The organism is Arenibacter latericius DSM 15913, from assembly GCF_000424985.1.
Lineage (GTDB): Bacteria > Bacteroidota > Bacteroidia > Flavobacteriales > Flavobacteriaceae > Arenibacter > Arenibacter latericius.
Map to the genome: position 1 here is coordinate 1 of NZ_AUKX01000005.1, position 115,343 is coordinate 115,343.

Sequence of the window (115,343 nt, forward strand, 5' to 3'; positions counted from 1 at the left end):
CCGTAGCTGAAAGTTTTTTTAAGACCATAAAATATGAATGTATCCATAGACACAACTTTAAGACCTACTTACAAGCTTATCAAATTATTGGAAACTACGTAAATTGGTATAATAATGTTAGAATACATTCTGCCTTGGACTATAAAACACCGACAGAAAAGGAATTAGAACTAAAAATCAAAAACATGTATAATGTAGCATAAAACATTGTACCAAAATTATTAGGTAGTCCAGGAGGTAGGCGGCCTGGACGGTGCGGCCGTGTAGATTTCACATCCTAATAAGCTAATACATTAAAGTCCAACGCTACAGCTGGCTCCTCTAAACATAAGGTACTCCGGTACCTTAGTTTGTCGGCCCTGGTTCGTTTTTTATTCATGGCTTGTATATTGTTTTTTTAAAAGGAATTCATGAATGCTGCGCATTTCATCAATGGAAAAAATGAACAGAATTAGTTTTTAGAACAGAACTAATCATTTTTATAAATAAATCCAATGAAAAGTATAACTAAATCCATCAAAAATACTGGACAGTTTAAGTTTAGTCATATGATAATGGACAGTGAACAGTGAACAGTAAACAGTTAGCAATAAACAATGGGTACGTCACTGATATAGGTTAACCACTATTAAGGCAACTACCTCGGAGCAAGCCCGCCTGAATTCTACGGGCAGGCCTCGGAGCATTGCAATCTCGATTATCCCCTAGAAAAAATTAATCACCTCCTTTCAATAGAGGAAGGTGGTTTGCAATGATATTTTATAATTGCTAAAAATATCATTATTCTCTTAATTAAGCGGGGTATATTAATAAGTCGAGACCATCTGTGAAGACCTCTTATCAATAGCATTTACCTGACTCGCGAACTCCTACTAATCATTAATCTTACTACTCAGTATCATGTCCAAATTTTCTAATCAACCAATTGTTACATTGATAAATTAATACATTGACATATTATTCCTCAACCATCTCTACCGTTGCTACAGTTCTAAAGCCCAAATGCTCTAAGGACGAATCTATACTAGAGGCCATTCTTGAAGATATCCTATAACTAGCGCAATAGGAGGCGTTACACAGAAAAGATCCTCCTTTCATTACCTTTTCCTTAGCATAAGGCATATTGGGGTTGTAAGGCGTTTTAGCACCGGTAGGATTTACCTCAATAGTATTTTTAGCTGCAACTTCTTTATAATAATTCGTATTGTACCAATCGCTTGTCCATTCCCATACGTTGCCTGCCATATCGTACAATCCAAAATCATTAGGGGGATAGGATTTTACTTGAGCTCTTGTTTCAAATCCGTCTGCCATGGTATTTGTCACAGGAAATTCGCCTTCCCAAGTATTTGCCATTTGCGATAGAACGGTATCGTTATCGCCCCAAAAATAAATACTTCCCTCTTTCTTACCTCGGGCTGCTCTCTCCCACTCTGCTTCTGTAGGTAAACGTCTTCCTGCCCATTCGCAATAAGCCAATGCATCTTCATAGGCCACTTGTACCACAGGATAATTTTCTTTCCCTTTTATGGAACTCCCAGGACCGTTTGGATGTTTCCAATTGGCACCAATAGTCCAATGCCACCATTGTGAAAAATCATACAGATTAGGCACTGACGTCTTTGTTTTTTTAAAGGTAAGTGCACCAGGTTGTAAAATGGAATCGTGTGGTTTTGGGGTACCTTCCGGGACTTGTTTCTTCATCTCTTCCCAATCTATAGCCCTTTCTGCCACCGTTACATACCCAGTTTCCTTTACAAATTTGGCAAATTGTGCATTGGTAACTTCGGTGATATCCATAAAAAAACCGTCTAATCTAACCTTATGGGCAGGCTTTTCATGATGCATGGCAATTTCATCCTGGGGCACAGCTCCTTGTGTAAATTCTCCTCCAGGGATCCATACCATACCTTTTGGTGTTTTCACCTCTTTTGGTTGCTCTATCAAGAGTTCTACTTTCTCTTCTATAGAGGGGGAATCATTCGTTATTACCGAGTTTTCCACTTCTTTAGAGACCGCATTCTTATTATTTTCCTTGCATTGGATGATGCTTGCCAATACTAAAAATACACCTATCAACTTTATATATTGCATTACACTATTTTTATCAATAATTAAATTTAAATCCAAAACTACAAGTAGTGTTTGGGAATACTCTAATTAACTTAATTAATTTTTAAATCAATTGGAACAGCTATTATCGGTCTCCTACAGTGATTATTTAATGGACACCTTATTTACTAGGGTATAGCTGCCTTCCGTATAACGAAATTGTTCCTGAACTCTAATCCTGATCGATGAATTCCATCTCATAGTCACTTCCTGCTACCGTCATAATAGCATTATAGATATACTCACTCACCAATTTCTGACCCTCAAAATTAATATGTTCCACTGTATCTTCAGGCGTATGGTATTGGGGATGCCCACCGGTATGGATACCTAGTACGGAAATACCTTTTTTATAAAACGAAACATGATCAGATCCTCCTACGGAACCAGCATGAACAATAGGGGTTAGTCCTAATGGAGGTGCTAATTCCTTCATGAGCTCCATCCCGCCAGGAAAGGTCCCTGCACCTCCCATATAAACGTGATTCTCGTGGTTTAGCCTTCCCACCATATCCATATTAATCATCAATTTAATTTGGGATAGTGGTACCACGGAATTTTCCACAAAATACCTACTTCCAACTAATCCTTGTTCCTCTGCACCAAATGCCACTAAAAGAATAGATCGTTTTAAATCCGATTTATTTGCCATTAGTTTTTCTGCTATTTCCAATAAGGCGGATGTTCCACTAGCATTATCATCTGCCCCGTAATGAATAGCGATCTTATCAGATTTAGAAGAAGGCCCTCCTCCCATACCAAGATGATCGTAATGAGCGCCTAGGACTATATATTCATTTTTTAACACGGGATCATTCCCTTCTATTAAACCAATAACATTCCAGGTCTTTACTTCCTTTTTAGGCTCCTCCCCTTCTTTTACCCGCAGTTTTGTTTTAAAAGCCTGCTTATACGAGCGATTAAATGCAGGAATTCCCGAATTTTTAAAGTCCTTTATGATATAGGAAACTATTTTCCTATTAATCTTGCCTCCAGGGTAACGACCTAACTTATTTTCAGAAGTCAGGAAAACAATATGATCCTCTAATTCTTTTTCTGTAATATCGGCCTGAGCGATTGAAAAATTAACTCCTAATAAGACAATTATCAAGGTGATATAAAATCTACTCTTACAAAACTCCATAAACATATAATACAATTTTTATAAGTGGGTAAAATTAGCACTATTTCCACTTTTAAAGGCATAGCCCCCCCCTTTCAATAGGGATTTAATTCATTTTCAAATCAACCCATTTTCAAATTAACCAATTGCACATTAACTCATTGGTACATTAACACATTGGTACATTGGTTTACTAACCCTTTTCCAAATCATCAAATTAACCCATTTACAAATCAACCAATTGCTACATTTTTAATTCAACACATTGCTCCATTAACACATTGGTACATTGATTCATTGGTATATTGATTTACTAACCCTTTTCCAAATCATCAAATTAACCCATTTTCAAATTAACCAATTGCTACATTTTTAATTCAACACATTGCTCCATTAACACATTAGTACATTAATACATTGATACATTAACCATTTTCCAAATCATCAAATTAACCCATTTACAAATCAACCAATTGCTACATTAACTCATTGGTAAATTGGTACATTGGCACATTAATTTGTTGGAACATTTACCATCCCTTCCTGTAAGCCGGGAATTTTAAATCTATCGTTATCTGGTTCGGTATGTTCTTGTTCTAATATTTCAGCTGCCCGTGCAATTATTTCCGGATGTTCTGCTGCTATATTCGTGGTCTCCCCAATGTCTGTTTTAAGGTTGTAGAGTTCTATTGTAGATTCCCTTATAGGGTCTTTCAAGTTTGTTCTCACTACTTTATAATCCCCCATACGTATAGCCAACTGTCCGCCATACTCAGGAAATTCCCAGTACAGAAATTCGTGCTGATCTTGCTTATCATCAGACAGCAAAGTAGGCATAAAGCTAATTCCATCTGAATGTGCTAGACTTTCATATCCTGCAACATCACCTAGGGTAGCCATTACATCATAATGCACAGAAACATGGTCTGTTGTGCTTCCTGCTTTTATACGTCCTGGCCACGAAGCAATCATAGGAACTCGAATACCTCCCTCATAAACAAACCCTTTTCCTCCACCCCGTTCACTTTTAAAAGGTTCTGCACTATTAAACCATGGGGAGTCTGTTCCTCCGTTAAATGTAGGTCCATTATCAGAAGTAAAAACGATTAAGGTATTCTCATAAATACCTTCTTCCTTTAATTGAGCTACTAACTTACCAATGTTTTCATCCAAATAGGAAATCATTGCGGCATAACCGGCATGCGGAGTTTGATGTGGAAAATAACCTCGCCCCCCTAAATAAGGGGTTTCTTCCCCAAATTTATTCACATAATAATCTACCCATTTCTGCGGGGCTTGTATTGGTGCGTGGGGAATAGGAGTTGCCCAATACACAAAAAACGGATTCTCCTTATTATTAACCACAAAACTGCTCAGCTCATTAAAAATAAGGTCAGGAGCATATTCATTTAGCGTGTAATTTGCATAACTATTAGGATCATTGATATCTGCTCCTTTCGGCAACTTTGTGTTGGGTGCAATAGTATCGTTGTTTAGATGTACCCTATTTGCATTCTTGTATAAATGCAAAGGGTAATAGGTATGTGCCTGTCTCTGACAGTTATATCCGAAAAAGTAATCGAATCCCATTTTTGTAGGGATAGAATTGGTGTGCGGCGCCCCAAGTCCCCATTTGCCAAAAATACCGGTCTTATAACCTACTTCTTTTAATTTCTTTGCTATAGTAATGGTACTATCGGGCATGGGACGCTGACCTTCTAAAGTAGAGTCCTTGGCCATAGCGGCATAGTTCCACACCTGTCCCCGATCTCCCCATTCGTCATTACCCCTTATATGTGCCTTTCCAGAATGGGTCCCTGTGAGCAACATGTATCTTGCAGGCGCACAAACAGGTGCACTGGTATAATGTTGAGTAAATAACATTCCCTCTTTTGCCAAAGCATCTATATTGGGGGTCTCTATTTTCTCCTGTCCGTAGGCTCCTATCTCAGCGTAACCAAGATCATCAGCCAAAATATAAATGATATTGGGTCTGGAGTCGCTAATTGCTTTTTCCTTACCATTCTTATTGTCTTCCTTACATGAAAATAACTGAAGAGAGATTACTAAAATAAAAATTGACTTACGCATGGTTATCTTGGTTGTGGTTTGTATTCAGTTTTCAGGGGGGGGCAAACCCAATTTGTAGATTTAACATTTATTAAATATGAAATTTACACATTCTCAAATCATCAAATTAACTAATTTCTACGTTACAGCTTTTCTAGCGAAGTAAAATCTATCTGTGGTTGGACTCCATTTGCCGTTCTCTCATGAAAGGTGTCTACTGTAGTCATTTCATCAAAAAATCCACAATTTTTCATAAAGAAGGTATTTCCCTTTACTCCACCGGCATAATCGTCCCTAGATCCCTTTCTTGCTGTGGCGTCTGCAGTGAATTTTGCTTTGGTTAGCTCATGCCACTCTCCATTGGTATCCATTATCCATTGGTTGCCATAATGTGCCATCCTGGATACGGGTCCCATTTCGGTTCTAAAATTCTCTAAAAATGAGTGTGGCCTTTTTAGATAAGTACTAGTATGTGGTCTCCTAAATCCGGCGATTAAATTCCACTCCTCCGTTTCGGCATCATAAAAATAGGCAGTATAGTCGGTGGAATTATTTTCCGAAGGCTCCCCTTTCAATAAAAATCGGTAGGTCTTTCCTGCTTTCCAATTAAACACCTTATAACTCTGTCCGCCAGAACCTTCGTTGCCAAATTCCCCTGTAGTTACACCCTCTCCTTTACCTAATAAAATAATCTTATACTCCTCTGGAATACTTTTAGGATCTTGGGTTTCATACGGACTCCATACAGAAAACAATATTCTTCTTTCCGTAGGGGAATTCACCTGAATTCCAAAATAACCTTCCCCAAATCCATTGGCCATATAGTAGGTTCCAATAACATCTTCCTTTTCGGGAACGGTAATTTCATTATAAAACCAAAGAATATCTTTCTTTTCTGGCACTGCGTAATTTAAGTGAACCGAAGGCCCTCTACGTCCCCAATAAAAGTCTTCTTTTACATAAGTAATATCCCCTTCCGTTGCTGCTCCACCTACAAGCACATCATTAATCTCCGCAAAACTATCTCCTGATTTATTCACTCCTTGTAATTCTACAAAATGATAACCCGGTTCCTCTATTTTAAAAGTGCCAGCTTCTACAGTTTCAAAATTGGCATTTGCTACTTCAATAGTTTTAGACACATCTCCTACAGTTATTTTTAGAGTAGAAGTTCCTGCAGGGACTTTTAAGCTTAGTCCCACATTTAAATCTCCCGTTTCTTCTGTCTTAAAATAGGTCCTTATAATATCGTCAGAATCTTTCCAATCCCGTATTCCCGCATCGGATATAACCTTATGATTCTGTTCTAGATTATTCACAATCCAACTGTTCCCCCCAGGCTTTATAGCTACAGGAAGATCTAATGACTTAGTAACCTCTTCTAGATTTTTAGTATTCTTTGGCAAAGAGTTACAGGAAGTGCTTAAAAGAAATAGTGAACCAAATGCAATAGGTATAAGCTGTTTGCATGATTTTACAAAAATGGTAGAGCTCTTAATTGGGCTGAAGGACATGGTTTTAATCATAAATTAGTTCCGTTTATTTTAAAAATAGGGTTCGTTAGGTCTTTATGCCTGTTTTTATAAAGGCATATTTGATTTTCAAAACTAGCTAATCCCACTTCAAAAACATAGCAAAAAATAAATTAAACCAATTTTCTTAAAACACATTGGTCCCTTAACAATATTGAATAAAAAGTAACTAATTTAGAAATTGATTATACGAAAATGCATCTAAAGCGCTAATAAACTGTCGTTATTTGAAGCATTTTATTTTATAGTAAGTTTACTTAGATTCAAAGTCGGTTGGATTTATCAAGTCTGTTTTACCCTTATATTTTCCTGGGGTTACCCCATACTCCTTTTTAAAGGTTTTGGAAAAATACTTAGAGTCATTAAAACCTACTAAGAAAGCAGTTTCAGACACAGAATAGTTACACTCGGCAAGCAAAACAGCGGCCTTTTTTAAGCGCATGGTTCTAACAAAATCTACAATCTTTTTACCAGTTAAACTCTGGAATTTCCTGTAAATAGCAGAATAACTCATATTTAGCTTAGCGGAAAGATCTTCTAGCTTAAAGTCCGGATTACTAATTTCTTCTTCTATCAGGCCAACTAGTTTTTCCAAAAAGATCTCATCCTGAGATTTGTTAGGTCCACCCTTAGGCGTAGTAATTAAATCGTTTTTATACTTTAAAACCAATCGATCATTTTTGGTTACTATATTGTTTACTTTAAGAATTAATTCGTTTGTTTTAAACGGTTTCCCTATAAATTCTATAGCCCCTGCACGTAGCCCTTTTAATTTGCTCTGCTCTGTCTTTTTTGCTGTCAGCATTATAATGGGAATATGAGCCGTAGCCTCATTTTTCTGAAGCGCAGTACTCATCTCTATACCATCCATTTTTGGCATCATCACATCCGTAATAATAATGTTTGGTTGATTCTCCATGGCCATCTGTAAGCCTTCTTCCCCATTTTCAGCCAAAACCACATTATAATATCCCATAAAAAGATCGCGCAAGGATATTTGCAATTCATAGTTATCTTCAACTATAAGAATCGTTTTATTAAGTCTCTTTGGTTGCTCCTGTGATTCTGCAATAATAAGGTCGTGGTTTTCCTTAGCTATTGGGAATTCCAATACTTCCAATTGATTTTCAGTTTCAGATGTAATTGCTTTTCCTTTTATTATAGGCAAATAAACGCTAAAGCAGGTACCTTCATCTAATTCCGATTTAACATCAATTTTTCCATCGTGTAATTCTACAAGCTCTTTAATTAATGCTAATCCTATTCCTGTTCCTATCTTTTGTTTCCCAGAATCGGCCTGATAAAACAATTGAAAAATATTTTCCAATTCGTTTTTTGGAATACCTGGACCAGAATCGGCAACACTTATTTTTATCATCCGTTCTCCTTCTTTCTTTGCTTCTTCTACCTTAAACGAAATAGCACCCATTTTTGGGGTGAATTTAAAGGCGTTGGATAACAAATTAAATACAATGTGTTCTAATTTATCCCTATCGTACCTCATTATCAAATCCTGCTTAGGATAACTACAATTATAATTGATTCCCTTAAATTTTGCCTGCTCATTAAAAGCACTAGCATATTCTTTTAAATCTTCTATAATATTATATTCTGTTGGGCGAAGCGTTAATTTATCCAATTCTTTATCTCTCAAAGAAGTGAGTTCAAAAACAATACGCGACAATCTTTTCGCATTATTTGATATTAACCGGAGTCGCTGTTGCAGCAATTCATTTCCACTATTTACGGCACGTGCCATCATATCTTCTAATGGAATTAAAATCAGGGTTAATGGCGTTTGGATCTCATGTGACATTTTTGCAAAGAAATTCAGTTTCAAGGCATACAACTCCTTTTCATGATGGTGTTGAAGCTCCTCTGCCTGTAAGCGATTTCTAAATTTAATCCACATAAATATACCATAAAGTATTCCTAAAGCGAGTAGAGCATAAAATAGATGTGCCCAACCCGTATTCCAAAAAGGTTCTGAAATATGAATAGCAACCGACTTTTGACCTATATCCCAATTTCCGGTCTTGGTTCCCGCCCTTACTTCAAAGGTATAATCTCCAGGGGGAATATTAGTATAGGTAGCTAAACGTTCCTTCCCCGCAAAAATCCATGAATCATTAAAACCTTTCAGTCGGTAAGCATAATTATAGTTGGGAAAAAGAATATTGTCCATTGCCAAGAAGCGAAAGGAAAAAGAGGACTGATCATAGTTTAGTGACAATTGTTCAATATTCTCTATACCATCTTGTAGTTGTTCTGGAACGACCTCAATAGCAGGTTGGTTTAAAATCTCCATTCCCTCCATGAACAATTCAGCAGCGTACTGCTCCTTCTCCACCATTTCTGGCTTAAAATAGTTAACACCGTTTAAGCCTCCAAAATAAAAGTTTCCATCAATTCCTTTGTGTGCACTCCGTTGCATAAAGAAATCATTCTGTAGGCCGTCCCTTTCCTGATAAACCTTGGTAATGGAATCTGAAATGTTATAATGCCATAGACCTGTAGTAGAGCCCAACCATAAATTATCTTCATCGTTTTGTAGCACCGATCTAAATACAGGCGATTTAGGGGTCTTATCAAAATCATCATCAGTGGTATTTTGCAGATTCACCAGTTCAAATTCTTCCTTATAAATATCAAATTTCGCCAGTCGTCCATTAAATGATACTAACCAAATAGTCTTATCTCCAACGCAAGACATTGCCAAGATATCATTGTTTTTATTGGTTAATTCCTCCTCAGTCAATCGAGTATACCTTCTAAAAGTGGATCTAGAAATATCTGTCTTGTTTTCATTAAATTTAAACAAGCCACCCCCATTGGTGGCAACCCATATAGTCCCATTTGTATCTTCCACGAGACTTTGGGATATATTACCCACTAAACCATTAGAGTTATTCTTAAACTTCACCAAAAGGGTTTTACTGTCCAAATAAACAAACAAGCCCTGATCCGTAGTTACCCACATTCTTTTCTTGGAATCCCGAAAAATAAATCGGACATCTTGTACACTATGTCCATCTACATCTATTAAAGGCTTTTTCTGGAAGCTTTTTTGCCTACTATTATATATGTGCAGCCCGTTCTGATAGGTCCCTACCCAAATATTATGATCCTCATCTTCATTTATAGAATGAATATAGTAGCCTTTATCATTTAATGTATTCTCGAAAAATTGTTGACTAGGTCCTACAGGGGGCACCTTTGCAAGTCCTTCCCCATCGGTACCAATCCATAAAACCCCATCACTCGCCTTAAAGGAAGATAAAATACGTGCTGGTTTTAAACTAACTGTTCCTGGATGGTAATAAATATGATTATCCGATTTCCTTAGTACATTTATATTACCATAATTGGTGAGCACCCAAAGATTGTTTCTTAAATCTTCATTAATATCAATCACGGTATTGGTACTTAAAGAAAACTTTTTTAAAATATTGTGCTTATAGGTGGTTAATTCTCCTGAAATAGGGTCTACTCTATACAGGCCGTTCCCATCCGTACCCAACCAAACAAAACCGTCCACATCACAATACATGGAAGTAAACAATTCATTAATTTGCCCATAAGGCTGATCTTTAAAAAGGGCATTTTGAATAAAGGCTTCCTTTTTAAAATCGTAAACTAAAATTCCTAAGCTAACATAAGATGAGCCAATCCACAACCTATCTTGCTTGTCTAACATTAACAAAGTATTGTCGGACAAAGAATAATTATAAGGAAAATCTAATACCTCTGTATCTTTAGATTCTAGGTTATAGGTATAAATAGGCCCTTTATAGGTACTTAGAATTATCTGCTTAGATTTCCTAACCGCCATGGAACTTATGCCATATCTTCCATGCCCAGAAATAGGAATACTAGTTATACTATCCATTGTACCATTGGCATGGTCATAAGAATACACTTCACCGGTTTTTGTAGCCATCCAAATTTTATCACCTTCAGGATACACTACTTCAATTGGGTAGTTCTCAACAAAGCCTTCTATATATTGATCTATAGACAAAAAGGTTCCATTCTTTTGTAAGAAGGAAAGGTCCCCATTTAGGGAAAGCGCCCATACAACAGCATTACCGTCCTTAAACACCGATTTTACTTCATCTGAGAAATTGGTATTATTAAAAATTTGATCTCTAGGAATGAATTCAAAATTATAACCATCGTATTTAGAAATTCCAAAGGCATGCGCCAACCAGATATACCCCATATTATCCTGAACTGAATGGGTCACCTTTACACTTTGGTTATCTATATTAAAAGGTAAGCTAACAAAATTGGATGGGCTCTGTGAAAATAGTAATACCGCATTCAAATGCATTAACATCACTGCAAAACACCATCTCCAGTTCACCAACCTAAATTTCTTTTGCATCATAAATATTTCTTAAATATATGGAATTCTAAGCTCTTAAAATTTCTTTATAATTAAACCCATATTAGGGGGATAAATTCAGCGAAAAGGTGGATTTTTTTCACTTAACCCCTATAAATCCTAAAAAACACCCCAACAACGCGAAAATAACACACTTTACTATTTAACACAATCTTAATATTTGTAAAACACTATTTAGTTTAACCAAATTGAGATTATATGAACCAGAGAAGAAACTTTATAAAAAAAACAGCCATTACCTCTGCTGGCATTGCCATCTTACCTAATCTTTCTTTAGGTAATTCAGGAAGGAAAGCTGCGCAAAAATTAAAGGTAGGTGTTATAGGGGTAGGTTTAAGAGGTACTAATCATTTGGTAAACCTTTTAAAAAGAGACGATGTACTGGTAACTGCTATTTGTGATATAGATCAAAACAGAATAACTATAGCACAAAATCATATAGAAAAGGCAGGTCAAAAGAAAGCGAAAGCTTTTGGAAAAAATGATTTAGACTATAGGAACCTCCTGGCTTTGGAAGAAGTAGACGCGGTAGTAATAGCTACTCCATGGTTATGGCATACTAAAATGGCTGTAGATAGCATGAAAGCCGGGAAGTATACTGGTTTAGAAGTCTCTGCTGCTAACACTTTAGAAGAGTGTTGGGACTTAGTAAATACCCATGAAGAAACTGGTAGTCATTTAATGCTACTAGAAAATGTAAACTATAGAAGAGACGTTTTAGCCGTATTAAATATGGTAAAACAAAATGTATTTGGAGAATTATTACACTTCCGCTGTGGTTATCAGCACGATTTAAGGGGTGTAAAATTCAATGATGGAAAAACTGCCTATGGCAAAGGTGCCGAATTTGGTGAAAAGGGAATCTCAGAATCCGCATGGCGTACCCAACATTCCTTACTTAGGAATGCAGATGTATATCCCACCCATGGTTTAGGACCAATAGCCGTTATGGCCGATGTGAATAGAGGTAATAGATTGCTCTCATTAACCTCACACGCTACCAAAGGAGTTGGCCTTAACAAATATATAGTAGAGACAGGTGGTAAAGATCACCCCAATGCTAAATTAAAATTTAAGCAAGGAGATATTATTACCTCTACTGTTGAGACGGCAAATGGGGAGACCATTATTATAACACATAATGTAAACAACCCACATCCTTACTCATTAGGATTTAAGGTACAGGGAGCACAAGGATTAACCGATTTTGATACCCATACCCAAAGAATACATATAGAAGGTGTTACGGAAGGCCATGGCTGGGAAGATATGGACAAATGGTTTGAAAAGTACGACCACCCCTTATGGAAAAAGTATGGTGATGGTGCTACCGAAGCGGGTCATGGTGGAATTGACTTTTTTGTGATAAATGCTTTTGTAGAATCTGCTAAAGAAAATATTGCTCCGCCTATGGATGCTTACGATGCCGCCGCATGGAGTGCAGTAACTCCACTTTCCGAACTTTCTATAGAAAACAATGGGGAACCCCAAGATTTTCCTGATTTCACTAGAGGAAATTGGATTAAGAGGAAACCGTACAACTGGATAAAGGATACCTATTAGGCCTACTTAGCAATGAATAATAATGATGTGTTTAGTTTAAGTTAGTTTTTAATCGCCCATTTCGTAAAAATGGAATGGGCTTTTTTATACCAACCGTAGCTTTAAACACTAGAATAAAATAAACCTGAAACCCAATTAAAATCAATATGAAGAACACGCCTAATCGAATTATTAACTTTAAAATTGACCAAATATTAAGCTAAAATCAATCTAATTCTATGAAACAAAGAGCTATTATTTATGAAAAGAGACCCTATTCGGTTTCTATTAAAAAGCGAAGGAGGTATGATCTTATACTTGCTTCCTTTTTAACCGCTTTATTCTTATTACCATTCAGCAATGCCTACGGTTCCGTTGTTGAGGCTAACGACGATATTAACGTAGCACAACAAACCAGAACCATTACAGGAACTATTACCGATGAAAATGGAACCATTCTATTTGGAGTAAACGTAGTGGTTTTAGGTTCTACAAGAGGAGTTCAATCCAATTTTGATGGAGAGTATTCCATTAAAGCCAATGAAGGTGATATTTTAGAATTCTCTTACCTTGGTATGCAATCTAAAAGAATCACTGTTGCCGATAAAGACGTAATAAATGTAGTCTTGGCAGAAGATGCAGAGGCTTTAGATGAAGTTGTTCTTGTAAGTTTTGGTAAACAAAAGAAAGCCAGTGTTATTTCTTCTGTTTCTACTATAAAGCCTGCCGATTTAAAAATACCTTCTAGTAACTTAACCACCGCATTAGCTGGTAATGTTGCGGGAATGATTGCTTACCAAAGAACTGGTGAGCCTGGAGCAGACAATGCCCAATTCTTTATTAGAGGGGTTACCTCTTTTGGTTATGGAAACAGCCCTTTAATTCTTATTGACGGGGTAGAATTAACCACTCAGGATTTAGCGCGTTTACAGCCAGATGACATTGCTTCTTTCTCCATTATGAAAGATGCAACTGCTACATCATTGTATGGTGCTCGTGGTGCTAACGGGGTAATCTATGTTACTACCAAGGAAGGTGTTGAAGGTCCTGCTAGGATTAGCGCAAGATTTGAGACTACTATGTCCCAAGCTACTCAAAATATAGAGTTCGCAGATCCTATTACCTATATGAGAATGCACAACGAGGCAATAAAAACCAGAGACCCTCTTGGAATATCTAGATACTCTTTAGAAAAGATAGATAAAACTATTGCTGGTGCAAATCCAATCCTTTACCCCGTAACAGATTGGCAAAAGGAATTATTTAAGGATTACACCATTAACAAACGTTTTAACTTCAGTATTAACGGAGGGGGTAAAGTAGCTCAGTACTACGTTTCTTTAGCTGCTAGCCAGGACAACGGAGTTTTAGATGTGCCAAAAGTTAATAACTTTAATAGTAATATTGACTATAAGCAATTTCAATTAAGGTCTAATACCAATATTGCTCTGTCTGAAACTACTAAATTAAAATTGAGTTTTATAGGTAACTATGATGACTACACAGGTCCTTTAGATTCTGGACAAACACTTTACAGAAAAGTTATGCAGAGTAACCCTGTGCTTTTTAGACCTTATTATGAAAAAGATGAATCCAACTCCTATGTAAATCATATTCTTTTTGGAAATTATGACAACGGGAATTATATAAACCCTTATGCTGATATGGTAAAAGGTTATAGAGAGTCTGGTTCTTCTAAAATAATTTCACAAGTTGAGTTAGAGCAAGACCTAAGTGGTTTAGTAGATGGATTAATGGGGAAAGTAATTGTGAACGCTAACAGGGAATCTGGAAATAGTGTAAATAGATCTTATAGACCATTCTTCTACGAGCCTAGAATTAATCCTATTACCGGTAAACAGATCTTGACTCCTATGAATGAGGAAACAGGAACAGAGTATTTAGATTATAATGAAACAGGAAAGTTTGTACTTTCTTCCTCGTATTTAGAATCTTCTTTAACCTACAACAAAGACATTACTGAAGACTATGACCTTTCTGGAATGTTAGTGTTTACTATGAACAACAGAAGAGTTTCTGGTGCCGGAAACCTACAAGCATCCTTGCCTTACAGAAACATGGGACTTGCAGGACGTTTTACTTTTTCTGCACACGAAAAATATTTTGGAGAGTTTACTTTCGGTTACAATGGATCTGAACGTTTCCACAAAAAGGAGCGTTGGGGATTTTTCCCATCCGTAGCTGCCGGTTGGATTGTATCTAATGAAGAGTTCTTTGAAGACTACACAGATGCTGTAAATTTACTGAAATTTAAAGCTACTTATGGTTTGGTGGGTAACGACCAAATAGGTAGTGCTTCCGATAGATTTTTCTATTTATCACAAGTAAACCTTAACGATAATAGGTATGGGTATACAACAGGAAGGGATTTTGATAATTTTACCCCTGGAGTTTCTATCCAAAGATATCCTAATGAAAATATCACTTGGGAAACAGCCACTAAGTTTAACTTAGGTATTGAACTAGGTCTTTTTAATCAATTTACATTGGAGGCAGATTATTTTACCGAGCACAGAACTAATATCCTAGCTAATAGGATTATTACTGCAAGTATGGGATTAGAGAGCAGCGTTAGAGCAAACATCGGTGAAGCTAAAAGTCGTGGTATTGATGGCTCTATAGTGTATAACAATAGTTTCAGTAATGGAATGTGGCTACAAGCAAGAGCTAACTTTACTTATTCTACTAATGAGATCACTAAAATTGAGGAGCCTGATTATACCGATACACCATGGCTTTCTCGTGTTGGGCAGCCTATAAACCAACAATGGGGTTATATAGCTGAACGTTTGTTTGTTGATGAAGAAGAAGTAAAAAACTCTCCCGTTCAAACTTTTGGTGAATATGCAGGAGGTGATATTAAATATAAGGATATTAATGGGGATGGAAGAATTTCTGGATTAGATAGAGTGCCTATTGGAAACCCAACTTCACCAGAAATAGTTTACGGCTTTGGAGCTTCTGCAGGATATAAAGGTTTTGACATTTCTGCATTCTTCCAAGGTTTAGGAAACGAATCCTTCTGGATAGACGCATGGAACACTGCTCCTTTTGTGGACGTATGGCCAGGTGGAGACGCAAACAACCAATTATTAAAAGTTTGGGCAGACAGCTACTGGTCTGAAAACAACAGAGATATCTATGCAAAATGGCCAAGATTGTCTACCTCTAACATAGGTAATAACACCCAAACTAGTACTTGGTTTATGCAAGACGGAACTTTCCTAAGATTAAAATCTTTAGAAATTGGGTACACCCTTCCAGATAGATTATTGGACAAAATGAAAATGAACCAAGTTAGATTTTATGTAACAGGAAATAACTTATTAACCTTCAGTAAGTTTAAACTATGGGATCCTGAAATGGGTGGAAATGGTTTAGGCTATCCTATCCAAAGAGTTATTAATGCAGGAGTTCAAATTTCTTTATAAAAAATACATCATGAGAAAAAATAAATATTTATTAATTTTCTTTTTTGTCGCTATGTTAACATCGTGCGAAAAAGATTATTTAGACATCGTTCCAGATAACCTGGCAACTATTGATCTAGCCTTTTCTAACCAATACAATGCGGAAAAGTATTTAGCTACTTGTTATAGCTATTTGCCAAACGAAAGTGGTATAAATCAGAATCCGGCATTAAATGCCGGGGATGAAATTTGGTATCCAGAAGGACATAGAAATAATAATGGACCTACAGTTGCCCAAGGATTCCAAAATATTAGTAACCCAAGATTTGATTACTGGGTAGGTCGTAATGGAGGTAAATCTTTATATATTGGGATTAGAAATTGTAACATCTTTTTAGAAAATGTTCAAAATGTCCCAGGTGTAGACCAGTACATTAAAGACAAATGGTCCGCAGAGGTAACCTTTTTAAAGGCATACTACCACTTCTATCTAACCCGTATGTACGGGCCAATCGTTATTAATGATAAAGCCATATCCGTTTCTGCAGATACTGAAGATACTAGGGTAACTAGAAATACCTTAGAGGAGTCTTTTGAATATATTATTTCCACTATGGATAAGGCTATTGAAGGTCTGCCAGAAACCCTACAGTTTGAAGATGAGGAATTAGGTCGTATTACCAAGCCCATCGCTGCTGCAGTGAAAGCAAGAGTATTAATGGAATATGCAAGTCCCTTATTCAATGGGAACCCAGTATATAGCAGTTTTACAAACGCAGACGGAGAACCCATGTTTCCAACGAGCTATGACGCCTCTAAATGGCAAAGAGCAGCAGATGCTGCCAAAGAAGCCATTGAATTGGCCGAAGGTGTTGGAGCGTCACTCTTTCAAAAAGAGGATTATTTAGATCCTTTGGAGCAAAATGACACTACCTTATTAAAATCAGCCTTAAGAGGTAGAGTTACAGAAAGATGGAACAAGGAAATAATTTGGGGTTCTACTCAAAACACTGGAGGCCTTCAATCTCAATCTATGCCAAGATTGTATTCGTATACAACTAACCCCGTGGCCTCTAACCACTCTCCAACCTTAAGAGTGGCCGAAATGTACTACTCTGAAAATGGAGTGCCTATTGAAGAGGATATTAATTTTGACTATATCAACAGATATAGAACAAAACAAGCAAATAACAAGGACCGCTTCTATATTGAGCCAGGACAAAGTACAGCTGTTTTAAACTTTAATAGGGAAGCTAGATTTTATGCAGATCTTTCTTTTGATAGAGGTGTTTGGTTTGGAAACGGAAGAGAATTAGATACCGATCCTTGGTATATCCGTGCAAGAAGAGGAGAGTTTGCATCCATCTTTGAAATCAACAACCATTCTCCTACTGGTTACTGGCCTAAAAAGTTAGTTAGCATGAAAACAACAGTTAAAAATGGAACATCATTAAGTGCATATACTTATTCATTTCCAATAATTCGTTTAGCAGACCTTTATTTATATTATGCTGAAGCGCTTAATGAAGTGAAATCTGCTCCTGATAATGAAGTATACGAATATATTGATCTAGTAAGGGAAAGAGCTGGATTAGACGGAGTAGTAAACAGTTGGGCACAGCACTCAAAAGATCCAGCCAAACCTACTACCAAAGAAGGGATGAGAGAGATCATTCAGCGTGAAAGAATGATAGAAATGGCTTTTGAAGGCAACAGGTATTGGGATCTTAGAAGATGGAAATTGTTAGAACAGCATATGAACAAACCTATTAAAGGATGGAGTGTTTTGGTAAATCCTTTAGACGATTACTATACGGTTAGGGTATTGCATAACCCTACCTTTAATCAAAAGGATTATTTATGGCCTATTAAAGAAGAGGAATTAATTAACAATCCAAACCTTCAACAAAATCCAGGTTGGTAAAAATGAATTTTATAATTTAATATTATCATAACTAGATTTAGAACAAAATGTTAGATACAGTGTCCCGAAAAATTTCGGGACACTTAACAACAACAACAACATTAAATTACAAACAGATGAAAAAAATAATAAGCCTCATGTTCATCAGCCTATTTATCATGGCTGGTTGCGAAGAAGATTACGAACATTTGCCGTCTACTAAAGATGCTGTTGCGCCTAAGCCAATAGAAAATCTTCAGTACGAACCAATAAACGGTGGATTTAATATTATATATGATATTCCTTCAGACAAGGATGTACTCTATGTAAAAGCTACCTATACGAATACTAAAGGAGAAACCTCTGAAGTCCGCGCTTCTGCCTACAAAAACAAACTACAAATCGTAGGGTTTGGAGATACTACAGAAAGAACTATTAATGTTTATGTAGTTGACCGATCTGAGAATATTTCTAAGCCTGTAACTTTTACAGCTCAGCCATTAGAATCCCCTGTAAATGTTATTAAAGAAACAATGAGCATTACAGCAGATTTTGGTGGGGCTAAGTATCAATGGCTTAATGAATTAGAAACTCCTATTTCAATATTACTATTCACAGAGAATGAAGAAGGTGAATGGCAAGAAATAAGAACGGTTTACACTTCACAGGCAGAAACAAGCACTTCTATAAGAGGATTTGAATCGGTACCTACGAAATTTGCTGCCCTTATCAGAGATAGGTATGACAATACTACAGATACCATTTACCCTGCTACACCGGATAAGAAATTGACCCCACTATTCGAGGAGCGTTTGGACAAAACAAAGTTTAAAAAAGTTGTTTTTGCTGATGATACCAATTGGGATGCTTGGGAAGGTGATTATTATCACTTATTTGATGAAAAAATGGAAACCATTGTTCATACTCAAGGAGATCACCCTTCTCCACAAATCTACTCCATAGATCTTGGCGTTGTAGTAAAACTTAGTAGGTTTACTTTGCATCAAAGAGCATCTCATGGAACGTCACATGCTTACACTCACGGAAATCCAAAAACGTACACAGTTTACGGAGCTAAGGAAATACCTGAAGAACCCGATAATTTAGATAACTGGATTTTATTAAGAGAGTGCGAATCAATTAAGCCCTCGGGCTTACCAATAGGTCAAAATACAGATGAGGATTTAGACCATTTCCTTGCTGGTGACGAATATACTTTCGACGATTCTCACGAAATTAGATATTTCAGACTAGCGGTACACGACACTTGGGATGGTGCTGGATACGTAAACGCATCACAAATTACCTTCTGGGGAAATATAATTAGCGAATAGAATGCTTTTAACTGAAATGTGACTTATTTCTCAAATTCTCCACCGATTTACATTGGAGTGAAACGATAAGGATGCCACATTTCAATAGAGCGAAAAAATCAAATACATTTAAACAGATGAAAACAATATATAATACCATTAAATTGTTTCTCCTTTTGGTTTCCGGGGCATTTATATCTTGCCAGGACATGAACGAGGTTCATGAAGAATATATCAAAGACGGAGAAATTATATATACCAACAAGGTAGATTCCGTTTCTACTTTTGGAGGGGAAAACCGAGTGATGATTAAAGGTTATATCACAGGAGCGTTTAACGTTAGTGAAATATTAGTGACGTGGAACAAGGGAGAAAACGAACAAGTTTTTCCTTACACCAAATCTGATCAGGACACAGACCCTTTAGAGCTAATAGTTACCGATTTAGAAGAAAATAGCTATGAGTTTAAAATAGTTAGTAGAGACACAGACGGTAATGTTTCTATACCCGCCACGGGTTTTGGAACTGCCTATGGGGAAAGATACCGAGCTAATTTGGAAGCTAGAACAGTTAACCATATAACTTTTGATGGTGAAAACTTAGAAGTGGTAATGGCGATTGGAAGCGAACTCCAAAGAGGAACTGAGTTTAAATATACCAACACTAATAATGAGGAGGTAGTTGCAACAATCCTTAGAGAAGAAAACATAATTCTTTTAGAAAATGCTGATATAGACCAGCCTATTACTTACCGTACATTTTATGTGCCAACGGCAGCTAGGGATGATGTGGAAACAGCAATTGATGAATTTGACTCTGATTGGCTAACACTTACGCTTCCTCAAATTGGAGATATACTTAACAATATAGCTTTTGAATCCGTTTTAGGTGGTCTTAAGATGCAATGGACCAACCCAGATGCTGCAGCATTAGTCTTTACAGTTGAATATACTGTAAATGGCGAAGTAAAAACTCAAAAAGTTACTTCTTCTGATGTTGAAGGAGAAGCTATTATTTCTGGAATGGATGAAGGGGAGCAGATTGTAAGCGTTAGCGTTGCAGATCCTTATGGAAACTCTTTTGGACCAAATGATTTTACTGTAACTCCGACAGCTGCTCAAAAGCTAGACAAATCTGGTTGGACTATAGTAGATTTTTCAACTGAGGAACCTAACGAAGGAGCACCCAATGGATTAGCTACTGCTATCATAGATGATGATTTAAGCACCTTCTGGCATTCCAAATGGGCTGGTGGCACACCTCCCTATCCGCATCATATAACGGTAGATATGGGTGCTGAGAAGACTGTAGCAAGTTTTGAGGCTTTCAGAAGACAAGGAAATGGACAAGGACAAACTAAACATCAGTTCTTAGTGAGTATTGATGGTGAAACTTGGACAGATTTAGGTACGTTCGATATGGATCCTAGCACTAATGACGGGCAAGTATTTGCTTTTAGCGATATTGCTACTGCCAGATATTTTAAATATGTTGCCTTGGAAGGTCCTAATGCTTATGCCTTCTTGGCTGAAATCAATGTTTATGGTTTAGAGTAGTATATTAATTATTAAAATTGATTGAAAAAATGGGGAGGGAATTGTTTCCTCTCCGTTTTTTTTTCGCTATTCCACATTAGAAAACGATTCATTAGAAGATTTTAATTCTAAAAATCTATCTAAAGTTCCATTAGAAACAAGGCTAATGATCTTAGTTTAATTGAAATTCAATTAGCAATGAAAAACATATTTATTTTACTATTACTAGTTTCTTTATCGGCCCCAATAACGGCACAGATAAAAGAAACTCATATCCCTATCTCCAATACCTTAGTAGGTATCTGGAAACAGACTGGGATAACAAATCCCAACACCGGGAAGCTTACAGAAGTACAAACTGGTAATTACAAAGTAATGAACCCAGATGGCACCTATTATACATTTATAACCTGGGGTACTGGGAATCCAACAAACGATACTACCATTGCACAGTATGGGAATTATGAAATTACTTCTGAAAATCTTATTGCAGAGGAAATAGTTGGACATACTATGGACCCTAGATTAAATGGAAAAAACAGCACCATAAAATTCGAGTTGGTGGACAGTAATACATTACTGATGTCTTGGAGTCCAAATGATATTGATTGGATAGATGAAAAATGGACACGGTTACCATTGTCACTTTAATAACCAACCAAACACAAAATATTATACTCAAGATGAATAACCATATTTTAAAGCGTATCACAAAATGGATCCCAATACTAGCATTCCTTGCTCATATTGGAGAGGCCAAAGCACAATTTCCCATCACCCCCTATGATGAATTGCCCGGTATTATAATTACCTATAAGCCAAATTATCAAGAATCTTTTCCGGACTGGGCCAAAAAACTGTATCAATACCCTGTTAACTACAAAGAGATAGAAGCTGGCTACAACGCATATAAAGCTACGGATCCCGGCAAGACACCCATTGAACGGTATTATAAAATTTGGAGACGAGTTGTTGCCAACCATGTGCTCTCTGACGGAACCATTGCCCTACCCGGGAAGAAACAAGCTTCATTGGTGAAAAAGGGTGGTACCCTTACCCTAAAAGGAAGCGATACCTCTAATGCAAATTGGAGTTTTCTTGGACCTAGAAATACCTATTGGCTAAACGAAGCCAATCATCCCGAGATTCCTGAAATAGCACCATGGCAAGTAAACGTGTATTCCGTAGCAGTGGCCAAATCTAACCCTAATATTATTTATGTAGGAACCGAGACTGGATTTGTTAACAAATCCACGAATAAGGGGCAAAGTTGGACGCTAATGGCTCCGGATTATTTATTTTTATCAGGAGTTACGAGTATAGCAGTACATCCCACCAACCATCATATTGTTTACGCGGCTGCTTCAAGACAGGTACATAAGTCATTGGACGGAGGGGAATCCTGGACACCAATTCTTAATACCGAATTATCTGTAAACCATATTGTAATTGATGAGACAAATCCGAACAAAATTTTTATTTCATCGGATAAAGGAATTCACCTTAGCACTGATGCAGGCACTACTTGGAACCAAAAGGTATCTAAGACAGCTTACGACCTTCAAATAATGCCGGGGAACGCTAACAATATTTTTGCGTTGACTAAAAACGGAACGGGGAATTTTGAAATACATTCGTCTTCTGATGGTGGCATTAGTTTCACTAAAATGGACAGCTTTCCAACCGGACTTGTGGATCATTCAGGAGGATTATTGGCCATGTCCGCTGCCAACACCAATGTCCTATATAGCACCATGCTTAGTATTGACTCTCCCTTATTGTATAAAGGAATATATAACGCGGGCACTTGGACTTGGACGGAAATCATTGAATGTGACACCCCAGCCTTTCCCTACAATAACGGTCAAGGTTATTACGATCTAGTTCTAGAAGTATCGCCTAATAACGAAAATGTATTTATGGTGGGTACTACTACCTTATTTAAAACTAACGACGGTGGAAATTCTTTTGATGCCATTGGTGGTTACTTTGGGCGATTTAGCATCCATCCAGATATCCAAGATATCTATTGGATGCCAGATGATACCGTATATGTTGCCACGGATGGCGGTTTAAGCTTTTCCAACGATGCCTTTGAGACGGATTTCCATCCCTTAATCAATGGAATGGTTGGGTCTGACATGTGGGGTTTTGATCAGGGATGGAATGAGGATATCGTAGTTGGAGGACGCTACCATAACGGGAATACCGCGATGGCCGACTTTTACGGGCACAAGGCCCTAAGAATGGGTGGTGCAGAGTCCCCTACAGGATGGGTCTTACAAGGAAAAAGCAGGCATGTAGCTTTTAATGATTTGGGCCAAGGATGGATACTTCCCAAAACCGCCGAAGGAGCCCCGGAAGGTAGATTCCACTTTAATAAATACCCAAATATGTTAGAGTATGGGGGTAATAGAGGGAGTTTAGTTCATCATCCCAACTACCACGAAATTCTGTATATGGGAGAAGGCAATACGATTTGGGTGAGCAATGATATGGGAGTCAACTTCACAGCCCTTAAAACCTTTACGGATTTGGTCATGGAAGTAGAAGTGAGCTTTATAAATCCTAAGGTAATGTATGTAGATGTAAGAGGAAATGGCTTATATAGAAGTGAGGATGGCGGACAAACTTGGGTGCGAAAACCATCGCTTACAAGCTCCGAATTTGGGGGAAGTGGGATGAACGGCAGAATCAGTATGGTTGTATCCCCGTATGACGAAAATACCATATACGCTACGTATGCCAATGGAACCTGGACCTCCAACAAAGGGAAAGTATTTAAATCTACCGATGGAGGTGATAATTGGGAAGACATTTCGGGTAGTGTGAATGCCAACACAAAGGTCTTGGTAATCCAACCAAGTTCTACGGGAGAAGAGCTTGTATACCTAGTAACTACCAGAGGATGGGGAGCTCCGTCTAAAATTTATTACAGAACCCCATCCATGACAGATTGGGCATTATTTTCTAATAATTTCCCAGATAACTTTAGCGTAAATACAGCCTTGCCCTTTTATAGAGATGCAAAAATTAGAGTGGCAGGGGGAGCCGGCGTATGGGAAAGTTTCCTTCAAGACCAGGATTTTGAACCCGTTCTTAACCCCTGGGTAGAAAAGGGACTAAGTAACTGTATGCTAGATACCCTTAACTTTGATGACCACTCCATGTTAAAACACGAAGGGGCCAGCTGGCAATGGGAAATTACCCCCCAACCTAGTTATATTAGTGATCCCAATATCCGAAATCCTAAGGTAGTCTTAGGACAACCAGGGTCCTACGATGTAACGATGACTGTTACCCAAAATGGTAAAGTATATTCCAAGACCATTGAAAAAATGGTAACGACTACTACTTGTCCGTCCATTACAGACTGTAGCAATCCTGCTTCCCTCCCTAAGGATGAATGGACCCTCTTATACGTCAACAGCGAGGAAACCAATCAGGGTGGACATGCCTCCAACGCTTTTGATGGCGACCCCAATACCATATGGCATTCCCGATGGAGCACTGGCACAGATCCCTATCCGCATGAATTGCAAATAGATTTAGGCAACTTCTACAGTTTAAGTAGGTTTACCTATCAACCACGTATCCATGGCTCCAATGGTCGAATCAAGGAATATCAGCTTTATATCAGTTTGGATAATACCAATTGGGGAGAACCTGTGCACACAGGGGAATGGCCCAACAGCTCTAGTCCGCAGCACATTAATTTTGAAGAACCTATAAAGGGTCGCTATTTTAGGATCGTTGCTCTTTCCGAGGTTAACAATCAAGCTTTTGCCTCTATAGGAGAGTTAGATTTTATAGGGTGTGTTGCAGATAACTGCCCTGGCATAGACAACCCCGACCAAGCAGATTTTGATGAAGATGGAATTGGAGATGTTTGTGATGAGGACGATGACAACGATGTTGTATTGGATGAAGACGACCATTGCCCCGAAACCCCTCTAGGTGCTATTGTAGATGCAAATGGCTGTACAAAGTTTTCGCTGCCGGCTTCAAATTTTACCGTAGAAGTCTTCGCAGAAACCTGTAGGAGTAGCGACAATGGAAAGGTAGCTATAAGCGCTAAGACTGTAATGGACTACCAAGTTTCCCTGGAAGGGACGAACTATAATACCACTCATAGTTTTTCGGAAACTCTAGAAATTGCAGATCTTAAATCAGGAACCTATAAGCTATGCTTTACAGTAAACGGAGAGCCAGATTTTGAGCGTTGTTACGATATTTCCATTAGTCAACCACAGGATATCGCCGTCATGTCATATTACGATCCAAGCACCAAGTCTTTATCATTAAAAATGTACAATGGAACCAGTTACAAGGTAACCATAAATGACAAGGTATGGGAGACCTCGGAAAACGAGTTGACACTCCCCTTAGAAAACGGGATCAATAAAATTGGCGTGACCACTGAAAAGGATTGTCAGGGGATATTTGAAAAGCAAATTATGCTAGAGAACCAAATCCTCGTATACCCTAATCCAGTAGAGGACTTCCTCTACTTAAACCTTGGTGAAGACAACTCTAATTTAGTGTTGCTAGAAATTTTCGATCAAAGTGGGAAGCTAACATTATCTAGAACCCTTGTAGTGAACAACCGTACTGCACAGCTTGAAGTAGGATTTATTTACAGTGGTATTTATGCGGCTCGGTTAACTACCCAGGAGGGAAAACACAACTTTAAAATAATTAAAAAATGAAACGTTTTATATTAGCATCATGTATACTGTTCTCCGTCCTTTCTTGTAGTAAGGGCGGAGACACTCCAAAGGAAGAGGAAAATTTAGATCCTACTGCGGCTAGCCTTGTTTTTCCATTAAACAATTCTGAATGTATAGAGGGCGTCATAAAAAGTAAATCTAAAAGTACCGTTACCTTTAAATGGGAAGCTACTCTAAATACAGACGGTTACGAGTTAAAATTGAAAAACCTCTCAACAGGGGTTAGCATCGGTTATAACACCTCTAATAGCGAAATCCCCATAGAACTAGAAAGAGGCGTAGCGTATTCTTGGTATGTTATATCCAAAAACAACATTTCTGGAGAAAAAGCGGAAAGTAAGGTTTGGAAATTTTACAACGCCAGTGAGTCCTCATCGTCCTATGCCCCTTTTCCGGCCGAGGTGGTAGCTCCAGAAATTAATGTAGAGCTTCCTTACTCGGAAAATGGAATTACTTTGGAATGGTCTGCCAGCGACGTAGACAATGATATTAATGCTTATGATGTTTATTTTGGTGTTGGTAAAAATCCAAAATTATATAAGGAGAATGTGTCCCTTAATAAGCTAGAAAATGTAGCGGTACAAATGGAAACTATGTACTATTGGAAAGTTATTACCATAGATTCTAAAGGGAATACTTCTACCTCCGACCTTTTTCAGTTTAAGGTTAAATAGTTCTTATCAAGTAAAAAACATAAAAATAACGAACCTTAAAACCTATTACTTATTATGGAAAAACAACAATCCTTTAACATGAATGTACCCTTTATAGAAGGATATGATGTGTTTTTTGTAAAACTAGTACTTAGTATCTTCATATTCTGTGCACTCCTTTCAATCATGAATTTTCTGCGAGACAAATTCATCCATAAAACTGCTAATCCTAGAAAAGAAGAATTTACCACACTCTTAATCGTTCTCAACAAATTGTTCTACATAGCCGGATTTGGTTTTGTGATAGCAAATATTATTAGTGTACTATTTTCCGAAATAAGACGGAATTCAAATTTCCCTAACCTTAGAGTTGGAGGAGAATGGGACTATCTTGTTTTTGGTATTATTCTAATATTTATTGGAATAGCATTAAAATCAAGTAGAAAGGTGATAAAAAAGGAAAGTTCATTATCTAACAATATAGATGAGACACCCTCACCAACTATAAAAAAGTAGACGATTCTAGGGTATTTAATCATCCTCCAGATTTAGAGCATTGTACGGTTACAGTAATCAAAGTAATAGTTTAAAGAATAATTATACCAATACCTTTAAACTATTACTTCTTTTTACCGGGAAATCCCTATGACTAAACACCCTTAATTTTATCGGATTCACCTATAAAAGAGCTTTAATTAAAACTAGTACACTAAAATACGAATGTTAAATTTTAAAACGAATACAATATGAAACCCAAACTATTAATATTATTATTAACCTTTTTCCTTTTTTCTGTAGGATGTTCAGAAAAAGACAACCCAGTGATTTTACCAGACGAAGAGGGTGGAACTGTTACCCAAAAAGATCCTGATTACTATGCCCCCGCTAGTGTTAGTAGCATAGATAAGGATGCACAAATAACTCCTAGTTCAGCATCTGCTAGTGAGCATCAAAATGGAACGGATATAGATAAGACCTTAGACGGAGATAAAGGAACAAATTATCATAGCAGATGGGGAAACCAAACAGAATACCCGGTTGACTTAATATATGATTTTGAAAAGGATATAGACGAAATAGATTATTTTGTGCTATATCCTAGAAGTGATGGGAATAATAACGGGGCCATCCTACAGCTAACTATTTATACTAAAACTCAAGGAGAAAGTGAGTTTGTAAAGTTTAATGAGTACGAGTTCAATAATGGAATGACACCAAAGATTATAAGCTTTCCCGAAGGTTTTAAAAACCCAGAATCTATTAAACTATCCGTTACAAAAGGAATTAATGATTTTGTAAGCTTAGCAGAAATAGAGTTTTATAAAAAAAGTGCTGCTTTAGAAGCTAGTCTTGGTGTTTTTAGCGACAAAGCCTGTACCCAATTAAAACCTGGCGTGACTAAAGACGATATTTTGGCAATTGAAAATGTCTTTATTAAAACCATGGCACTTGCTATCTTCAACAACGTTTATGACGAATTTAGAATAGGTGACTTTAAAAGTTATCCAGACCCGGGGATAATTGCTAAAACAAACAAAACAAGCACCTACGGCATTTATGATAATGTTACTGGTATTTACGTTAAACGAGGAAGTGAAATGGTTGTTTTCATGGACGACTTTGAAGGAGAAATATCCCTAAGTGTTGTTAATCATAATGAAGGCTTTGGGGGTGTAGATTATGTAATGCAGCCCGGGCTTAACCGCTTTAAAGTAAATACTGAAGGACTTGCTTATTTAATGTATCAAGATGAAAATGAATACCAAGTTAGAGCCAACTTCGCCACTGGTACAATAAACGGATATTTTGATGTAGCCAAGCATACCAATGATGACTGGAAAGATCTAATTACTAATGCAGAATATAGTTATTTTGATGTTCTGGGTGAATTTGCACATTTATCTTTTACTACAGACGACCTTCGTCAACATACTACTGATATTATAGAACTAATTGGTCTCTATGATGATATAGTTGATTTAGAACAAGACTTTTTAGGCCTATACAAATATAATAGAGCTAATAAGACCCGCATGTATTTTAGAACCAACACCCATCAGGATATGTATATGTATGCAACTTCCTATAGAACGGAGTATAGTAAAGGTACCATGCCTGCACTCTGTAATCCTAGTACCCTAAAAGCTTCTCCATGGGGACCTGCACATGAGGTTGGGCATGTAAACCAAACAAGACCTGGTTTAAGATGGTTGGGTATGACCGAGGTTTCTAATAACATTTATAGCCTTTATGTACAAACCACATGGGGTAATGAGGCTAGAATTGACGCAGAGCAGCTTAATCCGTATAACAACCGTTACGAAAAGGCTTTTACAGAAATTTTAGCTAATAATCTTCCGCATGGTGAGCATGGGGATGTATTCTGTAAACTAGTACCCTTTTGGCAATTACAACTATATTTCTCCAATGTATTGGGTAATGAAGATTTTTATAAAGACGTACACGAAAGAATTAGAGTAAGCGACAATCCATCTTCTCATGGGGCTGCTCAGGTTGAGTTTGCTAAAATATGTTCTGATATTGCAGAAACAGATTTAACAGAGTTCTTTATAGACTGGGGATTTCTTAAAGCAGTTAATGCAGACTTAGATGATTACGGACAGGGAACAATAAACGTTACACAATCCATGGTAGACGATGCCATATCCTATATTAAAAGTAAAGGCTATCCAGAACCTGAGATGAAATTGCAGTTTTTACACGAGCAAAGTTTAAACACATTTAAAAATAAAGGTGCTCTTAGTGTAGGGAAAGCATATGTATCTAATACAAAAGTTACTATTTCTGGAACAAATAACGCTGCCGTTTATCAACAAGAGCGAGATGGTAATATTATTTATATATCGCCAAGAGCTACTTTTACAGTTGCCAATTTTGAATCCAATGACAAAATATTTGCAGTTGGCTATGACGGGGAGCGTATAGAATTGTCCGTAAATTAAAGTTTCAAGGAGATTACGTCTAATTGATAAAGTAAATTAGACGCTACCTCATTAAAAATATAATGGTATGTGAAAGGGAAATTTCCCAATCGCATACCATTTTTTTATTACAAAAAACTTAAGAACTGCCGACTATGGCATAAAAAAACAAGCACCAAAAAGGGCTCATGAGATATAATTAGATGAGATTTTACACAAAGAAATCCTCTTAAAACCAAATTAAAATAGCATTATAAAATTTGGTTAACATTGAAAAATTGTACAGCTTTACGACTTTTTTCCGTCAGAATTCATATTCTATTGTATAAAACAGAGTATAATTCTTAGCCTAACAGAAGACTTTTATTTTTTTTTAAACAACAGCAAAATCAATAATTAACAATGAAGAACACATCACTATTAATGAACACTTAAATTATTCACCTTTTAAAAATTAACACCTAATTAAATTAAACTAAACAATGAAAAAAACAATTAACAAAGGATTATTCCTACTTATGCTAATCTTCACCTTTGCAGCTCAGGCTCAAGAAATTAGCATAACAGGAGTGGTTACAGACGCAAGTTCAGCCACTCCAATTCCAGGAGTTAATGTGGTAGAAAAAAACACAACCAATGGAGTAGCAACAGATTTCGATGGAAATTATTCCATCAATGTAACTAGCGGAAGTGTATTGGTATTTAGCTCACTTGGGTATTTATCTCAAGAAATTACTATTACAAATCAAACAAATATAGATATTAGCCTAGTTGAAGATGCTGCCCTATTAGATGAAGTAGTGGTTGTAGGATATAGCACTCAAAAGAGAGAAAGCTTAACCGGATCTTTACAAACCGTTGATGGTGAAGAATTACGCAACGTAACGACCCCTTCTGTAGAAAACATGCTAAATGGTAAAGCTCCTGGTGTATTTGTTGCACCTGGATCCGGAAGGCCTGGTTCTAGAGGGGGTGTGGTTATCCGAGGACAGGCTACATTAAGTGGTACTACTAGCCCGCTATGGGTTATAGATGGTGTTATTGTAGGGTCTGGAGCAGGTGAACTAAACCCGGAAGATATTGAGTCTATGACCATATTAAAAGATGCCGCTTCAACTTCTATTTACGGATCTCAGGGAGCAAACGGGGTTATTGTAGTGACCACTAAAAGAGCTAAAATGGGGAAAACTAGCGTGAATATTTCCACAAAATTAGGCTTTAGTCAACTTAACAATGGAAACACTAAAATGATGAACGGGGCAGAATTGTACGATACTTACGCGTCCTTCTCTAATGCCGATCAGATTTCTTTTCCTCGCTGGAACGCCGACTTGCGCAATAGCAATTTCGATTGGTGGAACCTTGCAACCCAAAGTGGTTTAACACGGAATTACAATGTTTCCATTGAAGGTGGTTCCGAAACACTACGCTCCTTTATGTCCGTAGGATTATACGATGAGCAAGGCGCAGTTAAAGGATATGATTATAAGCGTTATAATTTCCGCTTTAAAACAGAATACAAACCTTTTGATTGGTTAACGGTAAAGCCCGCCTTAGTAGGTTCGCTTCGTGATGTGGAAGACAAACAGTATTCTACTACAGCTATGTACTCTAATTTGCCATGGGATAGTCCTTTCGACGAAAACGGAAACTTAGTACCCCATCGTTATAATGGATGGGTAAACAGTGCAAGTACCAACTACTTGTACGACTTACAATGGAATCACTCCGCCAATAAAAACTATGAATTTATGGGGAACTTTGATTTCGATATTAAATTGACCGACTGGTTAACTTTCTCATCTGTTAATAACATTCGCTACAATAGTTACAAGGCAAAAGGTTACACAGATCCCCGTTCTAACGGAGGCGAAAGTGTAGGCGGACGAATTACAGACTACAGATCGGAGTACACCCGACAGTACACTAACCAAATTTTAAGATTCAATAAAGGTTGGGATAAACACTACCTAAACGGTTTACTTGCTTATGAATTTAACGATTACCGCAGTGAAACTCTAGACGTTTACGGAACCGGATTTATTCCTGGTTTTGAAGTGCTAGACGTAGTCTCTAAACCAGAACGAACCAAAGGTGGTATAAATGAGTGGGCTGTACAGTCGGTACTTTTTAATGGAAATTATTCTTATGATAGTAAATACATGGGGCAGGTATCTTTCCGTAGGGATGGAGCATCTAATTTTGGTGACAATGCCAAGTATGGAAACTTCTTCTCAGTAAGTGGAGGATGGAACATAGACCAAGAAGATTGGTTTAAGGCAGACTGGGTAGATGCGCTAAAATTACGTGTTGCTTACGGTTCTGTAGGAAACCGTCCAAGTTCCCTATACCCACAATATGACCTTTATGCCGTTTCTACAGGGGCTGGATACAATGAAAATCCGGGGGCACTAATCAGTCAAATTGGAAACAAAGACCTTACCTGGGAAAAAACATATACTAGTGGAGTGGGTATTGATGCAAGAATGTTTAATGACCGTGCAAGACTTACGGTAGATTACTATGAGAAAAATACAGATAATATCCTATACCAAGTTCCAGTTACTGGATTAACTGGAGTTACTAGCATTTGGCAGAACATAGGCGAAATGAAGAACAAAGGTATAGAAGTTGCCTTTGGAGGTGATATTATCCGCAATGAGGATTTCATCTGGAGCCTAGATGTGAATATGGGTCACAACGTAAATAAATTAACAAAACTATATAAGACAAAAGATGCCAGTGGAAATTATGTAGTTAGACCAATAATCATTAGTGATGGACTAGGTATTGCTGGTTCTGCACAGCGAATGCTAGAGCCGGGTCGCCCAGTAGACACCTATTATCTAAAAGAATGGGCAGGGGTAAATTCTGAAAACGGATTACCTATGTGGTATAAAGTAGAAAGAGACAATGAAGGTAACGAACTTTCTAGAACTACCACTTCTAACTATTCCGAAGCTACCTTTGAAAAAACTGGTAAAGTTTCTCCCGATCTATTTGGAGGGTTTACCACTGCCTTATCTTATAAGCGATTCGACCTCAACGCAGTTTTTGGCTATTCTATAGGTGGAAAGATCTATAATTACTCTCGTCAAGAATACGACTCAGACGGTACCTATACAGACCGTAATCAAATGCGTCTTAGACCGGGATGGAGTCGTTGGGAAAAACCAGGCGATATAGCCACTCACCCAATTGCAAGGTATAATAACCAAGACAAAGGAAATGCTACCTCAACCCGTTTTTTAGAGAAAAGTGATTTTTTAAAGATGCGCTCTCTTACTTTGGGTTACAATCTTGATCTGAGCCAGTATAATATTGACAACTTACGTATTTCATTCACTGGGGAAAACCTATTTACTATCACCGATTATTCTGGGGTAGATCCTGAAATTCCAGTTAATGATAATGGAGCAATTATGGGATCCACAGGACCAGGGGTATATCCGGCAACACGTAAATTTATGCTTGGCCTTAACTTGAAATTTTAATTAGAAACAACATGAAAAAAATATTTATATCCATATTAGCTATCGCAGGACTTTCTGCCTGTGATATTGACCGCTACCCTTATGGAAGTATGGACTCGGAAACAATTGTTCAAGATCCAGATGCTTCCCTAGAATCATTACTAAACGGAATGTACGCTCAGTTAAAAGCATGGTCAGACCCCATGCATCGTATGGGGGAATATGCCGGAGATAATATGATGATTCGTGGATCCTCTACAGATGCATTCTACGAATTTATTTCCTATTCTCGTACACCAAATAACTATCGTTTAACCCAGTTTTGGAATTCGGGATATAAAGCTATTGCACAGGCCTCTAATATCATTGATATGATTGACGAAGGACAAAGTCCAGAAATAGATAATAAAATTGGTGAATCTTACTACGTACGTGGTATGATGTATTTTTACCTTACCCGTGCATTCGGTCGTCCATATTATCAAGATCCAGAAACAAATTTAGGAGTGCCTATAGTTAACGGAACTCCTGAGGATGTAATTAATTTGGAGTTAGAGGATCGTGCTACTGTTAAGGAATCGTATGAGCAAGCCATCAGCGATTTAAAGAAGGCAGAAGAATTACTCAATTTAGAGAAAGATCCAATATATGCTACCAAAGAAGCGGCTCAGGCTATGCTTTCTCGTATTTATCTCTTTATGAGTGGCACGTATACATCACCCAATACAGAATATGCTCAACTTGCAGTAGACTACGCGGATAAAGTAATTAATTCAGGGAAGTATTCTTTATTGCCAAGGGAAGATTTTATGAAGTACAATACTTTTATCCCTGAAAATAATGAAGAAACCATTTTCGCTATTAAACGTGTGGCTTCGGAATTTTCTGGATTCGATCACTACTATGGAGTTGGAGGAATGTATGCCAACCTAGGTGGTATGGGCTGGGGTGAAATGTACGCAAGTGCCAAATATATTGATTTACTAAACGAAACCGGTCGTAATGACTGGCGCTCGGACAGTTATAATTTGGTTGATGCACGGGCTGCTTTTATAGAGCCTACCTATGCTAAAGATGCAGATACAGGGGAGTTCACCGAGGTATTCCGTTTCATCAAAGATGATAATGGAAGTTTAAATTACGTTCAAGCAGAGATTAGCCGTAATGCTGGTATCATAAGCTGTAAAGAAGGAGACAACACCTATATCTTGACTCCTGTTGATACCGAGCAAGAAATTTATACCATCCTTTATAAAGATGGTAAAACCTATAAGGGTGTTATAGATAACTTTATAACTCTTAATCGTGTGTATCCACAGTTCTACATCACCAAAGCATCTCGTGAAGGAGAGGAATCTCACTTGCATTCTCCAGTTATTAGCCGTTTGGGTGAAATTTACCTGAACCGTGCCGAAGCATATGCTAAACTAGGAAATTATGAAGCTGCTTTAGGTGATTTAAACAGAATTAGAGAGCGTGCTATTGTAGATGGAGGATATAACTCTTTGGATGCTACTAACGCAAGTACGCGTATTGATAAGGAGCGTCAATTAGAGCTAGCCTACCAGGCAGAAAGGAGTTATGATGTATTCCGTAATGGAAAAGAATTAACTCGTCAATATCCGGGACCTCATAATCAATTTGAAGACATCTCGGCTAATGACTTCCGTGTTATATACTATATTCCACAAGATGCTATTAACTCGTACCCTGGAACTCTTACACAGAATCCAACACAATAGTAAATAATACAGGTTATTAGTTAAATTTACTCTGCAAAAAAAGCCCTTACGAATAAAATACGTAAGGGCTTTTTACTTAATGATTCCTAACCTCATTTTATATAATTCTCATTGTTTTGCTATGTTCCTTTTTTGTAAAAAAATAGTGTAGGTGAAATTCAACTATAAAAAAGACACCATGATCGTGGCCTAACCATTGACAACAACAAAAAATCCCAAGCCCTCTTAAATCTTAAGAGTACTTGGGATTTTTATTATACTACTTACTTAAAACTAAATCACCAGAGTCTTTCCAGGCATTGGAATATTATAAGTGCCATCTGCATTTGGCTGCACCGGCGCTGGGGAATCCCATGTCAGGTTATCTGGAACTAAAGCGATGTTAGACTGCATTGCTTCTTCCAGTTTAATAACCTTCCCAGAATACGTAGCCATACGTCCAATAATTGCGCTCATAGTACTCTTAGCACCATTTTCCGCATCGCTAATTACTCCTTTGTTTCTAATGGATTGGAATAGTTTTACATGCTCTACCTGATATGGGTTAGGATCGTCTTTACCTCTATGAGTAAATATATCCCCGCCATTATAATCTTTAATAAAGGTATTATCGCCATAAGTCTCTATAGTTCCTTTAGTACCTTGGAACACCTCTGCTACCCTATTCATTGTTTCTGGATGGTGCCTACACTGACTAGCAATTACAGCTCCACTTGGATAGGTGTATTCTACAAAGTGATGGTCATAAATTTCTCCATGGTCTTTTCCGGTACGTACCTGTCTTCCTCCCATACCTTGAGCTGAGATAGGATATTCTCCAATAAACCAGTTAGCCACATCAATATTGTGGATGTGCTGCTCTAATATATGGTCTCCGCACAACCAGTTAAAGTAATACCAGTTACGCATTTGGTACTCCAATTCGGATTGTCCAGGCTGTCTCTCACGTACCCATACGCCTCCACTATTCCAATATACTTGTCCGGAAACAATTTTCCCGATCTTATTTTCCTTAATTTGTTGGAGTCCGGCCAAATAATTGTCCTGGTAATGTCGTTGTAACCCCACTACCACATTTAATTTTTTCTCCTTAGCAACCTTTGCGGCAGCCAATACTTTACGTACCCCTGGCACATCTGTTGCAACCGGTTTTTCCATAAATACGTGCTTCCCTGCATTTACGGCAAATTCAAAATGCTGAGGCCTAAATCCAGGAGGAGTTGCTAAAATAACTACATCGGCAAGAGCCATTGCTTTTTCTGCTCCATCAAAACCTACAAACTGATTTTCCTTGGGAACATTCACCCTTTTAGAACCGTCAAAAGCCTTTTTCACGTTAATTAAACTTCCCTGTAGCCTATCCTCAAATGCATCAGCCATAGCAACCAGTTCGGTATTTGGATCGGCCTTTAAAGCCTGTATAGCAGCTCCCGTACCTCGACCACCACAACCTACCAAAGCAATTTTCAACATTTTATCGTTAGCTACGTTTACCATAGCGTTCATTTGCATACCCGGTAAGATCATAGCACCCGTAACTAAAGCACTACTCTTACAAAAATCCCTTCTGCTATTTTTTTTATTAGCAGGAGATTTTTTGGAATTGTCATTAATTTTCATTCGTAGAAGTTTATTTGTTTTATATCAAGATTCCGATTTGTGGTTTTCTTATTAAACCAAAATCATTTTATACAAGCTGTTAAGATAAGTATTAAATAGCAACCGTACAATTTACATTTTAAATTTAAACACTTACTTTTTAGCTGTCATAAAAAATTACACTAATCTTACTTTTAAACAACCTAAAAAATATAGATTACTAAATATTGATTTAGCCCTCTAAATGCTTATTATTACAAGAAAACATAAGATTTCTTAGTTAAAGAACAAATGTTATCTTTAAGACCGAAAAAAAATAAGCCGATAATAGGATATACCCTTAAAACCAAGAGCAAGCAGAGATGAAAAGTAACAAGCTAACAAATGAGGAAAAGCGCTTAGAGGAAAATCTAGTCAATACTAAAGATTGGTATAAATGGGGTCCGTATTTAAGTGAGAGACAATGGGGTACCGTAAGGGAAGATTATAGCCCAGGTGGAGATGCATGGAATTATTTTTCTCATGATAGCTCTCGTAGTAGAACCTATCGTTGGGGTGAAGATGGAATTGCAGGTATCTCGGACAAATATTGTAACATTTGCTTCGGTGTGGCGCTATGGAACGGGAAGGATTCTATTCTAAAAGAGCGACTTTTTGGGCTTACTGGTCCACAAGGAAACCATGGGGAAGATGTAAAGGAACTTTACTACTATCTAGAAAATACCCCCACCCATTCTTATATGAAGCATCTTTATAAGTATCCGCAAAACGAATTTCCTTATAAAGATCTAGTTGAAGAAAATAGTAGACGCGGCAAACAAGATCTGGAGTATGAAATTTTGGATACGGGCATCTTTGATAATAACGAATACTTTGATGTTTATACCGAGTATGCTAAAGCAGATGAGCAGGATCTCCTGATAAAAATAACCGTTAGCAATAGAAGTGACAAACCTGCTCCCCTATATTTATTACCCACCTTGTGGATACGGAACTTCTGGAGCTTTGTGGGAATGCCAGAGAAACCTAGCATAAAAAAAGAAGTTAAAAATGGAGTACCCTATGTATCCGTAGATCACATTTACGTTGGTAAATACAATATGTATTTTGAGGAGCCTTCTCAATTACTCTTCACCGAAAATGAGACCAATATGGAGAAGCTCTATTTACAACCTAATGATCATCCCTATAAAAAAGATTTTTTCCACGATACAGTAATCAAAGGGGATTATTCAAAAGCGAAATTAAAACAAGAGGGCACCAAATTTGCTCCTATGTACAAAATGCAGCTTAAAGCAGGGGAAACCAAAACAGTAAAATTAAGACTAACAAATGGTTCCTTAGAAAACCCCTTTGACGAAGGGTTCGATACCGTATTTGCAGAGCGAGTAAAAGAGTCACAGGAGTTTTTAGAAGCCACTTTCCCCGACTCTGATAAAGAGTCCCTAGAGATTCAAAGACAGGCCATAGCAGGATTATTATGGTCTAAACAATATTATAACTATGAGGTTGAAAAATGGTTGGAAGGCGATTTTAAAGAATTCCCCCCTTCCCCTAGTCGTTACCACGGTAGGAATAACCAATGGGAAACCCTTAGGATTCACGATATATTATCCATGCCAGATAAATGGGAATACCCATGGTTTGCAGCATGGGATACTGCCTTTCATTGCGTTTCTATTGCTTTAGTAGACGCTAATTTTGCCAAGGAGCAATTGCTTTTATTTACAAAGGAATGGTATATGTCTCCTAGCGGGCAGATTCCGGCTTACGAATGGAATTTCAGCGATGTTAACCCTCCCGTACAGGCTTGGGCTTCCCTACAAGTATTTCAACTCGAAAAAAAGAAGACCGGGAAAGGGGATATTCGATTTTTAAAAAGGATGTTCAATAAATTAGCTCTGAATTTCACTTGGTGGGTAAACCGAGTAGATAGAGAAGAGAAAAATGTTTTTGAAGGCGGATTTTTAGGTCTAGATAATATAGGAGTATTTGACCGTAGTAACGGGGTGCCAGGCGGTGGTATATTAGAACAGGTGGATGGGACTTCGTGGATGGCTCTTTACTGCCTAAACATGTTGGAGATGGCCTTAGAGATATCCTTAGAAGACGATTCTTTTGAAGATATGGCAATGAAATACTTTGGCCATTTTGTCTTTATTGCTGAAGCGTTGAATACCTTGAAAGAAGGATATAAAGGTTCTTGGGACCAGCATGACGGCTTTTTCTATGACAATCTTATCCTACCCAATGGAGAGTCGTTTCAAATAAAAGTAAGGTCAATTTCTGGATTATTATCCCTTGCGGCAGTACTAAACATTAAGAAAGAGTATTTAGAAAAACTCCCTCGCTTCCGTAAAAGTATGCAGTGGTTTAGAACACACCGTATTCAGACTGCAAAATACCGAGTAATGGAAGAATTTAATGAAGGGGAGGATGTGCTCCTATCATTAGTTCCTAAAGCTCGACTTAATATATTGATGAGTAGCATGCTAAGTGAGAAAGAGTTCTTATCCCCACACGGTATACGCTCCCTTTCTAAGGTTCATGAAAAACCCTATAATATTAATATAGCAGGAACTAATTATTGTATTAATTATGAGCCGGCGGAGTCCTCTACCCGACTATTTGGTGGTAACTCCAATTGGAGAGGCCCTATATGGATGCCTATGAACTATTTGTTTCTAGATTCGCTACGGGAATATCATAGTTATTTTGGAGACAGTCTTACGTTTAATTTCCCGACAGGAAAAGAGGATAAAATGAACCTAAGAGATATAAGCGATGAAATAGGGACTCGGCTAACCCAACTATTTAAGACAGACGCTAAAGGAAACCGCCCCATACATAAGCTACATGAGAAGCATTACAAAGACCCCCATTTTAAGGACTTGGTTCTCTTTTACGAGTATTTTCATGGAGATAATGGTCGTGGTGCAGGTGCTTCCCACCAAACTGGATGGACAGCACTTGTAGCTAATCTATTAGCAGACATTGAATAAAACTAAATATATATACACTCCACTTAAAAAGATGTTTTAAGTGGAGTGTTTTTACAACTACCTAATTAACAACACCTTAACAAATCATTTCTTGGTGATTAATTCTGATTATTAAAAACTATCATTACTTTCTTCTTGGCCCTCCAGTTCGCTTATCACAAGGATTTTAAAAGCAAAGAATATTAAAGAGGAAAGAAACTTTTGGGCACAAGGTGGAACCCTAAAGCACTAACCTTCTTTTCTATATCGGATATCTGTACCACTTTAGAAGTGTGGACCTTAAACTCTTTGGGAAAACCTTCAATTAATATTACCTCCGTAATGCCTTCTAATTTCATCAATTCCTTCTGAATCTGTTCTAGATCCCTTTTCTCCTTGGCATCCGTTCCAAAAGTTTTACCATAATTTCCGGGAATTACATTTTCTGAAATATAGCTCATGATTTCGATTCTTTATTTATTTCCTGGTTTCGGCTTGGAGGAGATACTAATTCCACCTAGATGGAAAGACGCCCACGGGGCAAGTCCCTATATAAATATACAAAATTAAAAATTACCTAATCCAATGTTTTTTTAAAGAATTACCTAAGTAGATTCTTAGTTAAACTTACCGGTCAATATTTAAATTTAAATCCCTTAATACACCAAAGTATAAACTCCAATTAAACAATCATCCTAACCTCTCCCAACTCTTGAATTTTATAGGGAAACTTTTCACTAGGAGAACCTATAAACATAAAATTAGTAGGGATGCCCCATCGTTTTGAAAACTCCTTAATTTTTGCAGGGCCAAAGACTCCATCCTCAACAATAAATTGAATATCGATCTCTGGATAGGCTCTATTTAGCACATCTATATCCTGCTTTAACCTGATAGGAATAGTATCGTTTTTATCCAACACAGAAACAATCTTCAGGATCTTGGAGGGTTCATTCCTCGTAATATAAAGCATTACCTTGTTTAGGGTAGCTACATTGTCATCCTTGGTAAAAAAGACAAATTGCTGTTTATTTATTGCGGTAAGCATACGTTGGGTATATCGATGTAAGGTTTTAAAAAGAGGCCCCCTATTAGGAAAAACATAGGTTAAAACTACTAAAACGATTTTAAAAATAGCGGTCCGGTACAACATAAAGAATACCACCAATAAGGTTGGAATAAGATATTCGGCAAAAATCATCAAATAATAAGGGTTAAGGATAACATTCCCGAGCATGGCAACCAATACTGCAAAAATCGCTAAAAGCAGTCCCGGCCAGCTTGCTCTTTCGGGACGAGGTAATTTGGCACGATTGATCTTGAGTAACATATTTCCAATCCCAAAAAGAACCATTACGGACAGAAAGGCAATAGTATAGACTCCAGCCAATTTTGCAAGGTTGCCTTTAGTTACTAATAAGATAGAAACACATAATAAAAAGAAAATAATATAAGTCATGTAAGGACTACTCCTCCGGTTCCTTTTCAACATAAATTTTGGTAAAATTCTATCCAAGGCCATACGTTCCATTAGTCCGCCAACCCCCACAAAGGAAGTAAGCACTGCTCCACTTAAAACCAGTGCCGCATCAATTCCTATCAGCAGTGAAAGCCAATTGCCTCCCGAAACACCCCCTAAATAGGATAATAAGGCATCTTGATTGGAACTGATATTAGCTATTGGAACAATTGCCAATGCCAAAAAGGCGATCAACGGATTAAAAACAGTAACTACTACCCACATATTGCGCAGTGTCTTTGGAAAAACTCCATCTTGTTGCTCCTCCACATAATTGGCAGAACTTTCAAAACCGCTTATCCCCAACATGGCCGCCGAAAATCCTAAAAACAAGGCGTTTAATATACTTCCCTTCATTGGAACTCTAAAATTCAACAAAAGAATATCCACCCCATTTTTCATGAAAAAGAGAACACAGAATACACATAAAAGGGTTAAGGAAAAAAGATGAAAAACAAAGATTATAATGGCAACTTTAGAAGATTCCCCAATCCCAATGAAGACCAATCCCATAAAAACGGCTAAGAGACCTATGGTAATAGGAACTACAGGGAAAACAGACCAAATACTATAGGCATACTTTACCGCCTCGCTAGCAGATATAACCGCAGTAGTCATATAGGAAAGCACAGTTAAGGAAGCCGCCAAAGAAGCCGTAGATTTTTTGGTGGTATTCAAAAGCGCATTGTAGGCTCCCCCATTCAAGGGAAGCGCCCCCACAACCTCTCCATAAATTTCTCTAAACAGATATAACACTCCAGCTACCATTAAAAGTGATATCCAGGCATATTGCCCTGCATAAACAATGGCCAAAGCGGACACATATAAACAAGAAGAGCTTATATCATTGCCACAAATTGCGGTAGCTTCTAGTTGATTCAGTTTTTTCTTCATCTAAAAAAAGATTACAGAAAAGAAATCTTACTTAAAGGTACGAGTAAATCGGTGATTTTAAGGCTATTCGGGCTTATAAATGAATTGCTTTTAATTTATAGAATGAACATGATTTAAAATTTTTAGTAAGAAACCCATAAATCATTTTTTGCTATCTTTAAATGGTTGCACCCCTTTCCAATAGCAACAATTAGACTATATCAAAACTAAATACAGCACTTACCAAGCAAGTAAAATAACTAACAATACATGGATCAGAACATATTCAACATCAATAGGAGAAATTTTATAAAAGGAGCTACAGCATCTATGGTACTCTCATCATTTGGTGCCTATGGGTTTGAATTGATGCATCGCAATAGGCCTTGGCGGGTAGGCCTCATAGGAACTGGATGGTACGGAAAGAGCGACCTGTTTAGGTTGATGCAGGTAACCCAGGTAAACGTAGTTTCTATTTGCGATGTAGATAATAAACTCCTTTCCGAAGCGGCCGCCTTAATCAGTCAGCGACAACAATCTAAAAAGATGCCTAGAATGTATAGGGATTATAGAAAAATGCTCGCAGAAAAAGATTTAGATATCGTTATTATTGGTACCCCTGACCATTGGCATGCCCTACAGACCATAGAGGCTCTAAAATCTGGCGCCCATGTTTACGTGCAAAAACCCATAAGTACCGATGTGGTAGAAGGTGAGGCTATGGTGGCTGCAGCTCGAAAATACAACAGAATTGTACAAGTAGGTACCCAAAGGAAAAGCACTCCTCACCTTATAGAGGCCAAAAAGAACATTGTAGATGCCGGCTTATTGGGAAAAGTCTCCCATGTAGAAATGTCCTGCTACTACCACATGAGAGCTAATGACAACCCTCCCCTACAACAAGTCCCCGAGTATTTGGATTATGAGATGTGGACCGGCCCAGCACCCCTAAGACCCTATGATGGACTCCCCCATAGACGTTGGTGGCGTACATTTATGGAATACGGAAATGGGATAATGGGCGATATGTGTGTACATATGTTAGATACTGTACGTTGGATGCTCGCATTAGATTGGCCAAAAAGAATCAGCTCAACCGGAGGAATCTATGTGCAGAAAGAGGGGAAGTCAAATATAGCCGATACGCAGACAGCAATTTTCGAATTTGAAGACCTAAACTGCGTTTGGCAACACCGTACATGGGGCACCCCCGCAGATCCCGAATATCCATGGTCTTTTAAACTGTACGGCGAAAAAGGAACTCTCATGGGTAGTACCATGAAATACGATTTTATTCCTCATGGTGATGGAGAGAAAATACATAAAGATGTGGTCTATGAGAAGGAGAAGTACCCAGAGGATCTTACCGAAAAGGATATTGAATTAAATGCCGCTCCGGCTACACGACTTCACATGTTAGATTTCTTAGCTGCAATTGACCAGAATAGCTTGCCTATTGCCGATATCCGAGAAGGACATATCTCTTCGGCAAGTTGCATTTTAGCCAACCTATCCATGGCCACTGGTAGGCCGTTGGTCTATAATCCTAATAAAATTATAGTGGTAAACGATGAGGAAGCTACCGCCCTTTTGCAAAGAGAATACAGGGCACCTTGGAAACATCCTCATCCCAAGGATTTTTTATAAAATATAGTTTGAAGATGGGAAATGGTATAAAGTAAACTACCTCGGGGCAAGCTCGCCTAAAATGGTAGGGACAGGCCTACAAGGCATTAAAAGGAAGAATTATTGATTTCGAGGTTCGCCTCGGAGCATTCAAATCTCGATTATCGAGTGAAAAATTGATTCGCAAAAGACCCTTAAGGAAAACAAGGTACGCACTCCACACTTTTTGTAGATAGTACATATAGAAGCTAGGAAGCCCTAATCCATCTGCAATGCCAAATCAAAATCTATGCTAATAGAATCGTGGACCACAATGAGTCCCAACATTTTTTTGGGGGCCTTAAGCTTAAAATCGCCCAAACTTAAATTTAATTTTCCAGAAACACTACTAGGACTATTTTCAGCCAAGGTAACGGGAATGGTATACGAATTGGTATGGCCAGAAATTTTTATATCTACCGTGGCATTTAATGGAGAGTCCTTAAAGGGGTTTCCTTCTATTTCCTTAAGTTTTAATAATATTTGTGGGTACTCTTCAGATTTTAACAGCTCATGAAAGTCACTATTTATTCCTTTGCTCCCACAATTAAAACCGGAGTTATTTAAAACTAAGGTTGCTTTTTTAAAAATGTACTTTTCTCCTACTTTTTCATAATGCACTGGAATAGATTTCTGTAATCTTTCTATATCAAATTCACAATTAAAAGTATTGACATTGGTAGTTCCAGAAATCATCAATCTGCTCTCTGGGGCAATATATACCGTAGTACGGTTCACTAAAGTTTCTTTATTATTAAAAGCGAGCAGTAAAAATAATGTAGCGAAGTAAAAGATCTTTTTCATCGGTATTGTTTTAAAGGCTATTTTTCTGTGCTTAATAAGATGCCCGAGCGACATTAACCTATCGCGCTCGGGCAAATTAATTTTAATTACTGAATTTAAAAACTAATAACCGCCTCTAGCATCAAGCCTTTAAACTCACCATCATTTAAGATACTTGTAGTTGGGTAATCATTATACTGCTGATTAACATATTCTACCTTAGCAAGTATATTTTTTGTCATAAACCAACCAGCTCCTAATTGGAATCTTGATATTTCAATGTCATCGCCACTCATTTCCTCTCCATTTACTTTATTATATCTTCCTCCTAAGAAAAAATTCTCGTCATGCCCAAATCGATATACCAATTCCCCAGCATATTGAGTTGCTGTTCTTTTAGAAGTTTCAGTATTCGCTTTTCCACTTGTATGCTCGTAAGTTCCGAAAAACTCTAATCCTCTATACTTTACAAATGGGTTGATCATAAAAGCTGTTATTTGATTCTTCATATTAGGATTATACCTTCCTGACCTGAAATTACCGCTAGTAGAAGCGTTTTCATCTTCCATTACAAAATAGTATCTAGATCCAGCACGGTCTGCGCTGTATAAATACGAGTTTGGCACATATCCTGTAGTATAAACCGATCCAGTGATTCGGTATCTTAAATCTTCTGTTCTCTGCTTATCATACCCTATTTTTGCCAAGAAAGAGGCTCCACCTGTAGATCCATCCACTTCGTTAACAGCCTGATTTAATTTACCGTTAGAAATCCCCACCATACTTATAAATCCATTCTTCTGGAAGTAAACTTCCCCTCCTACCTCAGTAGTAAAAGCATCCATAATAAGGTTTCCTACAAAAGGATTGTATATGGCTTGGGCATTATCCGTTCTTCTAAAATGGGCATCTCCATAGTTATTTTCCATATGTCCCACCTTAATGGTTACATACTTCATTACATCTTCCATAAACCCTTCACGAATAAAATCTAGCTTGTCTATTTGGAAATACCCTCCTTTAACATAGGGTTCAGGATGGTGTCTAGAAGACAAATAGGTTCTTAAATGCATCCTTATCCCATCAAACAATGCTACATCCAAATCAAGGTTCGCTGTTGCTAAATTAAAATTGTATCCAATATCTTTTAGCGCTACTGCACCAGAATTGCTATGATCTACTGCTTGAAATTGCAAGGTAGACGACCCCCCAATTCTTACTTTCACTCCATCAAAAGTTGAGACGGTATCTTTAGGTGCCTCAAAAACATTGATTCCACTTTTATCAGGTTGTCTATAATTGTCCAGGTTACGGTCTTGTGCATTTAAGCCTAATCCGGCTAAAACTAGTGTTGCACATACAGCGTTTTTAATAATTGATCTCATACTTCTATCTTTAATTGATTATAATTCTATTTAGTTAATACGGTATTAAATTTTATGGTGATGTCATCACCAGTAGTAATTGTCCCCAAAAGTGCTTTAGGAGGGTCGATTTTAAAATCGGTCATTTTTATTTTTTTCGCTCCGCTAAGCGTTGCCTTGTTACCCGTTAGCGACACATCCAAATCCAAGGTGATAGCTTTCTTTACCCCGGCAATAGTTAAGTCTCCTAAAGTTTTTACCTTAAATTTTCCTGTACCATTCGGTTTAACCTCCTTTACTTCGGTTAGCTTGAACAAAATTGTTTTATGGCTTTTGGTGTTTAAGGCTTTATAGGTGTTTTTATCCATGGCGGACTTTCCACTTTTTAGACTTTCTGCATTCACCGTTATAGCTAGTTGCCCTATCTCCCCAGTGTCTGCATTATTAACAACCAATATTCCTGATTGTTTTTCGGCAGCAACTTCCCAATCGTGTAAACTAGAAGTACCTAGAACAAGTAAAGAAGACTCCCCATTAGCTAGGTTGTATTGTTGAGCAGTAAGGTTACTAGAAAATAGTAAGACCATAAATAACATTCCTGTAATGATCTTGTTGAAATTAAATCCTCTCATAATAGTTTGCTTTAATATTATGGGACAAATCTCTATATTATAAAACCTGAAAAGAATGAGTTTTGTCAGTTTTCAGTTAAAAAGTACAGGTTAAAATCATTTTCAGGTCGATCATTCATGGGTATATATCAAAATTTTAAACCTAACATCCTATATCTCAACCCCTAACCCATATAATCCTTATTGAGAACAATTTTGTCTCATTCAACAAAAAAAATTAACCAGATTTATTTTTAGGCAAGTGAAAGAAATATCCGACTAATAATGGTGAAGACTTTACAAGATATGATATGTTTACTAGAGCTTAGTAGATAAAAAGGCGGAAGGCAAAATAATCCAACTATGTAATGGATACTCCTACAGCATTAAATAATTTAGGATCCCCCTTTTAACAAAAAAACTCCTTCCCTTTAAAAGGAAGGAGTTAATACTACATACTATATAAAAAAATATTAGTCTATTACCTTTTTTATTGCTGCCAATTCGGTCTCAGAGAAACTTAGGTTTTTTAAAGCTTCAATATTATCTAGTAGTTGATCTTCTCTACTTACACCAACTAATACGGTAGAAATCCGTTTATCTTTCAACAACCATGCTATAGCCATTTGAGCTAGACTCTGCCCTCTATTTTTCGCTATGGTATTTAATTTGGCTACCTGCTCCAATACTTCAGGTGTTATTTGCTCCTCCTTAAGGTAACGCCCATCTTTTTTTACTCGACTGTCTTTTGGGATACCATTTAAATACTTATTCGTTAAAACACCTTGTTCTAGGGGAGAAAAAGCAATAGACCCTATACCCTGGTTTTCCAATTCATTTAATAACCCATCCTCTACCCAACGATCTAACATATTATACCTAGGTTGATGGATTAGTAAAGGGGTTCCAAGGTCTTTCATGATTTTGGCTGCTTTTGCAGTTAACTCTGCTGAATATTGAGAAATACCAGCATAAAGTGCCTTCCCACTTTGCACCAAATGATGTAGTGCTCCCATAGTTTCTTCTAGTGGGGTATCTGGATCTGGCCTATGATGGTAAAAAATATCCACATACTCTAGCCCCATACGTTTAAGGCTCTGATTACAGGATGCTACCAAATATTTTCGGGATCCATAATTTCCATAGGGCCCAGGCCACATATCCCATCCTGCCTTACTAGAAATTAAAAGTTCATCGCGATATGGCTTAAAGTCCTCTTTAAAGAGTCGCCCAAAATTTTCTTCGGCAGCACCATAAGGGGGACCGTAATTATTAGCCAGATCAAAATGGGTTATTCCATTATTAAAAGCACAGCGTAACAGACTACGCCCAGTCTCCAAATCATTGGTGTGACCAAAATTATGCCATAAACCTAAGGAGATTAGTGGCATAAGAATACCACTATTGCCACATCGGCGGTATTGCATACTATTATAACGGGCATCATTTGCTTTATATGGTCCTGGACCAAAAGAATCGTTTACTTGCATTATATTTTTTTCTTTAGGGATTTATCTACATAGATATAGCAATTTACTAAATCCAAACATCCCCCTAAGATAAAAAATCTTATGGATTTGGAGTTCTTCCTAGGTCCACCGTTCCATGACTGACAACAAATAATACCTATTGTTAAGACTAATTTTCATATTTCGATGCAATTATGTACTTTCATTTTGTTTTAGATTACACTCAACAAATAGAACGTTCCCATCAAAATTTTAATAAAAATCAAATAAGTATGAAGTTTAAAAGTTGCTTGTTGGCCTTAGCCATCCTATTTATTAGCAATGGTTTTGCTAGCCCGACAGAAAATGACCCCATTCCACGCCCAAAATTAGTAGTAGGTATTATGGTAGATCAGATGCGATGGGATTACCTATATCGATATTACGAGAGATATGGTTCGGACGGATTTAAAAGAATACTCAAGGAAGGATTTTCCAATGAAAACACCTATATAGACTACATCCCAACCGTTACAGGAATTGGGCATAGCACGGTTTATACTGGTTCTGTTCCCGCAATTCATGGCATAACAGGGAATAGCATTACTTTTAATACTACCGGAGAAACCGTTAATTGTGTGGGAGATGCCACGGTAGAGAGTGTAGGGACTACTTCTGATCATGGGAAGCGATCTCCTGTGAATATGCTATCTAACACCATTGGAGACGAACTAAAATTGGCCACCAACTTTAGATCAAAAGTTATTGGAATTTCTTTAAAAGATAGAGGTGCAATACTACCCGCAGGCCATGCTGCAGATGCTGCATATTGGTTTGAAGCCAAGACCGGAAAATGGGTTTCTAGTACTTATTATATGGACAAACTACCCAAATGGGTAGATAATTTTAATGATAGGGACTATGCTAAAAGGTATTTAAAAAAGGATTGGAATACGCTATACGACATTAAAACCTATACCCAGAGCACCGCAGATAACAAACCTTATGAAGGAACGCTTAAGGGTCAAGACGAGGCCGTTTTCCCAGTAAAAACCTCAAAATTGTTTTCTAAAGACGATTATAGTGTTATCTATACTACCCCTCACGGAAACAGTATTTTGCTCGATTTCGCAAAAGAAACTATTGATAAGGAAGACTTAGGAAGAGGAGACGATACTGATCTTTTGGCCATTAGCCTATCCTCTACCGATGCCATAGGACATACCTTTGGGGTAAACTCAGTTGAGGTTGAGGATACTTACCTGAGGTTAGACAAAGATTTAGGAGCATTTTTTAAGCATCTAGATCAAAAGATAGGTAAGGGCAACTATACTATCTTTCTTACCGCAGACCATGGAGCAAACCATAACCCACAATTCCTGCATGAAAACAAGTTACCTGTACATACCGTAAAGTCCAATCTAAAAGATGACCTGAATCTATTATTACAGAAAAATTTCCAGGTTGATGGTTTAGTTAGTAGTACGGGTTATAATCAGGTTCGATTTAATTATAAACTTATTGAAGAGCACCAATTGGACGAACAGAAAATGCGCGACATATGTATGAAGTATCTCAGAAGAAATCCAGAGGTGCTATTTGTAGCCGATTTTAATAAGATTGGGGATGCTTCTATTCCTGAGCAGATTAAACAAAGAATGATCAATAGCCATCATCCAGAGAGAACAGGTGGTATTCATTTTATTTTTAATGCCGATGCAAAGTCCCTAACAACAAGAGGTTCTGGCCATTCGGTTTGGAATCCGGACGATGCTAGGATCCCTATGTTATGGATGGGTTGGGGAATAAAGAACGGCAAATCGTCTCAGCAGACACATATGACCGATATAGCCCCTACTTTAGCTTATCTATTAAAAATTCAGGTGCCCAATGGAAGTATCGGAAAGGTCTTAAGCGAAGTGTTAATAGAGGAGTAAATGAGACTGTGCCTATATTTAGGTACTCTAATAATTAAATTATAAACAACAAAAGCGGCTATCCTTACGGAATTAGCCGCTTTTGTTGTCTGTAATTACTTTACCTATAGAGGGTAAAATGCCCCATAAACCTTTGTTTGTCCTGGTCATTCGCATTTACTTCATACCAATAATCACCAGATGGCATTTCCTTACCTTCATAGGTACCGTCCCAGCCAGATACCTGATTTAAAATAGCCACAACTCTACCGTAACGATCATAAATCTTCACCTCCATATTAGGGAAGAAGCTCTTATTTCCGGGGATCCAAGTATCATTCTTTCCATCTCCATTTGGAGTAAAGAAATTAGGTATCTCTAACGTGCCAGTAAATTTAAAGGGTATGGAAACTGTAGCCTCACATCCGTTTTGGTCTACCACACGAACGGTTACATTAGCATCCTGATTAGATAGGAAAACATTATCACTACCTTGGGATTGTCCTTGAAAGAAAAATTCGTATCCCCCAAACCCCCCGGTTGCAGTCGCCGTTACTTCATTGGGACCTGTTTTTATTGCCACTAGGGTAAGCGGATCATAGGCATCAACTGAAAATTCTACGTATGTGCTACAACCATTCTCATGATAGATATACACCGTATGGTCTCCAGATGGCAATTCCCCAAAACTCGTCTGTGTATTGGCCACGCTTATATCATCTACATCCAAAGAAAATAATAACTTGGGAAGTAGGCTATCATCTGCCATTCTAATACTTACAGTACTATTAGGGAAAATACCCTCACATCCATATGCTATTATAGCTTCCGAAGAAAGATCTACTCCAATTGGTATTGTCACAATAACATCAGTCTCACACCCCATGGCATCTCGAATAAAGACCACATAGGTCTCTCCCCCTATAAGGTTATCCATGAACAGCGTGTCATTCCTTAAAAATACCTCATCACCAATAGAATTAGGACCTATAATTTTAGTCTCATAATAGGTTGCTCCACTAAGGCTATCTAAAAATGGCGTCCCGCCGTTAATGGACAGCTGTGCAGAACCATCCGAAGCGTTTATACAGGTTTCGGGAGAAGAAATATACGAAGCAGACAAGACATCTGGTTGTGATATGGTTAACGTACTCTTCTCGCTACACCCTTTAGCGTCCTGAATCAGTATTTCATAAGTACCAGGGGCTAGATCTGTAAATGTATACGTATGGGGATTTACCGGGTCACTATAAAAATTATTGAAATCTGGGGAAATAGCAAATTGCACTAGTCCTTCCCCGCCAGAGGTTAAATCTATAGTAATAGATCCATCTTCTTGCCCATAACAACTTACCTGATTGGCAACAAGGTTGAATTCGATGGGAGCTGGCCTTACTATCTGCATAGGACCTTTTACATCTCCACAACTAAGACCACTTGTTACCCCTATATAATATTCCATTCCCTCTGGCAACCCTTCAAAGGTGCCATGATCTTGCGCAGGCCTAAAGATAGTTGACGTAGCAGAAGGCGAAAAAGGATCACCAGGATCGCCTATATAAAGAGTGTATTGATAACTACCAACTCCACCAGCTGCAAAAGATTCTATTCTACCATCCAATTCGGAAGCACAGGATATATCATCTGGTAAATTAGGAACCAACTCTACCATTTCCGCATCAACAAGACTAATTCCTTGCGACCTAACACTTTTGCAAACATTAGCTCCAGAAACATCTTTCTTACGAATATCATACTGGTAAAAACCAGGTCCAACATCCATCAATACCGAGGTGCCAATCATTTCTACATATGGGTCAGATGGAGCAGCATTATGTGCCCTATATTCATACACATATCCAACTTCTGGATTTTGTACGCTAAGTCTAATTTGTCCGGTTCCTCCACACCCTGGAGCTTGTACCTGTACTAGCCTTGGCTGAATGGGTGCAGGCGGATTAACATAATATGGTTGAGTATAACCTACACACTCATAACTTGAAGAAACTTCAATAGCATACCAACCTGCACTTATAAAACCTCCTGTTGAACCTTCAAAAGACGGTGAATCTTGTAATCCACTTCTAGATAACTCGTCATTAATATCATTACTACCCAAATAAAGCAATTGATATTTATAGCCAGCTCCTACAACTCCCCCAGAAGCACCTGCAGTAGCCGTAACAATATCGCCTGTGCTAGGGTCATAGGCCTCCAAAATTGCATTGTTTCCACCAGGGCAAACTAAACCCTGAGGTTCTCTAATTTCTGCAACTACAGGATCTATAGGCTTAAGTAATATGTCATAGGTTGCTTCACATCCTTCTAAATCTCTGATAGAAATTCTATAATTACCACTAGGGAGATTATCAAACTCATTGCTCGCCCCAAAGGCTACGGTTTCCACAAAATTATTGCTCCCCAATGGAGTTTCTACCAAAAGTGAATACTCATAAGGTGCAATATCCCATCCGCCAAGTCCTGTGGCTTCTATCTTGCCGCTATTGTTGTTGCAACTTACGTTACCTATTTCAACACCACTAACAGATAAGGTGCCATTTGGCGTTCTAACGGTAGTTACATTGCTACTCCCAGAACAGTAAGGAACTTCTTGTGAACTGATAATAACATAAAAATTACCTCCAGGCAAATCGGTAATTCGCTCAGGATTATTACTAGTATTAAACGTACCTGCTTTTAAGGAATTAGAAGCCGTTACATCGTCACTTTTATAAACATTATAGCTGTACTCTCCTGTGTAATTTGTTACTTCTATGAATAGTTCTCCATCATTTGAGCCAAAACAAGTAATTGGTTTAGCTTCGCTGATGACCACTGTAGGCTCTTCTGGTTCATCTACCGTATGTTTCGGCAAAGGATAGGTACAACCTCCAATATTATCTGTTATTTCAAATAGATAGTCCCCCGCTGCAGGTAAATCAATTAAGACAAAACTGCTCCCTGAAACCGTTATAGGCGCCATGGGGACTACAGAATTAATGGAAACGGTAAAGTTAGTGGTGCCAACCACATCTATCCTAAGCTGTTCAGGATCCCTACAGTCTAAGGGCTTTTCCACAGACAGTGTAGGAATCACATCCGTTGGCGGGTTAATAGTTGGTATAGTAAATTGAGTTCTACATCCATTACCATCCACAGCATAAACTGTAATATCTTGTGGATTTCCGTTATCTATTATCTCAAAAGTATTGGACGTCTGATAATTTTCATGTCCGGTAATACTATACTGATACCCAGAGCCCACGGTTCCAGGATCCTCTACATTAACTGTTATTATAGTAGAGCTATACCTGTTGGCTCCTACTTCACATGCAAAATCCGGTGCACTGGCAGATATTGTAAAGTTATCGGGCTCCGTAATTTCAATATTTCCTGATAAAACTTCACAGTTTCTAGTAGAAACAACTGCTACTTCATAACTTCCCGAGGATAGATTTCCAAAGGAACCAGTATTATTACTAGCAATAATCGCCCTAGTATTAAAATCTAACAAATTGTAATCCATAGGACCATTTATTTCAGTACCAGCCTGAAGGGAAATATTAATACTTCCGGTATTAGCACCATTACAAAAAATATCTTGTTTATTAATGCTAGATATAACTGGTGCTACAGGGGTGCCTAGATTGATATTAACAGTATCTTTACATGTAGTTTCAGTATCTTCTATGTAAATTCTATAATTACCTGCAGTAATTCCTGTGAAAACTCCAGCTGTTCGGTCCCCAAAAATAGGAGCTCCTATATTACTTCCAAGTTCATCTTGCAATTGATAGCTAAAATTGTCACTACCCCCTACTACTTCGGCTGTAATTGTTCCATCTGCATCAAAGCAATTCGGGTCCGAAGAAAATCCGCCACCTACGGACAGGAATTCATATACCTCAGCGATTGCCTGGCTAGTACAACCATTTCCATCTACAAGTTCTACGGGATAAGATCCAGGGCTATTTACATAAAAGGTAACCTCATAAACGGCACCATTTAAAACTCCAAATTGAGAATTTCCACCCAAGGTAAATCTAGGTGTATTTACAGTACTAGGCACAGAAATTTTCACCTCAAATGAGGTTGCGTTAACATCACACTGATTAATCACATTTATTGCTGGAGGTGTTAAATCTGGTTCTAACTGAATTACCGTAGCAATATTAAATGAGGTACAACCATTGGTGTCCTTAACATAAACATCGTAATTACCTGCAGCAGCAAAGAAAGTGGTTTCTGTTACAAAGTCAGCCAAGGTGGGAACATCCCCTTGATTCATAAAAGCAAATTCATACGGTCCTCCTGCTCCGCCTGTGCCTTGTACAGTAATGGAACCATCGGCATTACAATTCGCTGGATGCTCCGCTAAAATATCTATCGATGGTAGGTTTGGGTCAATTGAAATAGAGGCTGAATCCGTACATTCATCGGTAATATTGGTTACCATTATCTGGTAGTTTCCAGACAATGCTAAATGATTATTAGAATATGGTATCGATGATGGCGTCACTGTTTCTAATTCCACCCTAGATCCACTGCTATTATTTACTAGCTCTATTCTAATTTCATCCCCGAGGTTAAATCCATCAACGTTATAAATTATTTCCCCATTTCTATCAACATCACAAAATCCTGCAGTAGATACCGCTGTCACCCCTAACAAAGATGGACCATCTACTGGGTCTATATCGTCTCTGTAAATACAGCCTGTACTTTTATCCTGTACCTCAACGGTATAAGTAATTCCAAATTGCAGTCCATTAAAAGCATGTCTTCTTGGTGCATCGTTAACTGCTTCAAAAGAATTTATGGGATCTTCTACCAACCGAATTTCAAAAGGGCCAACACCACCATTAATTTCCACGGTGTTTGTAAATCCTGTAGCGCTACAAGTTAGTGGGGTTATGGGATCTGGAGTAACGGTTACCATAGTTTGATGGATACTAACAGTATCTACATCTCTACACCCAGATGCATCCATAGTTACCACGGTATAGGTGCCGGGAATGAGTCCAGCGAAAGTGTGGGAAGTAGATGCGGTAGGCCCAGTACGGGTTAGCTCCACTCCTGACTGATTTTGTAAGATATAGGTGAAATTGGGACTTCCATCAGTAACATTTGTAATTTCTATTTCTCCTTGAACTCCACTAGGAGTACAGCTAGCATCAACTGCTGTAACGGTTGCATCGGGTGGTAGAGTGGTATTGGAACCAATAGTCTCGCTTCCTGAAAATATACAACCTCGAGAATCCCTAACCGTATAGTAATAGGTTTGTCCAGCATTTAAATTAGAATAAGTAGTCTGAGAAGAAAAGCCTCTTCCATCAAAATTAACCTCATAGGGAGGTATACCAACTGCCGCATTTGGAACAATAGTAATAATCCCATTATTGGTTCGCCCACAACTAGCATCTACTACATTTGCCGAAGCGTCGATTCCAACGGGGGGATCCATAACCAAAGGATTTGACTCTGAAACACAGCCCTCATTATCAGTTACACGGAAGATATAAGTTCCGGGAACTGAAGTATTAAAAGGAAAATTACTAGAACTCAACACCTGAGGCGCGCCAAAGGTTACACCGTTATCCGAGCTAACTTCAAATATTTTAGGGCCAGGTCCTGAAAGGTATCCTCCTGAAACACGCACACGAATCTGACCTGGATCAGTACCACAAGGGATATCGCTTTCTATAGCGGTGGTCACCCGCAACCTACCTCTTACAGTAAGATTTAAACTTTGACTACAATTATTTCCATCTCGTACCTGAATTGTATGGTTCCCTTGAGGTACTCCTGTAAATATAGGATTAGACTGCCAAGATGTAACTCCATTAATTCTATACTGATGACTACTTAAAGGTGCTGTCCCTTCTGTAGAACTCACGGCTACAGTAGCCCCTGAACCAGAAACATAACATAAGTCAGAAGCACCGGGATCCAATTCAAGGGTTGGAGCGCTTATAGACGTAAGGTTAAAAGCAAACATTTCTGTACACCCCTCAGAATCAGTAACGGTTAAAGTATATGCGCCTTCTTCAGTGAGATTTCCGAAGGTTCTATTGGATGTGGGACCCGTTATAGCACCGGATGGCCATGTTAAGGTATATCTATGGCTACTCCAGCCTCCGGATGAAGTGGCCACTACTCTTCCTCTATTGCCATTGGCACAGCCCATATCCGTGACTGCACCAGTTAATGTTAGCGGATCTAAAGGTTCTACGATAGTAATTATCGCAGTATTGGTACATCCTGTATCAGTATCGGTTACCGTAATTTCATAGGTACCCGCTCCAGATGGAGGCAACACCACTTCACTTCCATTTTGTAGAGCACTTTCAGGTCCGCCATTAATATTATAGGTATAATTATTGGCAAATCCATCTATGATAAAACTACCACTACCATCAGTTGCTCCTGTACAGACTTGTGTATCTCCGCCCGACTTAACCCGTGCACGAATAGAACTAATATTGGCTGCTGTAAAGCTTTTAATATAAGTACAGCCATTTATATCGGTAACTTTAAATTGGTATGCCGTTCCAGTATTTAATCCTATAAAGGTATCATTCGTCCCATTATCAATATTAGGACCGGGGCCTACAACCTCAAATTTCGCTATTGGATGATTGCTAGTTACAGTTAATTGTATATCAACTGTACCTGCAGAACAGTTTATATTACTTTGGGTAAAAGCAATTGCCTTTGGGGGATCAATATCATGTATTGTTATCGGGGTCAATTCTAATCTACACCCACCGCTATCCCTTATTATTGGGGTATAAGTTCCTGGCGCCAAATTACTATATACAGTTTGTGTACTAAAGTTAGCAGGCGCATCTCCAGAAATACTAAAAACATAACCGCTACCAGAACCTCCTGAGAACGGACCTTGGAATTCAATTTCCCCTCCATTGGTCCCTCCACTACCATCACACGTCCTATCAGTAATTTTTACCGCATTTCCAGATATAGCTCCAGTGGTTGCAACCGTTACAGAATTAGGCATATCTAAAATACAATCGAAACCTCCCTGCTGATACCGCACTTGTATTGTATTGTAGCTACCAGCGGGTACAGTAATAATAGGATTACTACTCCAACTATCACTTGGCGATGCCCTAAAAGATAGGTTATATCCTTTGGCATCTATTACATTAAAATCTAATTTAGCTCCCCCGTTGGTACAGGTACCATCTACCCCACTAACCGTAATATCTGGAGGTGTTAATTCTTCTACGTTGGCAGAAGCTGTAATAGTACATCCCTTGCTATCTGTAATTAAAAAGTCATAAGACCCTGGGTTAGTTACAGTATAAATTGTTTCATCGGTAAAAGGTGCACTTGAAGGCCCAGTACCATTTACTACAAAGGTATAAGGAGCTGTCCCTCCTGTTGTCCTAACCGTAATACCTACACTGCTTACACTACATCCAAAACTATTATTAACCTCCGTTGATGCATCCATAGCCACCATTCCGTCCCCTATTATTACAGGGTCTCCATTAACATCACGGTCTTGGGTAGGAGGGGCAATACCTAGAGCTGCATCTCCATTACATTGTTGGGTTTCTACTCTTACGCTATATTCTCCAAAACCAACGGCACTAAACACATAATTATCGGCAGCAATAAAGGAAGTAAATTCCTGAGGAGATCCACTAGCATCCAACAAAGTATATTTATAAGGACCCGGCACATTATTTACGGCCACGGAGATACTTCCAGTATCCCCGCTACACTGTGCGTCTACAAAAGTCATTTGGATATCAATGTCCCTTTGTTCTATAACAATAGGGTCATATAGATACTCACAAGTATTCTGGGTATTTTGCAATCTAGCCTTTACAACATAAGTGCCTGGTACCAAATCATTAAATATAGCGCCTTGCCAGGGCCCAAAACCACTTCCATCATCTATACTATACTCATAAGAACTAGAAAGATTGGTAATCTGAATCCTTCCAGGTGTACCACAAACAAAGTCTCTCTTTACATAGGTTTGGGTAATAGTACTTTTCTTTACATTAAAATAATGATAAGAACCCGTTCCATTTACTCTTACTCTATAACCAGCTCCTGTAGAAGAACTAATACTACTTGCATCTATATTAAAAGTATTATTTGTACTTATGGTAGTCCAACAACCTAAATTGGTATTGGCACACTTATCATCTACATTAAAAGTACATCCACTACCTGGCGTAAACTGTTGCCAATCGTAACTACTGTACGAACCCTGTAACTCCACAAGTCGATCATCAAAATCTCCACAAAGAGTATAACTAGCCATGGAACTACCATCATTGTTACAATTATCATATGCATCTGCATTGGTAATTATAGTGGAGAACATTACAACAGGGGTAGCAATGGGGGTCACAAGTTTTGTATCGTTTTTTGTGAAAGTCGCTAGCGTTTTTGCCTTTATATTTAGCGCTACTTCTGCATTTATCATTTCTAGCGCTGTGGAAATATCCGTTGTCATTTTATGAACTACGGATTTCGCTATTGCAGTGCTAAATACTATTGATATCAAAAGTAAAAATACGGCATACCAGAAATGTCGAGAGTTGGGTGATAGCATACCTTAAGTAGGTTTTTAGAAAAATATATTTGGACTGGGGTCAAAGTATATTTTGTAGTAATAGTTTATACTTATATTTTATAATTATCTTTATCGTTTAAAGCCAAATTATTAATTACTAAACGTTTAAAAATGAAAAATAGTATCTCATTCCTCGTCTTGGTGCTGATAAGCTTGAACATTTCCTGCGGACAAAAAGATGAAAACGAAGTGAATACACCAGATAAGGTTGCTTTTACTCCACAACTCCTTATAGAGGATTTACCAATTGCTTGGGGTATGGCATTTTTACCAGATGGGAGTATGCTGGTTACCGAAAAATCTGGTGAATTGATTCATTTTAAAGGTGGCAAGAAAACTATTATAGATAACTCCCCTACCATTTATTTTAGAGGACAAGGTGGATTAATGGATATAGCAATAGATCCAGATTACCAAAACAACGGTTGGGTATATATCTCCTATTCTTCAGACGATGGAGATGATAAGGGAGGGAATACCGCTATAATGCGTGCTAAACTAAACGGGAATAGCTTAACTAACAGCGAAGTTCTCTATAAGGCGAGCCCCAACTCTACAAAAGGGCAACATTTTGGTTCGAGAATCGCATTTGATAATGACGGGTATTTATACTTTTCTATAGGAGATCGTGGAGATAGAGATATTAATCCACAGGACATTAAACGAGATGGAGGTAAAATCTACCGTATAAACAGAGATGGAAGTATTCCTTCGGACAATCCATTTGTTAATTCGGAAGGAGCAAAAACGGCAATCTACAGTTACGGACACCGAAACCCACAAGGTATGGTTAAGAACCCATATACCGGAGAGATCTGGACTAATGAACATGGGCCTAAAGGGGGGGATGAAATTAATATTGTAGGAAAAGGTAAGAACTATGGTTGGCCAGTGGTTACCTACGGAGTGAACTATAGTGGCACACCCATTACCGACCAGACCCAAAAAGAAGGTATGGAAGATCCACTTTACTATTGGGTTCCTTCTATTGCCCCAAGTGGAATGGCATTTGTAACGAGTGACAAATATCCTGATTGGAAAGGAAGTTTATTAGTAGGCTCATTAAAATTCCAATATCTAGAACGCTTGGAACTGAAGAATAACAAAGTAGTTTATCGTGAAAAGCTTATGCCAGACCTTGGAAGAATTCGCGATGTAAGACAAGCACCAGACGGATTTATTTATGTTTCAGTAGAAGGCAAGGGTATCTATAAATTAGTCCCAAACAAATAATTCATTTCTAACATAGAAGATAAATCTAATATGGGAGAGTGGCTTTTTGCTATTTCTCCCATATTTTGTTTATTGATATTAGATTTACTCCAATTTTTGTGTTAGCGCCCTATTTAAAAAATGGGAATGGAGTAGAAATGAATTTTCCATTCTTTGGTAAAACCTACTATTTATTAAAAGACAGAGAAGAAAGTATTGCCTACAAAGAAAAGTAGTAGTTATTGTGATTACTTAGTATAATACCATGCCTATCATGGGATTATTTAATGAAAATCAGCGAATGGTATAAACTACCTACTCAATTTTTGGGGCAACAACAAAAAAAGCATTGTTACCCCTGAAGAAGTATCTATTATAATGAAGAGAAAGTACTAGCCTTTTAAGACATCGATTACCTTTTTAACCGACCCATATTTTTTCAAAAGAGTTTCGGCCTCCTTATAATCTAAGTTAAGTTCCTCAACTAAATATCGGGTACCTCGGTCTACTAGTTTAATATTACTAAGCTGCATATTTACCATCTTATTTCCCTTTACCCTACCTATTTTGATCATTAGGGCAGTGGAAATCATATTGAGCACCAATTTTTGTGAGGTACCACTTTTCATCCTAGTACTTCCAGTAACAAATTCGGGTCCTACGTTCACCGCAATAGGAATTTCAACTGCCTCTGCTAATGGAGAGCCTGGATTATTGGTAACACAAGAAGTAAGTAATCCCTTGGCTTTTGCTTCCTTTACCCCTCCAATAACGTAAGGTGTAGTTCCCGAAGCAGCGATGCCTACAACGGCGTCATTTTCATTAATGTCATATTCCAAAAGATCTTTCCATGCTTGATTAGGATCGTCTTCAGCATTTTCCACTGCTACTCGGATGGCTGTATCTCCACCAGCAATTAATCCAATAACACGATCGTGAGGCATTCCGTAGGTAGGCGGAATTTCTGAGGCATCTAGAATACCCAACCTACCACTAGTTCCCGCTCCGATGTAGAACATACGTCCTCCTTTATTAAATCTTTCTACCAGAGCATCAACCAATTTTGTAATGTTTGGAATCTCCTTTTCTACCGCCTCTGCAATTTTCTTATCCTCCTCATTAATGTTAGATAGAATATCATTGGTACTCATCAATTCTAAATCATCGTAATGAGATGGCATTTCGGTAATTCTATTGTACTCTGACATGCTTATTTATATTGAGTTAAATATTTAATATTAAATTAAAGATGACTGCGGTGTTATAAACTCAGCCTGGCTTTAAAAAGCTGCAAAAATACTTTTCCAAGGGATACTAATAAAGAAAATGGGTTATAAATTAACTCCCACACCTCCATATCAACCCACAAGAACCTAGTTATAAAAGCCTTAATCCCTTTAAACAATTAATAAACCGCTGACTATTACAGGATGTTAAATCTTTTATTCCGATACATATCTAAAAGCGTATTTTCGGGATCTAATTCAGTTATCAACGTATCAATTTCTTCTATATCGCATATTTTATACCGTTGGATGGTATTTAGTTTTTCTGAAATAACTGGAGCTACAATTTTTCTAGAAGCTTTAATCATAGACTTCTTCAACTGCACAATCTCCCAGTCAAACTCCGATAAGCCATAAGAAAGATCAATAGAATGTGTACCTAAGAAACACAGATCAACCGAAAACTCCGACAACATATGAATAGCACTACCTCCTACGGTTATCTGAGAATCCTTGGAAACCCTTCCACCAATAAAAATTATTTCAACATTAGGCTTGGTCAACAGCTGAGTAGCCACTGGCAAACTAGGAGTAAAACAAGTTAACTTTAAATTTGTGGGCAACAATCTGGCCATTTCCATATTTGTAGTTCCACCTGTTAACAATATAACCTGTCCGTCCCTTAAAAGAGTAATAGCCTTCTCTCCTATTATTGACTTCTCATTTTTGGAATATATCTCAACCCCCTGAAAGTTATAATTATGAAAACCCAAGGAAATAGCACCGCCATGAACTTTTCTCAGCTTCTTTTTTCTATGTAATTCAGTTATATCCCGCCTAACTGTATCAACCGATACATTAACCAGGTCGGCCATATCTGGTAACAACACCCTATTATGCCTCCTAACTTCATTAAGAATAATTTGTTGCCTTTCTGCTTTTAACATAATTATAACAATAAGAACAAATATAAACAATTAATCATGCGATTGCAGTAAACAGAATAAAAATTAAAAAATAATTGCAAAAAATTGCAAATAATACTATTTATTGCCTACTTTTGAAAGGCGAGGTATTTCTAATTGCAAAAAATTGCAGTCTAAACAAGGGGTAATTCTCGTAATTAAATGCTTTATTAACCAAATATTAACGAACTAAGATTACTCTAAAAATCTTGCATTTACCAAACCATTTATTACTAGGCTTTTTCAAATGATTTTAAACTAACTAATTAAACTAAAACAGATTATGGAAAAAAGATTTCAAAAATCATTTTTGTTTTTGGTGCTCCTGTGTTCCATACAAGTATGGGGACAGACCAAAACCGTCACTGGGGAGATTTATGACCCTGAAGGGGTACCTATTCCTGGAGCAGGGATTTACGTGAAAAATACATCTACTGGTACTGTATCAGATTTTGACGGGAAATTCTCTCTTCAAGTGCCAAGTAGCGGTAACACAGTACTTGTATTTTCCTCTCTTGGATTTCTACAACAAGAAGTTACTATTGGCAACAAAACCAATTTCACCATTACCCTTCAAACTAATGTAGAAGGCTTAGACGAGGTAGTGGTTGTTGGATATGGTAGTCAGAAAAAAAGGAATGTTACTGGAGCCGTAGCCGGAGTAAGTACAGAGGTACTCACCTCTAGACCTATTACTGACGTGGCTAGAGGACTACAGGGAGCTACTCCAGGCCTTACCATTACTTCGCCTAGTGGACAAATTGGAGAAAACCCCACTATTAAATTAAGGGGTTCTGTTGGTACTTTGGGTACAGGTGGTGGAGCACAACCGTTAATCTTAGTAGACAACGTAGAAATTCCAAACCTACAGTCTATTAACCCTGAAGACATTGAAGAAATATCCGTATTAAAAGATGCAGCTTCTACTTCTATTTATGGAGCTAGAGGAGCTTGGGGAGTTATTCTGATTACTACTAAAAAAGGACGTAAGAACAGAGCTCCTTCAGTAAACTACTCCAATAACTTCTCATGGGCTACTCCAACCGTGACCCCAAAAGTAGCACCCGCTGCTGAAGGTGCCGAGATGGCATTTGCGGCAGTAAACAGAAGAATACCTTCTTTACAGTCATTTGGTGTAGTAGGGATGAGAATAGACCAATTGGCTATCGAAAAGATGAGAGAATGGGACCAACAATACGCAGGTCAAGATCTAGGAATGGAAATGGTTGAAGGTAGAGATTACGAAATTAGAGATGGAAATCTTTTCTTCTACAGATCTTGGGACCCAAGAAAACTTTTTGTTAAAAAATGGGCTCCACAGCAAAAGCAAGACTTTTCTGTTACCGGTGGTGGAGAGAACACTACATACTACCTAGGATTAGGTTACTTAAATCAAGGTGGGGTATATAAAACTAATCCCGATAAATACGAACGTTACAACCTTAACCTTAGTATTAACTCAACCGTAACGGATTGGTTAGATCTTAGAGCTAAGGTGATGCACAATAATTCCTCACAGGAAGATCCCTTTAAGTTTGGTTCTGCAACTTATGACGCATGGTACTACACCACAAGATGGCCTGCGTTCTACCCATATGGTACTGTAGACGGTAAACCGTTTAGGAACCATATTTCAGAAGTAGAACAGGCTAAAATGAATGAAAACAATTATAGCCTATCTAGAATTAATTTAGGAACTACCATAACCCCTATTGAGGATTTAGCAATTAATTTTGACTTTACCCATGACAGGGTTGAAAATCACGATAAGCAAGTAGGAGGAACTTTGTACGCCTATAATTTTTGGGCACAGGGAGCAGACTTCTCTTATGTACCGTATAGCAGCTCTGCTTATGACCGTGTGCAATACAACTCTAGCTGGAGTAGAAGAAATACCGCAAAAGCATATTTAGTTTACGATAAGACTTTTGATGATCACCAACTTAAATTCACTTTCGGTGGAGATATGGAAAAATATGACTATTGGTACCACTATTCTCAGAGAAGAGACCTTCTTAACCCTGATCAAGGTGAATTAGCACTGGCAACAGGAGATATGTTTGTTGGTGGCGATAGAAATAAATGGAACACTTTAGGGTTCTTTGGTAGAATTAACTATGCCTATAAAAACAAATTATTATTAGAGCTAAATGCTAGATATGATGGTTCTTCTAGACTTTCCTCTGATAACAAATGGGGGTTCTTCCCATCTGTATCTGCGGGATATATCTTAACCGAAGAAGAATTTATGGAATCTTTAGAGCCCACATTATCTTTCTTAAAAGTAAGAGCTTCTTATGGTTCTGTAGGAAACCAAAATACCTATCTATCTAGTATTTACAGGATTATGTCCTCTAGATCTTCTGGATGGCTAATAAACGGAAACAATCAACTTACAACAGGAACTCCAGGTGCATTACCATCTTCCCTAACTTGGGAAACTGTAACCACCTTGGACTTTGGTTTAGATGCTAAGTTTTTTAATAATAAGCTTGGGATGACATTTGATTGGTACGAGAGAACCGTTAGTGATATGCATAGTTCAGGGGTAACCCTTCCAAGCAGCTTTGGCACCTCTTCTCCAAGACGTAATTACGGAGAGCTACAGACAAAAGGTTGGGAATTAAGCTTAGACTACAAACACCAGTTTGACAATGACCTTAGAGTTAGCGCAATGGTGACTTTGACAGATTTCAAAGAGAAATTGACCAAATTCTCTAACACAACTAATAGCATTTACTCTAATTATGAAGGAAGAGTATTAGGTGAGATATGGGGTTATGAAACGGACAGATTCTTTACCGAGGACGACTTTAACACAGATGGTTCTTATGCCAATGGCGTAGCAGACCAAAGCATTTATGAAACCAACTCATGGTTTAAGTATGGCCCTGGAGATGTTAAGTTTAAAGATCTAAACGGAGATGGCGTAATTGACTACGGAACCAATACTGTAGGGGATTCTGGAGATATGAAGGTTATAGGTAATTCAACTCCAAGATATCAGTATGGAATTCAATTGGGTGCCGATTTTAAAGGTGTAGACCTTAGCATGTTTATGCAAGGAGTTGGAAAACGTGATTTCTGGGCTAATGGTCCAGTATTTATCCCAGGATATAGATATGGAGAAGGTTGGTATGAGCATCAATTAGATCATTGGACTCCTGAGAATCCTAATGCCTATTACCCTAGACCTAACGATCAACAACAGAGTAACAGTAGAATGAACTTCTTACCACAGACTAAATATTTACTTAACATGTCTTACCTACGTATGAAGAACATTACACTAGGATATTCTTTCCCAGAGTCTGTATTAAATAAATTAAATTTAGACAGACTGAGATTATACTTCAGTGGTGAAAACTTATTTGAATTTAGTGGAGTAGAAATTCCGGTAGATCCAGAAGTTGACTATACCAATGCTGGCACCAATGACACCTCTACCTTTGGAAGAGTCTATCCATTTAGAAGATCGTACTCTTTTGGACTTCAAATATCCCTATAATTTTTAAATTAAAAATATGAAGACAATATATAAAATATCACTATTTTTTCTTAGCCTAACCGTATTCGTAGGCTGTGAAGACGACCTATTGGACGTGCCACCGCAAGATATGTTGGTAGACGAGACCTATTGGAGCAGTGAGGGTAATGTCAAGACTTTTGCCTTTGGCTTCTACACCGGTTACTTTAAAGGATATGGTTCCGGGTACACTTGGGGAAATTACTTCTCCGGGCAATCATTAAATGATGATTTTGCACCAACCAATCCACCTAGATTTGCCTTACAAGTTCCTACCTCTGGTGGGGGATGGGGATTTAGCTGGGTAAGAAAAGCTAATATCTTTATCAACAGAGTACCAACTGTACCTATGCCTCAAGAAGCCATAGATCACTGGACCGGGATAGGAAGGTTTTTTAGAGCCTTGGAATATCATGATTTAGTAGCAAGATTTGGAGACGTCCCTTATTATGATCAAGAATTATCTGAAGAGGATAACGAACAGCTATATAAAACAAGGGATGATCGTACTTTTGTGATGGATAAGGTACTAGAAGATCTACAGTATGCAGCAGCTAATGTAAGGACATCTGTAGACAATGATGGCTTAGAAGTAAATAGGGATGTGGTACTCGCATTTATGTCTCGTATCATGTTATACGAGGGTACTTGGCAAAAATATCACGAAAACAACACAGCCAAAGCTTCTGAGTATTTGGAAGCAGCTAAATGGGCCGCTGATCAAATCATAAGCAGTGGAAATTATTCACTAGGGAATTATAGAGAGGTATTTAGTTCTTTAAGTCTTGCCTCGAACCCTGAAGTTATCATGTATAGGGAATACGAGCCAGGTATGATTACCCATGCGCTAAACAGTTATAACAATAAAGAACCACAAACAGGAATCTCTAAAAATGCTATTGACACCTATCTTGCAGAAGATGGTTTGCCAATCTCCCTATCTCCATTGTATCAAGGTGACCAAGGAATTGACAATCTAATGGCTAATAGAGATGGTAGAATTTATGAAACCTTTGTATCCACAGAACTAAGAATTAATGGGGTTGCACCTAACCATTCAACAACAGGAATCGCAACACATAAGTTTTTAAATGAAAGTATAAAGGACGATCCTATTGGAAGCTCTAACTTAAACCCAACAGATGCCCCTATTATTCGTTATGGAGAAGTATTGCTTAATTACATTGAAGCAGTAGCAGAGTTATCTACCATAGGAGGAGCTGCTGTATCGCAAGGTGATTTAGACAAGTCCGTTAACGTATTAAGAGATCGTGACGGTGTTAACCTACCTCATTTACAAGTATTGGGAGATTTACCTGCTGTAGGTGGCGTGGTTTATGACGATCCAAATAGAGATCAAGATGTACCTGCACTTCTTTGGGAAATACGAAGAGAAAGAAGAGTAGAGTTGATCATGGAAGGTTATAGATTAGACGATCTTAAACGTTGGAAGAAATTGGAATATGTAGATATGGTTGCTAATCCTGAAATTAATCAAGGTGCTTGGATTAAGAAATCAGACTATCCTGATAGTGAACTAAATGATATCACCCTAACAGATGGAGAGGAAGGTTATATTATTCCTGCTTCAGCATCCTCTTCCTTAAGAGAGTTCGATAATGAAAGGGTATACCTCAGTCCAATTCCATTAGATCAAATTACTCTTTACAATGATCAAGGAGTTACTTTGGAGCAAAACCCAGGATGGGAATAATAGTTAAGTGTTAATTACATACTAAAGTACTTCAGGGCATTGCTCTGAAGTACTTTTTTTAATCTTAGAATAATCGTTTTACAACAATACAATCTCCCCTCTATCCATAAAATTCAATGAAAAAAAATTCCCATCACCTAATACTACTTGGGATTCTTTGCGTCCTGTTTATAGGATGTAAATCCGCAAATAAATCAACTTACCTAGACAAACACCCCATTCCAACTGTAGAGACGAATAAAAAAGCAGTAAAATGGGACCCAAAAACACCTTATAATGTAGAAGAGTTTAGAGCTGCATGGGTAGCCACCGTTGCAAATATAAATTGGCCAAGCTCCCCAGGACTACCTGTTCATGAGCAACAAAAAGAAGCACTACAGCTTTTAGATTTCCTAGAAGAAAATAATTTTAATGCCGTTATATTTCAAGTCCGCCCTCAGGCAGATGCCCTATACAAAAGTAACTTAGAGCCTTGGTCTTACTACCTTACCGGAAAACAGGGAAGCCCTCCTGAAGTAACATATGACCCCTTACAATTCTGGGTACAAGCTGCCCACGAAAGAGGTTTAGAATTGCATGCATGGCTAAATCCATATAGAGCACACCATACTGCAGGTGGCGAAATAAGCAGTTCTTCTATAATAAAAACCAATCCCGAATTGGTTGTAGAACTAGAAAATGGTATGTATTGGATGGATCCATCCCTAAAAGGAACACAAGAACATTCCTTAGCAGTGGTTATGGACATTGTTAACAGATACGATGTAGATGGCATCCATTTTGACGATTATTTTTATCCCTATGACTCCTACAATAATGGGAAGGATTTTCCGGATGATAAAAGCTGGATATCCTATCTTAACAGTGGTGGTAAGCTATCTAGGCCTGATTGGCGACGCCAGAGTGTAAATACTTTTATAAAAAATGTTTATACTGGGATAAAAGAAGCTAAGCCGCACGTGAAATTTGGCCTTAGCCCCTTTGGCATATGGAGACCGGGCTACCCAGAATCCGTAGTAGGACTAGATCAATACGATAAGCTGTATGCAGATGCCAAACTCTGGTTAAACAAAGGGTGGGTAGATTACTATACCCCACAACTCTATTGGAAAATAAACAAAATAGGACAAAGTTTCCCTGAACTTTTGGGCTGGTGGCAAAGTGAGAACACCAAACAAGCACACCTTTGGCCTGGATTGAATGTTGGACTAGGTGGAGATGAGAAGAATGCCGATGAAGTAATTAATCAGATAATGATTACACGAGGAATGGTACCAAAAAGTAAAGGTGCCGTACATTGGAGTATAGCTCCATTAATTAAGTACGATAGTTTAGCCCTTGCAATAAAACAAGGTCCTTACAACAAAAAGACTTTGGTTCCGCCTTCCCCTTGGTTAAACAACACACCTCCTACTCCCCCAAGTCTTCAAATAAAAAAAGATCAGGATTCCATTACCTTTTCATGGAACCACCCGGAACAATATCAAGTTTTTAGGTGGGTATTATATTACCAACGCCAAGGCAAAAGATGGGAACACACCATCCTAAACCAAGGAACAACATCCTTAACCCTCCCCATTACTCAAGAAAATGGTAAATTCCCCATTGTTAAGGCCGGACTAACAGCGGTAGATAGAACAGGTAACCAGAGTGAATTTTTTGAATTGAATATCAATTAAAATCAAACCCCTATGAGCCCATTAATCGTTTTTGGAGTAATAGCCGCCTATTTTGCAATGCTAATGGCTATTAGCTACTTCACCTCCAAAAAAGCAGACAACAACACCTTCTTTACTGGTAACAAACAATCACCTTGGTATTTAGTGGCTTATGGAATGGTAGGGGCATCCCTATCTGGGGTCACCTTTATTTCTGTTCCAGGGGAAGTAGGCAATACTGCTTGGACCTATCTTCAATTTGTAATGGGAAACATGGTGGGTTATGCCGTTATTGCCTTTGTGCTAATACCGCTTTTTTATAAGCTAAACCTAATTTCTATCTATGAATATCTAAAAGATAGGTTTGGAATAAAATCGTACCGGACTGGCGCATCATTCTTCATTATTTCACAAACTATTGGAGCCTCTTTCAGGCTCTTCCTTGCCGCATTAGTCTTACAAATTGCCTTTTTTAATGCTTTTGGAATTCCGTTTTGGGTAACTGTATTTATCACTATTTTATTAATATGGCTATACACTTATAAAGCAGGTATCAAAACCATAGTATATACAGACACCTTGCAAACCACTTTCCTATTAGCAGCAGTTATCATCAGTATTGTTGTAATTCTACAACATTTAGATCTAAAACTAGGGGATCTTTATGGGGTTGTAGCCTCTAATCCAATGTCTCAAGTTTTTGAATGGGATTGGCTATCTAACCGTAATTTTTTCAAAACGTTTTTAGCAGGTGTATTTATAACCATTGCTATGAATGGACTAGATCAAAATGTAATGCAGAAAAACTTAACCTGTAGAAATATAAAGGATGCCCAGAAAAATATCCTTTGGTTTTCGGTTACCTTCTTCCTCTCTACCATGTTATTCCTTGTACTAGGAATTCTAATCTACGAGTATGCAGTAAGCCATAATATTGCTATTCCAGAAAGAACGGATGATCTATACCCCCTATTGGCATTAAACTATTTTGGCATTCTAGCAGGAACAGTATTTCTAATTGGAATTGTAGCAGCAGCTTTCTCAAGTGCCGATTCTGCCTTAACAGCACTTACAACCTCCTTTTGCGTAGACATTCTTGACATCAGGAAAAAACAATCGTCTCAAAAAAACATTAGGCAGTATGTACATATTGGTTTTACTATTCTAATGTTTACGGTGATCGTTATTTTCAATGCCTTTAATGACAGTAGTGTGGTAAGTGCGGTTTTTAAAGTAGCCGGATTTACCTATGGACCACTATTAGGGCTATTTGCATTTGGACTCATTTTTAAACAAAAGATACACGACAAATATGTCCCCTACATTTGTATCCTATCTCCTATACTATCCTTAGTTCTAGATCTTAATTCCGAAACTTGGTTTAATGGTTTTAAGTTTGGATTCGAGATATTATTGGTCAACGCAATGATAACCATGATTGGACTTTGGATGTTGACACAAAGAAATAACACGGTAAGCGCCAACGCTAATTAAAGAAGTGCTCTTTAAAAAACGGCACCACTCATTAAGTGTTAATAACCACAAAACTCAATACTTATTGAATTAACTAGTTTAAACTTCCCTCCCTTTTAATTTTAGGGGACGGGAAGTTTTAATTTTAACTCCTGAATTCTTTCTGCCGAATTAGTAATAAATGAAGCAACTCAAAAGGCTTCTGTTTATGTCTCCACTCCTACTCCTTCAACCGATACATATAATAGCCACCGCCTTTGTCCCAACTACAGAATATAAGTGTTTTTTCATCCGGTGACACCCCTAGCCCCCTTGGTTCTGCTCCATCCAACTCTGGTAATTCCAAGGTCCAAACTTGCTTCTTATTTTCATCCCTATAATGAAAAGTGGAAGGAGAAACACCGCTAGATCTTGTTGCTACATACATTGCACCAGTCCTCGGCACCCGTAAGGCACTACTCCCTCCATAGGCACTAGTAATAGCTTCCTCTTCCGCATACTTCCGTCCGTCTTTACTAGTGTACACCTGTATCTTTGCTGTCCCAGGATCAGGGAAATAAAGACTTAATCCATCTGAACTCATATCAAACGTACGGGCCAAAATTCTATCTTTTAGTTCTATGGTTCTCACTAAGTCAAACTTTGAAGGATCATTCTCGTTTTGTTTTAATACATAATTAGGATCGTCTGCAAAAAGAGACATAGCATAAATCTCCCCCGCCTCATTAACTCTTGGCGCTGTGATGGCACGCTCACCTGCTGGCACCTCCCATACCGCTATTCCTTCTCCGGTATTGGCATCTATCTTTATTAGACGCCTATTGATTCCCGCCAAAATATGTCCGTCTAAATCAACTCCTACTCCATTTACTGGACTAAGTTTATAATCTTCCCCGTTTATTGTTACTCGTTGTAAAGGAGAGAAACTGGTAGGAGTGCCCTCCGCAGTCCTAATAACAAACCCCTTGTTGTAATCGGCTAACCAAAGTTTATTACTTCCATCCCAAACGGCTCCATAACCTCCTCCTGATGGTACTATTTTCTCTACCAACACATAGTTGGGAGCTACTATTTCAGCGAAATCCACCAAGGGCTCATCAGACTTTATCAAATGTAACTCCGCTGTTGATGAAGGAGTTATATTACTCCCATCAGAAGCCAATATTCGATGGTATAATATTCCTGACTCCCCCTCCTTAATGTCCGACAAAAGTTGGTACCAAGTACGTTCAACAATTTTCAGCTTAGACTCCCTTCCTGTTTGTTTCTGCCATAGGATATTTTTAAAATCGGGGTCTTTAGACAATTGGTACGTATAGGAAACAAAATCCCCATCCTTATCCATAGAAGGCTTCCATTCCACCGTGTACATGGTTTCTAAATTTCTAATACCATAAGTGTTTTTGGATTGATGTGATAAAATTTCCGATGCTTCCGGCGGAATATTGCTTAGCGGGTAAAGCTGTGTTCTATATTTTTGACCTTCCCATGTTACCTCAACGTTTAAAGCACCCACTGCAAGGGATTCCTTTAAATCTTGGGTTAACCCCATCTCTTCCTTAAATGCGAGTTGACCCTTTTTTCTCCGAGTAATTTTAAGTGACTTTATAGTATTACTCTCTTCGGTATTTCTCCCACTTCCCAAATTCACAGAAACATCTTTGGAAAAAGATTGATTTAGAAAGGTCAAATGCCCATCTAGGTATAAAGTTTTACCCCGAATTTCTGCTACTACCTTTCCTTTGCCCATACTATTATGGTCTACCCCTGTATCGAAAACCGACATAAAGTTCCCTTCAACATTTGTGAAATCTGTATCGATATCGCGACGAATAATATTTCCATTTACTCCGAACATAGCGGAAGGATACCTAGATGTTTCTAAAATTTCCATTTTGGAAGCATTCTTCTCTTTAATGTTATAGGTTGTATATTCTAACCTCTTCCCATCTTCAAAAATATCCACAATGGTTATGGTATTTTCAGGAAGGCGGGTATCTCCCAACCAAGCACGGGGACCAGAACCTGCAGCACCGGCATTCAGCAATTCTAGCTTACCTTTTTTTGCAGGATAATAGGCATGCTGGTGTCCACTGATATAGGTATGCACCTTATAATCTTCCAACAATCCTTGTAACTTTTTCGGATTCTCTAATAGATTCCCTTTAGAATCCCTTCCTTGGGCCACCCCATATAACGGCATATGCCCTATAACGAAACGGTTTTTTGCATTTATCGCCTCAGACGTTTTAAACTGTTCCTCTAACCAATCCAAATTTTCTTGAGTAATTACCGATGAGGAAGCCTCCCAAGAGACAAAAAACATTCCATTTTTCACAAAGGAGTAATAGTGGGGAAAATGAGATGCGTCTACAAAATTCAGTCTAGTCCTATCTATATTCTTCTCCCAAAATTTTCTGGTCGCCTCGTGTTCTATGGGGAAAGAACGTGGACCATCATGATTTCCTACTGTAAAAGCAAAAGGAATTTGGGCTTTATCCAAGGGATCCATAATATGTTTATTAAATCCATCCCACATCTTTTGTAGTTGTAGCGTATCCGAAATTCCCATTCCCGCAACCATATCACCCCCACACAACACCAAATCTGGTTTCCATATTCTTGGAATACGCTGCATAATACTATCTACTTGCCATTCGTAATCTGCAGCCCCCAAACCAGAATTCAAGTCGCTGATTACCGCTATTCGCATTGCCCCTCTTTTTGGAAGTTCAGGAAAGTCTTTCTCGGATACCAATCGTATAGCATCCGTGGTAAACCTGCCTTCTCCTCCACCTATAATTTCGATCATATCCCCAGCTCCTAAATGAAATGATCCCAACACTTCCCATTTCCCTGGTTGGGATATGGATTGCTGGTTTACAGAAAGGGTGTCTATTCCAGAAGTACTATGCACCACATAGAAGACCTCATCAGAATGTGCTTCATCCTTAATATACCAAACTCCTAGTTGGTAGGTATTTCTTCTAATATTTTCTAATTGATATACGGCCTTATTAATACTATTCACCATGCTACTTCGCGCTGGCGTTTCACCATAATAATTATTATCCCTGCTATTTTTCCAAATACCCACTTCGGAATAAAAAGGGCTATCCGTATCTAAAATGATAACTTCACCACGCTTGGTGGGGACTTTTTCTGATAGCACTAAGGCACCTGCGTTTTTACGTAAACTATTTCTATTACCCCCAGTTATATCTGTTGGCACGTTAACCACCTCATCACCAGCTACCATTGCTGAAGATCCGCCTCCATCTAAATTTAGAGCTTCTTTGGCCCCTATCCCATGCATTAGTTTTGCCAATTCCTCCAAGGTAACCCCTACACTAGCTGCTTGACGTCCGTCTACCACCATCATCAACAAGGTATTTTCATCTGCATAACCAATGGCACTTCTTGGATGTCTAATTAAATGCCCCTTACCAAAGCCTTCTTCCTCCGATGTAACATTAATCTCCCCATTTTTTATCAACACTGGTCCAGCTCCTATAGCCTGTTCTGGATTCCATTTTACCCCCTTTTTATTTGTTCCAGGCTTGGAATACTTCCAAATTGCTCCGTCTTGCTCAGATCCAGTAGACCATACTATTTCTGGCAATCCATCTACTAAGCCAAACGCCCCACGACCTCTATCTCCAGTAGGACCTAGAGCTATAGTTTTTCCGTCTTGAACAATGAGACTCACAGAGCTAGTAGGAGCAAAATACCCCCCGTTCAAAGCAAGAATACCTCTATTTTTCTCATACGTTTCCAAGGTAGTCTCCCTAATTGTATTGCTACCTATAGATCTTAGATCTAAATTTATGTCTCGTAAATCTATTTTAGCATAGACTGCCCTAATAGGTTCTCCATCGGCCAATGTTCCAGCAGCATCAAAGACCTGAACAGAATGTGGCAATACTATATTAAGATCTTCCCGAGGCTTCCAATTTATTACCAGATTCTGGGAAAATAGAGGCAAGGATAAAAAGAAAGTAAAAACAAGAAAAAGAGGCAGGGATAAATGCAATTTCCCACAAAAGTTACCATGGAGTCTTCCTAATAAAAAAGAGTTCATATATACAGAAATAGAAATGTTAATATTAAATAACTATTAATAGTTTAAGACATAAATTTTAAACCCTAAATATAAAGCTCCCTCTATTTAGAACCTAGTCTTTAACACGCTTTACCTAAAACTGTTATAAAACAGTGGAAGTAGTGAATAAATAGGGGAAACTCTCTATTAATTTGCGAAAAAAAGCCTTACTTTTAGAGATTTGAATTTTAAATAACCAACAGATTAAATCTTGATCTAAATCTTTAAAAAAGCAACCAATATTAAATGAAAAAAATGAGTACTACACAAAGGTATTACGCCTTGGATATTTTACGAGGTATGACCATTGCCTTAATGATAATGGTAAACAACCCGGGAAGCTGGTCACACATCTATCCACCCCTTAAACACGCCGCTTGGCACGGCTTTACTCCAACAGATTGGGTATTCCCTTCGTTTTTATTTGTTGTAGGTACAGCTATGAGCTTTAGTCTTAGGAAATATGAGACCATGGGAAACGGTTTAATTTTAAGAAAAATATTTAAAAGGGCAGGAATGATATTTTTAATCGGACTCCTGTTAAATGCCTTCCCTTTTGTGTATCGTGCCGATGATGGTATAACCCTTAAAAATTTAGCAAACATCCGTATTATGGGCGTATTGCAACGGATTGCACTTTGCTATCTCTTTGCTTCTTTAATCATTCACTATTTAAAACTTAAAAAATCTGTCATTGTTGGCGCATTAATTCTCTTAGCCTATTGGGCTATAATGTACTTTTTTGGATCATCCCCCACTCCCTTCAGCCTCGAAAATAATGCCGCTCTAAAATTTGATAATCTCATTTTTAGGCCAGAAAATATATACCGAGGATTCGGTATTCCATTTGATCCAGAGGGGCTCTTAAGCACCTTAACCGCTACGGTAAATGTTATTGCGGGATACGCTGCTGGAGTCTTTGTACAAAAGTCCGGAAATCAGATTAAAACCGTTTTAAAACTTATAGCTTCTGGTATAGTTCTTATTATTCTAGCGCTTATTTGGGATATATACTTCCCTATAAATAAGCCTATTTGGACCAGTAGTTACGTTTTATACAGTACGGGATGGACACTTATGGTACTGGCTATTTTAATCTATATAATAGAGTTATTAAACCTAAAAAAATGGGCTTATTTCTTTGAAGCCTTTGGAAAAAACCCCCTTTTTATATTTGTTATGTCTGGCGTATTCGCAAAGCTTCTTGGATTAATTCGTATTAACGGAGCTTCCCTTCATTCCTGGCTATATAAAAACCTCTATTTAAGCTGGTTAAGTGAAGTAAATGCTTCCTTAGCATTTGCCATCAGTTTTATAGCAGTAATGTGGCTGTTGGGCTATGTGCTAGACAAGAAAAAAATCTATATAAAAGTATAATAATACCCACTAATATGTATATTAAAAAGTTACCCTTATTTATCGCTTTATACCTGCTCGCTACTATTTCACGAGCCCAGGAAAATCCTAAAAAGACACCTGAATTTCTACAATATACCCAAAGTGCTTGGGTAGATTCCATCATGAAATCCCTTACCCCACAGGAGCGTATCGGACAACTTATATGGGTGTCTGCATACTCTAATCGGGGTCCTGAACACCGAGCGGATATCCTAAAAACCATAAAAGACTGGAATATTGGAGGTTTGGTCTTTTTTCAAGGCGATCCCGTAACGCAAGTAAAATTGATGAACGAGTATCAGAATGCTTCCAAAGTACCACTTATGGGTGCAATTGATGCCGAATGGGGTCTGGGGATGCGATTGGATAGTACCATAAGCTTCCCCTTCCAAATGGCTCTAGGAGCAGTACAGGATGATGACCTAATCTATGAAATGGGAAAAGAAGTGGCCCATCAGATTAAAAGTGTAGGATTACACCTCAATTTTGCTCCTGTTGCAGATGTAAATAACAACCCCAACAACCCAGTAATCAATTACCGATCTTTTGGCGAGGATAAATTTAAGGTTGCCGAAAAGAGCATTGCTTATATGCAAGGGATGCAAGATGGAGGTCTAATTACAACCGCAAAACATTTCCCCGGGCATGGTGATACGAGTACCGACTCTCATTATGATCTTCCACAGATAAACCACTCTAGAGAGCGATTAAACGATTTAGAGCTATATCCTTTTAAAAAACTTATAAATGCCGGTATTAACGGCATGATGGTAGCTCACCTTAATATCCCTGCACTAGACCCATCTGGGGTACCTTCTACCCTTTCCAAAGCAATAATTAACGACCTACTTAAAGATCAATTGGGTTTTGAAGGTCTTATTGTAACCGATGCTATGGAAATGAAGGGGGTAACCAAAGGAAATTCACCTGGGATTGTAGATAAACAAGCCGTATTGGCTGGCAATGATGTTTTAGAGATTGTACAAGACGTTTCCAAAGCAATTACTGAAATTAAAAAGGCCGTAGACAAAGGAATCATTTCGCAAAAAACAATAGATGCTAGGGTGCGTAAAATCCTTGCTGCTAAGCAATGGGTAAAACTTAACAAATACGAGCCATTGCCTATTTCCAATCTACTGCAGGACATAAACAATCCACATGCCTTATTGTTAGAGCGCAAACTAACCGAAGCTTCTTTAACGGTACTAAAAAATGAGGCAGATCTCCTTCCTTTAAAACACTTGGATACTTTAAAAATCATGTCGGTTTCTATTGGTGCCGACAAAAAATCTACATTCCAAAAAACGTTGGATCTATATACCAAAGTAGATCATTTTACACTTTCAATGAAGGCCTCCCAAAAGGAAATGGAAGCGATAAAAAAAGAACTTCCTAACTACAACTTAGTTATCGTTGGAGTACATGATGATACGCCTAGACCACGTAACACCATAAAATTTTCAGAACCCGTACAGTCTTTTATCCAAACGCTACCTTTTAATAAAACGGTAGTTGCCTATTTTAAAAACCCCTACTCTATAGACAAACTGAACAACTTGGAAAATGCCAAGGGGCTTATTGTAAGTTATCAGGATGGGGAATCCGCACAGGACCTGTCCGCACAATTAATTTTTGGAGGTGTGGGTGCAAATGGTCAACTCCCTGTAGGAATTGGGAAAAAATTTAAGGCAGGGGACGGACTTACCATTAAAGGAGGAATACGGTTTAAATATACCCTACCAGAAGATGCCGGAATGGACTCCAAAACCCTAATCCATGGGGTAGATTCTTTAATGAATCAGGCCATTGATTTAAAAGCTACTCCTGGTGGACAGCTTTTAGTAGCCAAAAATGGAAAGGTAGTTTTACACAAGGCCTATGGTGTAAAAAAATATAACGACACCGCAAAAGTGTCCCTTGAAGATATTTATGATCTTGCATCCGTTACTAAAATTTCCTCTGCGCTACCTGCTGTCATGAAATTGTACGATGAAGGAAAGTTTGACCTAGATAAAGGGATTGCTGATTACCTGAAATATTTTAAAAACTCTAATAAAGCAGATGCCAATTTAAGAGAAATACTAGCGCACCAAGCTAGATTTAATCCCTATATCACCTATTGGAAAAATACCCTTAGAAAAAATGGTAGCTATAAATGGAGTACTATTAAAAAAGATTCGTCGGCTCGGTTTCCTATAAAGATCAGCTCTAATATGTGGTTACACCGCAATTACCAAAAAAAAATATTTAAAGCGATTAAGAAATCGCCCCTCCTAGAGAAAAGGGAATACAAATATTCAGGCTTACTATTTATGCTACTACCCACAATGATTGAAGAAATTACCGAAGAGGATTTTGTGGAGTACGTAGATCAAAATTTCTATAACAAACTGGGAGCAACTACATTAACCTACAATCCAGCTGAAAAATTTAACAAGAAACAAATCGTCCCTACGGAACACGATTTTATCTTTAGACACCTTCCGGTACATGGTACCGTACATGATGAAGGTGCTGCCATGATGGGTGGAATTTCTGCCAATGCAGGTTTATTCTCCAATGCCAACGATTTGGCCAAGTTAATGCAGATGTATCTTAATATGGGTACCTACGGAGGCGAAGAATATATAAAGGCAAGTACGGTAAAGGAGTTTACCAAGGCTCAGTTCCCTGACAATAACAATCACCGCGGGTTAGGGTTCGACAAGCCTTTTTTAGAATATAAAGGTGTAAATAGCAACACAGCCAAAGATGCAAGTAGCGATAGTTTTGGACATACTGGGTTTACCGGTATAATGGTTTGGATGGACCCAAAAGAGGAGCTATTATACTTATTCTTATCGAACCGAGTACTGCCAACCAGAGCAAATACCACCCTTTATAAACTAAACACTCGAACCAATATTCAACAGGTTCTTTACGATGCCATCAAATAATAAGACAACTAAGAAGGGATGAAAATTTATAAAGTTTTAGGGCTAATGTCTGGCACCTCCTTAGATGGTCTGGATCTTGCCTATTGCCATATTTGGAAAACCCCAACGGGATGGGATTTCGATCTAAAAAAAACGGACAGCATTCCCTATTCCGATACGTTAAAAGAAAAGCTTAAAAATGCTATTTACATTCCTGCTGAAAAACTTTTGGAATTTCATAACACCTATGGAACCTGGCTAGGTCAAAAATCTAAGGAGTTTATAGCGACCCATAAATTGGAGGTCGATTTTATAGGAAGCCACGGACATACCACTCACCACCAGCCACAAAAGGGATTCACTTTTCAAATAGGCTCCGGTCAACACCTCGCCAACGCAAGTGGCACTAAAGTAATTTGTGATTTTCGCTCTAACGATGTGGCACTGGGCGGACAAGGAGCACCATTAGTACCTATAGGAGACAGACACTTCTTTGGGCAGTACGATTTTTGTCTAAACCTAGGAGGAATTAGTAATATTTCCTTTGAACGTAATGGGGAACGTTTGGCCTATGATATCGGTCTAGCAAATATGATCCTTAACCACATTACTCAGAAAATAAACCTCAACTATGACAAGGATGGGGCTCTCGCAAGAAAAGGAAGTATAAATAAACCAATGCTAGAGCAATTAAACAACCTAGAATTCTACAAACTTCCTTTTCCTAAGTCCGTTGGTTTTGAATGGTTTGTAGAAAAAGTGATCCCCATTGTTGAAGCAAACGACGACAGTATAGAAAATCTACTACATACCAGTATTCATCATATCTGTGAGCAGGTTGCTAAACAGGTGGAATTGCAAAAAAACAAAACAGAAAACACTCTTTTTGTTACAGGGGGAGGTGCCCTAAATGGTTTTCTTATGGAAACATTACAACAAAAAGTTGGTAGTAGCACCAAAGTGGTAAAACCCACTAACCTCCTAGTAGAGTTTAAAGAGGCCCTAATCTTCGCTCTCATGGCAGTATTACGAGAAGAGAATTCTATAAATTGTTTGCGATCCGTTACCGGAGCAAAACACGATTGTTCTGGTGGCGTAGTCTTTCTTCCTGCCTAAATTAAATTATTAAATTATTGTTCAAATTCTTACCTTAGAAACCGCAAAAAAACTTACCAACCAATAAAAAAACCAAACCAAATGGAAGACAAACAGAAAAAGGCCACTGCATATTGGAAAGAAAATGTCCGTTACCTTTTCATTCTACTTTTTATTTGGTTTGTAGTCTCCTTTGGGGCTGGAATACTCTTTAAAGATTATCTCAATACGTTTAAACTCGGAGGGTTTAAACTAGGGTTTTGGTTTGCACAACAAGGAGCTATCTATGTCTTTGTAGTTCTCATTTTCGTCTACGTTTATTTAATGAACAAATTGGATAAGAAATACGGCTATAACGAATAAAAACTAATCAACCAATCAACTACCAAAACCAAAATCTATGAGCGTTCAAACCTGGACCTACCTTCTCGTAGGAATAACATTTGCTCTTTATATCGGAATTGCTATTTGGTCCAGAGCGGGCTCAACAAAAGAATTTTATGTAGCTGGAGGTGGAGTATCTCCTTTAGCTAACGGAATGGCTACTGCGGCCGACTGGATGTCTGCAGCTTCCTTTATCTCTATGGCTGGTATTATAGCCTTTGCAGGTTATGATGGCTCGGTATACCTTATGGGATGGACGGGTGGCTATGTGCTGCTAGCACTACTACTTGCCCCCTACCTTAGGAAATTCGGGAAGTTTACAGTCCCCGATTTTATTGGGGAACGCTACTATTCCAATACAGCAAGAATGGTAGCTGTATTTTGCGCCTTAATTGTGTCCTTTACCTATGTAGCTGGCCAAATGAGGGGTGTTGGCGTAGTGTTTTCGCGATTTTTACAGGTGGAGATTGATACCGGAGTTATTATAGGGATGGTTATTGTCCTATTTTATGCCGTTTTGGGAGGAATGAAAGGGATTACTTATACCCAGGTGGCACAATACTGTGTGTTAATTTTTGCCTTTATGGTACCCGCAATATTTATTTCCTTTCAAATGACAGGCAATCCAATTCCACAGATGGGAATGGGCGCTACTTTTAACGATGGCTCTGGCGTCTTTTTATTAGACCGCTTAAACGGACTCTCAACCGAACTAGGCTTTGCAGAATACACAGATGGGTCTAAATCCATGGTAGATGTATTTGCTATTACCTTAGCGTTAATGGTAGGAACCGCAGGGCTGCCGCATGTTATAGTTCGTTTTTTTACCGTAAAAAGGGTTAAGGATGCCCGTAAATCGGCAGGATTAGCACTTCTTTTAATAGCAATTCTTTACACCACTGCGCCCGCTATCTCCGTTTTTTCTAAAATCAATTTAATAAATACGGTAAGTAAGCAGCCATATATAGATATGCCTCTATGGTTTAAAAATTGGGAAGAAACTGGACTCTTATCCTTTGACGATAAAAATAAAGATGGACTAATTCAGTACCTAGCCGATCCCAACCAAAACGAACTCACAGTTGACAATGATATTATGGTACTGGCCAATCCAGAGATCGCCAATCTTCCGGCTTGGGTAATCGCATTGGTAGCTGCAGGAGGACTAGCGGCAGCACTTTCTACCGCAGCGGGATTATTATTGGTGATTTCATCTTCAGTATCCCACGACCTTATCAAGAAAATATTTTTACCCAATATCTCCGAAAAAGGAGAGTTATGGTCAGCAAGAATCGCGGCAACAGTGGCCGTAGTTGTTGCAGGATATTTTGGCATCCATCCACCAGGATTTGTAGCTGCTGTAGTTGCACTAGCTTTTGGATTGGCCGCCGCATCCTTTTTCCCGGCAATCGTATTGGGAATATTTTATAAAAAAATGAACAAAGAAGGGGCTATTGGGGGTATGATTGTTGGTATAAGCCTAATGCTTTTCTATATGGCAAAATTTAAGTTAGGGTGGTTAGGAGAAATCCCAGACAAATCTGAGTGGTGGTTTGGAATATCACCGGAAGGCTTTGGAACTGTAGCTATGATTGTTAATTTTATTGTGGCTATTGTCATCAATAAATTTACCCCAGAACCCCCTTTAGAGGTTCAAGAAATTGTAGAACATATCAGGATTCCTAGTGGTGCTGGGAATGCAATAGAACATTAGATTATGATATAAGAAAATAAAACTCGGATAGGAAAAGACCTATTATTTTAATACCAAAATAGGTATTTATAAGGTTATGGATTTGCAAAATCAAGTCTCAAAACTATCCGAATTAAGATGATTTGTATAAATTTATAAAAAATCAAATAGAACATGAGTAATTATCACATTAAACATTTGGAGGAGTACTATCAAGTGTACCGGAAATCCATCCGAGAACCAGAAAACTTTTGGGGAGAAGTCGCAGAAGAGCATTTTTTATGGCGTAAAAAATGGGATAAGGTCCTTAGTTGGAATTTTAGTACTCCAGAAATCAAATGGTTTGAGGGTGCTAAACTAAATATAACTGAAAACTGTATAGACAGACACTTATTAAATAGAGGCGATAAAACTGCCATTATTTTCGAACCCAACGACCCAAATGAAGAAGCAGAACATATTACCTACAAACAATTGCATGAAAGGGTATGTAAACTGGCTAATGTTTTAAAAGATCAAGGCATAAAAAAGGGAGATCGCGTTTGTATCTACCTTCCTATGATTCCTGAATTAACTGTATCATTACTGGCCTGTGCTCGTATTGGAGCAATTCATTCCGTAGTATTTGCTGGGTTTTCATCAACCGCATTATCATCTAGAATAAACGATAGCGATTGTAAACTAGTTATTACCGCAGATGGCTCTTTTAGAGGTGCTAAATCCATAGACCTTAAAAGCATAGTAGATGAGGGATTAGAAAAATGCCCAGGAGTTAAGTCCGTTTTATTAGTGAAGCGTACTAAGGCCGACATTAATTTCGTAGAAGGTCGTGATCAATGGCTACAACCATTGATAGACAAAGCTGATTCTGATTGCAAGCCCGAAATTATGGATGCCGAAGATCCATTGTTTATCCTTTATACTTCTGGTTCTACAGGAAGCCCCAAGGGAATGGTACATACCACTGGTGGCTATTTAGTGTATGCAGCCTATACTTTTAAAAATGTATTTCAATATACCGAACACGATGTGTATTGGTGTACAGCAGATATCGGGTGGATTACCGGTCATAGTTATATCGTCTACGGACCTTTGGCCAATGGAGCTACTTCTTTAATGTTTGAAGGGGTTCCTAACTATCCAGATTACAGTAGATTTTGGCAAATTGTAGAAAAACACAAAGTTAATCAGTTTTATACTGCACCAACCGCTATTAGAGCATTGGCAAAACAGAATATAGAATTTACCAAAAAACACGATCTAAGCTCGTTAAAAGTGTTAGGATCCGTAGGAGAGCCAATAAACGAAGAAGCATGGCACTGGTACAATGACGTAATCGGGAAAAAGAAAAGTCCCATCGTAGACACCTGGTGGCAAACAGAGACCGGAGGTATTATGATTACTCCTATACCTTTTGTAACACCTACCAAACCTACTTTCGCTACCCTACCCTTCATCGGAATTCAACCTGCTATTATGGGTGATAACGGAGAAGAAATAAAGGGCAATCAAGTAGAGGGCCGTTTATCTATAAAATTCCCATGGCCAGGTATGGCAAGAACTATTTGGAACAATCATAAGCGATATAAGGAAACTTATTTCTCTACCTATCCTGATTACTATTTCACCGGGGATGGTGCCTTTAGAGACGAGGTAGGCTATTACAGAATTACAGGACGTGTAGATGATGTAATCATCGTTTCTGGTCACAATCTAGGAACTGCACCTATAGAAGACTCTATAAACGAACATCCTGCAGTATCAGAATCGGCTATTGTTGGTGTTCCACACGACGTAAAAGGAAGTGCTCTATATGGCTTTGTAACCTTAAAGGAGACAGGAGAATCACGTGACCATGACAACCTAAGAAAGGAGATTAATCAAATGATCACAGAACACATTGGCCCAATTGCCAAGTTAGATAAAATCCAATTCACTAGTGGATTGCCTAAAACACGTTCTGGTAAGATTATGAGACGTATCCTAAGAAAACTAGCTAGTAGGGATATGGATAATTTAGGAGATACAAGTACCCTTCTAAACCCAGAAGTGGTAGATGATATTAAAGAGAATCTTCTTTAATATTATTTTGAGAGCATTGCCACTTTATAAAAAAATATAAAGTGGCACGTGCTTTCCACTATATCTTTTTTATAGCCATAAAAAAGGATGCCGTTGCAATCACTAATGCGGAAATCCAAATACAAACACTTCAAATTTTAGTCCACCTTTCGACAAAGCTATTTCTTATCCTTTTAACAAACCTAGTTGAATTCATTTATAGCTTGCCTTATAATAAAAGGCAATATTCTATATAAAAGTGAGATTATGGTTATTTAAAAATTTAACCTAACGATCAAAAGCCGTCTGAAGTACAACACTCTTACGAACAAAGACCATAATAAAGAGAGATAGACCGGCACAAATAGCAAACCCTATAAACAGCGGAAGTGTAGTCCCCTCCATAAAACTACCGATATAGGTCGCAATTGGTATAGCGATCATAGTAGAGACAAACCCAGTAATAGCTGCTCCAATTCCGGCAATATGCCCAATAGGTTCCATGGCAATAGCCCTAATATTCCCAAATAAGAACCCCAAAGCAAAAAACTGAATAGCAAGAAAAATAATCAGCACCCACAAAGGAGGGTTACTAGAATTCCAAAACAAACTTATATAGGTTAGCGAAATAACAAAAAACAAACTAAGGGAGATAGAAGCAAGTTTACGCATACCCCATCTTACCACCATTGTACCATTTAATAAAGTAGAAATCCCAACTGAAATTGCTAAGCCTGCAAAGATATATGGGAAGTCATCCGCTAAACCATATTGATCCTCAAAAACCTGCTGGGCCGAACTTAAATACACCATAAAAGCACCCGTAATTAAACCCGACACTAAAGTGAAGGCTACACTTTCCTTATGCCTTAGCAGCTCCTTTAAACCTTTTAAATATATATGTCTAGAGAATTTAATCTTATAATCTGGCTTTAATGTTTCTGGTTGTCGCTTCCAGAACCATACCCCAATCATAATCGTGGCTAACAATTGCACATAAAAGATAGACTCCCATCCAAAACGATCTAAAAAGAATTTCCCCATTGCCGGAGCCACAATAGGCACCAAAATAAAGAAAGCGGTAACAAAAGACATAATCTTAGCCATATAATCACCTCTATAAGAATCCCGAATCATGGAAATACTAATAGAACGTGCGGCAGAGAGCCCCACCCCTTGTAATACACGTCCCACCAACATCCATTCTAAATTAGGAGCAACAACACAAATAACACTTGCTATCATGAAAAGGCCAAAACCAAAATACACAATAGGCTTACGGCCAAAGCTATCAGACAGTGGACCTAGCATCAATTGACCTATTCCTAGTCCCAAAAAAATCATGGTGATCAACTTCTGATTTTCTACAGGATCATGACTACCAACATCTAATCCAATAGTGGCCATAGCAGGTAAAATAGCGTCTATGGTTAGCGCCACAATGGACATAAGAGAGGCCATTATGGCAACAAATTCGAATTGTGGTCGTTGCTGAGAATTTTGCATCCAGCAAAAGTAGTCATATTCAACACTATAGAAAAAGAAGCACCTTAAAATAACAAAATGATAACAGTTGAAAGAGCCCTCAACACTTTACGTAATATCACAATTTTCTCGCATACCTAACTAAGAGATCTACCCTGTAAAGGCGGCACCTAGAACATAATTTATAAGCTAGATAAATGTTATAATTAGCTTATAGGGATGGTAAATTGATCCTATTCTCTTTCCAAAACCTACTTATGGAAACTTATAAAAAGCTTTAAATATTAAATAATTATTAGAATCTTCTCTTTACAACCTTCTTGGGTTGCAAGGACGAATCAATCAGAATTTCAAAATCAATTACTCCCAACACCAACTCTTCCTCGGTAATAACCTCAACAGACCATAATCCCGGTTTAACATTATTCTTATAAGTGTATCCGCGATACCCCCCATCCCTACCTCCGGTAATTTCATAACCTATATCATCCACAATCTCCCATTCGTTAGTTTCTTCATTATACCAAATCCACCTATGATAGATGGATTTTTTTAGATCAGTGGGGGCAAATATGGAAGAAAACACATATACATTTTCACCAGGCTCATGAATATATTGCGATCTATGGTCTCTCCAAAATACATACCACTCATCCGTTTCGTAGGTAACGTAGTATCTATTATTTTCCATTTCAATATTATGCGCTACCATTCCTGTTTGCATCGCCAATGGTACAGGAGGTATCATCCTAAAAAAGTAAAAAACATTGATCAGTGTGTAGATAGATATAATAAGCCCAAATATTTTACCCAAGTGAATTTCTAATCTGGTACTTGGACTGATACTATAAATTATAGAGATTAGTAGAAGAGTACAAAATAGACTGACCCCACCAGAAATAAGAAAAATAGTAGTATTCATTTCACTTATGAATACTGGGATAATAAAAGTGAAAAAAGTAAAACTTATAAAAAAGTAAACTCCAAACTGTAAATACTTATTAGAAATCCTTTTTTTAAGCAATTCATTAGCAAAAAGTAATAGCACAAGGATTACAAAAAAGGATATAGTTCTAGAAAGAGAAACACTTCTGGAAAAATAAATAACAAATGCACTAGAAAGACCTCCAAAGAAAAATTGAATCGCCAATGGAAAATACTCTTCATACCGTCCCAATATGGTGTTTTTCCACCGGCCATCATCGGCCAAATTAAAAAGTACTAGTGTTATAGTTAAAGAAGACATATGAAGGCAAAGCACCACCAAATCGTATAACCTATCTATACGCCCAAGGGTTAAGGAATCAAAAATAAAACCCGCTACGAAGAAAATTATCGGAGCGTATTTCTCATGTCTCTTAATAAATTTCCTAAAACCGCTATTCCTAAGTCTTACTAATGTTCTTTTCATCTAAATATTTGGAAGGGATAAAAATAATTGAATATTGGACACACTGTCCATTTATTTTGTTCCTAGGATTCCATTATAACCTCTCCCAAGCACTAGAATAAATGAAGACTGACTAAGTGACAATACTCCAACTTTAAATTTATAGACCTAAAAATAACTGAAATTATATGAACCAATTCTAAGATCGTTATTTATATTTTTCTCCAAAGTTTAGAGGAGTTTATAAATAATGCTGCAGGTTTTTCTTAAAATACTGAGCACTAGTAGCGGCACTCTTCATTGAGTTTTGGGTGAAATTCCCCCCTTGCTCAATATAGTAATATTCTAAACCCGACTCCTTGGGGTCTGGAAGTATTTCTTGATAGTTAATAGATCCATTGCCCAGTTCGGTATAATCCCTACTAATCTTATGCATATCCTTTATATGCCACATGGTATACCGCTTCGGCTGCTTACGGATTAGTTCCTTCGGACTGTAGTTAGAAGAATGTATTATCCAATACATATCTAGTTGCAATTTCACCAGGTTAGGGTCGGTCTCATTTATAATTATATCAAATCCGTTTTCCCCATTCTCATTTTCAAACTCATAGCCGTGGTTGTGATAGGCAAATCCTAGGCCTGCGTCTGTTATTTGCTCCCCGATAGCATTCATCTTCTTAGATAACAATTTATACTTATCAATAGTTCTTTGTTCAGGTGACAGCCAAGGCAAGGTAATATAATCGCTTTTTAAGGTTTGCGCCCCATCAATACACTGATCCACAAAACGCTTTAATTCGTCCTCAGTTTTATCCAGATATGGAGAGAAATTATAATGCCCACTACTTACAGTTAAGCCTAAATCATCTAACAATTGCTTAAAATCCGATGATGAATAACCATAATAACTCCCACTTTCAGCATCAAAACCATAGATTTCAAAATCCTCATACCCTAGTCCTTTTAAATACGTTAACGTGCTCTTAGGATCTTTGGCCATCTCATCTCTAATGGAAAATAATTGGTATCCCATCTTATATTTTGGACTGTTAATCAAAGAAAATGAAGACAGCGGCAACAATGCAGCTACTCCCAACACTCCGGTGTTTCCAATAAACTTTCTTCTATTCATAATTATACTCTAATTCAAGGTTAAAATTCAACTTTAAAATCTACCTGCCCATTATTTATTAATAAGATTTTAATCCTTTTTATTCCCTTCCAAGGTAACTAAATTTTATCCAATAATTTATCTGCTTTTAAGAGTTAGATTAAAATATCAATTGAAATCTAAGTCATTACCTCCCCTCAAAATCTTAAATAAGCAGCTAATATTTTGTGTTGTTTCTAAAATCAACTTAATTTAAACAATCTGAACCATTATGTTGTTTTACAAAAGCTTAAACGATTGATTTTAGGTCTATCAACGATAAAAAAAAAGTCTGACCGATTTTATATACTAAAAAAAAGGGATTACAAAAATTGGAATTACCTTTAGTCCAACTTTTCGCTTTGGCGATATTTACTTTTATGATAAAACAATTCCTTGCTTGCCTACTCCTATTACATATCTCTTATTTTGCTTGGGGACAAAAACCGAATAACCAAGAAATTAAAGAGCTCATCACTTCTTACAAAAAGGATATTAGGGGTCCCTATAAAGAAATCCGATGGTTTTGCACAGATGGTAGTATTCGTCAGCCAAAAGACCCATGTCCAGATAAAATTGGTCCCGGAGTACAACATGCTACCTACAAAAACTCGGTTATCGATCTAGGTAAGAGCAATCATTTATTTTTTGGTCAAATTCTTGCGTATACCAATAAAGAAGAGTTCTGGGATAAGGACAATAACCATTCGCGCCTAAAACAATATCAGCTAGACAAATATTTAAGGTCTGTTGACGATGGTTGGGTGTTACAAAAAGGGCAGTATTATAGAGGAGCTATACAGTCTGAAGATGAAGAGGCATGGGGTGTTGAGTTTTTTAAATGGCTACTCTCTGATACCGATAATATAAAAAAGCATTTTTTTCTTATAAGACAATCCTTAAAAGATATACCACACCAAGGAGATGATAATTTAGCGCAAAAAATTAGAAGCGAATCTAAAGTGATTTCCGACATGGCACCTAGCTTTATGGATTTGCGAATTAAAATTCATAGTCAGCCCGATGCGGGAGATATTAATAGGGTAACCCATTATAAAAACAACCATAGCGGAAAATTAAGTTCGGAGGTTAATTTAAAAATTGATGCCTTAACCCGCACCATGACAACTTTCTACAAGTCTGTAGATATTGCCGCTTTGCCAAAAAGAACTAACCTTGTTGAGGAAAAACAGATTGGCAAGGATATAATCACTTATTCGAACCTTTATTCAGAGGAAAAAAACAACGCATTTTTAATACCGGCAACGGCAGAATTACTGTTATCCATTAGAAAGGCAATAATAGAAGAAGAGTCTGCTTCCGCTAGATTACAATTAATGGACGCCTCGTTAAAACTAGAGGAAATAATTTTTAAAAAAGCACCTGAATGGCAGCCCAAGGACTTAAACGAACTCTTAGATAAGGTATGCTATTTAGGAATGGCTAATACAGGTGCTGGATATATTGAACTAGAAGAATGGCAGCAATTAAACTTAGCTTCCAAGGGGAATTCATTAGGAGAACTCACCAAAACATTAGAACATGCACGTAGGGAAGTAGAATGGAGTTCTTCTATGGTAAAAGCCAATTATCAAAGAATTGTAGATATATATACCGGATTTGAGCCCAATGCCTATGGGTATATAGACGATAAAATTAGGGGTTCTATAGCCTTACACCTTGGGCAGTCCGTTAGTGAATTAGGGGATATAATTGCCAAGGAATCGGCACTCACCAATAAGGTTATGGGTATTGATAACCAAAGTGGATTTCGCGGGTTAAATTCGGGTTATGCATTGGGTGAACTAGTCGTTGTGAGCGGGTCCCCAGATGAAATTGAAGTAGTTTCAGATAAGATATATGTATTTCAGCGACCACCAGCAGATTTAAAACCTGTGGCCGGCATTGCCACGGTATCCGAAGGAAATATGGTCTCTCACGTACAGCTTTTGGCTAGGAATTTAGGAATACCCAACGCAGCACTAGCTGATGATAACCTTAAAAACCTTCTAAAATATAACGGAGAGATGGTATTTTTCGCAGTTTCCAATAAAGGTAATGTGATTATGAAGCTAGAAAATGATATGACTCCCGAGGAGCGCAATCTCTTTGCCAAAAAAGAACGCAGGGAAGATAGGGTGCGCGTCCCTGTTGATAATATCAGATTACAGGAAAACAAAATATTAGATCTAAAGGAAGTGGATGCTAGTGATTCGGGGAAGCTCTGCGGCCCCAAAGCGGCTAACCTCGGTCAATTAAAAAAGATGTTCCCTAACAAAGTGGTAGAAGGTCTAGTAATTCCCTTTGGAATTTTTAGATCCCATATGGACCAACCTATGCCAGATAGCAAAGTTACATATTGGGAGTTTTTAAATACCATCTTTAAAGAGGCCGAAACCATGCGCGCCCAAGGAATTAACCATAGTGAAGTTGAGAACTATCAATTACAAAGGTTGGAGGCTCTAAGAGAAGCAATAAAAAATATTCATCTACAAGCGGAGTTTCTTGAACAACTAGAAAAAGGGTTTGCCAATATACTCGGGGAAAATTTAGGGGAGATTCCAGTATTCCTTAGGAGTGACACCAATATGGAAGACCTTAAGGACTTTACTGGAGCAGGTCTTAATTTAACCATATTTAATGTAGTGACAAAAGAAAAGATAATTGCAGGAATTAAAGATGTATGGGCTTCTCCTTATACGGAACGCAGTTTTAAATGGAGACAAAAATTTCTGTTGAATCCAGAAAATGTTTTCCCTTCTATATTGGTTATCCCCAGTGTAGATGTGGATTATTCTGGAGTTTTAATTACCAAGGGAATCAACTCCGGAAGACCCGAAGATTTAACAGTAGCCTTCAGTAGAGGTGCCGGGGGTGCGGTAGATGGGCAATCTGCGGAAACCTACGAGATATTTGATGCTGGAGGCAAACAGTTGCTTGCACCTGCTAGAGAATCTTATTACAATAGGCTCCCCTCAGCAGGAGGGACAGAAAAAAAGATAGCTACCTTTGAAAATTTCATTCTTAACGATCAAAACATTCAGGACATTAGGGATCTTGCAAATGCGATTCGAGAAACGATGCCCAAAGAAACAAACACTGATTATAATGGTGCCTATGATGTAGAACTAGGTTTCCAAAAGAATAAGTTATGGCTCTTTCAGATTAGACCTTTTGTAGAAAATAAAAAAGCACAAAGCTCCGATTATTTAGAGTCTATTACCTCAAAAATAGATCTAAACAAAAAAATTAATCTCTCCCAAAAAATATAAAATGCAGAAATATATCATCTACAACCTTTTAATACTATGCTGCTCTGCATTTACTGTGGCAACCTTTTACCCCATAGACGGATATGAACGCACGGGAATAAAACGTTTAAAGTATTTGGAACTGGTTAAAAGTGGAGAAATAAAATCAGCCTCCCCCCTACCTGCCGGAGCTTATAAATCTTACGAGGAAATTGACCTTAATCTACTTTCAAAAAAGAAGGATAGTTTGGAGTCCATTTTAACGATAGAAGAAAATTTTCAGAAAGAAATAAACGGACTTTTCAAAGGATTGGATAAAAGTTATTCTCTTGCGGTTCTGGATATCTCCGATGTAAATAAGATTCGCTTTGCAAAGCGGAACGAAACTGCAGGCTATCAACCGGGAAGCGTAGGTAAATTGGCGGTATTGGTAGCGCTGTTTGATCAATTATCGAAAATTTATCCTGACTCCTTTGAAAAACGAATCGATTTATTACGCTCAAAATCCGTTAAGTCAGGAGTTTGGGGCTTAACAGATTCACATACTGTTCCTATTTTTAATGTAGAGACCCATAAACTTATTAAAAGACAGGTGGTTGCTAGTGACGTATTTACCTTATTTGAATGGGCAGACCATATGCTCTCTGTTAGCAATAATGGCGCTGCCAGTATAGTGTGGCGAGAAGCTTTATTAATGGCCGCCTTTGGACAAGCATACCCCGAACTTACTCAAGAAGAAGCCGATACTTATTTTAACACTACCCCAAGAAAAGAACTCACCGATTTATCCAACGATATTGTAAACCTACCATTACGTAATTTGAACATAAGTTCCGATGAATGGCGATTGGGAAGCTTTTTCACCTCTGGGGCCAATAAATACGTTGGAGACAAAGGAGGAAGTATAGGGTCTACCTTGGGATTAATGAAATTCTTAATCCAATTAGAACAAGGAAATGTTATAGATGAAGCCTCTAGCCTTGAGATGAAGCGATTAATGTATATGACGGATCGCAGGATAAGATATGCACAATCCCCTTCATTAAAAGAAGCCGCTGTTTATTTTAAATCGGGAAGTTTGTACCAGTGTAATAAAACAAGTGGTGAACCTTGTGGCAAATATATGGGGAACATCACTAATTTTATGAACTCTGTAGCCATTATTGAACATCCAGACAACTGCACCTATATGGTGGTTCTAATGACCAATGTATTGCGAAAAAATTCGGCCACAGACCATATGATGTTGGCTAGCAGTATTGATAAAATAATTAAAAAGTAGGTTTTTCTGTGGATTGAAGGATTTCGGCAGCCTTTTTCCTAACCTTTACATGAGAATCATCCAAAGCCATTTTTAAAAGGGAATTGTATTTTGGCTCGTTAATTTTTTCAATTAGGTAAAGTACCGCGAACCTTAGTTTAACATCTTTTCTTTTTAAAAGGATATTATAACATTCATATTCACTTAGTACCTTAACATCCAAATTCTTTAAATTCTTTTCTGAACCTATTTCTAAAAGGGTAGATTCGGCTACAGGAATCAATTCCTTTTTAAGCTGAATATCTAAGATGTTATCTAGAAATTCAATGGCATGTATCCGTTGTTCCTCTTTTCCATGCAGTATAGAGTTTAGTATGGGGTCTACATCCTGGGGAGGGTATTTGATGCCTAAAAACTTAAAGATTCGCTGTAATTGCCTATCCAATCGCATTTCCAACAAATGAATCAAGCTATTTCTGGCCTCGTTTTCTTCGCGCGATTCCGGTATCTCGGAATTTCTTTTATATCGGATGATAATCTGGGAATGAATAACGGAAAGTGTATTTTGATATAAGTTGCATTCGTCTAATATTCTTTCCACAACAAATCGGTCGTTAATTTTTAAATGTGGATACTTCCATTTCAATCTTTTTAAGACCTCAATAGCTTCAATTTTTATAGTATGCTCAGTTTCTCTAGTTAGTTTTATCAGGGTATTAACAGCTTTTTGCGAGGCAAATTTCTCCATCACCAATACTACTACCGCAGCTTCTTCCATCTCCAGCTCATTCTCCTTCAATACCATTTCGTATAGAATATCTATTATAGGCTCTCCAAAAAAATATAAGGCTTCTATACTAGACTTTCTAGTTTCTTTCCCCGGTAACTTAGCAACAATTAAACCCACAAACTGCTCATTCAAGGTTTTAGATGCCGCTGTTATTGCAGTATTGGCCACAGCACTATTAGGAGACTTTATATGGGTCTTTATCACATCGTAAAACCGTTCTACCTTAGCATTCCCTATAGCTTCCAAAATAGCCTGTGTCTTATTTGTTTTTTCCTCTTCGGAACTTAAAAAGGTAAGTTTCGATAATGCTTTTTCTATTCTATCTTCCAAACTAAAGCGGCTTTGCAATAGCTCATTATTTCTTAATTCTAAGGACAAGCCTACTAAAGCAGCATTGGCAATGGTATTATCATCCACATTGAGATAGGTATTAAAAAGTTGAACCTGATCTTGATCGTAATTCTTCAACAAATATCTAAACGCAGAAGTGGTGACTTGCTGATCTTTATCCATTATCAGTTCCTGAATGGGTACACATAAATTTTCTGTGTTAAGAAAATAAAGGTTCTCAATAGCAAGAGCCCTCACCTTGGCAGAAGGATAGCTTAGCAGATTTTTAATGGCATAAAAAAAACGTTCATCCTTCACCTCTAAAGTTTTATGAAGCATGTGAAGTATCTGATTCTCCGTTCCGCTATTAAGCACCCGGATAACTGTATCTATAATAGACGTAACTTTTATTTCTTTCTTATCTGCCTTTTCCTTTTTTACTCCAGGTTGTTCCAACAACCCTTTAAACGCTACTATATACTCCCTTCTAAGGTGATAGATAAAATACAACCATATAGAAATTAGGACAATAATGATTAAACTGATGTAAGTTGACGGTATTTCTAGTGCATTGATAAAGAATATTAAGATAAAACCGGCCATTCCCGTTGCTATGCTATCTACCACTACATCTGTAAAGGTTTTGGTTTTCTTTTTAATTTCTATGGGGATGGGTATAGAAAGTAGCTCCGTTGCCGCTTTATTTACAGACTGCTTTAAACTCCCATCTACAATTTTAATAAATACCACCACCCACAACTGAGGAAGAATCAATAATAGAACAGACCCAATTAAAATACCTGTCGGCAACCATAATAAGGACTTCCCCACCCCAAAGGTCCCTACAATTCGCTTGGTAAGAAATAATTGTATTAATAGAGAAATTACACTAAGCGTAGAAAACCAAAACCCAAAAAATGAGGTCAGCTCATCCTGATCTTGTATAAACCTAGAGGCATAATCACTGTATTGGTAATCTACAAGCTTGGCGATTAGCACACTAATTCCGATAACCAGAGCAATTAAGCTCAGTAGTTTAGACTGTTTAATGAGTCTAAAAGGGGATTCTCCTTTAGGTACAGACCTTCCTGAAACTTGAAAAGGGTTTAATTTAACTACTTCTGTACTCCATATGTAACGGGTAATGGGAAGACAGCATAAAAGCAAAGCCGCTGCAACAAAAAGTAAATTCTCTGTATAAAGTATCTTGGTCAACAAGGAGGTTAAATATCCTCCAAAAATTCCGCCAGCTATGGCCCCGGCACCAATAAACCCGAAGACACGTTTTGCCTCCCTTACGTTATAGACAAGGTTAGCCATTATCCAAAACTGCGAGGCGGTAAGCAGTCCAAACAATGCCACCCACACATAGGGTATATAAAGGATATATCCGCTAGTAAGGTTAAAACTAAATGCGATACCAAATAGCACCAATGAAATTACCGAACCTATAATAGTCCTATCAACTATTATGTTCAGGGCATACTTTTCCATGGCGCTATCATAAAAATAAGAACCACCAATGGCCATAATTGCTGTTAGCACATACCCTAGAGGAAGAGCACTAGAAGAGAGTTCGGAAAGAAATAAGGAATTAATAGTTGGTTTTACAATCAGTAGAACCGTTATAATGAGGAATATGTTCAACTGCAGCAGGAGCGTTTTTTTCAACTCCTCCTCCTTTAGATCAAAAGCTTTTAGAATATATATTTTAATCAGTGATAAAAGGTGGTTCAAATGTGGTGCTTTATGTATATTAAATACCAAATAACTTATTAGGGCAAATCTAATTTACAATAAAATGTGCTTGTATGGGTAACAGGGACTACCTAATACTTCACAAATCTAATGATGTAATGCAATTCAATTATTGGCCACCTGGGCGCGTCCTGCCCGTAGTACTTTCTCCACTGGCTTCACAAGATCTCGAATAATTTGTTCTCCGGATTCATCATCTATTAAAGCAACTAATATATAACGTCTATTAGGATTCTTCCCCCAGACTAGAACCGAGTCTGAATGAAAATTTCTCCAGGATCCAGATTTACGATACAATTTTGCAGAGGGTGCAATAACGTCTAGCGTGTTTACAAATTTATGATGCAATTCAGGATCACCCATTATATCTAGCATCTGTTTAGATCTCTCCCTATTTACTAATTGACCGTTGGCTAACAAATAATAATAACGGCATACTTGGTTAACCGTTGCGGCATGGGATAAATTCTTAAGAGGCTCTCTATTAGTAGCTCCACCTCCACCGTAGCGCTTACCTACCCAGAGACCGCCTCCACGCTCTTCATCATAAAACTTATATTTAGGATCGGTCATCACGGATTGTATCTTATCATAACCCAATCGATCTATCATCCTTGTAGAAGCTGCATTGCTAGATTTACTAATCATAAGCCTCATATCTTCTCTAATAGTCTGGTTGTCCTTAAGTTCCCCTTTTTCTAAAGCATCCATGGAAGACAATAAAATGGCAATTTTAGGCAAGCTAGCCGCATACATCATGTAGTTCCCGTTAATACTAGCATATTTTGCCTCTTCCGGGTTTTTTAAATCCACAATCCCTACAGCCATTTTTCTATTTTTCATCAACGCCTTCCACTTGGGGTTAGACATAAGTTCACGTTCTAAACTTTGCTGTAGGCTAGTGCTCGCTAAACTTGCCAACGGTTTCACCTGAGAATCCCGTACTTTAATTGGAAGTTCCTTTTGAGCATATATACCCATAACGGATAAAAATGTAAGCATAAATAGGTAAAGTCTATTTCCCATAGTATTGATCACTGTTACAACATATTAAACAAAATTATTCATTTATAGAATTACTCCTTGTTAATATTTGTAAATGCTTACTATTTTAAATCCCCTTATTTATATGGTTTTTTAGCCAAAAGCCCTCCTGTAAATGTTAAATCTTTTAGTATCTTTCTACAAACAGGGACTTTATCTGCATAACTTTAAATTACTCACATAAAAATCCCAAACCAACAAGGAAGGGAGGCCTTACCTTTTTGCTTATTGTCAAAATTAAAATCAAAGGGTTTTCATCCCAAATCGCTATTTTTGGAACAAAATATTTAGAAATGCTAATTATCGGGATTGCAGGAGGAACCGGATGTGGAAAAACAACCGTAGTAAACCAGATTATCAATGAATTACCAAATAAGGAGGTTGGCGTCATTTCCCAGGACTCTTATTACAACGATCTTTCTCATCTTTCTTATGAGGAGCGGTCACAAATAAATTTTGATCACCCACGGGCGATCGATTTTGAACTACTTGGAAATCATTTACAGGAATTAAAACAAGGAAACCCTGTTCACCAACCAGTGTATTCTTTTGTAAACCATAACAGGACCAAGGATACTATCCTTACCCATCCTAGAAAAGTAATGATTGTTGAAGGCATATTAATTATGACCAATCCACAAATTAGGGATATGTTTGATATTAAGATTTTTGTACATGCCGATTCTGATGAACGATTAATTAGAAGGTTAAAACGTGATATTAATGAGCGGGGAAGAGATCTTGATGAAGTGTTAGATAGGTACCAGAAAACCTTGAAGCCTATGCACAATCAATTTATTGAACCCACCAAAGAGTATGCAGATATAATAATCCCAAACAACAAATACAATACCGTTGCCGTAGATATTGTTAGGTCTATCATTAATCAAAAGCTAGCATAGCTATTTATGGGAATAAAAGAAATAAGGAAGAAAAAATGGTTTGCCATAGTAACCAATATGTATGTATTGGTACTAACCGCTTTTTTAATATGGATGGTTTTTTTTGATACCAACTCCCTACTCATTCATTGGGAATTAAAAAGGGAAATTAGAAACCTAGAAAAGCAACGAGAATTTCTACAAGAGGAAATCTCTAGAGATAAAAAAATCATAGAAAAGCTTTCCGATCCAGAGGAGTTAGAAAAGTTTGCGAGAGAACAATACTATCTGAAAAAGAAGAATGAAGAGATTTATTTAATTGAATACGAAGACAGTATAAAATCTAAGAAAGATGAGTAATTCTGAGTTGTTTAGTGATTTTCGGGAGATTTCTTTAAAAGAATGGAAACAACTAATACAAGTAGATCTAATGGGAGAGGACTATAATGAACAATTAGTTTGGGAATCCCCGGAAGGAATTAAAACAAAGCCATTCTACCATAAGGAAGATTTGGCCAACTTAGATTTACCCAATTTTCAATTAAAAAATTCGTGGGGAGTTGGACAGGCCATTTATGCAGGAAATGCGGCCATCGCTAATAAAATTGCCATAAATGCCATAAAAAAAGGAGCAGAAGATCTTCATTTTACAATCCCAACACCTACAATAGATCCAAAGGAGTTACTGCGACATATCGATTTGAATAAAAACACCATCTATTTTAACTTACAGTTCCTTTCGGATGGGTATTGCAAATCGATTTTAGAGTTCGCAGGAGATAAGGCTCATCATATTTTTTTAAACATTGATATTGTTGGAAATTTAGCACGCACTGGCAACTGGTTTTCTAATATGAAGCAGGATCACCAGCAGCTAGATAGCATCCTCGGATTAAATCATGACAATACTCTAAGCGTTGATCTTACCCTTTATGAAAATGCAGGTGCCAACAAGGTGCAACAACTGGCTTATGCCATGGCACATGCCAATGAGTACCTTAACCATTTAGAGAAAAATAATAAATCACTTTTAAAATCGGCCTTATTTACTTTTAAGGTGGCTATTGGCGGAAATTATTTTTTTGAGATTGCTAAACTAAGGGCACTTAGGGTTTTGTATGCTACCCTAGCAAAGGAATATGGAGCTAAGCCCAATTGCCATATCATTGCTTGTCCTTCCAAAAGAAACAAAACCTTGTACGATAATAATAACAATATGCTTCGCACAACCACAGAATGCATGTCGGCCGTACTTGGAGGAGCCAATACCGTTTGTAATTTACCCTTTGATACTTTATATAAAAAAGATAATGACTTTAGTTCTAGAATGGCCAGAAATCAGTTGCTTCTATTAAAAGAGGAGGCCCATTTTAACAAGGTTGGCAATGTATCAGATGGCAGTTATTACATAGAGACATTAACCCATCAACTAGCTTCCCAAGCGCTAGACCTGTTTAAACAGATAGAAGCTGGAGGTGGGTTTTTAAATCAATTAAAACAGCAGCTAATCCAGAAAAAAATTAAGGAAAGTGCGAGTAAGGAACAGGAGGAGTTCAATAAACAGGAGACCGTCCTTATAGGAACCAATAAATTCCTTGCTAAGGAAGAAGAAATAAAAGATAAATTGGAATTGTATCCTTTTGTAAAAACCAAGAGTCGAAAAACGTTGATAGAACCCATCATAGAGAAAAGGCTATCAGAAGAATTAGAGCAAAAGCGCTTGAAACAAGAGTAACTTAAGTTTTAATAGAGGCAGTTTGGTTATATTACATCAGAAAAATTAAAACCCCAAAGATTAAACAATGGGGGAGTTTTAGACCAGTTTTCTCAGGTGCGCTTTAAAATAATTTGTAAACAATGGCTAGAAAAAATCTCCAACATATAAAACTTAATAAGAGTGATAATTCCCATAATTACGAATTAACCGGGGAGCAATTTATAACTGCAGAGGGCATCCCTTTAAAACCTTCCTATTCCCAAAAAGATACGGAACGCTTAGGACACTTAAATTTTGCAGCAGGAATTCCGCCCTACCTAAGGGGACCCTATAGCACTATGTATGTTAAACGCCCATGGACCATTAGGCAATATGCCGGATTTTCAACAGCCGAAGAGAGTAACGCTTTCTATCGGCGTAACTTACAAGCGGGTCAAAAAGGACTATCCGTAGCATTTGACCTGCCTACTCATAGAGGATACGATAGCGATCATGAGCGAGTTGTAGGGGATGTAGGGAAAGCTGGAGTTGCTATAGACTCGGTTGAGGATATGAAAATTCTCTTTAAGGATATCCCCTTAGACAAAATGTCTGTTTCCATGACCATGAACGGAGCGGTTCTTCCTATTATGGCTTTTTATATTGTTGCCGCAGAGGAACAAGGTGTATCTCTAGATCAATTGGCAGGTACTATCCAAAATGATATCCTAAAGGAATTTATGGTTAGGAATACGTATATCTACCCACCTACACCCTCCATGCAGATTGTAGCCGATATTTTTAAGTATACCAGTAAACATATGCCCAAATTTAACAGCATCAGCATCTCTGGTTATCACATGCATGAGGCTGGAGCTACTGCCGATTTGGAGCTAGCCTATACTTTAGCCGATGGATTAGAATATATAAGGACAGGTATAAAAGCAGGCTTAGATATAGATCACTTTGCACCGCGACTCTCTTTCTTCTGGGGAATAGGCATGAACCATTTTATGGAAATCGCCAAAATGAGGGCAGGCCGAATGTTATGGGCTAAATTGGTAAAACAGTTTAACCCTAAGAAAAATAAATCCCTAGCACTGCGCACCCATAGTCAGACTAGCGGATGGAGCCTTACCGAGCAAGATCCTTTCAATAATGTTGCGAGAACTACTATTGAAGCCTCTGCTGCAGTATTTGGAGGAACCCAAAGCCTACACACCAATGCCTTAGACGAGGCCATAGCACTCCCTACGGATTTTTCTGCTCGAATAGCACGAAACACCCAACTATTCTTGCAAGAAGAAACAGGAATAACCAAAACTGTAGATCCCTGGGGCGGCAGCTATTATGTGGAATCCCTAACTCATGAAATAGCGCAAAAAGCTTGGGAATTAATTCAAGAGGTTGAAGAGTTAGGCGGTATGACCAAAGCCATAGAAGCTGGTATCCCTAAACTTAGAATAGAAGAAGCAGCGGCAAAAAAACAGGCGCGTATAGATAGTGGTCAAGATGTTATTGTGGGTGTTAATAAGTATCTAGCAGAAGAAGAGCGGAATAGTTTTCAGATATTGGAAGTAGATAACGCAAAAGTACGAAGTCAACAACTAGAGCGATTGCAGCAACTAAAAGCTAATAGAAATACTAGTGAAGTTCAGAACGCTTTAGACAATCTTTCTGCAGCCGCAGAAATAAAGATGAAAGCTACTTCATCCAAAAATAGTAGCGATAATTACGGAGATGAAAATAATTTACTAGCTTTATCGGTAAAGGCGGCTAAGGCAAGAGCAACCTTAGGAGAAATTAGTGCTGCCTTGGAAAAAGCTTTTGGCAGGCATAGAGCTGAAATAAAAACATTTACTGGAGTGTATTCAAAAGAAATAAAAGAAGACAACAGCTTTGAAAAAGCTCGAGAAATGGCTAATAAGTTTGCCGAACAAGAAGGGCGCAGACCACGGATAATGATTGCTAAAATGGGACAGGATGGTCACGATCGTGGTGCAAAGGTGGTTTCTACAGGTTATGCCGACTTAGGGTTTGATGTAGATATTGGCCCTTTATTTCAGACCCCTGCAGAAGCAGCAAAACAGGCGGTAGAAAATGACGTCCATATTTTAGGCATCTCCTCATTAGCAGGCGGTCATAAAACCCTTGTACCCCAAGTACTAGAGGCATTAAAAAGTTATGGACGGGAAGATATTATGGTAATTGTAGGAGGAGTAGTACCAAAACAAGACTACGATTTTTTATATGAATCCGGAGCCGTGGCAATTTTTGGTCCTGGAAAAAAAATAAGCGATACGGCGATTCATATTTTAGAGATTCTAATGGACTAGATGACTACAAAACAGTCGTTAACACCATACCCCCTGCCGTTTTTTTGGGAGGTAGGTGATGTACTATGACTTTATTTACCATCTGTTAACAAAATACATTTTATAACAACGTAAATAATCGTATTTTTACCCACTAACTTACTATGATAATGGGCAAAATAATTGCTATAGCAAATCAAAAAGGCGGCGTAGGCAAAACCACCACTTCGGTGAACCTAGCAGCTGCTTTAGGTGTTTTGGAAAAAAAGGTATTATTAATTGATGCCGATCCCCAGGCAAACGCAACCTCCGGATTAGGAGTAGATGTGGAGACTGTAGAAATGGGAACCTATCAATTATTGGAGCATACTAAATCTTCAAGGGAAACTATAGTGACCACTTCTTCCCCTAACCTGGATCTTATACCCTCGCATATCGACTTGGTTGCCATTGAAATAGAATTGGTAGACAAGGATAATCGCGAGTATATGATGAAAGATGCCATCGCATCCTTGAAAGACGAGTATGATTATATTCTAATAGATTGCGCTCCTTCTTTAGGGCTCTTAACATTAAATGCCCTTACAGCGGCAGATTCCGTTATGATTCCTATTCAATGTGAATACTTTGCATTAGAAGGATTGGGAAAATTATTGAATACGATTAAAAGTGTTCAAAAAATTCACAATCCAGCATTAGATATAGAAGGTATGGTACTTACCATGTACGATTCTAGATTACGTCTTTCTAACCAAGTGGTAGAAGAAGTAAAAAAACACTTCTCAGAAATGGTTTTTGATACCATTATCCAAAGAAACGTCAGATTAAGTGAAGCACCAAGTTATGGCGAAAGCATTATTAAATATGATGCAAGTAGTACGGGAGCGGCCAATTATTTAAATTTGGCCAATGAATTAGTAGTGAAAAACAAGGAAACTGTATAATGGCGAAAGCGACAAAGAAACAAGCGTTGGGCCGAGGATTATCGGCCTTATTAAAAGACCCCGAAAACGACATTCAATCGGCTTCCGACAAGAATGCCGATAAGGTGGTGGGTAATATAGTTGAGTTAGACCTAAGCTCTATAGAGGTTAACCCATTTCAACCCCGTTCTAATTTTAATGACGAAGCCTTACATGAACTTGCTTCATCCATTAGAGAATTAGGCGTTATACAGCCTATAACGGTTAGAAAATTAGATTTCAACAAATACCAATTAGTTTCTGGAGAGCGACGTTTTAGAGCCTCTAAATTAGTTGGTTTAGAAACCATTCCTGCCTATATCCGAATTGCCAACGACCAGGAATCCTTGGAAATGGCTTTGGTAGAAAATATTCAACGTCAAGATCTAGATCCTATAGAAATTGCGCTTTCTTATCAGAGGCTGATTGATGAAATTCAATTGACTCAAGAAAAAATGAGTGAAAGAGTAGGAAAAAAACGTTCTACCATCACCAATTATCTGCGTCTATTGCGTTTAGATCCCATTATTCAGACCGGTATAAGAGACGGTTTCGTTAGTATGGGCCACGGTAGAGCATTAGTAAATATAGAAGAAAAAGAAGATCAAATAGCTCTTTACGAAAAAATTATTACGGAAAATATTTCCGTAAGAAATACAGAGAAAGCCGTAAAGGAGTACCAAGAAAGAAAGTCTGCCGCAGCATCACCTACTGAGAGTAAGAAACAACAGAAATCCAAAAGCAGTCCAGAATTTATAGCTAGGAGTGTAAGTAGATTTACAGACTATTTGGATGTAAAGGTAGATATTAAGGCTACAGAAAAAGGGAAGGGCAAGATTACTATTCCTTTTCACTCTCAGGAAGAATTTAATCGGATAAAAAAATTGATTACGGGTGAGTAATTTCTTTCTATCACTAGTAGCATGTTTTCTGGTTGTCTCTTTTGGGTTTGCCCAAGAAAAAGAGGATAAAAAACAAGAATCCGATTCTGTAAAAGTAGCCCTTAATGAAAAGGGATTTACAGCAATAGACACCCTTAAAATTAAAAAGAAAGGAATTAATCCCTTAGCTCCTAGTAAAGCCGCTTTTTATTCCGCCGTTTTCCCGGGCCTAGGTCAAATCTACAACAAACGCTACTGGAAAGTACCCATTGTATACGCAGCAATCGGGACTGGAGTATACGCCTATAAATACAATGATGATCTGTACGATCGATTTAGGACTGCTTTTAAACGCAGGCAAGCCGGATTTACCGATGATGAATTCTACGACCTAGGGACGCCAAATCCACCAGGTTCCCCACCAGACTTTTCCGACACAGCCTTGGAAAATGCCCAGGATAGATACCAGCGAGACAGAGACCTTTGGCTATTAGTCACAATTGGAATGTACGTTCTTAATATTGTAGATGCCAATGTAGACGCCCATTTAAAACAATTTAACGTGGACGATGATCTAAGTTTAGATTTTAAACCTTTCTTGGATACAGACGCCCTCACAGCCAACCCAGTTTACGGAATGGCATTAACTATAAAATTTTAATTGATGAATATTGCCTTGTTCGGATATGGTAAAATGGGGAAAATGATTGAACAAATCGCCCTAAAAAGAAACCATACCATAGTAGCAAAAATTGACGTAGACACAACGGAAATAAACTTCTCTGAAATAGATGTAGCCATAGATTTCAGTATGCCAAGTGCTGCTTTTGATAATATAAAAACATGCATGGAAAACAACATTCCCGTAATTTGTGGTACCACAGGATGGTTAGAAGATTACGACAATGCTGTACGGATATGTAAAGAAAATAATGGCGCATTTATTTATGCTTCCAATTTTAGCCTTGGGGTAAACCTGTTCTTTGAACTAAACTCCTATTTGGCAAAAATGATGGGAAATCTAAAGCAATATCAGGTAAGTATGGAGGAGATTCACCATACTCAAAAATTAGATGCTCCTAGTGGTACGGCTATAACTTTAGCTGAAGGGGTAATAAATGAAACTGACTATTCTGCATGGAAGCTAGATAATGCTGACGCTAACGAAATCCCTATTACAGCAAAACGGATTGATGATACTCCAGGTACCCATACCGTTACCTACGATAGTGAAGTAGATAGCATTGAGATAAAACACACCGCTCATAATCGCGAAGGATTTGCCCTAGGAGCAGTGATAGCAGCAGAATGGATACAAGATAAGAAAGGTGTATTCTCTATGAAAGATGTGTTAAACCTTAGTTAAGGAGCGTAACAATCACCAACAAAGAAAGACTTAAAAGATTGATTGTTAATTTATAAACAACAATCCAAAATCAGCATACGGATATGAACGGTACACAGTGGATTATTTTTATTCTTATCATTCAGGTAGTACATTTTTTAGGAACCTGGAAATTATACGTAAAGGCAGGTAGAAAAGCTTGGGAGGCAGCTATACCAGTATACAATGCCATAATCTTAATGAAAATTATCAATAGGCCTAAATGGTGGGTAATTCTGTTATTTATACCTATTATTAACCTATTAATGTTCCCTGTGGTATGGGTAGAAACACTTAGAAGTTTTGGCAAAAACAGCCTTTTAGATACTTGGTTGGCCATACTTACCTTAGGTTTATATATCTACTATGTAAATTATTTTACAGAGGTCACCTATATAGAAAACAGGGATCTTCATCCAAGAACCGCTTTAGGGGAATGGGTAAGCTCCATAGTATTTGCCATCGTTGCAGCTACTTTAGTTCACACCTATATAATTCAACCTTATGTTATCCCTACTTCCTCTTTGGAAAAAACACTGTTGGTGGGCGACTTCCTTTTTGTGAGTAAATTCCATTATGGGGCACGTGTTCCGATGACCACCGTAGCCGCACCAATGGTACATGATACCCTACCTATTCTAAAAACAAGATCATATGTAGCCGATGTAGATCCCGCTACCTATAAAACATCATTTTGGAATAAACTACAGCTTCCTTATATGCGTCTCCCCGGCTTTAAAAAAGTAAAAAGGAATGAAATTGTAGTGTTTAGCTGGCCTGCCGATACGGTCTACCAATTCTTTAAGCAACAAGAAGGAGTACGCAAACCCATCGATAAAAAATCAAATTACGTAAAACGTGCCGTAGGTATACCAGGGGATACCTTATCTATAGTTGACGGATATGTACACATCAACGGTAAAAAAACGGTATTGCCTTATAGAGCAAAACCTATGTTCTCGCATACAGTAACGGTAGAAAACGGTTTTTCTAATGCAGCAATAGATATATTAGGAAGAGAAAATTTTGCTGGGAACGTAGTTCGTATCCCCAACAGTTCTTTAGAGTTGGAAAATGCAGACCAAGTAATCACTGCAATGCATATGGAGAAAATAAAGTCCGACTCTGCCTACACTTACTATTCCGGAAATGTTAGTAATAATAGGGTCCGCGACTATTTAAAGTCGGAAGACGTAAGCAATATGGCCATCTTTAATTTAACAGAGGAAGAAGCCAAAAATTTCACTGGAAAAGATGGTATAATATCCATAGAGAAACTTGCATTTACCACTAAAAAAACCTCTCTTTTCCCACAAGATCCAGCACATCCTGGAACTTTAGATAATATGCAGGCCATTTACATCCCCGAACAAGGGAAAACCGTGGCGCTTAATTTAGAGGTGCTTCCTCTTTATGAGAAAATAATTAAGGAATACGAAGACAACACTCTTAAAGTAAACGGAAATCAGATACTGATTAATGGAGAGGTTGCAAACTCCTATACCTTTAAACAGGATTACTATTGGATGATGGGAGACAATAGACACCGATCCGAAGATAGTAGAACTTGGGGATACGTTCCAGAAGACCATATAGTAGGCACGCCAGTATTTATTTGGATGAGTATAGATGGAATCAACGATGGAATGAAAAACTGGAAAATCCGTTGGGATAGAGTATTTACTACGGTCCACGGAGATGGAGAACCTACCTCCTACTTTAAGTACTTTTTAATTGCACTTGCGGGATGGTTTGTTTTTGATTATTTCAGAAAAAAGAAGAAAACAGATAAAAAATAATCTATACAACCCTAAGCCTTAATTAACCTTTTAATTTGAGGCTTAGGTTTCAAATTACAGTAGATACAAACTTAAAAATTGCATCATTCCCCATATCGCCTAAAGTTACTTGAATTAGTGGCAAATTAATTTATTTTTAGATTAATACATTAACAAATAGATTCATTAAAAAATGCAGTTGCTTCTTCATCCAGGATATTTTTTAAACATCGCCAACTTCGCGGCCATTGTTCAGAATGATATTTGTTGGGAGACAAAAGACAATTATCAAAAGCAGACTTTTAGAAATCGTTGCTATATAAGCACAGATACGGGAAAGCACATGCTTAACATTCCTATTAAGCATATTGGTAACAACAGCAACAAACAGTTATATGCCAATGTAGCTATTGACAATAATTACCAATGGCAAAGACAACACTGGCGCACCTTGCAAACGGCATATCGGACCTCTCCTTTTTTTGAGTTTTACGAAGATGATATAGCCCCCCTTTACAAAGAGACTTTTCCCTCTTTAATGGAATTTAACCTGAAGACAATTGAAACTATTTGTGAGTGCCTACAAATAGAGATGCCTACTGATAAAACCATTATATACGAGCCAACAGTAATCGATAAAATAGACGGGCGTCATTTTATTAATTCTAAAATTAAATTGGAGTTTGATCAACCTGAGTATGTTCAAGTTTTTAACGATAGAAACCCCTTTATTTCTAATCTAAGCATATTAGACCTTCTGTTCAATGAAGGCACCAACACCCTATCTTATCTCAAAAATGTAAATTTAAGACTCCATCATGCTTAGGTGGTTTATGCACTATGGAATCCATTTCCTAGTACCCATTTTGGTCGGTCTTCTTTTTTATAAAGAATATAAATGGAAAGCCATTATAATTCTTTTGGCGGGTATAATCATTGATATAGACCATTTATGGGCAAACCCAATCTTTGATCCTAACCGATGTAGTATTAATTTCCACCCCTTACACACCTATTGGGCAATAGCAATCTATTGCTTAATGTTAATTCCCAAAAAGACCAGAATATTCGGTCTAGCATTCGTAATTCATATTATAGCGGATATTACAGATTGTCTTCTAATGTAATAAACAGGTTGCTCTACTAGGCCAATTAATAAGCCTATATTTTAATATTGAATCCAAATTAGGGTGACCTCGGAGCAGTGTAAATAAAATTATTACTATTTCTTGCTAAATCAATTATAAAGCAGGCATCAACAAGCAATTGCACTTATTTAGAAAATTATTGCTATTTTGTACTCTTGATTTAAATACAATATAATAAACCAATAAAGTGTTATGGGAGATCATAAATTTCACAACCCCATTCCTTCTGGCAGAAGAGAATTCATAAAAAAATCTGGTATTGCCTTAATCGGGGGATCCCTTGTATCCCCGGCAGTATCTTTTGGAGCCACTAGCCTTTACAAAGATTCTACCTTAAAGGTAGGATTAATCGGTTGTGGGGGCCGAGGTACTGGAGCTGCTGCACAAGCCTTGCAAGCAGATCCTAACGTAATCCTATACGCAATGGGGGACGTTTTTGAAGATAAATTGAATTTGGCACATCAGGAGTTGCAGAAAGCAATGGGAGATAAGGTAAAAGTTGCTCCAGAAAACAAATTCATAGGATTTGACGCCTATCAAAAAGTAATAGATTCTGGCGTAGATGTGGTATTACTTACTACTCCACCAGCCTTTAGACCAGACCACCTAAATGCTGCAGTAGAAGCTGGGAAACACGTGTTTTGCGAGAAACCTGTAGCGGTAGATGCACCGGGTGTACACAAAGTATTAGCTGCTGCCAAAAAAGCCAAGGAAAAAAACCTGTCATTAGTTTCTGGCTTCTGTTTTAGGTATGATTACCCCAACAGAGCCATCTTTGGACGCGTTTTAGACGGACAGATAGGAGATATAAGAACTGTTACAACATTCCGCCATGGAGGGGAAGCTTGGTATAAGGAGCGCCAGCCAGATTGGACAGACATGACCTACCGTATGCGCAATTGGTATTATTACAATTGGCTGTCTGGTGATATAGTAGTAGAGCAAGCTGTACACAGCCTAGATATGATGTCTTGGGTTATGGGCGATAAGATGCCTATAAGCGCCACAGGAACTGGAGGCAGACAAGTACGTGTAGACAGTAAATACGGTAACATATACGATCATTTTGCAGTAGAATTCGAATATGAAAATGGAGCTAAGGGCTATCACTTTACTAGACAACAAAACAACACCTCCCATAGGAACAGCGTAGAGGTACTGGGTAGTGATGGGTCTTCTATTACTAACATAGGACGTAGGTATGAAATTACCGGAAAAAACAGCTATACCTACCGAGGAGAAAGAAATAATATGTTCCAAACTGAACACGATGAACTATTTGCCTCCATTAGAAACGGCAAACCTATGAACGATGGGGAATGGATGGCAAAGAGTACTATGCTAGCAATTTGGGCTCGTATGGTTGGGTACACTGGACAAACTATAACTTGGGAGCAAGCCTTTAACTCTAAAGAAGAGCTAGGGCCAAAAATAGACGAATACAATTGGGATCTAGTATGGCCTTCTGCACCTGTGGCTATTCCCGGTAAAACTAAGTTTATTTAACCCCACTTTTAATTAAAAATTGACTAATTAAACCACATGGCGTTTTATACGTCTTGTGGTTTGATTTTATTGCATAACAGCTTATTAAGATGAAGCTTATCCCTACCTTGTTTCTAGGAATGCCATTAAGTTTTGGGATAGTTATACAGTAGTCTGCGTTGATGGGACCATCAAAACAATCGTAAACGGAAAGCTTGTAAATAGCATAAGTAAATCTTTCATTAAAAAAGGAATTAGAAGGGAATTAAACTCAATTTAGAAATCTTTATGCCATAGACTTTCATATAGGAATAACCTATGCAGAACAAACCCTATACGAACTGTTTTAAGGATATAGCTAACATAAGGTGAAGAACGCCTTAAAACATCTTAAATGACCTTATAGCACTAATAAGTTGGATGCCCTACCACTTAATTGTATGGGTAGTTGGCCAACTTACTTCAATTAACAATACAAACAAACCGATATCGTTTAGAATTATGAGCTGTAATTAAAAAAATGCCACCGTTAGTCTACAAGGTCAAAAGAAGCCATAAGCGGAAAATGGTCAGACAGTTTTACATCTAAGTTTTTATGAGCCTTTACCTGAAAGGCCTTATCTACTAATATAAAATCTATCCTAAGGGGATAATATTTAAAATTAAACGTTCGTCCATATCCAACACCCTGCTCCATAAAAGTATCCTGCATATCTCCTTTAATAACGTGATAGACATTAGAAAACTGGGTATTATTAAAATCACCACAAACAATTTTCTTATAGGGAGTAGCATCCCGGTGCTCCTGAAAAATAGCCACCTGTTCTTGCTGTTTAGCAAAAGAACCACTTATTCGTTTAAATAATCTGGTCTTAGACTCTTTGTTGAATTCTTCTACAGTAGGCACCACCTTATGAGATTCTAAATGCACATTGTACATCCTTACCGTATCCTTTTTTAGGACTACATCCACATAAATGGCATTATTGCTACTATCAGGGAAATCCAATGACCCCTTTGCTATAATTGGGAATTTAGAATATATCGCAAGAACCACCTTTTTATGTCCATATTCAAAATCCACGTACTTATAGTCGTATTGATTAAAGTCTTCGCCTTTCTTTTTTGTGTAATCAAACTCCTGGAAAAATACAATGTCTGGATCTTCTGCTTTTACTAGGTCTACAATCTGGGTACCTACAGTTGTATCCTTTATGGTTGCAGACCTATTAAATCCTCGGGTATTAAAACTCATTATACTCACCTCACCATCACTAATAGGCTTTTCTGATGCTTGAAACTTAAAAAATGTACCCAACGCAAGATAACCTACCGTCAACACAAGGCCAGATAATACAAGGTTACGACTCCCTTGAAGCAACCAATAACAAAAAAATAGAAAGTTAAATAATACTAGGAGGGGCACCGTAAGCGATAATAACAACATAATCGGAACATGTGTTACTGGAATGTAAGGTGCAAAGCACGCCAATACCAAGAGAAGAGCTAAAAGCCCATTAAGTAGGAATATTAATTTGTTAATTAAGTTTCCCACCTTTCTTAATCTTCCTTACCTGCTTTGAATAAAAAATCCTTTTCAGCCTTAGAGAGACTTTCGTAGCCAGACTTACTAATTTTATCTAAAATAGCATCAATTTTTCGCTGCCGACTTTCCTTATCGTAGCTCCTTGTAGTTTTAGAGGATTTACTTTCCCTCCTATATACGGTCTTCATAGACGCCTTTTTTTCTTTCCCCTTAAACATATTGCGAAAGCTATCCAATAGGTTTGAAAACCAGCTACCAATATCATTTCCCTTAGGGAGCTGACTTGCATAATAATATCCTAGGGCAGCGCCTCCTATATGGGCTAAACCTCCACCAATATTGTTACCCAATGAAATTTGAATTAAATCCATTAGCACTACCAACACCCCTATATGCCAGAGCTTAATATTAAAAAATATAACGCGAACCTCTTGATTGGGTAAATAGGTACAAATAAATATTAGAACTGCCGTTACCCCAGCAGAAGCTCCAATTAGAGAAGTATTTTGACCTATTAAAGCAGGGAAAATATTATAACTCAATAAAAAGATCATCCCGCCAAAGATTACTCCTAGGAAGTAAACGTTGATAAACCTTTTCTTATCAAAGAGATTTAAAAAGATTCTTCCCGCAAAGTAGAGCATTATCATATTCCAGAAAATATGCCCTATTCCGGAATGAAAAAAGGAATAGGTTATTAATGACCATGGTTGGGTAAGAAAATCGAAGAAATCCTTAGGAATTCGGAACCAACGATCCACCCCATTATTTACGGGAAGGGCAAATAACAAATTAATCAGGCCGCCAACAATAAATACGGCAACATTAAACACTATTAGCTTCTCGGCTATACTTAACCGATTATAATAGTATGAAATATTCTGATTACGCATTATAGATCCCATCGATTATTATTAAACTGATTTTTCTTCCAATACCACATCATTACAAACCCGAATAAGGCGCCTCCCACGTGAGCAAAATGTGCTATTCCGCTTCCAAAGATTGAGTACCCCGTAACCCCTGAAAACAAATCGAGTCCAATAATTACTGGAATAAAATACTTTGCTTTTACCGGAACTGGTATAAACATCAAGAACAGTTCGGCATTAGGGTAAGACATCGCAAAAGCAACCAAAACTCCATAAATGGCCCCAGAAGCCCCTACAGCCGGGGTATTAATAGCACTCAAGAAATTATCTATCGTATCCTTTGAAGCTATGTTATACCAATTAGGACTGTACTTTCCATTGGTAACAATCTCCATTATTTGTTCCCTAGGGATTCCTGAATTTACCAAGGCCTCCATTCCCTGATTAAAATAATAGTAGTTTACCCCAGTATGAATTAATGCAGCCCCTAATCCTGCTGAAAAATAGAAGAATAGAAATTTATTTCTACCCCACATTCTTTCTAAGGGCGAGCCAAATGCCCATAACGCATACATATTAAACAAAATATGCATAAACCCACCATGCATAAACATATGGGAAAGTACCTGCCAATATTCAAAGTTACCATTTTTTGGAAACCATAAGGAAAACCACTGATACATTTGGTCTCCATACAAGTAAGTAGCTATAAAAAATAGCCCATTTACAATAATCAAATGCTTTACTGCATCCGTAATTCTACCCATTTATATAAATTTTTTATCAATATCGTCCTCAGTAATAGTAACGTATATTGATTTATTAAAAGGACTTAATCGAGATTCCTTGCAGGCAAACAAATCGTTAACCAATGCCAATTGCGAATCCCTATCGAGCACTTCCCCAGTTTTTACTGCCAAGGATTTAGCTAAGGTTTTAGATAGCACGTCTGTCTGCGAAAATCCGTCCACCACAAAATCTTGTTGGTAGTCAGAAATCAACTGATCTAATATCATGTCTACCTCGCTTTCGGGGACCGATAAAGGCACCCCACTTATTTTAATCTCCTCTTCTCCAATAGCTTCAAAATCGAAACCAATACTGATTAAGTTTTCTTTAATCTCCATGATAATATCCCGATCGGCCTTGGAAAAAGTTAAAGATAATGGAAATAACAATTGTTGGCTCACCGCTTCTTTAACGGTAATATTTTTAAGAAAATTCTCATAGAGTACTCGCTGATGCGCCCTACTTTGATCTATAACCACCATACCAGATTTTATAGTGGTTACTATATACTTTCGTCTTAACTGAAAGGTAGTTGTAACCGCATCTACACCAATCTTGCTATCGTCAAAAATAGATCCAGTAATAGTATCAGACTCAAAACTGATACTACTGAAATCGGTGTTTTTCTCTCCCTGAGATTCCATTCCAGAATAAAGCGACTCCCATCCTTTTGTAGCAGGCTTCTTTACACTAGTTGCTCCTCCTCTAGTAGCTGAATATTCTTCCTTAAACGGATTAAATCCAGAATCTACAACCACTCGTGGCTGTTCTACTGATTTGTTTTTATAATCATAAGGCGTTTCCAAATTCTGATCCTGATCAAAATCTAAACTTGGAATTACATTAAATTGTCCTAAACTATGTTTAACGGTAGATCGTAAGATAGCGTATAGCGTGTGCTCATCATCAAATTTGACCTCTGTTTTAGTAGGATGTATATTGATATCTATAGCTCCTGGGTCTACTGTTAAATAAAGGAAATACCCTGGATGGCTGTCTTTTTTTATAAGGCCATCAAAAGCAGCCACAATTGCGTGATGCAAATAAGGACTTTTTATAAATCTATTATTAACAAAAAAGAATTGCTCTCCTCTACTCTTTTTTGCAAATTCTGGCTTACAAATAAAACCACTTATAGAAACCACCTGAGTTTCTTCCTTTACAGGAACCAATTTTTCATTGGTTTTGCCTCCAAAAACATTTACAATCCTTTGGCGATCATTGGAAATTGGTAAATTAAAGATTTCATTACCATTATTATAAAAGTGGAAGGATATGGATGGATGCGCCAATGCTACCCTATGAAATTCATCAATAATATGCCTTAATTCTACTTGGGTAGATTTTAAGAAATTACGCCTAGCAGGAATGTTGAAGAATAAATTCTTCACCATCATACTAGTCCCTTTTGGTGCAACAGTAACTTCTTGTGAGATTACTTTGCTACCTTCTATGCGTATATGTGTGGCCACCTCATCCTGCTCTGTTCTAGACTGCATTTCTACATGAGCAATAGCAGCAATAGAAGCCAAAGCTTCTCCCCTAAATCCGTTGGTACTTAAATTAAAAAGGTCTTCGGCCTTTCTGATTTTGGAAGTAGCATGTCGCTCAAAACTAAGTCTGGCATCGGTAGCACTCATACCAACACCGTCATCTATAACTTGGATTAGCGTTTTACCTCCATCCTTTACTATTAGTTTAACGGTAGATGCACCTGCATCTATAGCATTCTCCATTAGTTCTTTAACAACGGAAGCGGGACGTTGCACCACTTCTCCTGCAGCAATCTGATTAGCTACATGATCTGGCAAAAGTTGAATGATATCTGCCATTATTTAGAAGTAAAAATAGATAGATCGAAATCTATTATATAAAGAAAAATAAAAATTAGGATTGCTATTATAACAACCAATCTAATGTTCTGGTCTCGATTTCCTGTTCGTTTCAGGTCTTCAATAGCCCTAGAGAACTTACCTTTAAGCCCAGAACGGCCATCCATAGTAGGCCTAAACTTATCTAATTTATGTTCAATTTTAAAAGGGTTCCCCTCACCTTTATCGTCATAGTAACGCGGCGTATAACTGAACTTCTTATTTTTACGTAATCTTGAAAACTTTCCCATAATATTAGATTCCCAAAGTTACTCAAAATAGAAAAATATGCTGTACCCGAGTTGCTAAAATATGTTAACATTTAAAGGCAATAGGAGCATTACAGCATTATCTGCTGCTTAATTTAATAAATAGAAAGGAGGAAAGAGAATTAATTTCCCAAATGAGCCATCTTAATCGCAGCAATAGCAGCTTCTGTACCTTTATTACCATGTGTACCACCACTACGAGCAATAGCTTGATCCATATTATTATCAGTTAGAACACAAAATATAACAGGGGTCTCTGTTTTCACATTCAGATCCATAATGCCCTGCGCTGCTGCACCACAAACGAAATCGAAATGCATGGTTTCTCCCTTAATAACACTCCCGATTACAATTACTGCATCAACTTTTTTAGTATTGATCATTTTCTTTGCTCCAAAAGGAAGTTCAAAACTACCAGGAACGTTCCAACGAATTATATTTTCTTCTTTGGCTCCACAATCCAATAAAGCTTCTATAGCTCCATTATAAAGTCCTTCTGTAATATTCTCATTCCATTCAGAAACAACAATCCCAAACCGAAAATCTTTCGCGTTTGGGACAGTTGTTTTATCATAATCCGATAAATTCTGTTTTTTTATTGCCATCTTACTTAGATACTTTTTGCCTTACCTATAAAAGCGTCAATGGTTTTAGCCTCTTCAGAAGAAGAGAACTCGTTTTTAATTCTTTGGAAATATTTAAGCGCCTTGTCTTTTTTATTTAAATCTAGCGCTGTAACCCCTGCTTTATATAAGTATTTAGGTGTGGTATACTCATTAGTGCTATGAGATATTGCCTTTTCATAATAACTTAAAGCATCATCTGGTTGATTCAATTGTAAAAAAGCATCACCGATACCTCCTTTAGCAACAGCTCCTAAGATTAAATCCTTAGAAGAAAAACCTTCCAAATACTTTATAGCCTCATCATATTTCTGCATATTTAAATATGCCATACCAGCGGAATACTTAGCTAAATTAGCAGCAGGTGTTCCATTGTACTCCTCGATAATATCTAAAAACCCAAACTTACCTTCTGCACCATTCAATGCTAAAGTGAATAAAGAGTCTTTTTCCGTTGTAGCAAAAAGAGCTTGATCAAAATATTGTTGCGGATAAAGCATCTCGTTAGCAGCATTTTCAGCCTTTGGTTTTTCTACAAACTGAAAGTAAGCCATATACCCTAATACAGCTACAGCGATAACACCTATCACACCTAAAATATAGTTCTGGTTTTTAGAAACCCATTCCTCAGATCTAGAAGCCCCTTCATCTAATGAGCTAAACACTTCTGCAGTAGTACTTTCCTGCTGATCTAATTGATTCTCCTCTTCTTTATTTTTCGGTTTATAACCTCTTTTCTTGTAAGTTGCCATTATAGAATTTGATTAGTGCCGCAAAAATATAGTTTTTATCCAAAATCCGCTTAGTATTTATGGTTAATTTTAGATATTTTAAACTTTGCTTGACTATTGGAAAATAAAAAATTTACTTCGCAGAATGTTTCTAAAGAAATTATCGCTTATTAATTATAAAAATTTTGCCTCTCAAAGCTTTGACTTTGACACCAAGATTAATTGCTTTGTAGGCGATAATGGGGTAGGCAAAACAAATGTTTTGGATGCCATTTACTACCTTTCTTTTGGGAAAAGCTATTTTAATCCTATAGCCACCCAAAACATAAAGCATGATGAAGAT

The 115,343-nt window shown here is 37.7% G+C and carries 70 protein-coding genes (1 of these 70 running past the window's edge); 42 read left to right on the top strand and 28 right to left on the bottom strand.

The genetic code is table 11. The features are described from left to right. On the top strand, window positions 1–203 hold a 203-nt coding region (locus tag H344_RS19655; protein WP_034256101.1), incomplete at its 5' end, for an IS3 family transposase. Between the two features lie 754 nt (window positions 204–957). Here the strand turns inward: H344_RS19655 and H344_RS0103165 are convergent. The 5 genes from H344_RS0103165 to H344_RS0103185 form a co-directional block, all read right to left on the bottom strand. Beyond that, entirely contained in the window at window positions 958–2,094 is a 1,137-nt protein-coding gene (locus H344_RS0103165; RefSeq protein ID WP_026808958.1) for a formylglycine-generating enzyme family protein, read from the bottom strand. Between the two features lie 190 nt (window positions 2,095–2,284). After that, window positions 2,285–3,256 carry a M28 family metallopeptidase gene (locus H344_RS0103170; protein ID WP_084148733.1) on the bottom strand — a complete coding sequence of 324 codons (972 nt, stop codon included), beginning with the start codon at window positions 3,254–3,256 and terminating at the stop codon, window positions 2,285–2,287. A gap of 492 nt (window positions 3,257–3,748) precedes the next feature. Continuing rightward, on the bottom strand, window positions 3,749–5,326 hold the full coding sequence (locus H344_RS0103175) for an arylsulfatase (RefSeq protein WP_034256102.1): 1,578 nt from the start codon (window positions 5,324–5,326) through the stop codon (window positions 3,749–3,751). Between the two features lie 122 nt (window positions 5,327–5,448). Next, window positions 5,449–6,831: a DUF3472 domain-containing protein gene (locus H344_RS0103180; protein ID WP_240484937.1), complete on the bottom strand. Its 1,383-nt coding sequence runs from the start codon at window positions 6,829–6,831 to the stop codon at window positions 5,449–5,451. 259 nt (window positions 6,832–7,090) lie between these two features. Further along, window positions 7,091–11,227, bottom strand: coding sequence for a hybrid sensor histidine kinase/response regulator transcription factor (locus H344_RS0103185; RefSeq protein WP_026808962.1), 4,137 nt, complete (start codon window positions 11,225–11,227; stop codon window positions 7,091–7,093). Window positions 11,228–11,443: 216 nt separating this feature from the next. Between H344_RS0103185 and H344_RS0103190 the strand changes: the two genes are divergently transcribed. The 12 genes from H344_RS0103190 to H344_RS0103245 all read left to right on the top strand — a co-directional run bounded on the left by H344_RS0103190 (window position 11,444) and on the right by H344_RS0103245 (window position 34,509). Beyond that, the gene (locus H344_RS0103190) at window positions 11,444–12,808 is read left to right on the top strand and encodes a Gfo/Idh/MocA family protein (RefSeq protein ID WP_026808963.1); all 1,365 of its coding nucleotides are present in this window, start codon (window positions 11,444–11,446) and stop codon (window positions 12,806–12,808) included. 218 nt (window positions 12,809–13,026) lie between these two features. Then, complete coding sequence (locus tag H344_RS0103195) at window positions 13,027–16,239, top strand: SusC/RagA family TonB-linked outer membrane protein (RefSeq protein WP_084148728.1); 3,213 nt, start codon at window positions 13,027–13,029, stop codon at window positions 16,237–16,239. A 10-nt stretch (window positions 16,240–16,249) separates the two neighbouring features. Continuing rightward, on the top strand, window positions 16,250–18,142 hold the full coding sequence (locus H344_RS0103200) for a RagB/SusD family nutrient uptake outer membrane protein (protein WP_034256111.1): 1,893 nt from the start codon (window positions 16,250–16,252) through the stop codon (window positions 18,140–18,142). A 116-nt stretch (window positions 18,143–18,258) separates the two neighbouring features. After that, a complete protein-coding gene (locus H344_RS0103205) occupies window positions 18,259–19,455 on the top strand; it encodes a DUF5000 domain-containing lipoprotein (protein ID WP_169514946.1) in 1,197 nt (398 codons plus the stop codon). A 116-nt stretch (window positions 19,456–19,571) separates the two neighbouring features. Further along, window positions 19,572–20,990 carry a DUF4998 domain-containing protein gene (locus tag H344_RS0103210; RefSeq protein ID WP_169514947.1) on the top strand — a complete coding sequence of 473 codons (1,419 nt, stop codon included), beginning with the start codon at window positions 19,572–19,574 and terminating at the stop codon, window positions 20,988–20,990. Between the two features lie 177 nt (window positions 20,991–21,167). Then, complete coding sequence (locus H344_RS0103215) at window positions 21,168–21,620, top strand: DUF4488 domain-containing protein (RefSeq protein ID WP_026808968.1); 453 nt, start codon at window positions 21,168–21,170, stop codon at window positions 21,618–21,620. Window positions 21,621–21,652: 32 nt separating this feature from the next. Further along, window positions 21,653–25,678: a discoidin domain-containing protein gene (locus H344_RS0103220; protein ID WP_169514948.1), complete on the top strand. Its 4,026-nt coding sequence runs from the start codon at window positions 21,653–21,655 to the stop codon at window positions 25,676–25,678. Next, complete coding sequence (locus H344_RS0103225) at window positions 25,675–26,373, top strand: fibronectin type III domain-containing protein (protein ID WP_026808970.1); 699 nt, start codon at window positions 25,675–25,677, stop codon at window positions 26,371–26,373. Before H344_RS0103220 ends, H344_RS0103225 begins: the two co-directional genes overlap by 4 nt. Window positions 26,374–26,427: 54 nt before the next feature. Continuing rightward, complete coding sequence (locus H344_RS0103230; protein ID WP_026808971.1) at window positions 26,428–26,868, top strand: hypothetical protein; 441 nt, start codon at window positions 26,428–26,430, stop codon at window positions 26,866–26,868. Window positions 26,869–27,098: 230 nt separating this feature from the next. Then, window positions 27,099–29,315, top strand: a complete 2,217-nt coding sequence (locus H344_RS19660; protein WP_051254073.1) for a M60 family metallopeptidase — start codon at window positions 27,099–27,101, stop codon at window positions 29,313–29,315. Window positions 29,316–29,776: 461 nt separating this feature from the next. Next, window positions 29,777–32,788: a SusC/RagA family TonB-linked outer membrane protein gene (locus H344_RS0103240; RefSeq protein ID WP_084148730.1), complete on the top strand. Its 3,012-nt coding sequence runs from the start codon at window positions 29,777–29,779 to the stop codon at window positions 32,786–32,788. A gap of 11 nt (window positions 32,789–32,799) precedes the next feature. Continuing rightward, window positions 32,800–34,509: a RagB/SusD family nutrient uptake outer membrane protein gene (locus H344_RS0103245; protein WP_026808973.1), complete on the top strand. Its 1,710-nt coding sequence runs from the start codon at window positions 32,800–32,802 to the stop codon at window positions 34,507–34,509. Window positions 34,510–34,782: 273 nt separating this feature from the next. Here the strand turns inward: H344_RS0103245 and H344_RS0103250 are convergent, their stop codons facing one another. Continuing rightward, entirely contained in the window at window positions 34,783–36,129 is a 1,347-nt protein-coding gene (locus H344_RS0103250) for a Gfo/Idh/MocA family protein (RefSeq protein ID WP_026808974.1), read from the bottom strand. Between the two features lie 341 nt (window positions 36,130–36,470). On the opposite strand from H344_RS0103250, the gene H344_RS0103255 reads away from it, so the two are divergent. Further along, a complete protein-coding gene (locus H344_RS0103255; RefSeq protein WP_026808975.1) occupies window positions 36,471–39,110 on the top strand; it encodes an MGH1-like glycoside hydrolase domain-containing protein in 2,640 nt (879 codons plus the stop codon). 182 nt (window positions 39,111–39,292) lie between these two features. On the opposite strand, the gene H344_RS0103260 is transcribed toward H344_RS0103255, so the two are convergent. Together H344_RS0103260 and H344_RS0103265 are read right to left on the bottom strand one after the other, a co-directional pair. Beyond that, entirely contained in the window at window positions 39,293–39,550 is a 258-nt protein-coding gene (locus tag H344_RS0103260; RefSeq protein ID WP_026808976.1) for a hypothetical protein, read from the bottom strand. Window positions 39,551–39,771: 221 nt separating this feature from the next. Beyond that, window positions 39,772–41,502 carry an APC family permease gene (locus H344_RS0103265; RefSeq protein ID WP_026808977.1) on the bottom strand — a complete coding sequence of 577 codons (1,731 nt, stop codon included), beginning with the start codon at window positions 41,500–41,502 and terminating at the stop codon, window positions 39,772–39,774. Window positions 41,503–41,751: 249 nt separating this feature from the next. Here H344_RS0103265 and H344_RS0103270 point away from each other — a divergent pair, with 249 nt between their 5' ends. Continuing rightward, window positions 41,752–43,128, top strand: a complete 1,377-nt coding sequence (locus H344_RS0103270) for a Gfo/Idh/MocA family protein (RefSeq protein WP_026808978.1) — start codon at window positions 41,752–41,754, stop codon at window positions 43,126–43,128. A gap of 237 nt (window positions 43,129–43,365) precedes the next feature. Here H344_RS0103270 and H344_RS0103275 read toward each other — a convergent pair whose 3' ends face one another. The 4 genes from H344_RS0103275 to mgrA all read right to left on the bottom strand — a co-directional run bounded on the left by H344_RS0103275 (window position 43,366) and on the right by mgrA (window position 47,394). Further along, window positions 43,366–43,950 carry a YceI family protein gene (locus H344_RS0103275; protein ID WP_026808979.1) on the bottom strand — a complete coding sequence of 195 codons (585 nt, stop codon included), beginning with the start codon at window positions 43,948–43,950 and terminating at the stop codon, window positions 43,366–43,368. Window positions 43,951–44,045: 95 nt separating this feature from the next. Next, entirely contained in the window at window positions 44,046–45,314 is a 1,269-nt protein-coding gene (locus H344_RS0103280) for a hypothetical protein (RefSeq protein ID WP_026808980.1), read from the bottom strand. Between the two features lie 26 nt (window positions 45,315–45,340). Continuing rightward, window positions 45,341–45,925, bottom strand: coding sequence for a YceI family protein (locus H344_RS0103285; protein WP_034256104.1), 585 nt, complete (start codon window positions 45,923–45,925; stop codon window positions 45,341–45,343). 452 nt (window positions 45,926–46,377) lie between these two features. Continuing rightward, window positions 46,378–47,394, bottom strand: coding sequence for an L-glyceraldehyde 3-phosphate reductase (gene mgrA, locus H344_RS0103290; RefSeq protein ID WP_026808982.1), 1,017 nt, complete (start codon window positions 47,392–47,394; stop codon window positions 46,378–46,380). A 251-nt stretch (window positions 47,395–47,645) separates the two neighbouring features. Here mgrA and pafA point away from each other — a divergent pair, with 251 nt between their 5' ends. Beyond that, complete coding sequence (gene pafA, locus H344_RS0103295) at window positions 47,646–49,289, top strand: alkaline phosphatase PafA (RefSeq protein ID WP_026808983.1); 1,644 nt, start codon at window positions 47,646–47,648, stop codon at window positions 49,287–49,289. 100 nt (window positions 49,290–49,389) lie between these two features. Here the strand turns inward: pafA and H344_RS0103300 are convergent, their stop codons facing one another. Continuing rightward, window positions 49,390–57,765, bottom strand: a complete 8,376-nt coding sequence (locus H344_RS0103300; protein ID WP_240484938.1) for a T9SS type B sorting domain-containing protein — start codon at window positions 57,763–57,765, stop codon at window positions 49,390–49,392. Between the two features lie 231 nt (window positions 57,766–57,996). Between H344_RS0103300 and H344_RS0103305 the strand changes: the two genes are divergently transcribed. Continuing rightward, window positions 57,997–59,118 (top strand): PQQ-dependent sugar dehydrogenase, encoded by a 1,122-nt coding sequence (locus tag H344_RS0103305; protein WP_026808985.1) that lies wholly within the window; start codon window positions 57,997–57,999, stop codon window positions 59,116–59,118. A gap of 371 nt (window positions 59,119–59,489) precedes the next feature. Here the strand turns inward: H344_RS0103305 and H344_RS0103315 are convergent, their stop codons facing one another. Further along, entirely contained in the window at window positions 59,490–60,305 is an 816-nt protein-coding gene (locus H344_RS0103315) for an N-acetylmuramic acid 6-phosphate etherase (RefSeq protein WP_026808986.1), read from the bottom strand. 215 nt (window positions 60,306–60,520) lie between these two features. Beyond that, on the bottom strand, window positions 60,521–61,270 hold the full coding sequence (locus tag H344_RS0103325) for a DeoR/GlpR family DNA-binding transcription regulator (protein WP_026808987.1): 750 nt from the start codon (window positions 61,268–61,270) through the stop codon (window positions 60,521–60,523). A gap of 301 nt (window positions 61,271–61,571) precedes the next feature. Here H344_RS0103325 and H344_RS0103330 point away from each other — a divergent pair, with 301 nt between their 5' ends. From H344_RS0103330 to H344_RS0103345, 4 genes are all read left to right on the top strand, one after another. Beyond that, window positions 61,572–64,796 (top strand): SusC/RagA family TonB-linked outer membrane protein, encoded by a 3,225-nt coding sequence (locus tag H344_RS0103330; protein ID WP_026808988.1) that lies wholly within the window; start codon window positions 61,572–61,574, stop codon window positions 64,794–64,796. Window positions 64,797–64,812: 16 nt separating this feature from the next. Further along, window positions 64,813–66,528: a RagB/SusD family nutrient uptake outer membrane protein gene (locus tag H344_RS0103335; RefSeq protein ID WP_026808989.1), complete on the top strand. Its 1,716-nt coding sequence runs from the start codon at window positions 64,813–64,815 to the stop codon at window positions 66,526–66,528. Between the two features lie 116 nt (window positions 66,529–66,644). Beyond that, a complete protein-coding gene (locus H344_RS0103340) occupies window positions 66,645–68,207 on the top strand; it encodes a glycoside hydrolase family 10 protein (RefSeq protein WP_026808990.1) in 1,563 nt (520 codons plus the stop codon). A gap of 12 nt (window positions 68,208–68,219) precedes the next feature. Further along, complete coding sequence (locus H344_RS0103345; protein WP_026808991.1) at window positions 68,220–69,680, top strand: sodium:solute symporter; 1,461 nt, start codon at window positions 68,220–68,222, stop codon at window positions 69,678–69,680. A gap of 199 nt (window positions 69,681–69,879) precedes the next feature. Here the strand turns inward: H344_RS0103345 and H344_RS20955 are convergent, their stop codons facing one another. Further along, window positions 69,880–73,740 carry a phosphodiester glycosidase family protein gene (locus H344_RS20955; protein ID WP_051254075.1) on the bottom strand — a complete coding sequence of 1,287 codons (3,861 nt, stop codon included), beginning with the start codon at window positions 73,738–73,740 and terminating at the stop codon, window positions 69,880–69,882. A 276-nt stretch (window positions 73,741–74,016) separates the two neighbouring features. Between H344_RS20955 and H344_RS0103355 the strand changes: the two genes are divergently transcribed. The 6 genes from H344_RS0103355 to acs all read left to right on the top strand — a co-directional run bounded on the left by H344_RS0103355 (window position 74,017) and on the right by acs (window position 83,328). Beyond that, window positions 74,017–75,138 carry an acyltransferase family protein gene (locus tag H344_RS0103355; RefSeq protein ID WP_240484939.1) on the top strand — a complete coding sequence of 374 codons (1,122 nt, stop codon included), beginning with the start codon at window positions 74,017–74,019 and terminating at the stop codon, window positions 75,136–75,138. 14 nt (window positions 75,139–75,152) lie between these two features. Beyond that, window positions 75,153–78,095, top strand: coding sequence for a glycoside hydrolase family 3 N-terminal domain-containing protein (locus H344_RS0103360; protein ID WP_026808993.1), 2,943 nt, complete (start codon window positions 75,153–75,155; stop codon window positions 78,093–78,095). Between the two features lie 18 nt (window positions 78,096–78,113). Continuing rightward, the gene (locus tag H344_RS0103365) at window positions 78,114–79,190 is read left to right on the top strand and encodes an anhydro-N-acetylmuramic acid kinase (protein ID WP_026808994.1); all 1,077 of its coding nucleotides are present in this window, start codon (window positions 78,114–78,116) and stop codon (window positions 79,188–79,190) included. Window positions 79,191–79,271: 81 nt separating this feature from the next. Beyond that, window positions 79,272–79,532 carry a DUF4212 domain-containing protein gene (locus H344_RS0103370; RefSeq protein WP_026808995.1) on the top strand — a complete coding sequence of 87 codons (261 nt, stop codon included), beginning with the start codon at window positions 79,272–79,274 and terminating at the stop codon, window positions 79,530–79,532. Window positions 79,533–79,569: 37 nt separating this feature from the next. Next, window positions 79,570–81,267, top strand: coding sequence for a sodium:solute symporter family protein (locus H344_RS0103375; RefSeq protein WP_026808996.1), 1,698 nt, complete (start codon window positions 79,570–79,572; stop codon window positions 81,265–81,267). A 153-nt stretch (window positions 81,268–81,420) separates the two neighbouring features. After that, the gene (gene acs / locus H344_RS0103380) at window positions 81,421–83,328 is read left to right on the top strand and encodes an acetate--CoA ligase (RefSeq protein WP_026808997.1); all 1,908 of its coding nucleotides are present in this window, start codon (window positions 81,421–81,423) and stop codon (window positions 83,326–83,328) included. A gap of 267 nt (window positions 83,329–83,595) precedes the next feature. Here acs and H344_RS0103385 read toward each other — a convergent pair whose 3' ends face one another. The 3 genes from H344_RS0103385 to H344_RS0103395 all read right to left on the bottom strand — a co-directional run bounded on the left by H344_RS0103385 (window position 83,596) and on the right by H344_RS0103395 (window position 87,317). Beyond that, on the bottom strand, window positions 83,596–84,813 hold the full coding sequence (locus H344_RS0103385; protein ID WP_026808998.1) for a multidrug effflux MFS transporter: 1,218 nt from the start codon (window positions 84,811–84,813) through the stop codon (window positions 83,596–83,598). Window positions 84,814–85,087: 274 nt separating this feature from the next. Beyond that, on the bottom strand, window positions 85,088–86,203 hold the full coding sequence (locus H344_RS0103390) for a DUF2914 domain-containing protein (RefSeq protein ID WP_026808999.1): 1,116 nt from the start codon (window positions 86,201–86,203) through the stop codon (window positions 85,088–85,090). A 220-nt stretch (window positions 86,204–86,423) separates the two neighbouring features. Continuing rightward, window positions 86,424–87,317: a sugar phosphate isomerase/epimerase family protein gene (locus H344_RS0103395; RefSeq protein ID WP_026809000.1), complete on the bottom strand. Its 894-nt coding sequence runs from the start codon at window positions 87,315–87,317 to the stop codon at window positions 86,424–86,426. A 398-nt stretch (window positions 87,318–87,715) separates the two neighbouring features. On the opposite strand from H344_RS0103395, the gene H344_RS0103400 reads away from it, so the two are divergent. Beyond that, window positions 87,716–90,607 carry a PEP/pyruvate-binding domain-containing protein gene (locus H344_RS0103400; RefSeq protein WP_026809001.1) on the top strand — a complete coding sequence of 964 codons (2,892 nt, stop codon included), beginning with the start codon at window positions 87,716–87,718 and terminating at the stop codon, window positions 90,605–90,607. 1 nt (window position 90,608) lies between these two features. After that, window positions 90,609–91,868, top strand: coding sequence for a serine hydrolase (locus H344_RS0103405; protein WP_026809002.1), 1,260 nt, complete (start codon window positions 90,609–90,611; stop codon window positions 91,866–91,868). Here the strand turns inward: H344_RS0103405 and H344_RS0103410 are convergent. Continuing rightward, window positions 91,858–94,704 carry an Npt1/Npt2 family nucleotide transporter gene (locus H344_RS0103410; protein WP_034256115.1) on the bottom strand — a complete coding sequence of 949 codons (2,847 nt, stop codon included), beginning with the start codon at window positions 94,702–94,704 and terminating at the stop codon, window positions 91,858–91,860. The genes H344_RS0103405 and H344_RS0103410 overlap by 11 nt on opposite strands. Window positions 94,705–94,830: 126 nt before the next feature. Further along, entirely contained in the window at window positions 94,831–95,751 is a 921-nt protein-coding gene (locus H344_RS0103415) for a serine hydrolase (protein WP_026809004.1), read from the bottom strand. A gap of 311 nt (window positions 95,752–96,062) precedes the next feature. Here H344_RS0103415 and udk point away from each other — a divergent pair, with 311 nt between their 5' ends. The 12 genes from udk to H344_RS0103475 all read left to right on the top strand — a co-directional run bounded on the left by udk (window position 96,063) and on the right by H344_RS0103475 (window position 108,320). Continuing rightward, window positions 96,063–96,671, top strand: coding sequence for a uridine kinase (gene udk / locus H344_RS0103420; protein ID WP_026809005.1), 609 nt, complete (start codon window positions 96,063–96,065; stop codon window positions 96,669–96,671). Window positions 96,672–96,677: 6 nt separating this feature from the next. After that, a complete protein-coding gene (locus H344_RS0103425; protein ID WP_026809006.1) occupies window positions 96,678–97,010 on the top strand; it encodes an FtsB family cell division protein in 333 nt (110 codons plus the stop codon). Next, on the top strand, window positions 97,003–98,385 hold the full coding sequence (locus H344_RS0103430) for a methylmalonyl-CoA mutase subunit beta (protein ID WP_026809007.1): 1,383 nt from the start codon (window positions 97,003–97,005) through the stop codon (window positions 98,383–98,385). Before H344_RS0103425 ends, H344_RS0103430 begins: the two co-directional genes overlap by 8 nt. Before the next feature lie 122 nt (window positions 98,386–98,507). Next, window positions 98,508–100,682 (top strand): methylmalonyl-CoA mutase, encoded by a 2,175-nt coding sequence (scpA, locus tag H344_RS0103435; protein ID WP_026809008.1) that lies wholly within the window; start codon window positions 98,508–98,510, stop codon window positions 100,680–100,682. A 149-nt stretch (window positions 100,683–100,831) separates the two neighbouring features. Next, entirely contained in the window at window positions 100,832–101,605 is a 774-nt protein-coding gene (locus H344_RS0103440) for a ParA family protein (RefSeq protein ID WP_026809009.1), read from the top strand. Beyond that, a complete protein-coding gene (locus H344_RS0103445) occupies window positions 101,605–102,525 on the top strand; it encodes a ParB/RepB/Spo0J family partition protein (protein ID WP_026809010.1) in 921 nt (306 codons plus the stop codon). The genes H344_RS0103440 and H344_RS0103445 overlap by 1 nt, the downstream gene beginning before the upstream one ends. Next, entirely contained in the window at window positions 102,518–103,165 is a 648-nt protein-coding gene (locus H344_RS0103450; protein ID WP_026809011.1) for a DUF5683 domain-containing protein, read from the top strand. The genes H344_RS0103445 and H344_RS0103450 overlap by 8 nt, the downstream gene beginning before the upstream one ends. Window positions 103,166–103,168: 3 nt before the next feature. After that, window positions 103,169–103,870 (top strand): 4-hydroxy-tetrahydrodipicolinate reductase, encoded by a 702-nt coding sequence (gene dapB / locus H344_RS0103455; protein WP_026809012.1) that lies wholly within the window; start codon window positions 103,169–103,171, stop codon window positions 103,868–103,870. An 83-nt stretch (window positions 103,871–103,953) separates the two neighbouring features. Beyond that, window positions 103,954–105,687 carry a signal peptidase I gene (gene lepB / locus H344_RS0103460; RefSeq protein WP_026809013.1) on the top strand — a complete coding sequence of 578 codons (1,734 nt, stop codon included), beginning with the start codon at window positions 103,954–103,956 and terminating at the stop codon, window positions 105,685–105,687. A 172-nt stretch (window positions 105,688–105,859) separates the two neighbouring features. Further along, on the top strand, window positions 105,860–106,492 hold the full coding sequence (locus H344_RS0103465) for a WbqC family protein (RefSeq protein WP_026809014.1): 633 nt from the start codon (window positions 105,860–105,862) through the stop codon (window positions 106,490–106,492). 7 nt (window positions 106,493–106,499) lie between these two features. After that, window positions 106,500–106,793 (top strand): DUF6122 family protein, encoded by a 294-nt coding sequence (locus H344_RS22050; RefSeq protein ID WP_316929556.1) that lies wholly within the window; start codon window positions 106,500–106,502, stop codon window positions 106,791–106,793. A 213-nt stretch (window positions 106,794–107,006) separates the two neighbouring features. After that, window positions 107,007–108,320, top strand: coding sequence for a Gfo/Idh/MocA family protein (locus tag H344_RS0103475; protein ID WP_051254077.1), 1,314 nt, complete (start codon window positions 107,007–107,009; stop codon window positions 108,318–108,320). 508 nt (window positions 108,321–108,828) lie between these two features. Here H344_RS0103475 and H344_RS0103480 read toward each other — a convergent pair. From H344_RS0103480 to H344_RS0103510, 7 genes are all read right to left on the bottom strand, one after another. Then, a complete protein-coding gene (locus H344_RS0103480) occupies window positions 108,829–109,641 on the bottom strand; it encodes an endonuclease/exonuclease/phosphatase family protein (protein WP_240484940.1) in 813 nt (270 codons plus the stop codon). A 218-nt stretch (window positions 109,642–109,859) separates the two neighbouring features. Then, window positions 109,860–110,738, bottom strand: a complete 879-nt coding sequence (locus tag H344_RS0103485) for a rhomboid family intramembrane serine protease (RefSeq protein WP_026809018.1) — start codon at window positions 110,736–110,738, stop codon at window positions 109,860–109,862. Next, complete coding sequence (locus H344_RS0103490; RefSeq protein WP_026809019.1) at window positions 110,738–111,484, bottom strand: rhomboid family intramembrane serine protease; 747 nt, start codon at window positions 111,482–111,484, stop codon at window positions 110,738–110,740. Before H344_RS0103490 ends, H344_RS0103485 begins: the two co-directional genes overlap by 1 nt. Then, window positions 111,485–113,338: a DNA mismatch repair endonuclease MutL gene (mutL, locus tag H344_RS0103495; RefSeq protein WP_026809020.1), complete on the bottom strand. Its 1,854-nt coding sequence runs from the start codon at window positions 113,336–113,338 to the stop codon at window positions 111,485–111,487. It abuts the gene before it with no gap. After that, complete coding sequence (locus H344_RS0103500) at window positions 113,338–113,628, bottom strand: hypothetical protein (RefSeq protein ID WP_026809021.1); 291 nt, start codon at window positions 113,626–113,628, stop codon at window positions 113,338–113,340. Before H344_RS0103500 ends, mutL begins: the two co-directional genes overlap by 1 nt. Window positions 113,629–113,768: 140 nt before the next feature. Beyond that, window positions 113,769–114,251 carry a 6,7-dimethyl-8-ribityllumazine synthase gene (ribH, locus tag H344_RS0103505; protein ID WP_026809022.1) on the bottom strand — a complete coding sequence of 161 codons (483 nt, stop codon included), beginning with the start codon at window positions 114,249–114,251 and terminating at the stop codon, window positions 113,769–113,771. 5 nt (window positions 114,252–114,256) lie between these two features. Next, entirely contained in the window at window positions 114,257–115,021 is a 765-nt protein-coding gene (locus H344_RS0103510; protein WP_026809023.1) for a tetratricopeptide repeat protein, read from the bottom strand. A 124-nt stretch (window positions 115,022–115,145) separates the two neighbouring features. Between H344_RS0103510 and recF the strand changes: the two genes are divergently transcribed. Then, window positions 115,146–115,343 carry the 5' portion of a DNA replication/repair protein RecF gene (gene recF, locus H344_RS0103515; RefSeq protein WP_026809024.1) on the top strand. Its footprint extends 882 nt past the window's final position, so the window shows 198 of its 1,080 coding nt (coding positions 1–198); its start codon is at window positions 115,146–115,148; the stop codon falls past the right edge of the window.

Bases quoted from the DNA above. Each gene is read 5' to 3' on its own strand.
- H344_RS0103225 (WP_026808970.1), top strand. From the start codon at position 25,675: ATGAAACGTTTTATATTAGCATCATGTATACTGTTCTCCGTCCTTTCT.
- H344_RS0103475 (WP_051254077.1), top strand. From the start codon at position 107,007: ATGGGAGATCATAAATTTCACAACCCCATTCCTTCTGGCAGAAGAGAA.
- H344_RS0103300 (WP_240484938.1), bottom strand. From the start codon at position 57,765: ATGACAACGGATATTTCCACAGCGCTAGAAATGATAAATGCAGAAGTA.
- H344_RS0103465 (WP_026809014.1), top strand. From the start codon at position 105,860: ATGCAGTTGCTTCTTCATCCAGGATATTTTTTAAACATCGCCAACTTC.
- H344_RS0103230 (WP_026808971.1), top strand. From the start codon at position 26,428: ATGGAAAAACAACAATCCTTTAACATGAATGTACCCTTTATAGAAGGA.
- H344_RS0103255 (WP_026808975.1), top strand. From the start codon at position 36,471: ATGAAAAGTAACAAGCTAACAAATGAGGAAAAGCGCTTAGAGGAAAAT.
- mgrA (WP_026808982.1), bottom strand. From the start codon at position 47,394: ATGCAAGTAAACGATTCTTTTGGTCCAGGACCATATAAAGCAAATGAT.
- H344_RS0103250 (WP_026808974.1), bottom strand. From the start codon at position 36,129: ATGAAAATTAATGACAATTCCAAAAAATCTCCTGCTAATAAAAAAAAT.
- H344_RS0103390 (WP_026808999.1), bottom strand. From the start codon at position 86,203: ATGAAAAGAACATTAGTAAGACTTAGGAATAGCGGTTTTAGGAAATTT.
- H344_RS0103510 (WP_026809023.1), bottom strand. From the start codon at position 115,021: ATGGCAACTTACAAGAAAAGAGGTTATAAACCGAAAAATAAAGAAGAG.
- H344_RS0103490 (WP_026809019.1), bottom strand. From the start codon at position 111,484: ATGGGTAGAATTACGGATGCAGTAAAGCATTTGATTATTGTAAATGGG.
- lepB (WP_026809013.1), top strand. From the start codon at position 103,954: ATGAACGGTACACAGTGGATTATTTTTATTCTTATCATTCAGGTAGTA.
- H344_RS0103405 (WP_026809002.1), top strand. From the start codon at position 90,609: ATGCAGAAATATATCATCTACAACCTTTTAATACTATGCTGCTCTGCA.
- H344_RS0103180 (WP_240484937.1), bottom strand. From the start codon at position 6,831: ATGATTAAAACCATGTCCTTCAGCCCAATTAAGAGCTCTACCATTTTT.
- H344_RS0103170 (WP_084148733.1), bottom strand. From the start codon at position 3,256: ATGGAGTTTTGTAAGAGTAGATTTTATATCACCTTGATAATTGTCTTA.
- mutL (WP_026809020.1), bottom strand. From the start codon at position 113,338: ATGGCAGATATCATTCAACTTTTGCCAGATCATGTAGCTAATCAGATT.
- H344_RS0103325 (WP_026808987.1), bottom strand. From the start codon at position 61,270: ATGTTAAAAGCAGAAAGGCAACAAATTATTCTTAATGAAGTTAGGAGG.
- H344_RS19660 (WP_051254073.1), top strand. From the start codon at position 27,099: ATGAAACCCAAACTATTAATATTATTATTAACCTTTTTCCTTTTTTCT.
- H344_RS0103275 (WP_026808979.1), bottom strand. From the start codon at position 43,950: ATGAAAAAGATCTTTTACTTCGCTACATTATTTTTACTGCTCGCTTTT.
- pafA (WP_026808983.1), top strand. From the start codon at position 47,646: ATGAAGTTTAAAAGTTGCTTGTTGGCCTTAGCCATCCTATTTATTAGC.
- H344_RS0103260 (WP_026808976.1), bottom strand. From the start codon at position 39,550: ATGAGCTATATTTCAGAAAATGTAATTCCCGGAAATTATGGTAAAACT.
- H344_RS0103370 (WP_026808995.1), top strand. From the start codon at position 79,272: ATGGAAGACAAACAGAAAAAGGCCACTGCATATTGGAAAGAAAATGTC.
- H344_RS0103265 (WP_026808977.1), bottom strand. From the start codon at position 41,502: ATGAAGAAAAAACTGAATCAACTAGAAGCTACCGCAATTTGTGGCAAT.
- H344_RS0103195 (WP_084148728.1), top strand. From the start codon at position 13,027: ATGAAACAAAGAGCTATTATTTATGAAAAGAGACCCTATTCGGTTTCT.
- H344_RS0103200 (WP_034256111.1), top strand. From the start codon at position 16,250: ATGAGAAAAAATAAATATTTATTAATTTTCTTTTTTGTCGCTATGTTA.
- H344_RS20955 (WP_051254075.1), bottom strand. From the start codon at position 73,740: ATGAACTCTTTTTTATTAGGAAGACTCCATGGTAACTTTTGTGGGAAA.
- H344_RS0103360 (WP_026808993.1), top strand. From the start codon at position 75,153: ATGTATATTAAAAAGTTACCCTTATTTATCGCTTTATACCTGCTCGCT.
- H344_RS0103315 (WP_026808986.1), bottom strand. From the start codon at position 60,305: ATGTCAGAGTACAATAGAATTACCGAAATGCCATCTCATTACGATGAT.
- H344_RS0103415 (WP_026809004.1), bottom strand. From the start codon at position 95,751: ATGGGAAATAGACTTTACCTATTTATGCTTACATTTTTATCCGTTATG.
- H344_RS0103165 (WP_026808958.1), bottom strand. From the start codon at position 2,094: ATGCAATATATAAAGTTGATAGGTGTATTTTTAGTATTGGCAAGCATC.
- H344_RS0103500 (WP_026809021.1), bottom strand. From the start codon at position 113,628: ATGGGAAAGTTTTCAAGATTACGTAAAAATAAGAAGTTCAGTTATACG.
- H344_RS0103445 (WP_026809010.1), top strand. From the start codon at position 101,605: ATGGCGAAAGCGACAAAGAAACAAGCGTTGGGCCGAGGATTATCGGCC.
- H344_RS0103305 (WP_026808985.1), top strand. From the start codon at position 57,997: ATGAAAAATAGTATCTCATTCCTCGTCTTGGTGCTGATAAGCTTGAAC.
- scpA (WP_026809008.1), top strand. From the start codon at position 98,508: ATGGCTAGAAAAAATCTCCAACATATAAAACTTAATAAGAGTGATAAT.
- H344_RS0103355 (WP_240484939.1), top strand. From the start codon at position 74,017: ATGAGTACTACACAAAGGTATTACGCCTTGGATATTTTACGAGGTATG.
- H344_RS0103335 (WP_026808989.1), top strand. From the start codon at position 64,813: ATGAAGACAATATATAAAATATCACTATTTTTTCTTAGCCTAACCGTA.
- udk (WP_026809005.1), top strand. From the start codon at position 96,063: ATGCTAATTATCGGGATTGCAGGAGGAACCGGATGTGGAAAAACAACC.
- H344_RS0103365 (WP_026808994.1), top strand. From the start codon at position 78,114: ATGAAAATTTATAAAGTTTTAGGGCTAATGTCTGGCACCTCCTTAGAT.
- H344_RS0103245 (WP_026808973.1), top strand. From the start codon at position 32,800: ATGAAAAAAATATTTATATCCATATTAGCTATCGCAGGACTTTCTGCC.
- H344_RS0103175 (WP_034256102.1), bottom strand. From the start codon at position 5,326: ATGCGTAAGTCAATTTTTATTTTAGTAATCTCTCTTCAGTTATTTTCA.
- H344_RS0103425 (WP_026809006.1), top strand. From the start codon at position 96,678: ATGGGAATAAAAGAAATAAGGAAGAAAAAATGGTTTGCCATAGTAACC.
- H344_RS0103395 (WP_026809000.1), bottom strand. From the start codon at position 87,317: ATGAATAGAAGAAAGTTTATTGGAAACACCGGAGTGTTGGGAGTAGCT.
- H344_RS0103340 (WP_026808990.1), top strand. From the start codon at position 66,645: ATGAAAAAAAATTCCCATCACCTAATACTACTTGGGATTCTTTGCGTC.
- H344_RS0103220 (WP_169514948.1), top strand. From the start codon at position 21,653: ATGAATAACCATATTTTAAAGCGTATCACAAAATGGATCCCAATACTA.
- H344_RS0103210 (WP_169514947.1), top strand. From the start codon at position 19,572: ATGAAAACAATATATAATACCATTAAATTGTTTCTCCTTTTGGTTTCC.
- H344_RS0103190 (WP_026808963.1), top strand. From the start codon at position 11,444: ATGAACCAGAGAAGAAACTTTATAAAAAAAACAGCCATTACCTCTGCT.
- H344_RS0103215 (WP_026808968.1), top strand. From the start codon at position 21,168: ATGAAAAACATATTTATTTTACTATTACTAGTTTCTTTATCGGCCCCA.
- H344_RS0103205 (WP_169514946.1), top strand. From the start codon at position 18,259: ATGAAAAAAATAATAAGCCTCATGTTCATCAGCCTATTTATCATGGCT.
- H344_RS0103430 (WP_026809007.1), top strand. From the start codon at position 97,003: ATGAGTAATTCTGAGTTGTTTAGTGATTTTCGGGAGATTTCTTTAAAA.
- H344_RS0103280 (WP_026808980.1), bottom strand. From the start codon at position 45,314: ATGAGATCAATTATTAAAAACGCTGTATGTGCAACACTAGTTTTAGCC.
- ribH (WP_026809022.1), bottom strand. From the start codon at position 114,251: ATGGCAATAAAAAAACAGAATTTATCGGATTATGATAAAACAACTGTC.
- acs (WP_026808997.1), top strand. From the start codon at position 81,421: ATGAGTAATTATCACATTAAACATTTGGAGGAGTACTATCAAGTGTAC.
- H344_RS0103400 (WP_026809001.1), top strand. From the start codon at position 87,716: ATGATAAAACAATTCCTTGCTTGCCTACTCCTATTACATATCTCTTAT.
- H344_RS0103330 (WP_026808988.1), top strand. From the start codon at position 61,572: ATGGAAAAAAGATTTCAAAAATCATTTTTGTTTTTGGTGCTCCTGTGT.
- dapB (WP_026809012.1), top strand. From the start codon at position 103,169: ATGAATATTGCCTTGTTCGGATATGGTAAAATGGGGAAAATGATTGAA.
- H344_RS0103185 (WP_026808962.1), bottom strand. From the start codon at position 11,227: ATGATGCAAAAGAAATTTAGGTTGGTGAACTGGAGATGGTGTTTTGCA.
- H344_RS0103485 (WP_026809018.1), bottom strand. From the start codon at position 110,738: ATGCGTAATCAGAATATTTCATACTATTATAATCGGTTAAGTATAGCC.
- H344_RS0103385 (WP_026808998.1), bottom strand. From the start codon at position 84,813: ATGCAAAATTCTCAGCAACGACCACAATTCGAATTTGTTGCCATAATG.
- H344_RS0103440 (WP_026809009.1), top strand. From the start codon at position 100,832: ATGGGCAAAATAATTGCTATAGCAAATCAAAAAGGCGGCGTAGGCAAA.
- H344_RS22050 (WP_316929556.1), top strand. From the start codon at position 106,500: ATGCACTATGGAATCCATTTCCTAGTACCCATTTTGGTCGGTCTTCTT.
- H344_RS0103285 (WP_034256104.1), bottom strand. From the start codon at position 45,925: ATGAGAGGATTTAATTTCAACAAGATCATTACAGGAATGTTATTTATG.
- H344_RS0103375 (WP_026808996.1), top strand. From the start codon at position 79,570: ATGAGCGTTCAAACCTGGACCTACCTTCTCGTAGGAATAACATTTGCT.
- H344_RS0103240 (WP_084148730.1), top strand. From the start codon at position 29,777: ATGAAAAAAACAATTAACAAAGGATTATTCCTACTTATGCTAATCTTC.
- H344_RS0103345 (WP_026808991.1), top strand. From the start codon at position 68,220: ATGAGCCCATTAATCGTTTTTGGAGTAATAGCCGCCTATTTTGCAATG.
- H344_RS0103270 (WP_026808978.1), top strand. From the start codon at position 41,752: ATGGATCAGAACATATTCAACATCAATAGGAGAAATTTTATAAAAGGA.